Raw genomic sequence first — 112492 nt, forward strand, 5'->3', positions numbered from 1 at the left:
CGCTGTATACCCATCTTTTGGGGTTGGTCGAAGCCCACAGAAATCAATCGTCATCCCCGCGCAGGCGGGGATCCATGCCTCTATCGGGTGGCATACTGGGGTGACGAGATATATGGGGTGACGAACATCAGCTAACCCAGCGGATACAGCGCCGCTGCGATCCAGCGGCCTTCGCCGCGCAGGACCGCCCAGGCGCGGGCGGCGGCGCGGCTGTCCATGGCCTCGATCCCAAAGCCGCGGGCTTCCACCGCGCGGACAAAGGCGGGGGGCGGGCGGACAAGGCTGGCGCCCGTGCCGATGAGCAGGAATTCGGGCGCGGGATCGAGCGCGAACAGCGGCGCGATATCCTCCGCCGTCAGCGCCGCGATCGGCGGCGGCGCCCACGCATCGGCACGCACCGGCGAGATCAGGAGCGCAGGGTAGTAGCCGTCGTCGATGCGGAAGCCGTTCGGGCCGACCGCGGCGATGATGGGGCCGTCGGTCTTCTCGGCGCGATCCATCCTCATGACAGGCTCATCCTCCTGAGGCCGCCATGCTCATGCGCGCTCAACCCTCCTTCGGGCCGACACGCTCCGCATTGGCGATGCCCTTGACCGGCTTTTTCTCGCCCTCGGGCTGGGCGCGCAGGCCGAGCGTGATGAGCAGCGAGGACGAGACATAGATCGACGAATAGGTGCCGACGAAAATGCCCAGGATCATCGCCGCGGTGAACCCGCGCAGCACGTGCCCGCCAAGGAACAGCAGCGCGCCGAGCGCCAGCAGGATCGTCAGCGAGGTCATCACCGTCCGGGGGAGGGTTTCGTTGACCGAGAGGTTGATGATCTCGCGCATCTCCATCTTGCGATAGCGGCGCATATTCTCGCGGATGCGATCGTCGATGACGATCTTGTCGTTGATCGAATAGCCGATGATGGTCAGCACCGCGGCGACGATGTTGAGGTCGAATTCGAACCGCGTGATCGCGAAGAAGCCGAGCGTCATCAGCAGATCGTGGACGATCGCGACGACGGTCGAGACGCCGAACTGCCATTCGAAGCGGAAGATCGCGAACAGCCCGATGCCGATGATCGCAAGCACCACCGCGAGCACGCCGTTGCGGATGAGCTCGTTCGAGACCTTGCCCGACACGGTCGAATAGCGGCTGAACGTCGCGCCGGGGAATTGCTGCGCGAGCGTCGTTTCGACCTTCTTCACCGCGGCGTTGGTCGCGCCTTCGTCGGCACCCTGCTGAATGGGGAGACGGATGGTCAGCGTCTTGCCGTCGCCGACCGGCTGCAACTGCGCTTCGCCGAGGCCGAGACGATCGACCGCGCTGCGGACCTTGTTCAGGTCGGGCGCTGCGGCGAATTTTTCCTCGATCATCAGCCCGCCGACGAAATCGACGCCCATGTTGAGCCCGCGTGCGAATGTGACGCCGACCGCGAGGATGCTGAGAAGGAGTGTCAGCCCGAACGCGATCCCGCGCAGCCGCACGAAATCGATATTGGTGTTGTCGGGGACGAGCTTCAGGAGTTTCATGGGTCCGCCCGCCTCAAATGTTGATCGTCTTGGGCTTGTTGCGGCGGATCCACAACGCGACCAGCATGCGGGTGAAGGTCACCGCTGTGAACACCGAGGTCGCGATGCCGATGAGCAGCACGACCGCGAAGCCCTTCACCGGACCCGAGCCGAGCACGAACATGATGATGCCGGAAATGGCGTGGGTCATGTTCGCCTCGAAGATCGTCCGGCTCGCTTCCTTATAGCCCAACTCGACCGACTGGACGACGCTGCGCCCGCGGTGTCGCTCCTCGCGGATGCGCTCGTTGATCAGCACGTTGGCGTCCACCGCGGTGCCGATCGTCAGCACGAACCCGGCTATACCCGGCAGCGTCAGCGTCCCGTTGATGAGCGCCAGCACGCCGACGATCACGAAGACGTTGATGACGACCGCGATGTTCGCATAGATCCCGAAGCGGCCATAGGTCACGAACATGAACGCGACGACCAGCGCGACCGCGACCGCCGACGCCAGGATGCCCGCGCGAATCGAATCGGCACCGAGATCGGGTCCGACGGTCGATTCCTCTACGACCTTAAGCGCGACCGGCAGCTTGCCCGAACGCAGCGCGATCGCGAGCTCGTTGGCGCTCTGCACCGTGAAGCTGCCGCTGATCGAGGCGCGCCCGCCGAGGATCGGCTCGTTGATGTTGGGCGCCGAGATCACACTGTTGTCGAGGATGATCGCAAACGGCTTGTTCGTGTTCTCCTGAGTCACCCGCGCGAATTTGCGCCCGCCCTGGCTGTCGAAGGTGATGCCGACCATCGGCGCGTTGGTCTGCGGCTCGAATTCCTGGCGGGCATCGGTCAGCTGGTCGCCGGTGATGATCGCGGAGCGCTTGACCGCGATGAAGGGGATGCCCGCCGGGTTGGTCGGATAGGGCAGGATCTGGCTGCCGATCGGCGGCTGGTTCTTGGTCAGCTGTTCCGGCGTCGCGGTCTGGTCGACGAGCTTGAACTCCAGCTTCGCGGTCTTGCCCAGGAGGTCCTTCAGCGCCTGCGGGTTCTGCAGACCCGGAACCTGGACGACGATGCGGTTGTCGCCCTGGCGCACGATCGTCGGCTCGCGGGTGCCGAGCTCGTCGATGCGGCGGCGCACGACCTCGGTCGCGTCCTGCATCGCGGTGTCGATCGCCTGCTTGATGCCGGCATCGGTGGGCGTCAGCACGAAGCGGCTGGTGTCGACGACCGCAATGTCCCACTCGCGCTGCCCGGTCATCCCCGCGCCGCCGCCGGTGATCGACAGCAGTCGCTCGCGCGCCGCATCGACCTGGGAGGGATCGCGCAGCATGAAGGTGAGCTTGCCGTCGCGGGTCGAGGTTTCGCCGATGTCGATGCGCGGGGTCTGCCGGCGCATCTCGGTCTGCACCTGCTCCTGCATTTGTTGCAGGCGCGTGGTCTTCACGTCGTTCACATCGGCCTCGAGCAGCAGATAGCTGCCGCCGGCGAGATCGAGGCCGAGGTTGATCTTGGGAACGTGGAAGCCGAGATTATCGGTCAGCCGCCCGACATAGGGCAGGCTCGGGATCGCAAGCGCGCAGAGCGCCGCAAGAAACGCGACGATCGCGGTGACCTTCCAGCGCGGAAAATCGAGCATCTCAGTCGTTCGCCGGTTTCGCGGTCGGGTTCAGCACCTCGGTCAGCGTCGCCTTGACGACGCGGACGCGCGTGTTGGGCGCGATCTCGACCTCGACATACACGTCCTCGACCTTCGTCACCTTGCCGACGATGCCGCCCGCGGTAACGACCGAATCGTTCTTCTTCACCGCCGCGACCGCGGTCTGGAGCGCCTTCATCCGGCGCTGCTGCGGGCGGATCATCAGGAAATAGAAGACGACGAAGACCAGGAAGAGCGGGGCGAGGCTCAGGAACGACGCGATGCCGCTCGACTGGGCCGCACCGTTCGCGGTCTGGGCAAAGGCTGGGGGAATGAGCATCGGTCTCTTTGGCAAGCTCGTAGGCGCGGGTCGGCCGGAAAGCCGCCGCTGGAAGCGTGCGCCGCTACCACCGCTTCGCCGCGCGCGCAACGGGTGGGGCGTGCTATGGCGGCGGCGGAACCGCAAGGGAGAAGGCAATGACGATTCTGGTGATGGGCCATATCCGGCTTGGCAAGGGCGAGGGCGCGAAGGCCGCGCGGCTGCTTGCGGATCATGTCGTGAAGGTGCGGGCCGAGGAGGGTTGCGAGCATTACGCCTTCGGCTTCGACGTGGCGGACCCCGATGTCTTTTACGTGCAGGAACGGTGGTCCACCCCGGATGCGCTGGCCGCGCACGGCGAGGCGGAGCACCAGAAGGCGTTCGGCCGCGCGTTGCGCGACCACGCGCCGAGCGAGCGGGTCATCCAGCTGTGGACCGGGGAGCATTGGCGCGACCTGTGATCCTCCCGCTTGCATCGCAGAACCGCGCGGCGTAGAGGCGCGACCCTTGGCAGCCCGTACAAGCGGGCCTGCCATCCGGTCGGGGCGTAGCGCAGCCTGGTAGCGCATCACACTGGGGGTGTGGGGGTCGCAGGTTCGAATCCTGTCGCCCCGACCAATGATTTTTCGAAAAGCCCGGCGGTCGCGCGCGATTGCCGGGCTTTTTCGTTGCGATCGTCGAAGGGCGTCAGCGCTCGCGCGTCGCGGCGAACTTCACCTTGGGGTAGCGATCGGCGATATAGCCGACCTCCCACGCGCTCTTGGCGAGAAACACGGGGTTGCCGTCGCGGTCCCTGGCCATCGCGCTGCGGTTCACGTCGGTGAACGCCTTCAGGTCGGCGGCGTCGTCCGCCGACACCCAGCGCGCGGTTTCGAACGGGGCGGGCTCCAGCGCGGCGGCGACCTTGTATTCGGCGTCGAGCCGGCTCAGCAGCACCTCGAGCTGGAGCTGCCCGACGACGCCGATCACCCAGTTCGATCCGATCTCCGGATAGAAGACCTGGGTCACGCCTTCCTCGGCCATGTCGTCGAGCGCTTTGCGCAGCTGCTTCGTCTTGGTGGGGTCCTTCAGCACCACCCGGCGCAGGATTTCGGGCGCGAAATTGGGCAGGCCGGTGAAGCGCACGTCGGCGCGTTCCGACAGCGTATCGCCCACCCGCAGCGTGCCGTGGTTGGGGATGCCGATGATGTCGCCGGGAAACGCCTCGTCCGCCACTTCGCGGTTCTGCGCGAAGAACAGGATCGGCGAATGCACCGCGATCGGCTTGCCGTGGCCTGTGGGGACCAGCTTCATCCCGCGCTTGAAGGTGCCCGAGCAGAGCCGCATGAACGCGATCCGGTCGCGGTGGTTGGGGTCCATGTTCGCCTGGACCTTGAAGACGAAGCCGGTGACTTCGGCGTTGTCGGGCGCGACGGGCGCGGGTTCCGCCGGCTGCGCGCGCGGGGGCGGGGCGTGCCTGGCCAGCGCGTCGATGAGTTCGGCGACGCCGAAATCCTTGAGTGCCGAGCCGAAATAGACCGGCGTCAGGTCGCCGTGGCGATAGGCCTCCGCGTCGAACGGGGCATAGCCGATCTGGGCGAGCTCGACTTCCTCGGCGAACCGATCCGGCAGCACCGGCGAATCGTCGATCCTGCCGAGGAACGCGCGGCTGCCGCCCTCGGGCCGGCTGATCCGGTTCGTGGTCAGATCGAGCACCCCCTCGAACTCGCCGCCCATGCCGATCGGCCAGCTCATCGGGGATACGTCGAGCGCGAGCATGTCGGCGATCTCGTCGAGCAGCTCGAAGATCGGGCGACCCTCGCGGTCGACCTTGTTCACGAAGGTGATGATCGGCACGGAACGCAGCCGGCAGACCTCGAAGAGCTTCCTCGTCTGCGGCTCGATGCCCTTGGCGGCGTCTATGACCATGACGGCGGAATCGACCGCGGTCAGCGTGCGGTAGGTATCTTCCGAAAAATCCTCGTGGCCCGGCGTGTCGAGGAGGTTGAAGGTGATCCCGTCGCGTTCGAACGTCATCACCGACGACGTGACCGAGATGCCGCGCTGCTGCTCGATCTTCATCCAGTCCGATCGCGCGCGCCGGTTCGCCCCGCGCGCCTTCACCTCGCCCGCCAGATGGATCGCACCGCCGAAATACAGCAGCTTTTCGGTGAGCGTCGTCTTGCCGGCGTCGGGATGCGAGATGATCGCGAAGGTGCGGCGGGGGGAGGTCATGGTGATACTTTCGTTATGCCGGACTCGTGCCGGCATTCACGGTGCCGCTCGGTCATTCGGGGGCGGATATGCGGGACGGCAGACCCCGGAACAATGGGGCGCGTCAAAGTCACGTTTGACGGGCGCCCAAGGCCGGGGTGACGCCCCGCTAATCGAGCAGCGTCACACGCATGCCGATCCGCTTGCTTTCGCCGGGGGGCACCTCGAACACGCCGGGCTTCGCGCGGAAATCGCCGGTATAGCCTTCGGGATCGGCGATGCCGTGCCACGGCTCGATGCACACATATCGCGCGCCGGGCTTCGTCCAGATGCCAAGCTTTGGCGTATGGGGAAAGGCGATCGCAAGGTGCGGGCCGGTCTGCGCGCCATAGGTCACGCGGTCGGAGCGGACGTGATCCCACACGAGCGCGTCATGGTCGAACAGCCCGTCCGCCAGATGCAGCGTGCGACCGTCGAGCGGAGAGGGGACAACCCCGTCCGCGATCGTGCCGTCGGCAGCGATGGCCTTCAGTGCCTCGGGTTCGTCGGCGTCGAAGACGATGCGATGGTCGCCGCGCGCATGCCCATAAGGTAGCGGCCAGGAAAAGGCGGGGTGGAAGCCGAAGCTCGCCGGCAGCGGCTCGTCGCCCGGATTGTGGACGGCGGCATCGACGGTCAGGCTGGCGCCCTCGATCGCGAATGCCAGTTCGAGGCGGAAGGCGAACGGATAAGCGGCGCGGGTTTGCGCGGTATCGCCAAGCGCAAGGACGACATGGCTTGGGCCGCGATCGACGAGGTCGAACGGCATCCGCCGCGCGAAGCCGTGTTTGGGCATGCGATATGCGGTGCCGTCGATGCGGATCGTGTCCTGAAACGGCGCGCCGACGACCGGGAACAGGATCGGCGCGCGGCCGGTCCAGAAGGCGGGGTCAGCGTCAGTCATCAACTCGCGGCCGTCGGCGTCCCTTAGAGACGAGAGCTCGGCGCCGAACGGGTTGATCGCGGCGGAGAGCTGGTCGGAGGCGATGGTGATCCAGTCGGTCATTAGCGGCTCACGCTGTGTTGTTGTATTCCCGCGGAGGCGGGAACCCAGTCTGGATCCCCGCCTTCGCGGGGATACAAGGAGACAGACTTCATGATCGCAGCGCCGCACCAAGCTTGGCTGCCGCCGCGACGACCTTGTCGGCGATCGCCTTCAGCTCGGCCTCGACGAACGCCTTTTCGCCCGGCTGGAGAATGATCTCGATCGCCATCGATTTGTCGCCGTCACGCTCGAACACGTCGAATACCCGCGCACCGACGATCGCTGTCTTGTCGGCGCCGCGCACCGCGCGGGTCAGCGCATCGGCGGTGAGGTCGGCGGGCACGGTGAAGGCGAAGTCGCGGCGGACCGGCTGGAGCGCGGGCGGCGTGTAGGCCGGACGCATGAAGCCTGCCGAGCGCCGGGCGGGGATGGCGTCGAGGTATAGCTCGACCGCGGCGACGTTGCCGTCGAGGTCGAACGCCTTCAGCGTCGTCGGGTGGAGCATCCCGAACGCGGCGAGCACCGTCTTCGGCCCGAGCCTGAGCGTGCCCGACTGGCCCGGATGCCACGCATCGCCGGCGTCTCCTCCTTCGGCTTCGCTCAGGACAGGCATCACCTGGAGGTTGTCGACCGGGGCGCCTGCCGCGGCGAGGAGCGCGAGCGCTTCCGCCTTGGCGTCGAACGCGTCGAAACCCTGCGCCTTGCCCGCCTGCCAGCCACGGGAGCGGCGGTCGCCGGCGAGTACGACGCCAAGCGTCGCACGCTCCGCATCGGCCAGATAGCGGCGACCGATTTCGAACAGCCGCGTCGCCTGCGCCCCGCGCTTCTGGTTGCGTGCCGTGGCCGAGAGCAGCCCGGCGAGGAGCGACGGGCGCATGACCTTCAGGTCTTCGCTGATCGGGTTGGCGACGGTCCATGCGCCGCCGCCGAAGGCCGCGGCCTCGGCCTCCGACAGGAAGCTCCATGTCACCGCCTCGTCCAATCCGCGCGCGGCGGCGGCGCGGCGGACGCGGCGTTCGAGTTTTTGCTCGGCGGTCGCGGTGGGCCTGGCGACGCCGGGTGCGCGCGGAAGGGGCACGGAGGGGACGGTGTCGATGCCCTCGATGCGGATGACTTCTTCGACCAGATCGGCGGGGCCGTCGATATCGCGGCGCCAGGTGGGCGGGGTGACCTGCCAACCGTCGGCGACGGTGAAGCCCAGCGATTCGAGGATCGCCTTCTGCCGCTCAGCCGGGATGGCGAGGCCGCCGAGCGTCTCTGCCAGCGCGGGGTCGTAGGCATACACCCGCTTGCCCAGCGGCGCTTCGCCGGCGCGGGTGATCGCCGAGGGTGTGCCGCCACACAGATCGAGGACGAGCCGCGTCGCGATGGCGAGGCCGTCATCGAGGAACGCCGGGTCGACGCCGCGTTCGAAGCGCTGGCGCGCGTCGCTGGTGAGCTGGAGCTTCTGGCCGGTGCGCGCGATATGCTCGGGGTCGAAATACGCGCATTCGATAAGCACGTCGGTGGTGGCTTCGATGACGCCCGAATCCTCGCCGCCCATGATGCCGCCGATATCGTGCACCTGGGCGTCGTCGGCGATGACGGTCATGGTCTCGTCGAGCGAATAGGTCTTGCCGTTGAGCGCCAGCACCTGTTCGCCCGCCTTTGCCTTGCGCGCGACGAGCGCGCCCGACAGCTTCGCGCGGTCGTAGACGTGCAGCGGGCGACCGAGATCGACGGAGACATAGTTGGTGATGTCGACCAGCGCGGAGATCGGCTTCTGGCCGATCGCGGTCAGCCGGCGCGCCATCCAGTCGGGCGCGGCGCGGTTGGTGACGCCGGCGACGGCCTGCGCGAAAAAGGCGGGGCAGCCTTCGGTGTCGTCGGTGCGGACGTCTGGCCCCCCCTCCACCGTTTGCCCTGAGCTTGTCGAAGGGCCGTCCTTCTCTTCGCCGTTCGAAAGAAAGGACGGAGCTTCGACAGGCTCAGCCCGAACGAAAGGGTCGGTGGGCACTTGGAGCGGCTTGAGCGAGCCGAGCCCCGCCGCGGCGAGATCGCGCGCGATGCCGCGGACGCCCATGCAGTCCTGCCGGTTGGGGGTGATGCTCACGTCGATCACCGGGTCGTTCAGCCCGGCATAATCGGGGAACGGCGTGCCGACGGGCGCGTCGGCGGGCAGCTCGATGATGCCGTCATGGCCCTCGCCGATCTCAAGCTCGCGCGCGGAGCACATCATGCCGTTCGATTCGACCCCGCGGATCGCGGCGACTTTCAGTTCGAAGCCGCTGCCGGGGACATAGGCGCCGGGTGGGCCGAAGACGCCGATCAGCCCCGCGCGGGCGTTGGGCGCGCCGCAGACGACTTGCAGCGGGCCGTCGCCGGCATCGACGGTGAGGACCTGGAGCTTGTCGGCCTGCGGGTGACGCTCGGCGGTCAGCACCTTCGCGACGGTGAATGCCGCGAGCTTTTCGCCCGGGTTCTCGACACCCTCGACCTCCAGCCCGATCCGGGTCAGCGCCGCGACGATCTCGTCGAGCGAGGCGGTGGTGTCGAGGTGGTCCTTGAGCCAGCTAAGCGTGAACTTCATGCGCCGACTCCCCCGGACAGCGTGGGTACGTCGAGCGCGGAGAAGCCGTAATGCTTCAGCCAGCGGATATCGCCGTCGAAAAAGGCGCGCAGATCGTCCATCCCGTATTTCAGCATCGCGAGCCGATCGATCCCGCAGCCGAAGGCGAAACCCTGCCATTCGGTGGGGTCCAGCCCGCAGGCGGCGATGACCTTCGGGTGGACCATGCCGGAGCCGAGGACCTCCATCCAGCCTTCCGACCCGCCGATGACGCGCTTGCCCTTCACGACCGAGTAGCCGACATCGACCTCCGCCGAGGGCTCGGTGAAGGGGAAGTAGCTGGGGCGCAGGCGCAGGACGACGTCGTCGCGCTCGAAGAACGCCTTCAGAAAGGTCTCGAGCGTCCATTTGAGGTGCGCAAGGGTTATGCCCTCGTCGATGACGAGGCCTTCGACCTGGTGGAACATCGGCGTGTGCGTGGCGTCCGAGTCGGAGCGATAGGTGCGGCCCGGCGCGATGATGCGGATTGGGGGTTTCTGCGCCATCATCGTGCGGATTTGCACGGGACTGGTGTGCGTGCGGAGCACCATCGGCCGCTCATGCTCGCCCGCGAGATAAAAGGTATCGTGCATCGCCCGCGCTGGGTGCGTCTCGGGAATGTTGAGTGCGGTGAAATTGTGCCAGTCGTCCTCGATCTCGGGACCGGTGGCGACCGCGAAGCCCATGTCGGCGAAGACTTCGGCGAGTTCGTCCATGACCTGCGAAACGGGGTGGACGGTGCCCATGAGCGGGGCGTCGACCGGCAGCGTCATGTCGAGGCGTTCGGTCGCGAGCCGCGCGTCGAGCGCAACGGACTCGAGCGCCACCTTCTTCTCCGACAACGCCGCCGTCACCGCCTCGCGCAACCCGTGAATGCGCGGGCCCTGCGCCTGCCGCTCGTCGGGCGTCATCCCGCCCAGCGTCTTGAGCAGACCGGTCACGCTCCCCGATTTGCCGAGCGCGGCGACGCGGATCGCCTCGATCGCGTCGGGGGTGCCGGCGTCGTCGATCTGCGCGAGCAGGGTGGTCTTCAGTTGGTCGAGGTCAGCCATGAGTGTCCCGATCGGAATATTCGCTGCCGATACCGAAACGGGCGCCGGTGGCAAACCACCGACGCCCGCATTTTCGTCTCGCGTCAGGTCGCTCAGGCGGCCTGCGGGAGGGCCGCCTTCGCCTGCGCGATGATGGCGGTAAACGCCTCGCCTTCGTGCATCGCGATATCGGCCAGGACCTTCCGGTCGAGTTCGATGCCCGCCAGCTTCAGTCCATGCATGAACTGCGAATAGGTCAGTCCCTCGGCGCGGACGCCGGCGTTGATGCGCTGGATCCAGAGACCACGGAAGGTCCGCTTCTTAACCTTGCGGTCGCGATAGGCATATTGCCCCGCCTTCTCGACCGCCTGACGGGCGACGCGGATCGTGTTCTTGCGACGACCGCGATAGCCCTTGGCCTGTTCCAGGATGTTCTTGTGCTTGGCGCGAGTGGTTACGCCCCGCTTGACGCGTGCCATATCTCAGCTCTCCCTTACTTCAGGCCGTACGGCGCCCAGGCCTTCACCGTGGCGGTGTCGGCCTTCGACAGCACCTTGGTGCCGCGATTCTGGCGGATATACTTGGCGTTGTGGCTGATCAGGCGGTGGCGCTTGCCAGCGACGCCGTGCTTCAACAGGCCGGATGCGGTGAGCTTGAAGCGCTTCTTCACGCCGCTCTTGGTCTTGAGCTTGGGCATTTTTTTCCTTTCATCTGGCGATGCAACGAACGGCCGCGGCAGCCCTTGTGGCCGGGCCGGTCTTTGACGCATCGCTCTGGCGAAGCGCGCGCCTTAGCGGCGGTGCGGGGAAAAGGCAAATCATCGCTGATCCAGACGGCCTTCGTCCTATGCCCGTTTGCTTCGAGCGGAGATCGAGCCTGTCGAGATCGCAGTCGAGAAGTTCTCGACAGACGCTTCTCGACTTCGCTCGAAGCTGCTCGAACCGAGCGGTTAGGGTAGAGGGGACCAAACTAATGCGCGTGCGGCACGCTCCTCAGCGCCTCCAGAACGTCGTCCGTGCGCGCGGGGTCGCCGATCGCGAGGACGTGGCCGGCGCTTGCAGCCGTCAGCGGGTCGCCGTCCCAGTCGCACATCCGCCCGCCGGCGCCCTCGACCACCGGCACAAGTGCTGCGAAATCGTAGAGTTGCAGTCCCGATTCGCACACGAGATCGAGATGCCCGCTCGCCAGCAGCCCGTAATTGTAGCAATCGCCACCATAGACCGGCCCCTGCCGCGGCGCGCCGCCCGACACCGCGCCGACCAGCGCCATGAAGTGCGGCACGTCGCCGTCCGCGAAGAGATGCGGGCTGGTGGTCGCGAGCGCCGCGCTTGAGAGTTCGGGGCAGAGCCGCGTGTGGACTGCCGCGCCGTTGAACGTCGTCGGGCGCCCCGCCGCGCCGACCCAGCGTTCGCGTGAGACAGGCTGGTCGATGATGCCCAGCACCGGCCAGCCATCCTCGATCAGCGCAATGAGCGTGCCGAAGATCGGGCGGCCGACGGTGAAGCTGCGCGTCCCGTCGATCGGATCGAGCACCCATTGCCGGCCCGTCACGCCGGGCTTCTCGCCCAGCTCCTCGCCGATGATGCCGTCGGCCGATCGCTCGGCGTCGATGAGGCGGCGCATCGCGGCTTCCGCCTCGCGGTCGGCGAGGGTGACGGGGGAACGGTCGGCCTTCAATTCCATCCCGTGGGGTTTGCGGAAATAGCCGCGGATGACGTCGCCCGCCACGTCGGCGAGGCGGTTGGCGAGGGCGATATCGGATGGCGAAATGGGCATGGCGTCCCGCCTATCGCGCCGCGCGCCGATCCGCTAGAAGCGGGGCGACACATAGGAGGGATTTTCCATGCGCCGTCTCGTCGCCTTTGCCGCTGCTGCCTTGATCGCCGTTCCCGCCGTCGCCGCGCTGGCTCCCGGCGCCACGGCGCCCGACTTCACGACGCGCGGCGCGATTGCCGGCAAGGTGGTGACGGTGCATCTGGCGGATCAGCTGAAAAAGGGGCCGGTCGTCCTCTATTTCTTCCCGGCGGCCTTCACCGGCGGCTGCAACGCGGAAGCCCACGCCTTTGCCGAGGCCGTGCCCGATTTCCAGAAGGCGGGCGCGACCGTCATCGGCATGTCGGCGGACCCGGTCGATACGCTGGTGAAGTTCTCGGCGGAGAAGTGCGCCGGCAAGTTCGCGGTGGCGAGCGCCGGGCCGGCGGTCGTCAAGGGCTATGACGTGGCGCTCGGCCGCCAGCTGGCGGGCCGCGACATCACCAGCCGCACCAGCTACGTCATCGCGCGTGACGGCAAGGTCAGCTTCGTGCACAGCGACATGAACCCGGCGGAACACGTCGCGATGACCCTGGCGGCGGTCCGCAAGCTGTAGAATCCTCCGATATGACCGGGGTTGGTTATCGCTTGTTAGGGTGCGGCTGCTAACCGTCCGCGGTGTATGGAGGTTTCAGGGTCCGTACGGACGGGCTTTGGGGGTGTGATGACGGGCTATAATGTCGCGCGTCCTGCGCGGCCGGAGGATCGGCGGGCTGGCCTGTTCGAACGCGTCGGCGCGTTCCTGACAGCGCACGGCCTCAGCCCCGATCCCGCCCATTATGCCTTTGCCTATCAGGTCGTCGCGGAACCGCAGGGGCAGTTGGCGCAGGCGGTCGCGGCGATCACCGATGGCGGCATCCGATTGAGCCGCGGCGATATCGAGGCGCTTGGCGGCACGGTGCGGGCGGGCGGGGTGCCGGCGCAGGCCGACAATGACGAGGCCGATCCCGATGCGCGCGAAGTTCTCGTCGCGCGCGCGCGAGAACAGGTGGACGGCATGGCCACCATCATGGAAAGCGTGGAGGCGGAGGCGCGCGGCTTCGGGCGCGATCTTGCCGCCAGTGCCGAGGCGATCCGCGCCGCCGGGCAGGCGCCCAGCGTCGCCATCGAGGAGCTTGCGCGGCTGACCGGATCGATGCTGCAGCGGGTGCACGAAACCGAGCGCCGGCTGGCGGACGCCAATGCCGAGGCGCGGGTGCTGCGCATCCAGCTCGACGAGGCACGCGGAGAGGCGCGCAGCGATCCGCTGACCGGCCTGTCCAACCGGCTTGGGCTGGAGGAGCGCTACGCCCAGATCGACGACAGCCAGCCATGCTGCTTCGCGATCTGCGACATCGATCACTTCAAGCTCGTCAACGACCGGTTCGGGCACAATGCCGGCGACCGCGTGCTGCGCGCGATCGCGCGGACGCTTGCCGAGAATTGCGAGGGCCATTTCGTCGCGCGCCTGGGCGGGGAGGAGTTCGCGGTGCTTTTCCAGGGCGCCGATATCGATACTGCCGCAAAGATCCTCGACGCCGCGCGCGGGACGATCGCCGACAAGCGCTTCCGCTTGCGCGAAACCGATGCGCCGGTGGGGGTGGTGACGCTGTCCGCGGGGCTCGCCGCGCTGTCCTCCGGTCTTTCGATGGTCGATGCGTGCGCACGTGCCGACAGCGCGCTCTATGCCGCCAAGGCCAATGGCCGTGACCGGCTGGAAATCGCGCCGGTAGGTGGCGAGATTTACTGAAGCTTAGCGGCGCGTTTTACCAATGTTAATGTCGGCGCGGCATCAAGCCCCTGTAATCCAACGATAACAAAAATTGGCACGAACCCTGCGATGCACATGGCATCGGGCGGCGGATGGTCCACCGTCCGGCATCAAAGGGAAGAAAACCATGTTCCGCCTCGCCAACGCCCAGGCCCAGATCGCCTCGATCTTCGGCGCCGTCGTCTTCGCCGCGCTGATGATCAGTGCCGCGGTTCCCGTCCTGCCGGTCGCCTGAGCGACCGGCTCCATTTTCCGGGAAGGACATCATCATGTTTCGCACCGTCATGATCGGCCTTTCGGCCTTCGCGACCACCGCGCTTCTGCTTTACGTCGAGGCCGGCGCGACGATTGGCTGAGAGGCCTGGATAACAGGCCCAGCGCGCTCGTCGAGCAGCGCGAAAAAGACGCTGGCGCAGCGCATTGCGCACGCTAAACTCCCGGCCAAAGGGTCGGGGAGAGTATCAGTGAAACATCGTCGTTCGATCGCTTCGCTCGCGCTGATGGCGATGCTCAGCGCCTGCGGCACCGACAGCGGAAGTCTGGGCGGCGCGCCGCAACCGACGCCCACCCCAACCCCCACGCCGACGCCGACGACCACCGCGGGATGTTCGCTGCGCGAGCGGCAGAACTGGGTCGCGGCGCAGATGAAGGAATGGTACCTTTTCTACGACACGCTGCCCGCGAATCTCGACCCGACGCCCTATTCCAGCGTCGATACCTATCTCGACGCGCTGACAGCGACCGCGCGGGCGCAGAACAAGGATCGCTATTTCACGTATCTGACGTCGATCAAGGCGGAAGACGCCTATTATAACTCCGGCTCCAGCGCCGGTTTCGGCATTCGCTTAGGACTCGATTCGGGCAGCAACCGGCTGTTCGTGATCGAGTCGTTCGAAGGGGCTCCCGCGCTCAACGCCAATATCGACCGCGGGGCGGAGATCGTCGCGATCGGAACGACCGCGTCGAACGAGCAGACCGTGAGCACGATCATCGCGAGCCAGGGCTCCGCCGGGCTGACCAACGCGCTCGGTCCCGATACCGCCGGCACCACCCGCGTGCTCAAGATATCGGACGCGAGCGGCACCCGCGACGTGACGCTGACCAAGACCGACTTTGCGCTGCTCCCCGTGTCCTCGCGCTACGGTGCGAAGGTGATCGATGACGGCGGGACGAAGGTCGGCTACGTCAACCTGCGCACCTTCATCAACCCCGCCGACGCACCGCTGCGCAGCGCCTTCGACATGTTCCGTCAGCAGGGCATCACCAAGGTGATCGTCGATTTCCGCTACAATGGCGGCGGGCTGCTCTCGATCGCGGAGCTGATGGGCGACCTGATGGGGGCGAACCGATCGACCGGCGACGTCTTCGACTATGTCACGTTCCGGCCGGAAAAGGCGTCGAACAACTCGACTCGCACGTTCAGCCCGCAGTCGCAGTCGATCGCGCCGATGAAGGTCGCGTTCATCGGCACCCGCGGCACCGCGTCCGCCAGCGAGCTCGTGATGGCGGCGGCGATCCCGTATCTCCACGCCAATGCCGGGCTGATCGGCACCAACACCTATGGCAAGCCGGTCGGCCAGATCGCGCTCGACAACACGGCGTGCGACGACCGCCTGCGCGTCATCGCCTTCGCGCTGCAGAACGCCAACCGCCAGGGCGCCTATTATAACGGCCTCGCCGGCACGATGGAGGCGAGCTGCCAGGCGAACGACGATATCGGCTACCAGCTCGGCGATCCGCGCGAAGCCTCGACGAAAACCGCGCTCGATTACCTCGCCGGGCGCAGCTGCTCGGCGATCCCGGCGTCGTCGGCCGCGCTCCAGTCCGGCCAGATCGCGGCGGTGCGCTTCAGCCAGCCGGTCGCGCGCGAGATCCTGACGCCGGATCGGCCCAATACGCAGCAGCGCGAGGTGCCCGGGCTGTTCTAAGGGGGTAAGGCAATGACTGCACTGATCGCGTTTGCGCTGGCGGCGATGGCCGACCCCGCCGCCCTGTCGCCGAGCGGCAAATGGACCCTCGATTACGGGAAGGACGCGTGCCGCCTGAGCCGGGATTATGGCGAGGGCGACGCGCGGATCACGGCGGTGTTCGAACGCGGCGGCACTGGGGAGGGAGCGGCGCTATACTTCATATTGCCGCGCGGCCAGGCCGACATACCGGTGGGCAAGGCGACGATCCGGATCGAGCCGCAGGCGATCACTCAGCGACCATATTTCGAGATATGGACAGCAAACCCTACACATCCGCATAGGGTATTACGAACTTGGCTTGATGCGGATGACCTGGCGACGCTGACGTCGGCGACCGCGCTCAAGATCGATGCGGGGCCGGTAAGGCTGGCCATCGCCCCAAAGGTCACGGCTGCGACCTTGTCGGCGCTTTCGAAATGCAACGACGACCTTCTGCAAGGCTGGGGGATGGACCTTACCGAAAGGGACCGGGTGGCCACTCCAGCCCAGCCGACAACCGACAGGGCAGGCTGGATCACGCACATGGATTACCCGCAGGAAGCGCTCCGGAAAGGGGAACAGGGAATGGCAACGATTATATGGGAGATCGATGTGGACGGTCGCGTTCGCGGTTGCCACGCAGCGGTTTCAAGCGGCAGCGCCGCGCTTGACGACGCGTCTTGCCGCGTCGTCACGACGCGTGCACGCTACCGGCCTGCAATCGGTAAGGACGGCAAGCCGATGATCACCCATGAATTCAGAAGAGTGAACTGGAGCATTCCCCGATAGGGATCAACACGTCGGGTGAAAAAAGCCGTGTGACAGCCTCACGGTCATCCGATCACGCCCTTTCGCAGAAGCGGATGCGATTACCGAAGGGGTCGTGGACGACCATTTCGGTCCCCCACGGCGCCGGGTTCAGGCCGGGGCGACCATAGCCATAGTGGCGATCGATCAGTTCGCGCTGGAAATCCGTGATCCCCTGCATCCACACGAAGACCGTCGATCCCGGGCTCGCGTCGCCATGATGTTCCGACAGATGGAGCGTCAGACCGGCGCGTGCCACCTCCATGTAGAGCTGCATATGCGGTTCGAAGCGGTGCTCGAACTGAATCGTGAAGCCCAGGAACCCGCAATAGAATTCGCGCGCCTTGGCTTCGTCGAAGCTGCGCAGGACGGGGATGGCCCGATCGAAGGACAGGGCCGCCGGCGCGTCGCCGTCCGGCAGCGTTGCCGCCGCGACGTTCCAGTCGGCATGGCCGAGCAGGCGCGCCACCAGTTCCAGCGCCGCGGAATGCGAGATGTCGGTGCCCTGATCGCCAGCGTCGCGCGCAGGCGCTTCGCCCAGGTCTTGGCGTCGGTAATGGTCGTCATCGTTCCGCGATCCTCTGCACGGGCCGTTTCGCGGACAAACTCGACGCTCGCATTATCGATTCCGCAGCCGGCCCGGTGGATCGGTGGACGAACCCTGCAATGCTTTCACCATCCCGGAAAACACCGGGACGAGCGGCAGGCAGCATCGGCCTGCGGTCATCCTAACGCGGTGGCGAAGCGCGGGTCAATCGCCGCAGCTCCCTTAGATCGGATGCCCCTCGGTATCGCGCAGGACCTCGCGCCGCCCGACATGATCGGGACGGCCGACGATGCCGTCCTTTTCCATGCGCTCAATCAGCCGCGCGGCGGAATTGTAGCCGATGCGCATCTGGCGCTGGAGCCACGACGTCGACGCCTTCTGGCTTTCGCACACGAACTGGATCGCGCGGCGATATTGCTGGTCTTCGGCCGAATCCTCGCCGGTGGGGGAGCCTTCGAGGATGAAGCCGTCCTCGGGCTCCTCGGTGACGCTGGAGATATAGTCGGGCGTGCCCTGCGCGCGCCAGTGATCGGTGACGGCGCGGACTTCGTCGTCGCTGACGAACGGGCCGTGGACGCGGACGATGCCCTTGCCGCCGGGCATATAGAGCATGTCGCCCTTGCCGAGCAGCTGCTCGGCCCCCTGTTCGCCCAGGATCGTGCGGCTGTCGATCTTCGAGGTCACATGGAAGCTGATCCGGGTCGGCAGGTTCGCCTTGATGACGCCGGTGATGACGTCGACCGATGGCCGCTGCGTCGCCATGATGAGGTGGATGCCCGCCGCGCGTGCCTTTTGCGCGAGGCGCTGGATGAGGAACTCGACCTCCTTGCCGGCGGTCATCATCAGGTCGGCGAGCTCGTCAACGATGACGACGATCTGCGGCAGCGGCTCGTATTCGAGCTTCTCCTCCTCGTAGATCGGCTGGCCGGTCTCGGCGTTGTAGCCGGTCTGGACCTTGCGGCCGAGCGGCTGTCCCTTGGCCTTCGCGGCGCGGACCTTTTCGTTGAACGAACCGAGCGAACGGACGCCGACCGAGGACATCGCGCGGTAGCGGTCCTCCATCTGCTCGACCGCCCATTTCAGCGCACGCACCGCCTTCGACGGATCTGTGACGACCGGCGATAGCAGGTGCGGAATGTCGTCGTACATGCTCAGTTCGAGCATCTTCGGATCGATCATGATCATCCGGCACTGTTCTGGCGTCAGGCGATAGAGCAGCGAGAGAATCATCGCATTGAGCCCGACCGACTTGCCCGAGCCCGTGGTGCCCGCAACGAGCAGGTGGGGCATCGGCGCGAGATCGGCGATGACCGGATCGCCGGCGATGTTCTTGCCGAGGATGACGGGCAACTGCGCGGCCTGATCGGCGAAGGTCTGGCTGCCGACGAGCTCGTGCAAACTCACCGTCTCGCGCTTGGCATTGGGCAGCTCGATGCCGATGACGTTGCGCCCGGGGATCGTCGCGACGCGCGCCGAGATCGCCGACATGTTGCGTGCGATGTCGTCGGCGAGCTGGATGACCCGGCTTGCCTTGATGCCGGGCGCTGGCTCCAGCTCGTACATGGTCACGACCGGGCCGGGGCGAACCTCGACGATCGAGCCGCGGACGTTGAAATCGTCGAGCACGCTTTCGAGGAGCCGCGCGTTGCGCTCCAGCGCGGCCTTGTCCACCGTCGCCTTCTGCTGCGGCGGCGCGGGGGTCAGCAGGTCGAGCGTCGGCAGCTTGTAGCTGTGGCCGAGATCGAAGGACTGCTGCTGCGGTCCCTTCGCCTTGGCGAGGCTCGCGCCCGGCGCCCGGTCGGCGATGACGGGGGCTGGCTTGGGATCGGGCGCGGGGGCACGCGGGCTCGTCGGGCGGCGCAGGAGCTGGAGCGGCGGCTCTTCGTCCTCGCCGTCATACGCGTCGTCTGCCGCCATGCGCTGGTCGGTCAGCCGCTCGCGGCGGATACGCCAGGGCCGCTCGAACGCGATCTCGAGGCTGCGCGCCCAGATCGCAGCCCCGCTCAGCCCCAGCACGAGCCCGATCCCGCGCGCGCCCCAGACCTGCGCCGCCATATTGTCGATGAATCCGAGCGCCCAATCGACCACGCCCTTGATACCGAGACCGATGACCCCGCCCCAACCGGCGGGCAGCGCGAGCACCGCCGCATCGGAGACGAACGCGAGCGCGGTCGCCATCAAGGCCACCCCGATCACCGCATTGCGCAACATCCGCACCCAGCGCCCCGCGGGCTGATCGCGCCACAGCCTGAGCGCGATGACGGGGGCGACCGGCAGGATGAGCGCGACGAGCGGGCCGAAGAGGGTGAGCGCGATGTCGCCGAACCATGCGCCGACGGTGCCGACCAGATTGGCCGGTGCCTCGCCCGACGCCGTGTTCAGTGCCGCATCGCTCGCATGGTAGCTGGCGAGCGCCAGCGTCATCAGCAGCGTGGCCGTGAACAGGACGATCGCGGTCACCAGCGCGCCCGACCTGACTGCTCCCGCCTTTACCGTTTCGCGCCACAAGGGCGGCTGCGCCCGGCTCGCCATCGCCAAAAATCCCCGTGATGCTCGTGAAAATGCCCGGCGGAATCATCCTCTTTCGCGAGTCCGGCGTCAAGCAGCCGGCGTTGTGATGCGGCGGAGGAGCGGTTAGGACGAAGCATGTCTTGTATTCCCCCGTTTGCACTGAGCTTGTCGAAGTGCCGTTCTTCTTGGGAAGAAGGACGGGGCTTCGACAGGCTCAGCCCGAACGGGGGTAAAGGCGATTGATGGCATGACCCAGGCAGATGTCCTCATCCTCGGCGGCGGGCTGGTCGGCGCGACGCTCGGCACCGCGCTTGCCGCGCACGGGCTGACCGCGATCATCGTGGATCCTGCCGATCCCGCGGTGACGCTGGCGGCGGGGTTCGACGGGCGCGCATCGGCCGTGGCGAGCGCGTCGCACCGGATGCTCGATGCGATCGGCGTCGGGCAGGCGCTGGCCAGGCAGGGATGTGCGATCCGGCATATCCGGGTCAGCGACGGGCTCGCGCCGGGAAAACTCGACTTCATCCCCGACGACAACGACGGGGCGCTCGGCACGATGTACGAGAACAAGCTGCTGCGCCGTGTGCTGTACGAGGCGGCGACCACGGCGGCGGGCGTCGATCTGCGCATGAAGACACGCGCCGATACGGTTGTGCGCGATGCGGCGGGCGTCCGCGCCTCGCTGTCGGACGGGAGCGTCGTTTCGGCACCGCTGCTGATCGCGGCAGAAGGGCGCAATTCGCCGACCCGGGAGGCGGCCGGGATCACGGTCGCGCGCTGGCAGTATGACCACGCCGCGATCATCGGCGCGTTCCACCACGCGCGCTCCCACGAGAATGTGGCCTACGAGATCTTCTATTCCGCCGGTCCCTTCGCGCTGTTGCCGCTTCCCGATGATGCGATCGGCCACCGCTCGGCGATCGTCTGGACGGTGAAGGCGGCGGATGCGGCGGGCATGCTCAAGCTCGGCGATCGCGGTTTTCTGGCCGAGGCCGAAAAGCGGATGGGCGGCTTTCTGGGGGCGCTCAGCCACGCCTCGCCGCGCGCGAGCTATCCGCTGGGGTTCCACCACGCGGCGCACATCACGGGCGAGCGCCTCGCGCTGGTCGGCGACGCGGCGCACGGCATCCATCCGATCGCCGGGCAGGGTCTGAACCTGGGGTTCCGCGACGTCGCGACGCTGGTCGAGGTGCTCGTGGAGGGCAAGCGGCTCGGCCTCGATCTCGGCGACGCGCAGCTTCTCAAGCGCTACGAGCGGTGGCGTGGGCTCGATACCTTCATGACCGCCGCGGCGACGGACACGCTGACGCGGCTGTTCGGCGTCCCCGGCCGGACCGCGAGCGCGGTGCGCCGTTTCGGGATTTCCACGGTCGACCGGATTGCGCCCCTGAAGGGCCGGTTCATGTCAGAGGCCCGCGGCGAGTCGGGTGATCTGCCGAAGCTGTTGCAGGGAATGACGGCTTAGCCACCGAGAAACCGTCACCCCGGACCTGTTCCGGGGTCTACTTATCGGCGAGTGCCGTCCTTTGAGTTCAAGGGATATATTTGCGGCACGGTGGACCCCGGAACAGGTCCGGGGTGACGAAAAGGCACTAGCTTTTCGCTGCCGCATCCAGCCGCCGCGCTTCCTCCGCCAGCATCACCGGCACCCCGTCGCGGATTGGGTAGGCCAGCCCCGCCGCCTCCGACACCAGTTCCTGCGCAGCCGCGTCGTAGCGCAGCGGCTCACGCGTGACCGGACAGACCAGCCGTTCGAGGAGCCACGGATCGAGGGTCATTGCCCGACCTTCACTGTAACGTCACCCGATCGTCGCCGTCATGGCGGCCGAAGAACTGGAGCAGCTGGACGATCAGGTCGCAGCGCTCGGCGAGCGTCGGCGCCTCGAGCAGCGCCTGCTTCGCCGCGGAATCGAACGGCGCGATCTGGGCGACGCCGTTGACCAGGCTCATGTCGTCGAGCCGCGTCACCGATTCCCAATCGACCGCATAGCCCTGCGCATCGGCGAAGCGACGCGCCTCCATCTCCAGCGCGGCGCGCTCGCCGAGCGACAGCGTCTCGTCGCCCGCTCCTGCGACCAGTTCGGCCTCGACCTGACGAAAGAGCGTCGTGACCTCGAGTTCCCGGACGACGCGAAACAGCGACAGGCCTTCGAGGATCAGGTTGTAGCGGCCGTCGTCAAGTGCCTCGACTTCCGCGATGCGGCCGACACAGCCCATGTCGAACAGCGGCGGCGCCGCGTTATCGGCGCCTTCCGGGCGCGGCTGGATCATCCCGATCCGCCGGTCTCGCGCCATCGCGTCGCTCACCATCGCGCGGTAGCGCGGCTCGAAGATGTGCAGCGGCAGGTGCATTCCCGGAAACAGCAGAGCGCCGGAGAGCGGGAACACCGAAAGGCGCGTCGTCGTCACGCGCTTATCCGAACAGGATCGCGGACAGGCGCCGGCGCTGCGCGGAGACCCACGGGTCTTCGAGCCCGACGACCTCGAACAGCTTCAGCAATTGCTGGCGTGCGGCGCCCTCGTTCCACTCGCGATCGGCTGCGACGATGTGGAGGAAGCCGTCGGCCGCGGCATCGCGGTTGCCGGCCGCCATCTGCGCATTGGCGAGATCGTAGCGCGCCTGATGGTCGTCGGGATTCTGCGCCACCTTCGCCTCTAGCGGTGACAGGTCCTCGACCGCCGGCGCGGACCGGGCGAGCGCCAGCGCCGCTGTGGCGCGCTGGATGTCGGGCAGCCTGGCGACATCCTCCGGTAGCGCGGCGATCGCATTTTCCGCGTCGTCGGTGCGCCCCGCCGCTACCAGCGCGCGGATTCGCCCCGAAAGCACCGCGTGGTGATCGGGTGCCATCTCGGCCAGCTGATCGAAGATCGACAGCGCACGCTCGGCATCGCCTGCGCCAAGCACCTGTTCGGCCATCGCGATCAGCGGCTCCAGCTCCGCGTCCTGCGCGGTAGCTTCGCTCTGGATCGGCAGCTGGCGCAGCAACTGGTCGAGCATCGCTTTCAGCTGCGATTCGGTGCGCGCGCTGGTCAGGTCGCCGACGAGCTGGCCCTGGAACATCGCATAAACGGTCGGGATCGACTTGATCTGGAATTGCGCGGCGATGAACTGGTTCTTGTCGGTATCGACCTTGGCCAGCACGACGCCCTTGTCGGCATAATCGGCTGCGACCTTTTCCAGTACCGGCGTCAGCGCCTTGCACGGCCCGCACCATTCCGCCCAGAAATCGATGACGACGAGGCTCGTCATCGAAGGCTCGACGACATCGCGGCGGAAGGTTTCGACGGCCTCCTTTTCGGCCGGTGACAGTCCAAGGGTAGCCAATGCTTGCTCCAGGTGTTTGCGCGTCGTGTATCTTGCGGGCCTTATGTGGGGGTTGGGGCGTGGTCGCCAACCCCTTTTGACCGATTGACGGGATTCGCATGTGAAGGGGGTTGCGGGGTATCGGGACCGGTGCTAGTGGCCGCGCCTCACCCGCCGGGTCCCACCCGGCCAGGCGCCAGAGCGGGCGTAGCTCAGGGGTAGAGCACAACCTTGCCAAGGTTGGGGTCGAGGGTTCGAATCCCTTCGCCCGCTCCAACTGCCGCAGCGATTTAGCTGCGTTAAATCGTGCTCAGCGGCAGTTCGGACGGCATCGCCGGCGGTGATGTCCGACGACGTGGCTTTGCCACGTCGGAACCCCCGAGTCCTTTGCTGGCGCTACGCCCTGCCGTGCTATGCGCGCGGTTCGCATCCCTTCGCTCGCTCCAATGGTCGCAGCGATTTGGCGCGGCCGGATTCGGGCCGGCGCGCGTATGTCGGGCTGGCGTTCAAGTTCTAAAGGTTCGACAATGGCTTCGGTGCCGGCCGGCGATTCCTGTCGCCGACCTATTGGAGTATGCGCGACGATGCCGGGAAGTCCCAACAGATTTGACGCGATCGCCCGCAGGATCGTGATCGCGCTCGGCGGCGCGGCGCTGATGTCGCTTTCTCTGGCGGCGGATGCTGCGAACCCGATCGTACCCGGCTGGTATGCCGATCCCGAAATCCGCATCTTCGATCATCGCTACTGGATCTACCCCACGCTGTCGGACGTATCGGGCAGGCCTGCGCCGCAGCGTTTCACCCCGGCGCAGGCGGCGGCGCGCAAGGCGTATATGGTCCATCCGTCCTATGCGGCGCAGACCTATCTCGACGCGTTCTCGTCGCCTGATCTGGTCCATTGGACCAAGCATCCGCGAATCCTCGATATCGCCGATGTGAAGTGGGCGGCCTATGCCGTCTGGGCACCGTCGACGATCGAGGTCGGCGGCAGATATTACCTTTTCTTCGGCGCCAACGACATCCAGAGCGATAACCAGACGGGCGGCATCGGCCTCGCCGTTTCGGACAAGCCCGGCGGCCCGTTCAGGGATGCGCTCGGCAAGCCGCTGATCGCGGCGTTCCACAATGGCGCGCAGCCGATCGATCCGTTCGTCTATCAGGATACCGACGGGCAGGTGTATCTCTATTATGGCGGCTGGGGTCACTGCAACGTCGTGCGCCTGTCGCGCGACCTGCGCCGCATCGAGCCGTTTGCGGACGGATCGACCTACAAGGAAATCACGCCGCCCGGCTACACCGAGGGTTCGTTCGTCATCAAGCGGCGCGGCGTCTATTACCTGATGTGGTCGGAAGGGGACTGGACCGGCCCTGAGTATCGCGTCGCCTATGCCACGGGCCGGTCACCGCTCGGCCCGTTCACGCCGAAGGGCGTGATCCTCGCCCAGGATTTCCACATCGCGCGCGGTGCGGGGCATCATTCCGTCGTGAACGTGCCGGGCACCGACGACTGGTATATCGTCTACCACCGCCGCCCGCTCGGCGACGACAAGGGCGATCACCGCCAGCTCGCGATCGATCGCATGACCTTCATCGCCGATGGCAGCATCGCGCCGGTGACGATGACGAAGGCGGGCATCGCGCCGCGCCCGCTGCCGACCGGTAAGAAGGGATGAGCGTGACCAGAACCTTCGCCAATCTGCTTGGCGCGACCGCGCTCGTCACCGCGGCGCTGATCGGACCAGCGGCGCCCGCGCCAGCGCAAGCAGGCGCGAGCGTGCAGCCGGCATCGGTCGATCTCATCAATCCGCTGATGGGCACCGACAGCGATCACGAGCTGTCCTACGGCAACACCTATCCCGCGGTCGCGGTGCCGTGGGGGATGAACTTCTGGACGCCCGTCACCGGCAAGATGGGCAGCGGCTGGGGCTACACCTACGACGCGCAGAAGATCAACGGCATCAAGCAGACGCACCAGCCGAGCCCTTGGATGAACGACTACGCCGCCTTCGCGCTCTTCGCGGAGACGGGGCCGCTGAAGATCAAGGAGGAGGAGCGCGCGAGCTGGTTCAGCCACAAGGCCGAGGATGCGCGCGCCTATGGCTACAAGGTCTATCTCGCCGATTATGACGTTACGGCCGAGGTCACGCCGACCGCGCGCGCCGCGCAGTTCGCCTTCACCTTCCCCAAGAGCGACGACGCGCACATCCTGATCGACGGCCAGGACGGCGGATCGATGGTCAGCATCGATGCGAAGAAGCGGCGCATCACCGGCTATGTCCGCAACAATCACGGCGGCGTGCCGGACAATTTTCACAACTACTTCGTCGCGCAGTTCGATCACGACTTCACCGTCAGCCGCACCTGGGACGACAATTACCAGCTCTCCGCCGACACCAGCCGCGAGGGCGGGCATGTCGGCGCGGTCGTCAGCTTTAAGACGGCGGCGGGCGAGACCGTCCACGTCAAGGTCGCGTCTTCGTTCATCAGCCCCGAACAGGCGGAGCGCAATCTCGACAGCGAGATCGGCCGCGACAGCTTCGCGCAGACGCAGGCGAAAGCGAAGCAGGCGTGGGAGACGGAGCTCTCGCGCGTGAAGGTGGAGGACCCGAGCCTCGACAACCGCCGCACCTTCTATTCGGCGCTCTACCGCATGCTGCAGTTCCCGCGCATGTTCTACGAATATGACCGGGCCGGAAAGCCGGTTCACTACAGCCCCTATGACGGCAAGGTCCACGCCGGCTTCCTCTATACCGACAACGGGTTCTGGGACACGTGGCGCGCGGTCTTCCCCTTCTTCGCGCTGATGTATCCCGAGCGTGACAGCGAGATGATGCAGGGCCTCGTCAACACGGTGAAGGAGGGCGGCTGGCTGCCCGAATGGGCGAGCCCCGGCTACCGCGACGTGATGATCGGCTCCAATTCGGCGAACATCATCGCCGATGCCTATGCCAATGGCGTGCGCGGGTTCGATGTCGAGGCGCTCTACGCCGCGATGGTGAAGAACGCGACGACGAGCGCTGGGCGCCCGGTCGACAAGAAGGGCGAGGTTATCGGCGCGGTGGGCCGCGAGGGCGTCGAATATTACAACCGGCTCGGCTATGTGCCCTATGACGTCGGCATCAACGAGAATGCGGCGCGGACGCTGGAATATGCGACCGCCGATTTCTCGCTGTCACGCCTCGCCACGCTGCTCGGCAAGGCCGGGGACGCGAAGCTCTACGGGACGCGCGCGCAGAATTTCCGCAAGCTCTACGACCCCGAAAGTGGCTGGATGCGTGGTCGCAACAAGGACGGATCGTGGGCGACGCCGTTCAATCCCTACAAATGGGGCGACGCCTTCACCGAAGGCAACGCGCTCCATTACAGCTGGTCGGCGATGCAGGACACGCAAGGGCTCATCGACCTGATGGGCGGCGACCGCGCGTTCGTCGACCGGCTGGATTCGATCTTCACGCTGCCGCCGATCTTCGACGACAGCTATTACGGTTCGGTCATCCACGAGACGCGCGAGATGCAGATCGTGAACATGGGGCAATATGCGCACGGCAACCAGCCGATCCAGCACATGATCTACCTCTACGACTGGGCCGGCGCGCCGTGGAAGGCGCAGTATCACGTCCGCGACGTGATGAAGCGGCTCTACGCCGCGACGCCCGACGGCTATCCGGGCGACGAGGATAACGGCCAGACCTCGGCCTGGTATGTCTGGTCCGCGCTTGGCTTCTATCCGGTGACGCCGACGGTTGGCGAATATGCGATCGGCAGCCCGCTGTTCCGGCGCGTGACGCTGAAGCTGCCCACCGGCAAGAAGCTGGCGATCGAGGCTGAGAACAACAGCGCCGACAATGTCTACATCCAGTCGGTGCGGCTGAACGGCCGCGCGCATGACAAGACCTTTGTTACCCATGACGCGCTGAAGGAAGGCGGGACGCTGACCTTCGTGATGGGGCCACAGCCCAACAAGAGCTGGGGCAGTGCCAAGGCCGACGCACCCTTTTCGATGAGCGGCCGCAAATGACCCCCAATCGGCGTGACATGATGAAGGGCACCGGCGTGCTCGCGCTCGCGGCGGCGCTCCCCTCCGCGGCGCGCGCGGCGCCCTTCGTCAGCAAGCGGCCCGCGCCTGCGAACCGGCGCTTCGTCAGCCCCGCAGTGGAACGCGAAATCGCGCGGGTCAGCCGCAAGATCGCCGATCCCGAACTCGCGTGGATGTTCGAGAATTGCTACCCGAACACGCTCGACACCACGGTCCAGACGGGCACGCTCGACGGCAAGCCCGACACCTTCGTCCTGACCGGCGATATCGAGGCGATGTGGCTGCGCGACAGCTCCGCGCAGGTCCAGCCCTATATCCATCTGGTCGCCAGGGACGCGAAGCTCAAGCGCCTGTTCCAGGGTCTGATCCAGCGCCAGGCGCGTTGCATCCTGATCGACCCCTATGCCAACGCCTTCGACCGCGATCCCACCGCGCCGTCGAAGCTGGAGTGGTCGCAGACCGACAAGACCGACATGAAACCCGGCGTGGCCGAGCGGAAGTGGGAGATCGATTCGCTCTGCTACCCGATGCGGCTGTCTAACGAATATTGGCGGCGCACCCGCGACAAGACGCCCTTCGACGATCGCTGGTCGCAGGCGATGAAGCTGGCGGTTGCGACGTTCCGGGTGCAGCAGCGCAAGGACGGCCGCGGTCCCTATCATTTCCAGCGGCCCGCGCTCGCCCCGACCGACAGCCTGATGCTCGGCGGCTATGGCTGGCCGACGAAGAAGATCGGGCTCATCCATTCGATGTTTCGGCCCTCGGACGATGCCTGCCAATATCCCTTCCTGATCCCGTCGAACCTGTTCGCCGTCTCGGTGCTGCGCAAGATCGCGCAGGTCCACCGCGAGGCGCGCGGCGATGCCGCTGCGGCGACAGAGGCGGAGGCGCTTGCGAGCGAAGTCGAGGCGGCGCTGCGCGCGCATGCTCTGATTATTGAAGGTCAGGGCGGGCAGGTCTGGGCCTATGAGATCGACGGCTTCGGCAACACGCTGTTCATGGATGACGCGAACGTGCCGAGCCTTTCGGGGCTGCCGATCATCGATGTCGTCGATCGGAACGATCCGCTGTTCCGCCGTACCGCGGCGCTCGCGTGGAGTGACCGCAACCCGTATTTCTTCAAGGGCAGCGCGGCGGAAGGAATCGGCGGGCCGCATATCGGGCTCGACATGATCTGGCCGATGTCGATCATCACCCGCGCGCTCAATGCCGATGACGACGCGACCATCCACCAGTGCCTCCAATGGCTGAAGGCGACGCATGGCGGCACCGGCTTCATGCACGAAAGCTTCCACAAGGACGATCCATCGAAATTCACGCGGCCGTGGTTCGCCTGGGCCAACGCGCTGTTCGGGCAGTTGATCGTCGAGATCGCCGACAAGCGCCCTGCTTTGCTGGCGGGGGCGATCTGATGTGGCGTTCGCCCTCACTCTTCCGGCGCCCGAGGCGCGTGCCGACAGCCCGCAATCCGGCAAGCCTGCCCCCTCCATCGGCACCGGTGCCCACGGCCACACCTGTCCCGGTGCGACGCTGCCCTTCGGCATGGTGCAGGTGAGCCCATGGGGTGGCCCCTGCGGTAATGTTCGAATGGCGGGTGGCGGGTTGTCCTGCGGCAAGCACGCGATTGAAGTAGCGGGGCGATTCCGTCGCAGGATCGCCGCGGCCGGCGGCGAGGGAAATGCTGACCGGCCGCGACGAACCGCTTATTCGTAACGCAGCGCCTTCACCGGGCTCGTCCGCGCGACGCGCCAGGCATGTGCCGCGATCGTGGCGACCGCGATCAGGAGCGCGAGCAGCCCAGCCTCGATGAAGGGCACCGGCGTCATCGCGATGCGCTGATCGAAGCCGTTGAGCCAGTCGCGCATGATCCACCACGCGATCGGCCAGGCGACGATGTTCGCGACGAGAACCGGGCGGCTGAACTGCCACACCAGCAGCCGAACGATGTCGCGGGTCCGCGCGCCCAGCACCTTGCGGATGCCGATCTCCTTGGTGCGCCGTTCCGCGGTGAACGCGGCGAGGCCGAACAGCCCGAGGCACCCGATCACCACCGCGAGCAAGGCGAACGCGCCGAAGAGCTGCGCGCGGGCGCTGTCGGGCTTGTAGAGATCGCGCACGATGTCATCGACGAAGCGCGCGCGGAACGGGATGTCGGGCACCATCCGCTTCCAGATGGCTTCGATCTGATCGCGCACCGTCTTGGGTTGTGCGCCCTGGAAGCGGACCATGATCTGGGTCAGGTTGCTGGTGTCGTAATTGTAGAACATCGGCTGGAGCGGATCGCGCACCGAGCGGTAGCGGACGTCGTTGACGATGCCGACGACGGTCGATGGCACGAGGCCGTACTGCGTCTCGACGGCGCTGGTCATGATCTGTTTGCCAAGCGCATCGGCGGGGCGTCTGAAGCCGAGGCGTCGCGTCGCTTCTTCGGTCAGGACGATGTTGATCCCGCGCGCGACAAGGGCGCGCTGCGATTCCGGTGTCGCCGGAGAGGGGAGTGTCGCGTCGTCCATCGGCCGGCTGCCGGAAAGGTTGCGGCCGGCGACGATCTTCATGCCCATCGCGTCGAAAAAGCCCTCGTCGATCGCATAGACGCCAAGCGCGATCTGTTCGGCGTGACCGGGCAACTGCACGTCGGTCATGGAATTGTGGCCGTTATTGACCGCGATGCTTGTCCGGCCGACCGCCGCGACGCCGGGAACGCGTTTGATCTGGTCGATCATCGCCTCGCTCACGCTCGCGACCTGGGGGCGCTCCAGCCCGTCGATCTGGATAAGGCCGTCACGCTTGTAGCCGGCATCGACGGAGCGGGCATAGACCGTCTGGGTGTAGACGATCGCGGTGCAGATGATGAGGCCGATCGATACCGCGAACTGGCCCACGACGAGGATGTTGCGCAGGCGCCCGGAGCCTTCCGCATCGGCAGACGACTTGTTCGCCTTCAGCACCCGCGCCGGTTCGAAACGCGAGAGGACGAGCGCGGGGTAGATGCCGCCCGCCAGCCCGACGAGCAGGGTTAGCAGGACGACCGGCAGCAACACTCCGTCGAGCGCGAAATACCGAATGGCGATCTGTGCATCGAGGAAGGTGTTGACCCAGGGCAGCGCGAGCTCGACCAGCGCAAGCCCGACCAGCGTCGCGATCGCCGAAATCAGGATCGATTCCCCGATGAACTGGACGATCAATTGCTGCCGCGTTGCGCCGAGCACCTTGCGCAGCGCGACCTCGCGCGCCCGCTGAGTCGCGCGCGCCGTCGCCAGATTGGTGAAATTGACGCACGCCATGCCGAGGATCAGCAGCGCGATGACCGCGAAGGTGACGATCGCGCGCTTGTCGTTGCCCGGCCGCTGCGCGCCGTTCTGCGCCTCGCCCAGATGGACGTCCCGGATGTTGACCAGCTTCCAGTCCTGATCGTCGCCGGGGTTCGTGCGCACCCCGCCGCTGTTCTCGTCGGGGATGTTGCGCTTCTTCCACGCGGCAATGCCTTCATTGACTGTCGCGGCGTCCGCGCCCGAGCGCAGGCGGACCCAATAGCCGCCCGACTGCCAGCTCCAGCTCGTCAGCGCGCCCGGCGATTTCTGCCAATAGCTCGCCGGATCGAACCGCGCGACCATGCCGAAGCCGAGCGAGGAGTTTTTGGGCAGATCCTGATACACGCCGGTGACGCGGTAATCGGCCTTGTAGTCTTCGCTGGTCAGCGTGAGCGTCTGGCCGATCGGGTTGGCGGAGCCGAACAGCTGCGTCGCGGCCTTGCGGCTGAGCGCGAGCGCGTGCGGATCGTCGAGCGCGTGTTTCGGGTCGCCCTGAAGGAAGGGGACGTGGAGCACGTCGAACAGGTTGCCGTCGACGAAGAGCGCGCCCGGCACCGTGCTCGGCTGGCCGTCCTTGATGACGACGATCGACTGGCTGGTGAAATACACCGCCTTTTCGATCTGGGGGAAATCCTTGGTGAGCGCCGGGCCGACGACATAGCTCGTCTGCTGGAGCTTCATTTCCTCGCTGCCGCGCGCGTTCGCGCGGTAGTAATCCTGCACCTGGAAGACCTTGTCGGAGTCGGCGAGCCAGCCGTCATAGCTGAACTCATAGCGCACGAAGCCCAGGATCAGCAGGCACGCGGCGATGCCGAGCGCGAGGCCGATGATGTTGATCGCGGCATAGGCCCGGTTCTTGGCCAGCGCGCGCAGGCCAACGGTCAGGTAATTGCGCCACATCGCAAATGATCCTTTCACGCAGCCCGCCGGCGTTCCTGGAGGATCCGTCCGTCGAGCATGTTGACGACGCGGCTCGCATAATCGGCATGCGCCGGGGAATGGGTGACCATGACGATCGTCGAGCCTTCCGCGTTCAGTTGCTGGAGCATCCGCATCACCTCCTCGCCGTGATTGGTGTCGAGATTGCCGGTCGGCTCATCGGCGAGGATGAGTTTGGGCGCAGCGACGAGCGCGCGGGCGACCGCGACGCGCTGCTGCTGCCCGCCCGACAACTGGCTCGGCCGGTGGCGCGCGCGGTGAGCGATGCCGACGCGGTCCATCACGTCATCGGTGCGGCGCTTGCGCTCGGCGGCGGAGACATCGTGATAGAGCAAAGCGAGCTCGACATTCTCGCGCACGCTGAGCTCGTCGATCAGGTTGAAGCTCTGGAAGATGAAGCCGATATTCGCCTTGCGGAATTCGGCGAGCCTGCCTTCGGTCAGCCCCGCGACCTCGGTGCCGTTGAAGACGTAGGACCCGCTCGACGGGCTGTCGAGCATGCCCATGAGGTTGAGGAGCGTCGACTTGCCGCAGCCCGACGGCCCCATGATCGCGGCGAATTCACCGTCGGCGATATCGAGATCGATCGCGTCGAGCGCGGTCGTCTCGATCGTGTCGGTGCGGTAGACCCGCGAGAGCGCGCGCATCTGGAGCATCAATCGTCCTTTCCATTGGCGGAAGCCGCCGTGAGATCGAGCCGGTCCTTGTCCTCGAAACCGGTATAGGGGGAGGTGATGACTCGCTCGCCGGCGTCCAGCCCGTCGAGCACCTCGATCGTGTCGGGGTTGCGCCGGCCAAGCCGGACCGGGCGCTTCACCGCGCTCTTGCCGTCGGGCGCGACGACGAACACCCACGCGCCGCCGGTCGTGTTGTAGAAGGCGCCGTTGGGGATGAGCCTCGCGGGTGCGGGGTCACCCAGCGTCAGCTTCGCCTGCAGCGTCTGGCCGCGCTGGATGTTCTCCGGCTCGGCGCCGGTGAACTGCAGATCGACCTGGAACTGGCCGTTCTGCACCTGCGGGTAGATTTTGGTGACCTTCGCGCCGTAGGTCTTTCCTGCCAGATCGACCCGCGCCTGCTGCCCCACCTGCACGCGGCCGAGGTAGAATTCATCGACTCCCGCCTGCAGCTTGTTGCGCCCCGGCGAATCGATCTGGGCGATGCGCTCGCCGGGTTTCAGCGACTGGCCGACCTGAATGTCGAAGCCGGAGAGTTGCCCCGCGACCGGCGCCCTGAGGTTCAGCGCGTCGAGATTGGCGCGCGCGATGCCGAGCCCGGATTGCAGCGACTGCATCGATGCGCGCTGCTGCGACAGCTGGGCTGATTGCAGCCGTTCGTCGGTGTTCTGGCTGCGGCGCAGGGTTTCGAGCTGGCGTTGCTGGAAGGTGAACTGGTCGGTCGTGTCCTTGAACTGGCGCCCGGCGACGAAGCCCTTGCGCGCGAGCGGCGCCTCCAGCTCATACTGGCGCTTGGCCTTGCTGGTCGCGAGGCCGGCGTCAAGAATCGCGCGCTCGTTGGCGAGGCGGGTCTGCGCGAGCGCGAGTTCCTGGCTGCGCATGTTGTTGATCTGCTGCTCGACCTCGGTCTGGCGGGCGAGCGTCGAAAGCTGGAGCTCGGCATTGGAGAGCACCGCGATGAGCTGGCCCTGCTGAAGCATCGCGCCGTCCTCGGCCACGACGCGCTCGACCCGGCCGCCCTCGATGGAATCGAGATAAACAGTGAGGAGCGGGGTGACGCGCGCGCGCAGCGGGATGAAGTCCTCGAACTGGCCGGTGCGGACGGGGGAAATGGTCAGCCGGTCACTCGCGACGCTCTGCGTGCCGGCACTCGGGGCGAACCACCAGCAAAGCATCGCAGCGATCAGTGCGGCAGCGGCGGCGAGGGCGATCTTCAGGCGCGGCGGCATCCGGCGCGTGGCGACGCTGCGGTCCATGCCGCTGCCGGTCACAGCGCCCGTCACCGGCCGGTCCCCGGCGACTTCGTCCTTCATGCGCACGACGCTCATCGCTGCTCCTTCCGCCAGGCGATCAGCAAGGCCCGTGCCAGCTCCCCTGCCAGCCCCCTGGCCAGCCGGTGCGCGCCTCAGCAGCATCCTGCGCACCCGCGCGACCGTCCGGTTTCGGACACCATTGTTCGAAACCGGACGGTTCCGGCGATCATGCGAGCGCTGCCTGAAGGAAGGCGGGGCCGGCGATCGGCGGCGCCGAGGCAGCGACGACGAGGCCGCTGGTCAGCAGGATGGCGGCGAAGGCGCTGAGCGCCTGGAGCGACTTTGCGATAGACGGGACAGAAGGGGACATCTGGCATCTCCGAAGCCGGCGGGATTGCCGACATGGACCTGCTCAGCATTCGCCGTGCCAAGTCGCGAAATGCACGAATTTGCGGGTAATTTGCGGTGCGGGTGGGCAGTGGCACGGAATTTGTTTGTCCGTTTCCGCACGCCGACTGTACGGGAACGGACAATGGGGAAGACGCCGGACTTCGATCTTTGCGTCGTGATCGACGACGACGAGGATATCCTGACCGCGGCGCGGCTGCTGCTGCGCGGGCAGTTCGCCGAGGTGCTGGTCGAGCGCGCGCCCGATCAGGCGATCGCGGCGCTTGGCGGACGGCTGCCGGACGTGGTGCTGCTCGATGCCAATTTCGCGCGCGGCGCGACGGATGCGGCGGAGGGCTTGGCGTGGCTCGAGAAGCTGCTCGCGCTCGATCCCGAGATGGTCGTGGTGATGATCACGGCGCATGCCGGGGTGAATGTCGCGGTCGAGGCGATGAAGCGTGGCGCCACCGATTTCGTGTCCAAGCCGTGGAGCAACGAGCGGCTGCTGGCGACCGTGCGCACGGCAGCGGCGCTGCGCCGCTCCCGCCGCTCGGTCGCGACCGAGCGCGCGCGGGTCGCGGCGGTCGCCGAGCCGGCGGGCGGTGCCCATCCGCTGATCGGCGATGCGCCGGCGATGGCGCGCATCCACTCGCTCATCGCGCGCGCCGCGCCGACCCAGGCGAACGTGCTTATCCTGGGCGAGAACGGCACCGGCAAGGAGCTCGTCGCGCGCGCGCTCCACCACCAGTCGCTGCGTGCCGACCAGCCGATGGTGACCGTCGATCTCGGCGCGATCGCGACCGAACTCATCGATTCCGAACTGTTCGGCCATGTGAAGGGGGCCTTCACCGACGCCCGCGCCGACCGCATCGGGCGCATCCAGGCGGCGGACGGCGGCACTTTGTTCCTCGACGAGATCGGCAACCTGCCGCTCCACCTCCAGCCCAAATTGCTGACCGTGCTCGAGCAGCGGCAGGTCACCCCGGTCGGCGCGAACCGGCCGGTGCCGGTCGATATCCGCGTGATCGCCGCGACCAACATGACGCCGGAGACGATGCGCGACGACCGGCAGTTCCGGCAGGATCTGCTGTTTCGGCTAAACACGGTCGAGATCGAACTGCCTTCTCTGCGGGACCGGCGCGAGGACGTCCCGGCGCTCGTCGATCATTTCCTCGATCTCTACGCCCGCCGCTACAATCGCCCGGTGCCGCAGGTCAGTGCGGCGGCGCGCGCGGCGCTGGTCGCGCATGACTGGCCCGGCAATGTCCGCGCGCTGCGCCACGCGATCGAGCGCGCGGTGATCCTGGCCGGCGATGCGCCGCTGACGCCGGAGGACTTTCCGCTCACCGCGCGCGGCGCGCGGATCGCGCCCGAGGCGATCGTGGCGCCGCCCGTGCAGGACATGAACCTCGACCGGGTCGAGCGACGGCTGGTCGAGGCGGCGCTGAAAAAGCACGGCTACAACATTTCGTCCGCCGCGACCGAGCTCGGCCTCTCGCGCGCCGCGCTCTACCGGCGCATGGAAAAACATGGGCTTTGATCGCCGCTTCACGTTGGGGCTGGCGGCGTGGGTCGCGGCGCTGCTGGTTGTCGCTGCTGGCTTCCTGCTCGCGCTCGCGACACCGGGTCTCGCGGCGGCGCGCCTTGTCGCCGGGCTGCTGGTCGCGGGTGTCGTGTGGGGATTGTGGCGGCATGTGGCGCGGACCAACCAGATCGTCGCGCGGTTCGTGGAGGCGGTGCGTTTCGGCGACGTGACCGCGCGGTTCGATCGCGGCGGCGGGGCCGGGTTCGGCGATCTCGGCGCGACCCTCGACGCGGCGATGCGCCACTTGCATGCCGAGCGCGGGCAGGCGGAGCGCGACCTGCGCTATTACGAGGCGCTGATCGACGACGTGCCGGTCGCGGTCCTGACCGTCGACGCAGCGCGGGGCGTGACCCTTGCCAACAAGGTCGCGCGGCGGCTGTTCGTGCGGCACGACGGCGTGCAGCCGGGCGATTTCGCAGTCTATGGGACCAGCTTCGCCCATCGTCTCGCGCAGGATGGCCCGGTCCGGCAAGAGCTGTTGATCCTGCAATTCGCCGGCGGGCCGCAGCACGCGATCGTGCGCACGGCAGCGCTGGGGCGGCTGGGGCTGGATGTGCGCGTCGTGACGGTCGAGCCGATGCAGGGCACGCTCGATACCGTCGAGATGGCGACCCAGACCGATCTCGTGCGCGTGCTCACCCACGAAATCCTCAATTCGCTGACCCCGGTGACGTCGCTCGCCGGCACCGCGGTCGTGCTGCTGGGCGAAGACCCGCCCGACATCGCCGATGCGCGCGCCGCGGTGCTGACGCTGGCGCGCCGTGCCGAGGGGCTGCGCCATTTCATCGAAAGCTACCGCGCGGTCGCGCGCGCGCCCGAGGTCCGGCGCCGCGTCTTCGGCGCGCAGCCCTTTGCCGACGAACTCCGGCGGCTGTTCCTCGTCGAATGGCCGACGCTGCCGCTCACGGTCGATGTGCCGCCCGCCTTGAACCTCGACGCCGATCCCGACCTGATCGCGCAAGTGCTCATCAACCTGCTGCGCAATGCGGCCCAGGCGACGTATCTGCGCGAGGGGCCTGCCTGGGTGCGTCTCGCGATGACGGCCGAGGGCGACCGGGTCCGAATTGCGGTGGAGGACAGCGGCCCCGGCGTGCCCGAGGCGCTGCGGCGGGATATCTTCCTCCCCTTCTTCACCACGCGCGCGGAAGGCACCGGCGTCGGCCTCAACCTCGCGCGGCAGATCGTCATCGCGCATGGCGGCACGATCGAAGTCGGGCAGGGCGCGCAGGGCGGCGCGCTCTTCAGCCTCGTGATCTAGGGCCCGAAAGCGATCAGCGAACGACAAGCTTCGTGTAGAGATGCCAGGTCGAATAGCCGAGCCAGGGCAGGATGACGGCAAGGCCGATCCCGAGCGGGATCGTGCCGAGCGCAAGCAGCGCCGCGACGCGCAGGCCCCACCCCGCGACCGGCCAGGGATTGCGGCGTACCGCCTTCAGCGAGGTGCGCACCGCGGTTTCCGCATCGACCGGCTTGTCGACGACCATAGGGAACGAGACGACCGAGAAGACGAGCGCCGCGACCGCGAAGGCGAAGCCGGCGAGGTTGCCGGCGACGATCATCGCCCAGCCTTCGGGGGTCGAGAACAGCCGCCCGAACAGATCGCCGACCCGCATCGGCGCGGTCGCCCCGAAGGTCAGATCGTAGATCGCATAGGCCGCGAAGAGCCAGCCGATGAACAGGACCGCGAGCCCGAAGGTGAGCATGATGAGCGGCGTGCGGCTGCGGCCGCGCAGCGGATCGAGGAAATGCCACCAGGTGGAATCCTCCCCGTCCTCGCGCCGGCGCGCCAGTTCGTAGAAGCCGGAGGCGACCGCAGGCCCCGCGATCGAGACGCCGGCGATCAGCGGGAAGAACAGCGGCAGCAGCGGATCGTTGAAGGTGATGACCACCGCCAGGATACAGATCACCGGATAGAGGAACCCGGCGAAGATCAGGTCGCCGCGCTTGTCGCGAAAATCCTTCCAGCCTTCGGACAGCGCCCATTGCAGGTCTGCGGTCGTGATCCGGCGCACGTCAGGGAGAACGGCATCTGGCGCCGGAATCGGGGTGGCGTCGACCGTGGTCGTCATCGCACTCTCCTAGTTTTCCCCGGCCGGCGCAGATTACACCTCTTTCGGGCGTACTCCAAACGGTCTGTTGAGCTTCACGATCGTCCAGTTGAGCCAGGCGGCAAAGCTGACCCAGGCGAGATAGGGCGCGATCAGCCACGCGGCGAGCGGGCTGATCGGCCACAGCCCCACGACGAGCGCGACGAGCGACGCCCAGAGGAAGACGACCTCGATCATCGCCCAGTCGGGGCGGCGGGCACGGAAGAACAACGGGCTCCATGCGGCGTGAGCGAGCGCGTTGGTCACGAAGAGGATGACGATATCGCGCTGGCTCGTCGCATCGGGCGCGGCGCGCCAGGCGAGGACTGCGGATGCGGCCGCCATCCCGAGGATCAGCGTCCAGGCCGGGCCGAAAAGCCAGTCGGGCGGCTGCCATGGCGGCTTGCGCAGGTTTCGATACCAGCCGCCGATCGGGGTCATGAGCCCGCCGAATACGCCGAGGAAGACCGCAACGCCGCCCGCGATCAGGATCGGTTCCCACATGTTCGTCCACCTCGTCGCCATTGACCTCGTCGCCATTGACCTCGTCGCCATTGACCTCGTCGCCATTGACCTTGTCGCCATTGACCTTGTCGGCTGTCCAGTCCGTGTTACACAACGCGCAGTGCGCACGCCATTTCCCTTCTCGGCGATCGTCGGCCAGGACGAGATGAAGCTCGCGCTGCTGATCGCGGCGGTCGATGCGCGGATCGGCGGGGTCATGGTCTTCGGCGACCGCGGCACGGGCAAGTCCACCGCGGTGCGCGCGCTCGCCGCGCTGCTGCCCGACATCCCGGCGGAGCAAGCCGGCTATCAGGACGGAACGCCCCGCAAGGGCAAGGTGCCGGTGCCGTTCGTCGATCTGCCTTTGGGCGCGACCGAGGACCGCGTGCTCGGCGCACTCGATCTGGAGCGCGCGCTGGGTGCGGGCGAAAAGGCGTTCGAGCCGGGGCTGCTCGCGCGTGCCAATGGCGGGTTCCTCTACATCGACGAGATCAACCTGCTGGAGGATCATATCGTCGATCTCCTGCTCGACGTCGCGGCGTCGGGCGAGAATGTCGTCGAGCGCGAAGGACTCTCGGTGCGCCATCCCGCGCGCTTCGTACTGGTCGGCAGCGGCAATCCGGAAGAGGGGGAGTTGCGCCCGCAATTGCTCGACAGGTTCGGGTTGTCGGTCGATGTGCGCACGCCGCAGGACGTCGCGCAGCGGGTGGAGATTTTGAAACGGTGCGATGCGTATGAGCGCGACGGCGCGGCATTTGCCGCGAAATGGCGGGCGGCGGAACGCAAGACGCTGAAGCGGCTGGCGCGCGCCAGGTCGGCGATCGACACCGTCGTGGTACCCGATTCGGCGCTGCGCTACGCGACGCGGCTGTGCATGGCGGTCGGCGCTGACGGGTTGCGCGGCGAGCTGACGCTGATGCGCGCGGCGCGCGCGCTCGCGGCGCTCGACGGGATGGAAACGGTCGCCGAAGCGCAGCTGTCACGCGTTGCGCCGATGGCGCTGCGTCACCGGCTGCGGCGCAATCCGCTCGACGAGACGGGATCGACCGCACGGATCGAGCGCGCGATGGACGAGCTGGCGGCGTGACCGACGCGGGCGAGGATACGCCCGACGCCTTTACCGATGCCCTGCTGGCGGCGCGGCTGTGCGCGATTGATCCGGGGCTTGGCGGGATGGTGCTGCGCGGCGGCGACAATCTGCGCGACGTGGTGATCGCAGAGCTGCGCGGCGCATTGCCGGAGCAGGCACCGATGCGCCGCCTGCCGCCGCATGTCGATGACGAGGCGCTGCTCGGTGGGCTGGACCTAGGCGCGACGCTGGCGAGCGGTCGCGCTGTCGGGCGAGCGGGGCTGCTTGCGGAGGTCGAGGGCGGGCTGATCGTCGCGCCGATGGCCGAACGAATGCGCGAAGGCACCGCGGCGCGAATCGGCGCGGCGCTGGATGGCGGGGCGCAGTTTCTGACGGTGGCGCTGGATGACGGGCTGGAACCGGACGAGCGTGTGCCGGCGGGGCTCGCCGATCGGCTCGCGTTTCAGATCGACTTGTCTTTCGTATCCACCCCGGCGGAGGCCGGGGTCCAGTTCGGAAGCGCATGGATAGAGACGCGGCCGGCGCGGACTCGGACCCCGGCCTTCGCCGGGGTGGCAAAGGTGGGCGGCTTGGAAGCGGCGGCGCCTGTAATCGAATGCATCGCAACCACCGCCGCCGCCCTCGGCATCGACTCCGCGCGTGCGCCGCTGTTCGCGCTGCGGGCCGCGCGTGCGGCGGCGGCGCTGGCGGGACGCGCGGCGATTGCCGATGCGGATGTCATTCTGGCCGCGCGCCTCGTGCTTGCGCCTCGGGCGACACGCTTCCCGGCCGAGGCCGATCCCGAGGCAACCCCACCGCCGCCCGAACAGGGTGACGACACGGGAGAAACGAAGGACAATCCCTCGACCGATCCGCTGCCGCTCGACGACATCGTTCTCGCTGCCACGCTTGCGGCGCTTCCCCCGGATGTGCTGGCGCGGATCGCGGCCGGTCAAGGCCGGCGCGGGGCGGTCAGCCGGGCGCGGGGGGCGGGCGAACGGCGGCGATCGCCGACGCGCGGCCGCCCGGTCGGGGTGCGCAGCGGCGTGCCGCGAGGCGGACTGCGGCTGAGCCTGATCGACACGCTGCGTGCCGCGGCACCGTGGCAAAAGGTGCGCGGGCGCGAGGGCGCGCGCATCCTGATCCGACGCGACGACCTGCGCATCCGCCGGTTCGAAACGCGGGCGGAGGCGCTGACGATCTTCGCGGTCGATGCGTCGGGATCGTCGGCGCTTGCCCGATTGTCGGAAGCGAAGGGTGCGGTCGAGCTGCTGCTGGGCGAAGCCTATGTGAAGCGCGCGCAGGTCGCGCTCCTCGCGTTTCGCGGCGAGGGCGCGGAGATAGTGCTGCCGCCGACGCGCTCGCTGGCGAGGGCCAGACGCGCGCTCGCCGATCTGCCCGGTGGCGGCGGCACGCCGCTCGCAGCGGGACTGGCCGCAGCACAGGCGCTGGCCGAGGATGCCCGTTCGCGCGGACGGACGCCGTTCGTCGTCGTGCTGACCGATGGCCGAGCGAATGTCGCGCTGGGTGGGTCGCGAAGCGCTGCCGCGACGGACGCCGACGCCGCGGCGCGCGCGATCGGCGCTTCGGGGATCGCTGGCGCCTTTGTCGATATCTCGCCCCGTCCGCGCGCCGAGGGCGAGGCGCTCGCCGCCGCGATGGGCGCGCGATACCTCGCCTTGCCGCGTGCCGACGCGAGCGCGATGCACGCCGCCATCGCCGCGGTTCGGTCATGAGCCGCGCGCCCGACTGGGCTGTCGAGGGGCGGGACTGGCCCAACCGCGAGGCTAGCCGCTTCGTCACGGTCGGGCGGCTGCGCGTCCATGTGCAGGTGATGGGGGCCGGCCCCACGATGCTGCTGCTCCACGGCACCGGCTCTGCGACGCACAGCTGGCGCGATCTGGCGCCGTTGCTGGCGGAGCGTTTCACCGTCGTGGCGCCCGATCTGCCCGGCCACGGCTTCACCCAGGGCCGGCCCGATGGCGGGCTGTCGATGACGGCGATGGCGCGGTCGGTCAGCGATCTGTTGACCGAGTTGGCCGTCGCGCCGGACGTCATCGTCGGCCATTCGGCGGGCGCCGCGATCGCCATCCGGATGGTGCTGGACGGCCTCGTGGCGCCACGCGCGATCGTCGGGCTCGACGCGGCGCTGCTGCCGTTTCCCGGGCTTGCCGCCAAGCTGTTTCCGACGCTCGCGCGGATGCTGTTCGTCAATCCGTTCGCGCCGCACATCTTTGCGCAGATCGCGCGCGCGCCGGGGGAGACGGGGCGGTTTCTGAAGCGCAGCACCGGCTCCGCGATCGATGCGCGGGGCGTCGACCTTTACGCGCGGCTGTTCGCGACGCCGGCGCAGTGTTCGGCGGCGATCACGATGATGGCGGACTGGGACCTCGATACGCTCGCGCGCGATCTGCCCCGGCTGGCCGTGCCGCTGCTGCTCGCCCACGGGACTGCGGATGCCGCGATCCCGATCGATACCGCGAAGCGCGCAGCAACGCTCGTCCGCGACGGGCGGCTGGCCCCGCTGGAAGGATTGGGGCATCTGGCGCACGAGGAGCGGCCGGGCGAGGTCGCGGCGCTGATCGCCGATTTCGCGCACGCACGAGGAGTGGCGATATGATCGATCCGAAGCATTACGGGCTGATCGAGATGGGCTTTACCGGCCTCGTCGTGCTCGGCTTCGCGATCTGGCAGCTCGTTTCCGTCAATCGCGAGATCGGTCGCGACAAGCGCTCAGAAGATACTACGCGGCATCCGGTAGGGGAGCATCGACTGGACGATCGGGGAGGCGAAGCGCCGTAGCGACAGCGATTCGTGGACCGCAAAGACGTCCTCGCCGAACAGCCGCGTCGCGAGCGCCGATCGCGCATAGAAGGGCGCGTCGATCCAGGTCTTTGCCACCCGCGGCACGGTTCCGGCGTCGGCGCGCGTCCGCCGATCGATCAGCCATCCGGTGCGCGGCAAGCGGACCGCATCGGGCTGAACCATGTCGTGCCAGCGCCCCGTCCGGTCGCACCGCAGCGCAAGGTCGAACGGCATCCCGTCGGCGCGGACGCCGTCATAGAGCACTGCGACATCATCCTTCAGATGCGCGCGCGACCAGTGCCAGTCACGGAAACCCGCCTCGAGCGGTTCTTCGCCGAAGTTCGAATCGAAATAGGCGTCGCCCGACCAGCGGACGCCGGGGTGCGTCATCTCGACCTCGATGCGCGCGCGCGGCGCGACCGGATGCCAGCGGTGGCGAGCGGCGGGATCGAGCAGGAAGGCGGTCGTCGCGATGATCTCCGGATAGACGCGCACCTGTCCGCGCACGCGGTAGGGCAGCGGCGCCGAAATCTCGTCGAGATCGATCGTCAGGCAGTCGCCGTTCCAGTGCACCGCGCTTGGCCCGACCGCGAAGCTGTCCGCGTCGCGCGCCACCTTGCCGCGCCCGCGCTCGGTCATCGCCCAGGCGGAGCCGCGCGGGCCGTTCAGCGCCACGTTGATCGCGCAGTGATTCTCCGGATCGCGCCGTCCGCTCAGCTTGTAATAGGGCGAGAAGACGCTGCCGATGAAGGCGATGATGGTGAGGCCGTGCGCGCCGTCTGCGCTGGTCGCGTCGACATACCACCAGGCGTAACCGTCCGGCTCCACCACGACGTCGAAGCGCGGTCCCTGAGCAGGCACGCGGCGGCTAGCCGGCCGGAAAGCGCGGCCATCGGCAGGCCGGCGCCGGGGTGGGTGCTCCCGCCCGCGCAGTAGAGCCCAGGGATCCGCGTCCGGCTGCCCTGGCGCAGGAAGGACGCCGCCCACCCGTGCGAGGCCCGTCCATAAAGGGCTCCACCCGTCGAGGGGAACGCCCGCTCGAAATCGTGCGGCGTCGTGAGCATCGTCGGCGCCGCCGGATCGACCGAAAGACCCGCCCGCAAAAGCTGGCCGCGCATCGCTTGCTCGCATCGATCGATCTCCGCTTGGGGCAGGGGCGCGCCATCGCCGGTGGCGGGCGCGTTGACGAGAATCTGGAGACGTTCGGCGCCGCACGGCGCGCGCCCGTCCGCGTCGTCGCGGTCCTGCGCGCAGACATAGACGGTCGGCTCGGCAGCCAAGCGCTGGCGAGAGAGCGCGGCGAACTCGGCGGGATAATCGCGCGAAAAGAAGACGTTGTGGCGCACCAGCGGGAAGCCGTCCGTCCGTGCCTTCGCCAGCCACACCACCGCGCTAAGCGAGCGCTGCCCGGCTTTGGGCGCACGCGTCGCGCGAACGCCGAGCCTGCCGTCGCCGAGCGCCGCGGGGTCCGCGTTGCAGATCACCGCATCGGCGCGAATCCGCTCGCCGGACACCAGCTCCACCCCCGCCGTCCGCCCGCGCTCGACCAGGATCCGCGCGACGGGTGCGGTGTAGCGGTAACGCGCGCCGCCACGCCGGCCGAGCGCTTCCACCGCACCCGCGAGCGCCTGCATGCCGCCGTCGATCAGCCACACGCCCGATGCCTCGGCATGGGCGATCAGCATGAGGGTCGCTGGCGCCTTGAACGGCGACGACCCGCAATAGGTCGCATAGCGTCCGAACAACTGCCGCAATCGCGGATCGGTGAAGTAGCCGCCGAGCGCCCGCCACATCGACGTGTAAGGGCGCAGCGAGCAATAATCGCGAAAGCCGGCAGCGCCCATCCGCCAGCCGAGCGTCAGCGGATCGGCTTTCGTATCGTGGAGGAAGGGGCGGTCGAGTGCCTCGAACAGCCGCTTCGCCTCGGCGCGAAAGGCGCGGTAGCCACGCGCATCGCCAGCGCCGGCGAAATCGCCGATCGCGGCCTCGCTCGCGCGAGCGTCGGCAAACAGATCGAGCCGCGCCGCACCCCAGGCATGGCGCACGAGCGTCGCCGCCGGCCTCGCGGAAAGGTGATCGGCAAGGCTTGCGTCGCACGCGTCGAAAATCTCCTCGAACACCGATCGCAGCGTGAAGACCGTCGGCCCGGCGTCGATCGCCGCGCCGTCCACGTCGATTGTCCTCAGCTTTCCGCCCGGCGCGGCCGCCGCCTCGACGACAGTGACGTCGCAGCCGCGCGCAGCGAGCAGCGCGGCCGACACCAGTCCGCCGATTCCCGCCCCGATGATGATGACGCGATCGCTGGGCACCCATCTCTCCGTTGACGGCGATGCTAACACCTGTCCAAAGTCTTGGACATATGGTTTGTCCATGACTCTCGACGGATGGCGCGCGCGGTGGCTGGCGTTGCGCAATCGCGTGCTGGCCAGCCCGGCGTTCCAGCGCGGCGCGGCGCGTTTCCCGCTGACCCGCCCGATCGCAAGGCGCAGGGCGAGGGCTTTGTTCGAACTGGTCGCCGGCTTCACCTATTCGCAGACGCTGTTCGCGTGCGTCACGACCGGGCTCATCGATGCCTTGGCGAATCGGCCGCTCGCGACGAACGAGGTCGCGGCACGCACCGGTTTGCCCGAACCCGGCGCCGACCGGCTGCTGAAGGCGGCCACCGCGATCGGCGTGGTCGAAAGGGTCGGCGACCGCTGGACGCTCGGCAAGCATGGCGCCGCGCTGCGCGGCAATCCGGGCATCGCCGCGATGGTCGCGCACCATGCCGCGCTCTACACCGATCTCGCCGACCCGGTGGCGCTGCTGCAACGCGGCGGCGGGGGCGGCGCGCTGTCACGCTACTGGTCCTACGCCGAGTCGCCCGGCGCCGGCGGCGCAGCGGAGGTCGCCGCCTATTCGCGGCTCATGGCGGCATCGCTGCCGATGGTCGCGGAGCAGGCGCTCGCCGCCTATCCCTTTGCCAGACACCGGCGCCTGCTCGACGTTGGGGGCGGCGAGGGGGCGTTCGTGGCGGCGATCGGCGCGCGGGTGCCGCGATTGTCGCTGGCGCTGTTCGATCTGCCCGCGGTCGCCGCGCGAGCACGCGAGTCGCTCGCCGCCGCCGGTCTGACCGACCGTGCGGTCATCCATGAGGGCGATTTCACGCGCGACTCGATCCCGCAGGGATTCGATCTGATCTCGCTCGTCCGCATTCTTCACGATCATGACGACGAAGTCGCGAACGCCCTCCTGCTTCGCATCCGCGAGGCGCTGCCGCCGGGCGGGCGGTTGCTGATCGTCGAGCCGATGGCGCAGACCCCGGGCGCCGGGCCGGCGGGCGATGCTTATTTCGGGTTCTATCTGCTTGCGATGGGATCGGGCCGGCCGCGCACGCCGCGCGAGATCATATCGATGCTGCATGGAGCGGGATTTCGCTCAGGTAGGCCGATTGCAACGGATCTGCCGCTGATTGCGCGGGTCATCGTCGCCGAACGCTAACAAGCGTCTAACCCATTTGACATTCAAAAGTGTCCATATAAGATGACAGTGTGAGGATGAGACCCGCGAAGGGCCTCTCGCGAAACCAGGAGGGCGCAATGGACGCGCTGGCGGTCATGCTGGAGGCACCGGAACGCCTTTCGCTGCGCCCGCTCGCGCTCAATCCGGTCGGCCCCGCCGATCTTGTCGTCGATGTCGCGTGGAGCGGAATCAGCTCGGGCACCGAGAAGCTTTTGTGGTCCGGCCGCATGCCGAGCTTTCCCGGCATGGGATATCCGCTCGTCCCCGGCTACGAATCGGTGGGCCGGGTCGTCGATGCGGGCGCCGACGCGCGTGGGCGGATCGGCGAGTGGGTCTTCGTGCCGGGCGCGAATTGCTATGCGACCGCACGCGGGCTTTTCGGCGGAACCGCGCAGCGCGTCGTCCTCGCGGCGGCGCGCGCGATCCCGATCGACGAGTCGCTCGGGCGCGACGGCATCCTGATGGCGCTCGCGGCGACCGCGCACCACGCGATCGCCGGTGGTCGCGTTCCCGATCTCGTCATCGGCCACGGCATATTGGGACGGCTGATCGCACGAATCGCGGTCGCGACCGGCGGCGGCGCACCGGTGGTGTGGGAAACCAACCCGGCACGGCGCGATGCATCGGGCTACGCCGTCATCGATCCGGTCGAAGACGCGCGCCGCGACTATGCCGCGATCTGCGATGCCAGCGGCGCGAGCGATATCCTCGACACCGCCTTCGGCCGACTCGGCAAGGGCGGCGAAGTCGTGCTGGCGGGGTTCTACGACCGGCTCTCCTTCGCCTTTCCATCCGCCTTCATGCGCGAGGCGCGGGTCCGTATCGCCGCGGAGTTCACCCCCGCCGACATCACCGCGGTGGTCGAGCTGATCGATATCGGGCTGCTCGAGCTGGACGGGCTGATCAGCCATGCCCGCCCCGCATCGGAGGCCGAGGACGCCTATCCGCAGGCGTTCACCGACCCCGATTGCCTCAAGATGGTCCTCGACTGGAGACAGATATGAGCATGCTCGATCCGGGACCGCTGCGCGAGGAAGCTGCGTGGGAGCCCGAGCCGGTGCCGACCGGGCCGGTGACCAAGGAAACGCAGATCATCGCGATCTACGGCAAGGGTGGGTCGGGCAAGTCCTTCGCGCTCGCGAACCTCAGCTACATGATGGCGCAGCAAGGCAAGCGCGTGCTGCTCATCGGCTGCGATCCGAAATCGGACACGACGAGCCTGTTGTTCGGCGGCAAATCGACCCCGACGATTATCGAGACGTCGTCGAAGAAGAAGCTGGCCGGCGAAGAGATCGGCATCGAGGACGTCTGCTTCCAGCGCGACGGGGTGTTCGCGATGGAGCTGGGCGGCCCCGAGGTCGGCCGCGGTTGCGGCGGGCGCGGGATCATCCACGGGTTCGAGACGCTGGAGAAACTGGGCTTCCACGAATGGGGCTTCGACTACGTGCTGCTCGATTTCCTCGGCGACGTGGTGTGCGGCGGCTTCGGCCTGCCGATCGCGCGGGACATGTGCCAGAAGGTCATCGTCGTCGCCTCCAACGACCTGCAATCGCTCTACGTCGCGAACAACGTCTGCAAGGCGGTCGAATATTTCCGCAAGATGGGCGGCAATGTCGGCGTCGCGGGGATGATCCTGAACAAGGACGACGGCACCGGCGAAGCGAATGCGTTTGCCGAGGCGGTGGGCATCCCCGTGCTGACCGCGATTCCCGCCAACGAGGACATCCGCAAGAAGAGCGCCAACTACCAGATCATCGGCAAGCCCGGCGGGCAATGGGCTTCGCTGTTCGAGGAGCTGGCGGTCAACGTGGCGGAAGCACCGCCGCTGCGGCCGACGCCGCTCGATCAGGACGGGTTGCTGAACCTGTTCAGTGCGGACGTGACCGGCGCCGATTTCGCGCTGAAGCCTGCGACCCAGGCCGACATGCGTGGCGCCGAATATGTCGCCAAGCCGAGTCTCGAAGTGGTGTATGATGCGGCCTGAGGCGCCTCTTTCTGTTGCTCCCCTCCCTGGAAGGGAGGGGTCGGGGGTGGGTAGGCCCGTGGCAAGCGCTGCCGGTGCCCATGATACCAACCCACCCCCAACCCCTCCCTTCCAGGGAGGGGAGCAAAGGAGTCGCGACCGAATCGAACTGGGCGCGACCGACGGCGCCTGCTCTTCCGGCGACACCCTGCGCGCTGCGGCGATCGAAGCGGGCAAATCCGACATCCTCGATCGCTACGCTGCCGACTATCCCAAAGGCCCGCACGACCAGCCGCAGTCGATGTGTCCTGCCTTCGGTTCGCTCCGCGTCGGCTTGCGGATGCGGCGCACCGCCACCGTGCTCTCGGGCTCGGCCTGCTGCGTCTACGGGCTGACCTTCACTTCGCATTTCTACGGCGCGCGGCGCAGCGTGGGCTATGTGCCGTTCAGCTCGGAGACGCTCGTCACCGGCAAGCTGTTCGAGGATATCAAGGAAGCGGTCGAGGGCCTCGCCGACCCCGCGCTTTACGACACGATCGTCGTGACCAATCTGTGCGTACCGACCGCGAGCGGGGTGCCGCTTCAGTTGCTGCCGAATGAAATCAACGGCGTGCGCGTCATCGGCATCGACGTTCCCGGTTTCGGTGTGCCGACCCATGCCGAGGCAAAGGACGTGCTCGCCGGCGCGATGCTCGCCTATGCGCGCGGCGAGGCCGAGACAGGCCCGGTCGCCGCACCGCAGCTCCGGCCCGATCGGCCGACGGTCACGCTGCTGGGCGAGATGTTCCCCGCCGACCCGCCGGGCATCGGCCTGATGCTGGAGCCGCTCGGGCTCGCGGCCGGCCCGGTCGTCCCGACCCGCGAATGGCGCGAGCTTTACGCCGCGCTCGACTGCGCGGTCGTGGGGGCGATCCATCCTTTTTACACCGCCAGCGTCCGCGAATTCGAGGCGGCGGGGCGGCAAATCGTGGGTTCGGCGCCGGTCGGCGCGGACGGGACGGCGGCGTGGCTCGACGCGATCGGGGCGGCATGCGGTATCGCTCAGGACAAGGTGGATGTGGCCAAGAACCGCTTCATCCCCGCGATACGCGGCGCGCTCGCCGCCAAACCCGTGAAGGGGCGGATTACCATCTCGGGCTATGAAGGCTCCGAACTGCTCGTCGCGCGCCTGCTGATCGAGAGCGGCGCCGACGTGCCCTATGTCGGCACGGCCTGCCCGCGCACGCGCTGGTCGGACGCCGACCGCGAGTGGCTGGAGGCCAAGGGGTGCCGCGTTCAGTACCGTGCCAGTCTGGAGCAGGATCTGGCGGCGGTCGCGGAGTTCGGCCCCGACCTCGCGATCGGCACGACCCCGGTCGTCCAGCACGCCAAGGCAAAGGGTATCCCGGCGCTGTATTTCACCAACCTCATCTCGGCGCGGCCGCTGATGGGGCCGGCGGGGGCGGGGAGCCTCGTGATGGTGGTCAACGCCGCGATGGCCAACAAGGACCGCTTCGACCGGATGACCGCGTTCTTCGAAGGCGTCGGCCGCGAGGACAGCGCCGGCGTGTGGGAAGAGACGCCGGTCGCGCGTCCGGAATTCAAGGCCAAGTTCGCTGCAAAGCGCATCGCTGCTGCGAAAGCGGAAGAGGCGGTGGGCGTATGACTCTTCTTCCCTCCGCGTCTCCGCGCCTCCGGGTGAGAATCATCTGTTCACGCGGAGGCGCGGAGACGCGGAGAAGAAAGATGTCTGCCGCTGGCGCGGCGGGGGTCGCGTCATGACCCTCGTCATCGATCACGATCGCGCGGGCGGCTATTGGGGCGCGGTCTACGCCTTTACCGCGATCAAGGGGCTGCAGGTCATCATCGACGGACCCGTGGGGTGCGAGAACCTGCCGGTCACCTCGGTGCTGCATTATACCGACGCCTTGCCGCCGCATGAGCTGCCGATCGTCGTCACCGGGCTTGGCGAGCAGGAACTCGGCCGCGACGGGACCGAGGGCGCGATGAAGCGCGCATGGAAGACGCTTGATCCCGATCTGCCCGCAGTCGTCGTGACCGGGTCGATCGCCGAGATGATCGGCGGCGGGGTGACGCCCGAGGGCACCAACATCGTCCGCTTCCTGCCGCGCACAATCGACGAGGATCAGTGGCAGTCGGCCGACCGCGCGCTGACATGGCTATGGACGCAGTTCGGGCCGAAGAAGGTTCTCGCGCCCAAGCCGCTAAAGGATGGGCAGAAGCCGAAGGTCAACATCATCGGGCCGATGTACGGGACGTTCAACTGCCCTTCGGACCTGCACGAGATCCGCCGCCTGATCGAGGGGATCGGCGCCGAAGTGAACATGGCGTTCCCGCTGGGCGCGCATCTCGCCGATGTCCGCAAGCTCGCCGACGCGAGCGTCAACGTCTGCCTGTACCGCGAGTTCGGACGCGGGCTGTGCGAGACCCTGGAGCGGCCGTATTTGCAGGCGCCGATCGGACTCGAGAGCACGACGCTGTTCCTGCGCAAGCTGGGCGAGCTGACCGGGCTCGATCCCGAGCCGTTCATCGAGCGCGAGAAGCACACGACGATCAAGCCGCTCTGGGATCTGTGGCGGTCGGTGACGCAGGACTTTTTCGGCACCGCAAGCTTCGGCATCGTCGCGACCGAAACCTATGCCCGCGGCGTGCGGCATTTTCTCGAAGACGATATGGGGCTGCCCTGCACGTTCGCCTTCCAGCGGACGGCAGGGATTAAGCCCGACAACCAGGCGATCCGCGATGCGATCCGCGCAACGCCACCGCTCGTCCTGTTCGGCAGTTTCAACGAGCGGATGTACATGGCCGAAGCCGGCGGGCGCGGCGTGTATGTGCCCGCAAGCTTCCCCGGCGCGGTGATCCGCCGCCACACCGGCACGCCGTTCATGGGCTATGCCGGCGCGACCTATCTCGTCCAGGAGGTGTGCAACGCGCTGTTCGACGCGCTCTTCCACATCCTGCCGCTCGCCGGCCAGCTCGACGCGGTCGAGGCGACGCCGGCGCGGCCAGAATCGACCGGCCAGCGCGCGATCGCGTGGGAGGACGCCGCCAAGTCCGAGCTCGACGCAGTCGTCGAGCGCGAGCCGGTGCTCGTGCGCATTTCCGCCGCCAAGCGCATCCGCGATGCCGCCGAGCGCGGCGCGCGCCGCGCCGGCGAGCCCGCCGTCACGGCCGAGCGCCTGGCGCTCGCGATAGCAGAAAGTCGCGTGGCATGACCGCGCACAACAAATCCCCGCCGGCACGGTGCCTGCGTGGATGCCGCCAGGGAGCGCGTTCCACGCTCCTGTCCTCTTCGAAGACCATGGAGACGGAGAAATGAGCGATCTCAGAGACAGAGACGAAAGGATGGGGCCGGGCACGTACCTGACCCCGGAAGAAGCCAAGGAATTCCACAAGCTGTTCATGATGAGCTTCATCATCTTCACGGTTGTGGCGATCATCGCGCACTTCCTCGCGTGGCAATGGCGGCCGTGGCTGCCGGGTCCGCAGGGCTATGCGATGGTCGAACACGGGCTGAACGTGGCGCAGGCCGCGCTCGGCACCCTCAAGGCATAGGAGGACGGGACCATGTGGCGCATGTGGATGATCTTCGATCCGCGCAGGACGCTGATCGCACTCTTCATCTTCCTGTTCGTGCTGGCATTGCTGATTCACTTCATCCTGCTCAGCACCGACCGGTTCAACTGGCTCGACGGCCCGAAAACGGCGCCTGCCGCCGTGACGGCCCCGGCCCCCGCACCGGCATCATAGCGGGCGCGTCCGGGCGGGTAGCGGCGGGTCCACATCCGCCGCCGCCCGTCCGCCCACGCGGACAATCCTGACGCAGACCTGCCGGATAACCGGGGGCGGAGACATGTCATGGCGCTGCTGAGCTTCGAGCGAAAATACCGGGTCCGGGGGGGCACGCTGATCGGCGGCGACCTCTTCGATTTCTGGGTCGGGCCCTTCTATGTAGGCTTCTTCGGGGTGACGACCGCGCTGTTCGCGGCGCTGGGCACGGCGCTCATTTTCTACGCGGCATCGCTGGGGCCGACGTGGAACCCGTGGCTCATCAGCATTGCGCCGCCCGACATCAGCTACGGCCTAGCACTGGCGCCGCTCAGGGAAGGCGGCTTCTGGCAGATCATCACGATCTGCGCGATCGGCGCGTTCGTATCCTGGGCACTCCGGCAAGTGGAAATTTCCCGAAAGCTCGGCATGGGCTATCATGTGCCGTTCGCGTTCAGCGTGGCCATCTTCGCCTATATCTCGCTCGTCGTGATCCGCCCGATGATGCTCGGTGCCTGGGGGTTCGGCTTCCCCTACGGCATCTTCAGCCATCTCGATTGGGTGTCGAACACCGGCTATCAATACCTCCATTTCCACTACAATCCCGCGCACATGCTGGCGGTGAGCTTCTTCTTCACGACCACGCTCGCGCTCGCGCTCCACGGCGCGCTGATCCTCTCCGCGGTCAACCCGCCCGCCAATCGCGACGGCAGTCCCGGCGAGGTGAAGTCGCCCGAATATGAAGACGCGTTCTTCCGCGACACGATCGGCTATTCGATCGGCACGCTCGGCATTCACCGGCTCGGGCTGTTCCTGGCCTTGAGCGCCGGCTTCTGGAGCGCGGTCTGCATCATCATCTCCGGGCCTTTGTGGTCACGCGGCTGGCCCGAGTGGTGGACGTGGTGGCTCAACCTGCCGATCTGGCGCTGAGGAGGGGGCGATGGCACGCTATCAGAACATCTTCACGCAGGTACAGCTCAGGAGCGTCCCCGAACTCGGGCCGCCGATGCACGACGCGACCTTCGAGCGGACCGGTCGCGGCAGCTATTCCTACTGGATCGGCAAGTTCGGCAACGCGCAGCTCGGGCCGATCTATCTCGGCCGGCTCGGCATCGCCTCGATCATCTTCTTCTTCCTGGCGTTCGAGATCACCGGGCTGAACATGATGGCCTCGGTCAACTGGAACCCGATCCAGTTCGTCCGCCAGCTGCCCTGGCTCGCACTCGAGCCGCCGGGACCGGAATGGGGGTTCACGCTCTTCGTGCCGCTGGCGCAAGGCGGGTGGTGGCAGATCGCGGGTTTCTGCATGACGACGAGCGTGATCCTGTGGTGGGCGCGCACCTATGCCCGCGCCCGCGCGCTCGGCATGGGGACGCATGTCGCCTGGGCGTTCGCGAGCGCGATCTGGCTGATGCTCGTTCTCGGTTTCATCCGGCCGATGTTGATGGGCAGCTGGGCGGAGAGCGTGCCGTTCGGCATCTTCCCGCACCTCGATTGGACCGCGGCCTTTTCGATCCGCTACGGCAACCTGTTCTACAATCCCTTCCACTGCCTTTCGATCGCGTTTCTCTACGGGTCGACGCTGCTGTTCGCGATGCACGGCGCGACCGTCCTCGCGACGGGGCGCTACGGAAGCGAGCGCGAGATCGAACAGATCACCGATCGCGGCACCGCGTTCGAGCGCGGGGCGCTGTTCTGGCGCTGGACGATGGGGTTCAACGCGACCGCCGAGTCGATCCACCGCTGGGCCTGGTGGTTCGCGGTGCTGACCACGCTGACCGGGGGGATCGGCATCCTGCTGACCGGCACCGTCGTCGACAACTGGTATCTCTGGGCGGTGCAGCATCACTATGCGCCGGGCTATCCGGGCACCGGTCCGCTCGATCCCGCCACGCTTGCGGGAGCAGGGCAATGATCCGCTACCAGATCGCCGCCGCGCTGACCGTCGCCGTCAGCCTTTCCGCCTGCGAACCCGGCGCCAAGAGTTCGGTGCAGACCGGCCCGCGCGGGACGGGGATGGACCAGATCGTCGATATCAGCGCGATGAAGAAGGCGTCCGCGGTCCCGGCGCCGCCCTATCCACTACCCGCGGATGGCGGCCAGACCGCCGGCGCCGCCTATCAGAACGTCAAGGTTCTGGGCGGGATCAGCAAGGACCGGTTCGATCATCTGATGGCATCGATCACCCAGTGGGTCGCGCCGCCCGAGCAGGGCTGCAACTACTGCCACAATCCGGAAAACCTCGCCTCGGACGAGAAATATACCAAGGTCGTTGCGCGCAAGATGTTGCAGATGACGCGCAACATCAACACGCGCTGGTCCAGCCACGTCCAGAACGTCGGCGTCACCTGCTATACCTGCCACCGCGGCAATGCGGTGCCCGAGTATAAATGGGCGATCGCCGGGGGCACACCCAACCCCAACTCGATCCTGGGCAACAAGCGCGGGCAGAATGCGCCCGATCCGAACGTCGCCTACGCATCGCTGCCGCACGATCCGTTCGATGCGTTTCTGAGCAGCAACGGCCCCGACAATATCCGCGTCGCGGGCAAATCCGCCTTTCCGAATGGCAAGGGCGCGTCGATCAAGGACGCGGAGGCGAGCTATGGCCTGATGATGCATCTGTCCGGTGCGCTCGGGGTCAACTGCACCTTCTGCCACAACACCCAGTCGCTTGGGTCGTGGGCGCTCAGCCGCCAGCAGCGCGCGACCGCCTATTACGGCATCCGCATGGTCCGCGATATCAACGCCGACTATATCTCGACGTTGCAGACCGTGTTCCCCGCCTATCGCAAGGGGCCGCATGGCGACCCCTACAAGGTCAATTGCATGACCTGCCACCAGGGCCAGTCGAAGCCGCTGGGCGGGGTGAGCATGCTGGCGCAGGCGCCGGGGCTGAAGGGGCCGCCGATGGCGACCGCGCAGGATGTCGGCGGTGCGGCCGGGGCCGCAGCGACACGCGCGACCTTCGATAATCCGCAGGCCGTCAACAGCGGGCAGACCCCGGTCGCGCGGCCGACGCCGGCGGCGCCACCGACCGGCCAATGACAAAGGCCACTGACGGCGTGGCGGTGATGCGGGGCTGATCGGCGCGCGGGCGCCGCGAAGGGAGGCGCCGATGCCCTATGATCTGGCGCGCAGCCATCCGCTGCGTGCGGCGCTATCGGCGGAGATGCACGTCCGGCGGCTGCCGCGCTTCGTGAGCCCCTGCCGACTGATGCAGGTCGTGACGTTGCTCGACGACGGACTCCATGCCGACCGCGCCTTCGTGACGCAGATCGGCGATGCCCGCGGCGTCACGATCGCCGATACCGCGCGCTACGCGGTGGTGCCGCTCGGCGAGGTCACGCTCGTCTGGGAGGGACATACCGAGTTCGCGACCTACACCTTCATCCGCGAAGGCGCGTTCGACGAGCCGTTCGATCCCGTGATGCTGGGCGAGGAGGTGGCGCGGATTGCGGCGGCGTTGCCCGGGAACGTCATCCGCGCGACGCAGATCGCGGTTGCATCGCGCGGAGCATCGGCGCCGGATCGCGCGGCGCTGGAGCAGATGTTCGAGGCCAAGGCACTGATCGTCTGCGACGTCGCCGACGGCCGCGCGCAGATCGCGTCCGATTTCACCCTGCATGATGACGGCTTCGGGCGCTTGCTGGTGCTCGATCGCGGGCTGGAGGGGGACGAGACGGGGCAGCTCGTCGTGCGGCTTCAGGAGCTTGGCAACTACCGCAACATGGCGCTCCTCGGGCTGCCGGTCGCGCAAGGGCTGACGGCGGAGGTTTCCGCACTGGAACAGCGGTTGTCCGTCCTGACCCACAAGGTGTCCGAACGCTCGTCGAGCGACGACGTGCTGCTCGACGAGCTGACGTTCGTGTCGGCCGAACTCGCCCGGCTGGCGGCGACGACGCGCTATCGGATGAGCGCGACCCGTGCCTATGCCGATCTCAGCCTTGAGCGGCTGAAGAGCCTCGCGATCGCACCGGTCCGCGGCTATCAGACGCTCGCCGATTTCACCGAACGACGGCTGGTGCCGGCGGTCAGGACGTGCGAATCCTTTGTCGGGCGGCTGGATGACCTGTCGCAGCGCGCGGCCTGGACGAGCGAGCTGCTGCGCACCCGCATCGATATCGCGCTCGCGCTCCAGAACCGTGACCTCCTCGCCTCGGTCGACAAGCGTGCGCAGATCCAGCTTCGGCTGCAACAGACGGTGGAGGGGCTGTCGGTCGTCGCGATCAGCTATTACCTCGTCGCGCTGATCGGTTACGTGGTGGGGGTGATGCCGGACGTCGATCACCGCATCGCGACTGCCGTTTCGGTGCCGATCGTGCTGACGCTGGTATGGCTCGCCGTGCGCCGCATCCACCGCGGTCTGATTGATTAGGGGGGGATGAAGCGGAATTGAATCGCAGGACGAAGGGAAGCTGCTCCATGAGCCACCCCGAACACGCGCCCTCTGTCCTACAGCCCGGCTTTTGGGCGATAACCGTGATCGCTCTTTCAAACCGTCGATACCGGCTGTCCTACAGCCGCACCTTTGTGCAACGCGCGGGCGCGCCCGCACCCGCGCCTAGGTGTCAACCGTGTAAACCTGCGGTGATTTTTGCCAGCGATACCGGGTGATAGCGAACGGCGTCGGCTTGTGCGAACCGGCGCGCGATCCGTCATGTTTCCCGCGAACGGCGCCGCTGCGCCAATGACAAAAGAGAACTCGCTCAGCCCGAAGTAGCTTGGGTAGGATTGCGTCGATAAGGCAGCTTACGCCCCATCTCTTGCCGTTCCCCATCACGATCCCGCTTTCCGATTGCAGACGGTCGTTCAGCAAGGCAGTTTGAAGCAGTGAGGATCGCTCGGCCCCTAATGACCCGCATCGTTCTATGGTGCCTTGCCTACCTCTGGACGGCTTCCGCTGCGCTCGCCATCAGCTATTTCGCCGGGTGGCAGTATGACGGTGATGCGGGCTGGTGGTTGGTAACAGCCTACAGCTTTCCGGCTCTAGCTATCGCGAGCCCGCTGTTGTGGATGGCTGGTGATCCTGACCTTAGCGCGACCTATTGTATAGTCGCTTTGGCGGCTCTGACGGTGGCAGCGGCCGGTGTTATACGTCGCCCCGCCAAACAGCCTACCGGCAGCTAAGCGGTGCGACTGCCCGAAAGCGGTCGGACCGCTGCCCACCCAAAACCGGCTATTCCTACCGCGCGCGATTGCGCGGCGTCACCTCACGCCGCCATTTTCTTCCGCGCCAGCTCGCACTGCGACCAGATTTCGCTCAGCGCCTCGACGAGCTTGTCGATATCGGCGTCGGAATGCACCGGCGAGGGCGTCAGCCGCAGGCGCTCGGTGCCGACCGGGACGGTGGGGTAGTTGATCGGCTGGACGTAGATGCCGTGATGTTCGAGCAGCCAGTCGGAGATGCGTTTGCACTTGTGGGCGTCGCCGACCATCACCGGGATGATGTGGCTGGGGTTGTCGAGCGTGGGGATGCCCATCGCGTTCAGCCGCAGGCGAACCTTGGCGACCTGTTCCTTCTGCCGATCGCGCTCGACATTGCTGTTCTTCAGGTGGCGGATCGAGGCGGCGGCGCCGGCGGCGAGCGCTGGCGGCAGCGCGGTGGTGAAGATGAAGCCGCTCGCGAAGCTGCGGACGAAATCGACGAGCGCGGTGGAGGCCGCGATGTAGCCGCCCATCACCCCGTACGCCTTGCCGAGCGTGCCCTCGATCACGTCGATCCGGTCCATCAGCCCTTCGCGCTCGGCAACGCCGCCGCCGCGCGGGCCGTATAGGCCCACCGCGTGGACCTCGTCGATATAGGAGAGCGCGCCGTGCGCCTCGCAGACGTCGAGGATTTCGGCGATCGGCGCGATATCGCCGTCCATCGAATAGACGCTTTCGAACGCGACCAGCTTCGCGCGGCCGGGCGCGACTTGGGTGAGGCGGCGGTTGAGGTCTTCGGGGTCGTTATGCGCGAACCGCTGGCATTCCGCGCGGCTGTGGCGGATGCCCTCGATCATCGACGCGTGGTTGAGCGCGTCCGACATGACGACGCAATCGGGCAGTCGCGCGGCGAGGGTGGAAAGCGCCGCCCAGTTCGACACATAGCCGCTGGTGAACAGCAATGCCGCGTCCTTGTTGTGCAGGTCCGCCAGTTCGCGTTCGAGCAGGACATGCGCGTGGGTCGTGCCTGAGATGTTGCGCGTGCCGCCCGCGCCAGCGCCGCACTGGTCGAGCGCCGTGTGCATCGCGTCCAGCACGACCGGATGCTGGCCCATGCCGAGATAGTCGTTGGAGCACCACACGGTGACCTCGCCGACGCCGTCCTCGGTATGGTGCGCGGCGCGGGGGAACGCGCCGGCCTTGCGTTCCAGCTCGGCGAAGATCCGGTAGCGGCCGTCCTCGTGCAACTTCGCCAGCTCGCCTTCGAAGAACGCTTCGTAATCGGTCACCGCGCTGACGAACGTCTCATGAGCCATGACGGGCCTCCCCTCCAGAAATCGGTGCGACCTCCGTCGCGGTGTTCGATGCCCAGCGCCACATTGCCCCATCCTTCATGGGTAGCACCAGAAAAAGATGTTCGACGACGCCGAGAACCGCGAGTCCCGCGATCAGCGTCGCCGTCACGGCGCCGCCGCCGCTCGATGCCTCGGCGGTGATCCAGGACCAGGCCGCGACGCCCGACCCCAGCAGGATCGACAGCGGAAACAGCGGATTGAAAGCGCGGACCGCGAAATAGGACTTGAGATAGGCGAGGTGCGCCGGGAAGACCTCGTCGCTGAGGTTCGGCACGCCGAGGAACAGGTTGAGTTTCGCGCTCAGCCTGGCCGCGAAGAGCAGCAGGAAGGTCAGCGGCGCGGCCTGGTTGGGCTGGCCCCAGGTCAGCGCGAAGAGCACCACCGCCGTCGCGGCGAGCGCGATCTCGTGGTGGATGACGGTCGCGGTCGCGAGGCGAAAGCGGCGCCAGCCGGTGGTCCCGGCCGGCATCGGCGCGCGGTTGGGTCCGGCGACGAAGCCCATCAGGAACCCCATTTCGTGCCAGCCCCAGATGAGGATCGCTGCGGCGAACCCCATATAGGCCCCGGCGCTGCTGGCATCGTCGGCCCGCAACCAGACAGCGATCGCGGCCCCCGCAGCGACGAGGCCGGCGAGCGTGAAACTCGTCCGGAAGGTCGCGCGGGGGCGGCTGTCGAGCCAGACGACCGCAGCGGTGCCGACGAACCACATCAGCAGCGCGAAAAGGAGCGGGGGGATCGTCACCAGGCGGGGACCAGCCGGACTTGCGCGGGTGCTTCGCTCTTCTCGACCGGGGTCAGATAAAGCCGGGCGAACGCCACCGCCGCTGCCGCGACGCCGGCAATGCGCTTCAGCCCGCCGCCCACACCGCCCTGCGCCTTGCCCGCCTCGATCCGCGCCGCGGCGCGGCGCATCGCCTCGAGTCCGCTACGGAAGCGCGCGCCCTCGGTGTCGAGCGTCATCGGAAAGACCTGCCGGCTGATCGTCGAGCAGATGCGGAACACCCGCTGATCGTAGTCGGTCGGATCGATGCCCAGCGCCTGGTGGAAGGCGGGCCGGTTGTGATCGCGCACATACATCGTCGCATAGACCGCGACGAGGAAGAAGCGGACCCACAGCGCGTTGTGCCCGCTGAGCAATTTGGGGTTCGCGCGCATCAGCAGCGCGAACGCATCGCCGTGGCGGAACTCGTCGTTGCACCACAGCTCGAACCAGTCGAAGATCGGGTGGAAGCGCAGTTCCGGATGCGCCGCGAGGTGGCGGTAGATGGTGATGTAGCGCGCATAACCGATCTTCTCGCTCAGATAGGTCGCGTAGAAGATGAATTTCGGCCGGAAATAGGTATATTTCTTGGTCCGCGTCAGGAAGCCGAGATCGACGCCGATGCCCGCATCCTTCAGCGTCTCGTTGATGAAGCCGGCATGCCGGCTCTCGTCGCGGCTCATCAGCTTGAAGAGCTGGCGGATATCGGGATTGGTCACCCGCTTGGCGATCTCGGCATAGAGGATGCAGCCGGAGAATTCCGCGGTGAGCGAGCTGACGAGGAAATCGGTGAATTCCTGCCGCAAGCCATCGGGCAGGCTTTCGATGACGCCGGCAAAGGCGTCGGTCTTGCGGAAATGGCGCTTGTTGGGGTCGCTCGCCATCTCCGCGATCAGCGCGTCCCATTCGGCGCGAACGGGGGTGACGTCGAGCCGATCCATCGCCGCGAAATCGGTCGTGTAGAAGCGCGGCGAGAGCACCGTGTCTTCCTGCGCGATGGCAAGAGTGTCGGGCTTCTCGGCGACGATCGGCGTGACGGCGTTCATTTGACCCTCCCGGGGCTGAAGCTCACTTCGTAAAGCTCGGTCATCTCGAAATGACCGGCGATCTTCGTCCACAGCCGCTCGACCATGCTGGCGCGCTCAACGGTCGCGACGCGGTCGAACACGCGGCGTTCGCCGAACGGCACGTCGAACCCTGCGCCGTGGACGCGAACCTGATCGCCAGGATTGATGGCGACGCCGTCGGCCAGCTCGACATGCGCGCAGAGGAACTCGTCGCTATGCTCGATCTCGACCCGGCACGGCGTTTCGAAGCGGGTGCGGCCGATCATGGCAGCAGCTCCGCAAAGGCCTGGCGATTGGTGCCGCCGAACGCCGTCAGCTCGATGTTGCGCCCGGTCGCGGTGTCGACAAGCGAGAGTTCGCCGTCGCGCCATGCGGTGAGCGTGAAGGGCGGACGATCGCCGATCCCGCGCATCCGCCGGTCGCGCGCCAGCCCGCGCATCACCCCGCGGATGAAGCCGGTCTGCCCGCCGGGTTCGATGACCTTGGCGATGCGCCCCGTCGTCGCGTCCTGGATCACGACGGCCCCGTCGGCGCGGTCGAGGAAGCGCAGATCGCGCGACTGCACCGGCGCCACCTTCTCCTCTGCGCGCAGCAGCACCGGGGATGCGCTCGGCGCGATGTGCCCGACGCGGACGATCGTGGTGGCGGCAAGCGCGAACAGAACGAGTGCGCCGGCGATCGTCAGTGCGCCTTTGGGAAGCGTGTCGGCGGGGCCGTGTGTCATGCCGCGACCGCTTGACCATAAGCGGGCGCGGCGCCCGGTGTCTCAAGCGGTGCGATCGCGCCATCCGGATTGGCGGCAAGGCACGTGCGGGCGATCAGCGCGCCGACGCGCTCGGCATCGGGGATCGCGCGCAGCATCGGCTGCGGCACGGCGAGGTGCCACGGTCGCGCGTGCGGCCAGAGCCCCGCATAGCCGATCCGCTGCGCGCCCGCGACGTGGAGCGGCAAGTCGCCACTGCCGTCGCTGCGCACCGTCGCATCGACCGCGCCGATGACACCGAGCGGCAGGTTGATGCACTTGGGCAGCGCGATGCCGATGCGGAATACGATCCGCCGATTGGTGAGCGTGTAGATCGTCGCGCGTGCCGATGCCCAGGCGAGGACGTGGAGCAAAGCGACGCCGACAAGCCCGACACCGACCGTCGCTGCGGCGCCGAGCGTCCCGCCGCTGGCCAGCGCGGCCAGCGCGAGCACCGCGAAATACCCGGCGGTCAGCCGCGTATGAAATGCCGTCCGGGCCAGCACGCGCCAGTCGGGCGATCCCTGCCATAGGATGCGTTCGTCCTTGGGGAGCAATCCCGGCAGGCCGGGGATCGGCTCGTTGTCATATTCGGTTATCACAGGAAAGGCTCCTGCCGGGCGTCGTTGGCGTAAAGATAGCCGCCGCCGAAATAGGCCTGGACGCGGTCTTCCTCATACAAGGTGATCGTGCCGTCCGCGCCGGCGCCGGGCGCGCCCGCGAACTGATGCGCGTTCAGCGCGTCGATTATGACGCGGTCGCGCTTCACCTTGGCCATCGTCATCGGTGCGAGGACCGATCCGGGGACGCCCTCGACATCGAGTTGGAGGTAGCGGATCAGGCGATCGGCCTTGTCGATCCACAGATCGGTGACACGCCCGGCAATCTTGCCGTCGGCGCCGAAGACCGACATCCCGCGCGGATCGCGATCGCGATTGGCGATCCAGAAGTCGCCCGCGGCGCTGATCGGGACGATGCGGGGTTTGCCCTCCCAATCGAGATCGGGGTGCTTGGCGCGGTCCGCCCAGGCGGCGGGGCCGATGCCGTCGGCAAGCGGGTTGCCGGTGGGGACGAGCGGCGCGCCGGGGAAGCGATCGGTGCGCCGGGCGGCGATATCGACCGGCTCGCGGCCCTTGGTCGGCGCGGTCACCGAACCCCGGCCGAAGGGCAGGTAAAAGGTCTTGGTCGATGCGGTGTGGAGCGCGCCGCCGACGCTGTCGATCCGTCCGGTGACGGTGTCCTCGAGCGGATAGCCCTCGCGCCGGTCCTCGCGGCGGAGGTAGAAGACGAGGCAGATGAAGAACAGGACGAACGCCCAGAAGACCAGCAGGGCCACATCGATGCTTTGGGTGATTTGGACGTGCATGGGTCCGTCTCCTCAGATCGGGAATTCGCTAAGGCCGAAACGGGTGGAAGGGATGGCGTCGCCGCGCCCGCGCACCAGCGGGCCAAGCGCCACCAGCGTACCGAGCAGCAGCAGGATTTCGGTGCAGTAGACAAAGGCGTAGCCGGTCGATGGCCCGGCGAGCGTCGGGCCAAGATCGTGCGCGACCGCTGCCGCCGATACCAGATCGCGCGCTAAGGCGCCGAGCGCGATGGCGAGGCCAGCCGCCGTCGCCTGCACCGCCCCCCAGGCGCCGAGCGCAAGGCCGGTGCGCCCGTCGAGATCCTTTGCGTCGGAGATCGCCATCGCCGCGGTCAGCGTGCCGACCGAGAACAGGCCCCCGCCAAAGCCGATGATCGTCGCGCCGATCGCGAGCAGCGCGGTCGCGTGGAGCGGGCCGGCGAAGATGACGAACAGGAACGCCGCGATCCCCGCGACGCCGCCAAAGCCCGCAATGCGGTGTGGATCAGCGCCTTGCCCAAGATACCGCGCTGCAAGCCCGAAGCCGACGAGCATCCCGAACGCCCAGAGCGCGGTGAGCGAGGTCGTCGCGCCGACCGAGAGTCCGAGGACCTGTCCGCCATAGGGTTCGAGCAGCACATCCTGCATCGAGAATGCCGCGGCGCCCAGGCCCACCGCGACGAGCAGCCGGATCGTCTTCGGGCGCGCGATGAAGATCGCCCAGACCTCGCGGAACGCGGGACGGTCTTCGCGCATCGCGGTCGCGTCGCGGTTGCGCGCTTCCTGTTTCCACAGCGCGATGAGGTTGAGCACCATCGTCAGCGCCGCCGCGCCCTGGACGATCTTGACGAGCTTGGTGGGCGAGAAATCGGCCAGCAGCCGCCCGATCACGATCGCACTCACCATCGTGCCGATCAGCAGCATGACGTAAAGGAGCGCGACAACGCGCGGGCGCGCGTCCTCGGGCGCGAGGTCGGTGGCGAGCGCGAGGCCGGCGGTCTGGGTCGTGTGCATGCCGGCGCCGACGAGCAGGAAGGCGATCGCAGCGCCGATATGCCCGAACAGGGCGGGGCCGTTGCCGCCGCCGGACATGACGAGCAGCGCGAAGGGCAACACGGCCAGACCGCCGAACTGGAGCAGCGTCCCAAACCAGATATAGGGCACCCGCTTCCAGCCCAGCAGCGACTGGTGATGGTCGGACTTGAAGCCGATCAGCGCGCGCAGCGGGGCGAAGAGGAGAGGGAGCGAGACCATCGCCGCGACGAGGCTCGCCGACACGCCGAGCTCGACGATCATCACCCGGTTGAGCGTGCCCGTCAGCAGCACCGCGGCCATCCCGACCGACACCTGAAACAGCGACAGCCGCAGGATGCGCCTGAGCGGCAGCTCCGTGGTTGCGGCGTCCGCAAACGGCAGGAAGCGCGTTCCGACCTTGTTCCAGAAGGCATGCGAGCGGCTCATCCCGGCAGCACCTCCAGCGCATGGCTGGTGTAGAAGCCACCCGAGATGCGCGCGCTGCGCGCCAGCGTCGCGCCCGGCATGGCGCTCGCGATCAGTGTCCGCAGCAGGCGTTCGCGCACCGGCTCGATCGCGGGCGCGCGGTTCGACCGGGGGAAGAGCGTGCCGATGGCGTGCATGACCTCGAGCGGTTTCGTCGATGGTGCGAAGGTGAAAAGCAGCGACGCCTCGGTGCGCTCGGCGAGCGCCTGCACCACCGCGACGATGTCGAACGCGCGGTAATGGATGAGCGAGTCCATCGCGACGACGTGATCGAACCGGCCGAGGGCGGGATCGAGCATGTCGCCGACGCGCCAGTCGATGGCGAGCCCCGCCGGCGCCCGTTCGCGCGCGATTTCGACAAGGCTGCCGGCGACGTCGATCGCAACGACCGCCGCGCCGCGTCTGGCGGCTTCCACCGCGAGCGCGCCGGTGCCGCAGCCGGCGTCGAGCAGGCGCAGTCCCGTCATGTCCTCCGGCAGCCAGGACAGCAGCGTGTCGCGCATCCGGTTGCGGCCCGCGCGCACCGTCGCGCGGATGCCGCTGACCGGCGCGTCGGAGGTCAGCTGCTCCCACGTTTTGCTGGCGGTGCGATCGAAATAGGTGGTGAGCGTGTTGCGCTTTACTTCATAGGTGTTCCCGCGAAGGCGGGAACCCAGAGTCTCGGGCGGCATCGCTTGCGATCCTGGATTCCCGCTTTCGCGGGAATACGGGACGGTGGCTACTTGGCTGGCCATCATTCGAACCCCAGAAACTCGAAGATTTCCCGGTCCTTCATCGGCTGCGCATCGAGCGGCTCGCACCCCGCCCATAGCTGCGCGGCGAGGCGCTTGTATTCGAGGCAGGCGGCGTCGACCTCGGGCGTCGAATCCATCTCGAATAGCGTGCATTTCTTGAGGCGGCTGCGGCGGATCGCGTCGAGATCGGGGAAGTGGGCGAGGCGCTTAAGCCCCGTCGCGTCGTTGAACCGGTCGATCTCGTCGGTCGCCGCCGACCGGTTGGCGATGACGCCGGCCATCCGCACGTCGTAATTCTTGGCCTTCGCCTTGATCGCCGCGACGATGCGGTTCATCGCGAAGATGCTGTCGAAGTCGTTCGCCGCGACGACCACGGCGCGCTCGGCATGCTGCAGCGGCGCCGCGAACCCGCCGCACACCACATCGCCCAGCACGTCGAAGATCACGACGTCGGTATCCTCGAGCAGATGATGCTGCTTGAGCAGCTTCACCGTCTGCCCGACGACATAGCCCCCGCACCCGGTCCCCGCCGGCGGCCCGCCCGCCTCGACGCACATCACGCCGTTAAACCCTTCGAACATATAATCCTCGGGGCGCAGTTCCTCGCTGTGGAACTCGACGGTCTCGAGCACGTCGATGACCGTCGGCATCAGCTTCTTGGTCAGCGTGAAAGTGCTGTCGTGCTTGGGATCGCAGCCGATCTGGAGCACGCGCTTGCCGAGCAGCGAGAAGGCGGCGCTGAGGTTCGACGAGGTCGTCGACTTGCCGATCCCGCCCTTGCCATAGACCGCGAAGACCTTGGCGGTGCCGATCCGATCGGCGGGGTCGAGGCGGACCTGGACGCTGCCTTCGCCGTCTTGAATGGGATCATGAAGGGCCATCAGTCGTTCCTCATGCCGCCGCCTGAACACCTTCGAGCGCATCCTCGATGGCATCGCTGGCGGCGTGGAGCGCGGCGAGTGTCGCTGCGTCCGGGGTCCAGAATTGGCGTTCGCTCGCCTCGATCAGCCGATTGGCGACGCGGGCGGCGGATTTGGGATTGAGATGCGCGAGCCGGATGCGCATCGCCTCGTCGAGCACGAAGGTCTCGCTGATCTGCTGATAGACCCACGGCGCGACGTCGCCGGTCGTCGCCGACCAGCCCATCGTCGTCGTGACGTGATTTTCGATGTGGCGTACGCCTTCGAAACCGTGGCTGAGCATCCCCTCAAACCACACCGGATTCAGCGTGCGGGTGCGCGTTTCGAGATCGACCTGTTCGCCGAGCGTGCGGACCTTGGCCGCGCCCTGCGTCGCATCGACGATGTAGACCGGCGCGGGGGCACCCTTCGCGCGGGTGATCGAGCGGCTGATGCCGCCCAGCGCATCGACATATTGGTCGATGTCGGTGACGCCGAGTTCGACGGAGTCCAGATTCTGATAGGTGAGATCGACCCCCGCGAGCGCGGACTTGAACATGTCAGCGCGGCGCGTCGGCGTGCCCGCGCGGCCATAGGCGTAACCCTTGTGACGCTCGAACATCTCGGCGATCTCGTCGGGATCGCTCCACGCGGCGCCGTCGATCAGCTGGTTGACGTTGGCGCCATATGCGCCTTCCGCGTTGGAGAAGACCCGCAGCGACGCGGTCTCCAGATCGCAGTCATGCTGCGCAGCATGCGCGAGGCTGTGCTTGCGAACGAAGTTGCGATCGAGCGGCTCGTCGGCCGACGCGGCAAGCCAGGCGGCCTCGGCCAGCATCCGCGTCTGCAGCGGCAGGAGATCGCGGAAGATACCCGACAGCGTGACCACGACATCGACGCGCGGCCGGCCGAGTTCGGCAAGCGGGATCAGTTCCGCGCCGGTCAGCCGGCCATAGCCGTCGAAGCGCGGCCGTGCGCCGATCAGCGCCATCGCCTGCGCGATCTGGGTGCCCTCCGACTTCAGATTGTCGGTGCCCCACAGCACCATCGCGAGCGTCTCGGGGAAGGCCGCGCCGGTCGCGATGTGGCGCGCAATGACCTGTTCGGCCGCCTTGCTTCCCTCGGCCATCGCGAAGGTGCCGGGGATGCGGAAGGGATCGAAGCCGTGGAGGTTGCGCCCGGTCGGCAGCACCGCCGGATTGCGCGCGATGTCGCCGCCGGGGGCGGGCGCGACGAAGCCGGCGTCGAGCACGTGGACGAGGGCGTCGAGTTCGGGGTTTGCGGCGAACAGGTCGGCGTCCACACCCGCGGCTTCGGCCATCGCGATGCGCTGGTCCTCGGGAACTGCCGCGCCGAAAACGTGAAGCCCGTGCGGGATGAGTTCCCGCTCGATTTCGTAAAGGTTAGCGGAGAGTGTCGCTACGTCGTTGCCGTTCAGATCGAGCGTTTCCGCGGCTGCGACGATCATCGGCTCCAGCGCCGCGCGCTCATCCTCTGACGGCGAACTGCGCCAGCGCTCTACCAGCGACTTCAGATCGGCCAGCCCCTTGTAAAGCCCGGCCCGCGCCAGCGGCGGCGTCAGGTAGCTGACCAGCGTCGCGCCCGACCGGCGCTTGGCGATCAGGCCTTCGGACGGGTTGTTCGCGGCATAGAGATAGTAGTTTGGCAGATCGCCGATGAGCCGTTCGGGCCAGCAGTCGCCGCTCATCCCGACCTGCTTGCCCGGCATGAATTCCAGCGCGCCGTGGGTGCCGAAATGGAGGACCGCATGTGCCGCGAAATCCTCGCGAAGCCAGCGGTAGAAGGCGCTGAAGGCGTGAGTCGGGGTGAAGCGGCCTTCGAACAGGAGGCGCATCGGGTCGCCCTCGTAACCGAAGGCGGGCTGGATGCCGACGAAGACGTTGCCGAAGCGCGCACCGAGCACATGGATCGCGCCGCCCGAGGCTTGCTGGCGACCGGGAGCCGGCCCCCATTGCGCCTCGATCTGCGCGAGGTGCGGCTCGCGGCGGACGTGATCGTCGGTTGCGATCCGCGCGTGGATGTTGGCGTCGCTGCCGAACGTGCCCGCGTTCCCGGCCAAGATGGCATCGCGCAGGGCATCGACCGTCGCTGGAACCTCGATCGCATAGCCCTCGCGGCTTAGCCGCACGAGGGTTGCGTGGAGCGATTCCCACACGGCGAGGTGCGCGGCGGTGCCGGTCGCGCCGGCATTGGGCGGGAAATTGAACAGGACGATGCCGACGCGGCGTTCGGCGCGCGCGCTGCGCTTGAGCGCGATAAGCTTTGCGGTTTTGGCGGCGAGTGCCTCGGCGCGTTCGGGGCAGGAGCGCATTTCGCGCACCAGCCCCGACGCCGGGAAGTCGCAGCGCCGGGCGCAACCGGTGCAGGAGCCGCTCGCATCGGCGCGGCCGCCGAAGACGCTTGGCACCGTCGCGCCGTCGAGCTCGGGGATCGCGACCATCATCGTCGCTTCGAGCGGCAGCAGACCCTGCCGGCTCGCGCCCCATTGCTGGAGCGACTGGAACTCGATCGGGTGCGCGGCGATGTAGGGGACGTCGAGCTTTGCGAGCATCGCCTCGGCGGCTTGCGCGTCGTTGTAGGCCGGGCCGCCGACAAGGCTGAAACCGGTCAGCGACACGACCGCATCTACCACCGCTCGGCCGTCCGCCATGAAGAATTTCTCGATCGCCGGCCGCGAGTCGAGGCCGCTCGCGAAAGCCGGGATGACCCGCAGTCCCTTCGCTTCCAGCGCCGCGATGACGCCGTCATAATGACCGGTGTCGCGGCCGAGAAGATAGGAGCGCAGCATCAGCACGCCGACCGTGCCGGTGGTCCCCTTCGCCTTGGGCAGCGCCTCCATCCGCTCGACCATCCGCCCGCGCAGTTTCGGGTGATAGACGCCGACCTCTGGATAGTCGCAGGGCGGTTCGGCGCGGAATGTCCCGCGCATTGCGCGCCGCGATCCGTCGGCATAGCGATCGACCAACGCACGGATCATGCCGATCACATTGTCGTCACTCCCCGCCAGCCAATATTGCAGCGTCAGGAAATAGGCGCGGACGTCCTGCGCGGTGCCGGGGATGAAGCGCAGCATTTTCGGCAGCCGGCGCAGCATTTTCATCTGCCCGGCGCCCGAAGATCCGCTCTTCGATCCGCGCAGTTTCTTGAGAAGCGCGAGCGGACCCTTGGCAGGTCGGTCCATCCGGTAATCGCCGAGCTTCGTCAGCCGGACGATTTCGGCGCCCGACATGAGCCCGAGCATCGCATCGCAGTCCTCGCGCCGCGCCTCCAGCGCGGGGAGGACGGCGCGGATGTGGTCGTCGAGGAACAGCATCGTCGCGATGACGATGTCCGCGCGGGCAATGTCGGCGAGGCAGCGGTCGAGATTGGCGGGATCGCGGTCCCAGTCCGACGCGGCGTGGAAATCGATCCGGATCGGCGTGCCTTCGGCCGCGAACCGCGCCGCGGCGCGCTCCGCGGCGCCCGACAGGTGGTTGTCGAGCGTGACGATCGCCACCCGGCACAAGGGCGCGCTACCGTGCATAATGCGCCTTCGCGTCGTAGAGTGTGTCGAGGGTGATCGTCGCGAGGCCGTGTTCGGCGGCGAATTTCTCGGTGTTGCGACGCGCCTTGCCGCGCACGAAGAAGGGGATTTTCAGGAGTTCACGTTCGGCGTCGGAGGACCACAAATCCTCCCCGAGCTTGTCTCGGGGAGGGGGACCGCCGGCAATGCCGGTGGTGGAGGGGCTGGCGATGTCCTCGGCGCTGCGCGCCGCCCCTCCACCATCGCTGCGCGACGGTCCCCCTCCCCGAGCAAGCTCGGAGAGGACTTTAGCATGCCCCAGATGGCTCGCCCCCGCGTCGTCCGAAAACTCGAAATCGTCGCGGAACATCGTCAGCAGATGCTCCTCCAGCCCCATAACAAGCGGATGGACCCAGGTGTCGAACAGCACATTCGCGCCCTCGAACCCCATCTGGGGCGAGTAGCGCGCCGGGAAATCCTGGACGTGGACCGGCGCGGAAATCACCGCGCACGGCACGCCGAGCCGCTTGGCGATGTGGCGCTCCATCTGCGTGCCCAGCACCAGCTCGGGCTGGAGCGCGGCGATCGCGGCCTCGACCTCCAGATAGTCGTCGGTGATCAGCGGCTCGACATCGTAGAGTTTCGCCGCCTCTCGCACGTCGCGGGCGAACTCGCGGTTGTAGCAGCCGAGGCCGACGACCTGGAAACCAAGCTCGTCGCGGGCGACGCGAGCGGCGGCGACGGCGTGGGTCGCGTCGCCGAAAATGAAGACGCGCTTGCCGGTGAGATAGGTCGAATCGACCGACCGGCTCCACCAGGGAAGGTTCGAGGTGTCGAGCGCGGGTGCGGGGTCGACCCCGGCCAGCGCGGCGACTTCGGCAAGGAACTCGCGCGTGGCGGCGTGGCCGATCGGCACGGTGCGGACCGTCTTCTGGCCGAACTGGCGCTCGAGCCAGCGGCACGTCGTGTCGGCGATCTCGGGATAGAGGCAGATGTTGAAATCGGCGTCCGGCAACCGGGCGATGTCGGCAGGCGAGGCGCCGAGCGGGGCGACGACGTTGATATCGATGCCGAGCGTGCCGAGCAGCCGCGTCACCTCGATCACGTCATCCCGGTGGCGAAAGCCGAGTGCGGTCGGGCCGAGGATATTGGCGGTAGGTTTGTGTCCCCGCGAAGGCGGGAGCCCAGACTGGGTCCCCGCCTTCGCGGGGACACAAATAGCGCGCACTAGCTGATAAAACGTCTCGCTCGCGCCCCAATTCTCCTTGCGCTGATAGCTCGGCAGTTCGAGCGCGACGACCGGGCAGGGGAGGCGCATCGCCTCAGCGAGGCCGGCGGGATCGTCCTGGATCAACTCGGCGGTGCACGATGCGCCGACCAGCATCGCCTGCGGCTGAAAGCGCTCATACGCGTCGCGCGCGGCACGCTGGAACAGTTCGGCCGTGTCCTTACCAAGATCGCGCGCCTGGAAGGTGGTGTAGGTGACCGGCGGGCGCTTGCCGCGGCGCTCGATCATCGTGAAGAGCAGGTCGGCATAGGTATCGCCTTGCGGCGCATGGAGAACGTAATGCACGCCCTCCATCGCGGTAGCGATCCGCATCGCGCCGACATGGGGTGGCCCCTCATAGGTCCAGACGGTCAGCTGCATGTGACCGTCCCTTCCCCACACCCGTTCGGGCTGAGCTTGTCGAAGCCCTGTTCTTTCTTCCGAAGAGAAGGACGGCCCTTCGACAAGCTCAGGGCAAACGGGGAGAGGACTGCGCTCATACCCGCAGCACATCCCGCCGCCGCAGCGGTCGCGCGAAGAGTTCGGCGAGGTCACCTGCCTGGTCGAAGCCGTGGATCGGCGAGAAGACGAGCTCGATCGCCCATTTGGTCGTCAGCCCCTCGCGCTCGAGCGGGTTGGCGAGGCCGAGGCCGCACACGGTAAGGTCGGGCTTGTCGGCGCGGACTCGGTCGAGTTGCCGGTCGACGTCCTGCCCCTCGCTGATCGCGATGCCGTCGGGCAGCAGCGCTAGGTCCTGGGCGAGATGACGCCGATGGAGATAGGGCGTGCCGACCTCGACCGGGATCATCCCGAGTTCGTTCGACAGAAAGCGTGCGAGCGGGATTTCGAGCTGCGAGTCGGGGAGGAAGGTGATGCGCTTTCCTTCCAGCCTTTCGCGGCTGTGCGCGATCGCACGCTTGGCGCGCTCGCGGCCGGGCGCGATCACGCGGCGGAAGTGCATCTCATCGACACCGAAGGCGCGGGCGGCGGCGTGGAGCCAGTGCGTCGTCCCCTCCGCACCGAACGGGAACAGCGCGTCGAGCCGGGTCGCACCGCGATCTTCCAGTGCCCGCGCTGTCTCGCCGAGGAATGGCTGGGCCAGGAGGAAGCGGGTGTTCGGACCCACCGGCGGCATCGCCGCGGCACGGCGGGCGGGGAGGCAGTGGACCGGGCCGATGCCCAGCTCCGCGAACAGCCGCAGGAACTGGTCCTCGACGATATCGGGCAGCGCGCCGACGATCATCAGCGCGGTGTCGTCGCTCGCGGGCAGCGTCGGGACGAGGCTGGCGAGGCACGCGTCCTCGCCTTCGGTGAAGGTCGTCTCGATCCCGCTGCCCGAATAGTTGAGGATCGCGACGTCGCGATTTTCTGCGCGATGCTTGGCGGACAGCCGCTGTGCCGCGCGCGACAGGTCGAGTTTGATGACTTCGGAGGGGCACGAGCCGACGAGGAACAGCATCCGAATCTCGGGCCGGCGCTCGAGCAGCCGGTCGACGACCCGGTCGAGCTCCTCGTTGCAGTCCGCCATGCCGGCGAGGTCGCGCTCCTCGATGATGGCGGTTGCGAAGCGGGGTTCGGCGAAGATCATCACGCCGGCCGCGGATTGCAGCAGGTGCGCGCAGGTGCGTGAGCCGACGACGAGGAAGAACGCGTCCTGGACCTTGCGGTGGAGCCAGATGATGCCGGTCAGCCCGCAAAAGACCTCGCGCTGCCCGCGCTCGCGCAGCACCGGGGCGCAGTCGCTGCCGGGGAGCGCGGCGGGGGTCATGCCGCCATTGCCATTTGCGGGCGGCTGTCGAGCCGCGCCGCGCGCAGCTTCAGCAAAAACTGCGTCGCGTTGATCGCATAGGTCGCATAGGCGGCGAGCGCGACCAGCATCCGATCCGTCGTCGTGCCGACTCCCCCGACCAGCGCGACGAGGTAAGCGGTGTGCAGCGCGAGCACAGCCATGCTGAACAGGTCTTCCCACCAGAAGGCATCGGCGAACAGCCATTTGCCGAACACGATCTTTTCCCAGATCGAGCCGGTGATCATGATGGCGTAGAGTACGCCCGTCTTGACGATGATCGAGGCGGTGGCCGCGCCTTCGCCCGCGCCGGTCGCGAGATAGCGCAGAACGAGAGTCAGGCTGATCAGGAAGACGACGAACTGGACGGGTGCGAGGATGCCCTGGACCAGCGTCCAGCGAGTCGAGTCGCGGCGGCGGCGTTGATCGGGCGTGTAGAGCGGTGCGCGGCGAAGGCGCCCGTCTCCACTCCTGCCCCGGTCGTCCGCGTGCCTGTCCACGTCACCGCCTCCTTGTGCCAGGAAGGTAGGCGCCGCGGCCCGTGAGTGTCAAACAAAAGTGACGTAAAACAAAATGGACATATGCTGCGCCGCGCAAACTTTCTGCAGTTGTCAGCGCGTTGCGAGAGGCATAGGGTCTCGAGTCGGCGGGGGATGCCGTTGCGGCAGGATTATCCGCCTAGTGCGTGTGACCAGGCGGGAGAGCCGGGCATGGCGAGCAGCAGTGGATATGGGCAGGCCGCGCCCACAAGCTTTCCTCGCGACCGCTACCGCGACAACATATTCGTTGCCGAGCCGATGGCGTGCGCGCGCGCGCCGAGGTGGCTCGATGCCGGCCGCTCGCTTACCAGCCTGATCGAAGGTCAGATCATCCCGCGATTGATCGTCGCACATCCCTCCGCGCAGATCATGGCAGACGATTGTGTCGATCTGGCCGATGAGGTGCTGACCTTTGCCCCGCTGGCGCTGCATGTCGAGGCGGACGCGCTGATCGAACATGTCGAGGCCTATCTGGTGCGCGGCGCAACGGTCGAGGCGCTGCTTGTCGACCTGCTGGCGCCGGCCGCGCGGCGACTCGGGGAATATTGGGAGGAGGATCGCTGCGACTTCGTCGACGTGACGATGGGGCTGTGGCGGTTGCAGGAAGTCGTCCACGAGCTCGCCGCGCGCGGCCCGGTCGACCGCCGGCATGCGGCACCGCGCGCGCTGTTCGCGGCAATGCCGGGCGACCAGCACAGTTTCGGCGCGGTCGTGATCGAGGATGTGTTCGCGCGCGCCGGCTGGGCGACGGATCGGCTTGGCGATGCCGCGATGCCCGAACTGCTCGACCGCGCCGGCGAAGACTGGTTCGACGTGATCGGATTGACGGTGAGTTGCGACTCCCATACAGCCGCGCTGCCATCGGCAATCGTTGCGCTTCGCAACGTGTCCCGCAATCCGCGCGTCGTCGTCATGGTCGGCGGCCGCGTGTTCGCCGAGAATCCTCGGCTTGCATCGGATGTGGGGGCGGACGGCACGGCGCGCGACGCGCGCAGCGCCGTGAAGATGGCGCAGGAGTTGATCGACGCGGTTGCGCGTGAGGTCGTTTCCTGCAGTTGATGTCCTTTCCTGGAGCGTTGCGGCCGTTCGATGACTACGCATCACGCCCCCGCCATCCCCAAGGGCTTTACCGCACCTGATACGGTGCCCGGCGCACTTTCCGCAGATGCCGCGGCGCGCATTCTCGGCGCGGTCGGCGACATCACGCTTGTGGTCGATAGAGACGGCGTGGTGCTCGACACCGCGATCGCCGACCGCGACCTTGCCCAATATGGCGTCGCGACCTGGATCGGGCGGGCATGGTCGGAAACCGTGACGATCGAGAGCCGGCCCAAGGTCGCGGAGATGATCGCCGGTGCGGGTGACGAGGGCCGCTGGCGGCAGGTCAACCACGTCACCGACAATGGCGAAGTGCCGATCCGCTACCTCACGATGGCGCTGGGCGACGGACGGCTGATCGCCGTGGGGCGCGACATGCGCAGCGCCGCTGCCACGCAGCAGCGTCTGCTCCAGACCCAGCAATCGCTGGAGCGCGACTATATCCGGCTGCGACAGGCCGAAGCGCGCTACCGGATGCTCTTCGATCTGGCGCACGAGCCGGTGCTGATCGTCGATGCCGCATCGCGCCGCATACGCGAGGCGAACCCCGCGGCGCACCGCTTGCTGGGCGTGAAGGACGGCGCGCTTGCCAACCAGCCGGTGACAGCGATCGTGGCAGCCGATGCCCGCGAGGCGCTGGTCGGGTATCTGGGCGCGGCGGAGGCGGTCGAGGGCGCGGCGCCAGCGACGATGCGGCTCGCCCGGCAGGGGGGCGTCGCGCAGATCGCCGCAAAGCTGTTCCGCCAAGCGCGGGTCGCGCTGCTGCTGGTGCGGATCGAGCCGCTGGAAGCCGCGGCGAACACCGACGTGGTTTCCGATGCGCGACTGGCCGATGTCGTCGAGCGGATGCCCGATGCGTTCGTCCTCGTCGATGGCGATATGGCGATCCTTGCGGCGAACGCGGCGTTCGTCGAACTCACCCAAGCGCCGTCGGCCGATCGCCTGATCGGCGCATCGCTCGGGGACTGGCTCGGCCGCCCGGGAATCGATCTCGATCTGATCCTCGGGCAGATTCGCGAGCATGGCGCGGTGCGCAACGTCGCGACGATCCTGCGCAGCTCGGGTGGTGGCCAGGAGGAGATCGAGGTGTCGGGCGTGGCGGCAAGCGACGCGCACGGCGCCTGCTTCGGCTTCACGATTCGCGACGTCGGCCGGCGGTTGCGCGCGATTCCGGAACCGGGGCTGGACCTGCCGCGCTCGGTCGATCAACTCACGCAACTCGTCGGGCGGATGAGCCTGAAGGAAATCGTGCGCGAATCAACCGATCTCATCGAGCGGCTCTGCATCGAGGCGGCGCTCGCCTACACGGACGACAATCGCGCGTCTGCGGCGGAAATCCTGGGCGTCAGCCGGCAGAGCCTGTATTCCAAGCTTCACCGTCACGGCTTGGGAAGCCTTCCGTCCGGGCCGGAATGAGTGTCAGTTTGATTTGACGCGTCCGCCTGTCAGGCATAGCGTCCTGCCATGGCTCGCTCGACCACATCGACGCCGGGACTGCCCATGCCGCGGCTGCGCGACGTGGTGGAATTATCGAAGCCGATCACCTGGTTTCCGCCGATCTGGGCCTTCCTTTGCGGCGTTGTCTCTTCCGGCGTTCCGGTCACCGACCGGCTGCCGTTCCTGATCGCCGGCGTGGCGCTGACCGGGCCGCTGGTTTGCGGGACGAGCCAGGCGATCAACGACTGGTTCGACCGGCATGTCGATGCGATCAACGAGCCGGCGCGGCCCATCCCATCGGGCCGGATTGCGGGGCAATGGGGGCTGTGGATCGCGTGTTTCGGCACGCTGGTGTCCGCGGTCGTCGCATGGGCTACGGGGCCGTGGGTCTTTGCCGCGACCCTGCTGGGACTCGCCTGCGCCTGGGCCTATAGCGCGCCGCCGTTCCGGCTGAAGGCGAGCGGCATCTGGGGGCCGGCGGTCGTCGCGTTGACCTATGAGGGGCTGACCTGGTTTACCGGCGCGAGCGTGATGGCGGGCGCGCTGCCCGCAACGCCAGTGCTCGTGATCCTTGCGCTCTACAGCGTCGGTGCGCACGGCATCATGACCCTCAACGATTTCAAGGCGGTGGAAGGTGATCGACAGACCGGCATCCGGTCGCTGCCCGCGGTCGTGGGGGTCGATCGCGCCGCGCGGCTGGCCTGCGTCGTGATGACGGTGCCGCAACTCGTCGTCGTCGCGCTGCTCGCATTCTGGGGGCATCATCTCGTCGCGGCGATCGTCGCGCTGCTGATCGCGGGGCAGATTCGCGCGATGATGCGCATGCTCGGCGATCCGGTTGCGCGCGCGCCGTGGTATAACGCGGTCGGCACGTCGATGTATGTGGTCGGGATGCTCGCAAGCGCGTTCGGCCTTGGCGCGGTGTTCGGGCTGTGAACGACGCGCGGACCGGGATGGGCTGGGTCTCGATCGTCCGGCTCGGCCTCGTCCAGAGCGCGATCGGCGCGATGGTGATGCTCGCGACCTCGCTGCTCAACCGGGTGATGGTGGTCGAATATGCGCTGCCCGCCGCGCTCCCGGCGGGGCTGGTGGCGTGGCATTATGCGGTGCAGCTGTCGCGGCCAGCCTGGGGACACGGGTCGGACAAGGGCAGGCGGCGGACGCCGTGGATCGTCGGCGGCATGGGCATGCTGGCACTGGGCTCGGTGCTCGCGGTGGATACGCTGACGCTGCTCGCAGCGCGGTCATGGTCCGGCTATGCGCTGGCGATCGGGGCGTTCGCGATGATCGGGGCCGGGGTCGGCGCGGCGGGCACCTCGCTGCTCGCGCTCCTCGCCGCGAAGGTCGATCCGGCGCGGCGGCCCGCGGCGGCAGCGATTACCTGGATCATGATGATCGCCGGGATCGTGGTGACCGCGGGGATTGCCGGCGCGCTGATCGATCCGTTTTCGCAAGGCCGGCTCGCGCTCGTCGTCGGCGGTGTCGCGCTTGCCGCGTTCCTAGTCTCGCTGCTGGCTGTCATCGGGGTCGAAGGCGTCGCCACGCCGGTTGCGGAAGCGGCGGATGCGCCGGCGCCCGACATGCGCGCGGCGCTCGTCGAGATGTGGAGCGATGCGGAGGCACGGCGTTTCACGGTCTTCGTCTTCGTCTCGATGCTCGCCTATTCGATGCAGGACATGATCCTGGAGCCCTTTGCGGGGTTGCTGTTCGGCTACACGCCCGGCCAATCGACCCAATTGTCGGGCGTTCAGCATGGCGGTGTGCTCGTCGGCATGATCCTTGTGGGGGTGGGGGCGAGCGCGTTCGGCGGACGCAGTGCTGCGGGGCTGAGACGGTGGATCTTCGCGGGTTGCGTGGGGTCGGCGGTGGCGCTGGCCGGGCTGGCGATCGGCGCGCGGATGGGCGCGGCGTGGCCGCTTGCGGCGAACATTGCGCTTCTCGGTTTTGCGAACGGCGTGTTCGCAGTAGCGGCGATCGGCGCGATGATGTCGCTCGCCGGTGCAGGCGGTGCACGGCGCGAGGGCATCCGCATGGGGGTGTGGGGCGCGGCGCAGGCGATCGCCTTCGGCCTCGGTGGACTGACCGGCGCGGCGGGGGTGGACGCCCTGCGCGTGCTGATCGGCAAGACCGATCGCGCCTTCACGCTGGTGTTCGCGGCCGAAGCGCTGCTGTTCCTCGCCGCCGCTGCGCTGGCGCTGCGCGCGACCGGACCGCGACCCGCGCCGCGCCTTGCGGAACTGGCGGCGTGACGCCCGAATACGATAATGTTATCGTCGGTGGCGGTCCGGCGGGCGCGACGGCGGCAACGGACCTCGCGCGGGCGGGGCGGCGCGTGCTGCTTCTCGATCGCGGCGGGCGGACGAAGCCGTGCGGCGGCGCGATCCCGCCGCGCGCCATCGCCGATTTCGACATCCCCGATCATTTGCTCGTCGCGCGCGCAACCTCCGCGCGGATGATCGCGCCGTCCGATGCGCGGGTCGACATGCCGGTCGGCGACGGGTTCGTCGGGCTCGTCGACCGCGACACATTCGACGAATGGCTCCGCGCGCGGGCGGCGCTGGTGGGGGCCGAGCGAAGGACGGGCACGTTCCGGCGGATCGAACGCGACACCGATGGCTGCGCGCTCGTCGTCTATGCCGAGGACCGTGGCGGGGCGGAGCACCGCGTCCGCGCGCGCAGCGTGCTCGGGGCGGACGGCGCGCGCTCGGCCGTCGCCCGCGCGGCGATCGACGGCGCCGACAATCCCAAATGCGTGACTGCCTATCACGAGATCATCCGGTCGCCGGCCAATGGCGGTGATGGCTTCGAGGCGTCACGCTGCGACGTCTATTATCAGGGCAAATTGTCACCCGATTTCTATGCCTGGGTCTTTCCCCACGGCGACACCGCCAGCATCGGCGTCGGCAGTGCGGTCAAGGGCTTTGCCCCGCGCAGTTCCGTCGCGGCGCTGCGCGAAGCCTGCGGGCTTGCGGATTGCGAGACCGTTCGGCGGGAAGGCGCCCCGATCCCGCTCAAGCCGCTTCGCCGGTGGGACAATGGCCGCGACGTGCTGGTCGCAGGCGATGCAGCTGGCGTGGTGGCGCCTGCGTCGGGCGAGGGAATCTACTACGCGATGGCAAGCGGGCGGATCGCCGCGGAGACGCTCGATGCGTTCCTGACGACCGGCGATGCGCGGGTGCTGCGCGGTGCGCGCAAGCGCTTCCTGCGGGCGCACGGCCGGGTGTTCCGGATCCTCGGGATCATGCAGTATTTCTGGTATTCCAGCGACAAGCGGCGCGAACGCTTCGTCGCGATGTGCGCCAACCCGGACGTCCAGGCACTGACCTGGCAGGCCTATATGCACAAGCGCCTCGTCCGCGGCCGGCCGCTCGCCCACATCCGCATCTTCTTTCAGGATTTGCGCCATCTTCTGGGTTCGGCAAGCTGAAGGATATGGTCCGCCTGTTTCCGATCGTCGTGGTCGCAGCCGTCATGGTCGCGATCGTCGCGCTGGTCGGCATGACGCTTACCGAATTGGGCCCATGGTATCACGCGCTGCGCATGCCGCGCTGGGCGCCGCCCGATGCGGCCTATGGCGCGGCGTGGACCGCGATCTTCGCGCTGAACGTCCTCGGTGTCGTCACCGGCTGGCAGGCGATGGAGGGGCGGCGCGAGCAGGACTGGCTCATCGGCGTCTTCGCGCTGAACGGGTTCCTCAATATCCTGTGGAGCCTGTTGTTCTTTAGGCTCCACCGTCCCGATCTGGCGCTGTTCGAGCTTCTGGTGCTGTGGGTGTCGATCCTGGCGCTGATCCTTTTGATCTGGCGACGATCGATCGTCGGGGCCGTCCTGCTGCTGCCCTATCTCGGCTGGGTCACCTTTGCGGGTTATCTCAATATGACGATCGTCAAGCTGAACGGGCCGTTCCACTGATCGACTGGCTGTTCCGCCATGGCCACGCCGCCGATCTGGTGCTTGCGGTCATGCTGGTCGAATTCATCTGGCTGACCACGCGTGGCGGATGGCGCACGCGCGACGCGGCGCTGCGACTCCTTCCCGGGGCGTTGATGATGGTTGCGCTACGCGGCGCGTTGACCGGCGCTGCATGGCCGTGGATCGCGGCGCCGCTGATGATGGCATTCCCCGTCCACCTCGCCGACCTCCGCCGGCGAGGGGACGCGGGCAAGGTTATTTGAGCGTGCCCAGATAGGCGATGACGTCGGCGCGCTTCTGCGGATCGCTGATCCCGGCGAAGGTCATCTTGGTGCCGGGAACCACCCGCTGCGGATTTTCCAGATACTGAAACAGCTTTTCGGGCGTCCAGGTGATGCCGCTGTTCTTGTTGGCGGGCGAATAATTGAAATCCGCGACACTGCCCGCCTTGCGTCCGACGACGCCCTGCAGATGCGGGCCGATCTTGTTCACGGCGACGTCGTGACAGGTCTTGCACTGGATGAAGACGGTCTGGCCCTTCGTCGCGTCGCCGGTGAAGCTGGCGAGCTTGGCGCCGCTCACCGTATCGGTGTTGTCGGCGGCCGGCGCGGGGGCCGTCGTCGTTGTGGTGGTCGTCGTCGCGGTGTTGCCCGCGGCGCTGGTGCTCGCGGTTTCGGTCGTCGTCGTGGCGGTATCGTCCGCCTTTTTGGAACACGCAGCGAGCGCGAAGGTCACGCACGCGGCGCCGATCGCCAGATGGCCGAAACGTCTCATCGGTCGGGATTGCATTCTCACACTCCTCACCTGCCAGTTATCGACTCTCCCGTTCGGTTCAGTTGACACCATTCTCCGGGACTTGTCCAATTGCCTTGACAATCATTTCGCCGCCGCCCGGCTCTTTCTCACCGGCAGCGAGGCATAATAGGCTGCGACCGCATCGATCTCGCGGTCGTTCATCCGCGCCGCGATCGCGAGCATCGGATTGCCCGCCGGCCGCTCCTGCGCGCGGCGGTCGCGGAAGCGGTTCATACGCTGGCGCAGATACAGCGCGTGCTGACCGTCGAGACTGGGGAAGGCCTTGGCCGAGGCGCGGTTGATGTCGTGGCAATTGGCGCACGCATCCTGCCGCCGCGCGCCGAGACCGCCCGTTGCGATGCTTTCTCCCATCGCGACGAGCGCCGGGGACGGGGCGGGTCCCGAAGGGCCGGGGCGCGGCTGCGCGGTGTAGTAGCGGGCGAGCGCGTCGATCTGCGCGGGGCTGAGCTGGGTCGCGACGGGCAGCATGAAGCCGCTGTGCCGCGCACCGGTCGCGAATTTGGTAAGCGTATCGCGGAAATAGGTCGGATCGAGCAGCGTGATGTTGGGCAGCAGCCCGCCGGGATAGCCCGTGCCTTGCGGCCCATGGCACCGCGCGCACGTAGCCGTCACTGTCCCGCCTATCGCAAACTCGTCGAACCCGTAAGCCGGCGCCGTGTAGCGGCTGTCGAGCGGATATTCGCCCACATTGGGCATGGTGTAAGGGCGGCTCGCCGAACCGGCGACGACAGGGCCGATCGGGTCGGGCTTGGTCGCTGTCCCAGTCCGTCCGTAAGCGACGGAGACGAAGCGCTGCGGCGAAAGCTTCGGCAGCACGCGCAGGAACGAGACCACCGACCAGACTTCGTCGTCGCGGTCCTGCACCGTCCACGCCGGCATCGCGCTGTATTTGACGCCGTGCTTGACGATCCAAAACAGTTCGCGGTCGCTGAACCGCGAGAGCACTTCCGGGAAATGCTGCGGACGGGGGCGCATCGACAGGACGACGGGGTTCTGGCCGAAACCCGGCCCGGCATGGCAATGCGCGCAAGCCATGCCGTAATAGCGCGCGCCTTTCGCCGCCATCGCGGGCGTTCCGAAATCCGCCGGAACAGCGACATCGCTGGCATGATGCGCTGTCGACCGCGAAAACACCGAATGAAGAAACGACGCCCAGCCCGCGGGGTGCGGCGTCGAGGCGGAGAGATCGGCGATTCCGCTGGTAAGCACGATGACCGCGACCAGCACCGCCGCGGCGCCAGCGGCGAACAGGGGACCCAGCCATTGGCCGAGCTTCGGCGGGAACATCGCCGATGCTAACGGCCCTTTGCGAAAACCTGTGCCCAAGCGATGCTTCCCACATCCTGTCCCGTCGTCAGCGGGATGACGTTTGGAAGGCGAAACGGTTCCGTCGTCGACGGGCGTGGGATCAGCGCGCGGGGCGCTGGAGCACGTCACGCCGCATCGGCGCCAGCTTGGCCAGAAACCGGTTCTGCGCGGCAAAGGCGACATGCTCGGCGCGCATCGCGGCCTGGAGATTCTCGACCAGCGCGGTCATGTCGGCGGTCTGGATGCCCATATCCTTGTGCGCATCGCGCATCGTCCGGCCGGTATAGGCGCAGCCGCCGTTCAGGATGTAGCAGAACTGCTCGTTCAGCGTGCGGCGCAGCCGGACGAGGTCCTGGTTCTTGAAGATGTCGGAGATACGCGGATCGGCGAGGTTACGGGTCACCATGCCCTCCACGATCCGCGCCACGCCCTCGCGCTCGCGGAAGGCGCGCCACATGCTGTCGCCCGTGAACGGGGTCGCGCCGGCATTGGCGTTGCTTTGGGTGTAGGGATCGACCGGGTCCTCCCCGGCGGGAACGGCCTGTGCGGCGAGGATAGGTGCGAGCAGGAGGACGGCGATCATCAGAAACTCCCCTGGATCGAGGCGAAAAGCCCGTTCTGACGCTTGAACGTCGCGATGCTGCCAAGCGCTGTGTAGGCGGCTGTCACCGCTACGCGGCGCCCGACCGCCCAGGCTGCGAAAAGATCGTAGCTGTCGTCTTCCTTCGCGAAGCCGAGATTGTCGGGCTTCGTGCGATATTCCCCGCCGACGAGCAATTTGCGGGTGACGAGCATGCCCGCCGAGCCTTCGAACTGCGCCGCGCGGTTCGCCTGTCTGTCGCCGCCGAAGCCGAGCAGCCCGAACTGGTTGGCTTTCGTGAACCGCACCGTCGCGTCGAGCACGATGCTCCGCGAGAGAATCACCTTCGTCGCCGACGCGTAGAAATCCGTGCCGCGGCTTTCCTTGCCGCCGACCGCATGGATGATCGTCGCCTTGTCCGCGCGCTTGTGCTGCACGCCGATCGCGATCTGCGGCAGGATGCTGTCCTGATCCCACACCGCATCACCAAGAACGCGGACCTTCGCCCCGAAGACGTCCTGCGCGAAGGTGAAGCCGCGACCCAGCCCGAGCGCCGCACCCGCCGAGCGCGTGTCGAAGCTCTGGTGCGCATAGGTAAGCTCTACCCGGTCGCGCCAGCCGATCGCCGCGCCATAGCTCGTCAGGTCGAAATCGGGCAGCGCGACATAGGTGGCGTGGGCGCTGCCGCCGATGCCGTCCTCGGTTTCGTTGCCGCCGATCACCGCCCAGCTCGCAAGCCCGCCGCCGGCCGCGCCCTCGACGCTCGACACGCCGCCGGTGAGCAGCAGCTTCCCGCCATCGCGGCGTTCGCGTGCCGCAGCGGGCGTCGCGAGGACGGACAGCGCGGCGGCGGCGGGCAATAGCCTTGCAAGGGGAATCATTGTGGCCGCCTTTGAAAACACAGGCCTCGATTTGATCCATTATGGTTGAAATCGCCTTAACGCGGCTTTTACCGGTTGGAAGTTGCTGCGCTGTACGAGCGGCTTATGCGCGCCATCCTTTTCGCAGCCCTTGCCATTCTGTGCCCGACGTTCGGCGCTTCGGTGGCGCGCGCCTCGCCAGTAACGGTTGTCGTGACGGGCAGCGACGGGAAGCCGCTGGCGAATGCGGTCGTCACCGTCGAAGTGGCGGGCGTCCCCGCGCCTGCGCCGCGCGGTACCTATGTGATGGCACAGCAAAGGATCGCGTTCGACCCCCATATCATCGTCGTGCCGGTGGGGGCGACGGTCAGCTTTCCCAATCGGGACAAGGTGCGCCATCACGTCTATTCCTTTTCCGCGCCGAAGAAGTTCGATCTGAAACTCTATGGCCGTGACGAGACGAAGACGGTGACCTTCGACAAGCCGGGCGCCGTCGCGCTCGGGTGCAACATCCATGATTCGATGAGCGGGTTCGTCTTCGTGACCGCGACGCCCTTTGCCGCGATTTCCGACGCATCGGGCCGGGTGACGATCAACGGTGTGCCCGCCGGGAAAGCGACGCTCAGCGTCTGGCATCCGTCGATCCGCGCGGCACGCAACATCCTGTCGCAGCCCGTCGCCGTGGCTGCGTCGGGGCTGAGCACGGCGGTCAACATCCGACGATGACCCTGCGACCAATCCGCTTCACGCACCTGCGCACGCGGCTGGCGGTGCTCTACGCCGGGCTGTTCGCGATCGGCTTCGTCGTCGTGGCCGTCGTCGCGCAGGTGGTGATCCAGGATCGGGCGCGGCAATCGGTGAACGGTGAACTCGCGGCAAGCGGCACGGTCTATGACCGGCTTTGGGCCATGCGCGAGCGGTCGCTCGCCGGATCGGCCGACGTGCTCGCGCGGGATTTCGGCTTTCGCTCGGCTGTCGCGAGCGGCGATGCGGCGACGATCGTCTCCGCGCTGGCGACGCTGAAGGCGCGGGCTGGCACATCGATCGCGGCGGTGGTCGGTTTGGACGGGCATGTGACCGGCGCGAGCGGTGCGCTCGCGGCGGCGATTGCGCGCCTGCCCGACGATCTGCCCGACGGGCGCCGGGATGCGGTGGTTACGGTCGGCCGCGAGACTTATCGCCTGATCCAGTCGCCGATCCTTGCACCGACCGCGATCGGGTGGGTGGTTTTCGCCGTGCGCCTCGACGCGGGCGAGATGCGCAATCTTGAGAAACTATCCGCGATCCCGCTGGTCGCCACGATCCTGCAGCGCGACGACAGGGGGCACTGGCACGCGGCGGACGGATCGATCGCGGCGGGGCCTGCGATCGACGAACTGGTCGCGCGCGCGAATGTCCGACGGATTCCGACCACGCTCGATCTGCGCGAGGGGCGCGCCTTCGCGCTCGCCCGCCCGCTCGCCGGACCCACAGGACCGGCCGAGGCCGCTTTGCTCCTGCGCTACCCGACCGACCTTGCGCTCGCGCCGTTCCGGCCGATCCAGATCGGCATCATCCTCGCCGGCCTTATCGTTCTGGTGATCGTCGTGCTCGGCAGTCTGCGTCTTGCACGCACTATCGCGCAGCCGGTCGCCGCCCTCCAGCGGGCCGCACAGACGCTGGAAGAGGGCACGCGCACCGAGGTCTCGGTGACGGGTATCGACGAGATCGGGCAGCTGGCGGAAAGCTTCAATCGCATGTCGGCGGGCATCGTCGAGCGCGAGCATCGCATCACGCACTTGGCCTTCCACGACTCGCTGACCGACCTGCCTAATCGTACCTTCTTCCGCCAGTCGCTCGACCAGAGCATCGCGCGGCTGACGCGGACGGGCGACCGGGTCGCCGTGCTGTGCCTCGATCTCGACGGGTTCAAGGGCATCAACGACACGCTGGGCCACCCGGTCGGCGACGCGCTGCTGCGCCGCGTCGGACTGATGCTGCTCGACCTGGCGCCCGATGGGCTGGTCGCGCGGCTAGGCGGTGATGAGTTCGCGATCATCCTGGCCGAAGCGTTCGACGATGACCGGCCGCGCGCGCTTGCGCAGACGATTCTCGATGCGCTCGTCGAGCCGATCGACGTGCAGGGGCATATCATCCCGACCGGGGTCAGCGTCGGGATCGCGATCGGCCCGGGCGACGGCGTCGATGCCGACCAGCTGCTCAAGAACGCCGACCTCGCGCTCTACCGTGCCAAGCAGGACGGGCGCGGGGTGTATCGCTTCTTCGAAACCTCGCTCGACCAGGCGGCGCGGGCGCGGCGGCAGCTCGAGCTCGACCTGCGAACCGCGCTGAAGACCGGCCAGTTCCGGCTGAACTACCAGCCGATCTACGATCTGAAATCCGACAGCATCAGCGGGTTCGAGGCGCTTTTGCGCTGGGATCACCCGACGCGCGGACTGGTATCGCCGGTCGAGTTCATCCCGGTCGCCGAGGACACCGGCCTGATCATCGCGATCGGCGAATGGGTGCTCCACGAGGCATGCCGGGAGGCGAAATCCTGGCCGAGCACCGTTCGGATCGCGGTGAACGTGTCGCCGATCCAGTTCCGCAATCCGGGGTTCGCCGCGGTCGTGATGCAGGCGCTCGCACGCAGCGGCCTAAACCCGCAGCGGCTGGAGATCGAGATCACCGAATCGGTGTTTCTCGACGGAGAGGAACCGGTCGTGGCGCTGCTGCACCAGCTTCGCGCGATGGGCATCCGCGTGGCGCTCGACGATTTCGGCACGGGCTATTCCTCGCTCAGCTATCTGCGCAGCTTCCCGTTCGACAAGATCAAGATCGACAAGTCCTTCGTCGACAGCGTCGCGCAGGATAGCGGTGCAGCGGCGATCGTGCGCGCGATCGTCGATCTGGCGACCGCGCTGCATATGGAAACGACCGCCGAGGGCGTCGAGGATTCGAGCCAGCTCGACCGGCTGCGCAGCCAGGGATGTTCGAGCATTCAGGGCTATCTGTTCAGCCGCCCGATCGATGGTGCGGCCGCGGGGCGTCTGATCGAGTCTGCCTGCGGAAGCGTCGCCGCGGCCTAATCCTAGCGGTTCGGATAACTCGCGAATCGACCCGTCGGCGCGCCAGCGACACCGTCCACCGCCGGTAGGTTGACGGTTGCACCGACCTTCGCAAGTGCAGCATATGCTTTCGGCGATCGGCCCAGGAATACGCGTCATTGGCGTTCGGGGAGGACGACGCACGTGAAGACTGCGCCACCCCCGATCTGCGTCACGGGCTTGCGCGGGTTTCCCGATGTGATGGGCGGGATCGAAAGCCACTGCGAGGAACTGCTGCCGCGGATCGCGGCGCTCGCGCCCGAGCAGCGGATCGTGGTGCTCGGTCGCGCGCCATATCTCGCCGAGCCGAAGCGGATGTGGCGCGACGTCGAGATCGTCGGGCTTCCCTGTCCGCGGTCGAAGAACTTCGAAACGATCCTGAGCACGCTGGGCGCGGTGTTCGAAGCGAAGCGGCGCGGCGCGCGGGTGCTTCATATCCATGCGATCGGGCCGGCGATCCTCACCCCGCTCGCGCGCGCACTCGGCCTGCGGGTGATCGTGACGCATCACGGCACCGATTACGACCGCGCGAAATGGGGACCGTTCGCAAAGGCGGTGCTGCGCGCCGGCGAGCGCGCGGCGCTAGCCTATGCCGATCGGATCATCGCGATTTCGCCCTCGCTCGCCGATCAGTTGCGGGCGAACTTTCCGCGCAAGGCCATGGCGGTCCACTATATCCCCAATGGCGCCCCGAAATTGCCGCAGGATGACGCGCCCGATGCGATGCTGGCGCGGCTGGGGATTGGCGATGCGCCCTTCCTCCTCGCAGTCGCGCGGCTGGTGCCGGAAAAGGGGCTGCACGATCTCATCGCCGCGCACCGGCTGGCGCCCGCTGGACGAAAGCTCGTCATCGTCGGCGGGGCCAACCATGACAGTCCTTACGCGCGCGATCTGATGGCGAACGCCGGGGCGGACGTGATCTTTGCCGGCGTGCAATCGCGCGCGGTGCTCGCGATGCTGTATCGCCGCGCCGCGATGTTCGCCATGCCGTCCTACCACGAAGGCCTGCCGATCGCCGCGCTGGAGGCGGCGAGCGAGGGCGCGGCGATGGTGCTGAGCGATATTCCCGCGAATCGCGATATCGGTCTGCCGGCGGCGAATTACTTTCCGGTCGGCGATGTCGATGCGCTGGCCGCGATGCTTTCGCGCGATCCTGGGGCATTGCGCGCGGATTCCGCCGGAGTCCGCGCGCGTTTCTCGTGGGACCGGGCGGCGGAGGAAACGCTAGGTCTTTACCGCGCGCTTCAGCCTGCAATGTCGCCGGAAATCCGCACCAGCGCGGCCTGAAGCGCGCCCGTATCGCGGCGGTCGGGGTGTCCCATCACCTGCAGGCGCGCCCCGTCCGAGACGATTTCGCCGGTCAACGGACGCCAGGCGCCCGCCTCCCACGTCCAGCTTCGGAACTGCCACGCACCGGCAGAGGCTCGCGCGATGTGAAAGGGCGGGCGTAACGGATCCTCGGCGACAGCCACCGCCAGCGATCCGGCGGGAAGTGCTGCAATCGCGCCGCCGATCAGGCCGCGTCTCGATACGTCCATCGCGTGCGCTCCATCATGCTTAGCGCGCCGCTAATAACGCATGTTGACCCTTTGGGCAGGCGCATCGTGACAGACAGACCCTCACGAGCGGCGGACTGACACGGCCGGGGGCGGCATCCGCGATCACGTCAGCCGGACTTTGACAAGGCGTCGCCGCGGCGGCGCCACGGTCCGAACGCGAGTGAAAACCATGGGTACGCGCTACATCTCGCCCACCGGCGCCGGCGACAAATCGGGATCGAGCATCGAGAATGCAGCGCCGATCGGCGCGCTCGATACGCAGATCGTCAAGGCGGGCGCTGGCGGGCAGGTGCTGTTGATCGCCGATGCTGGCATCTATCAGACGAGCGGGATCATCCCCGTCGCGCACGGCGGCGCGGACGGGCTTCCCGTCACGATTCGCGGGATCGATCACTTCGGCAATGCGATGGCGGCGCAGTTCAACGGCACGCGGCCGGTCGACTGGCATGCGGGCGACGCCGCCGGCAACGAGCTGTTCAAGCTCGGCAGCGGTACCAACCATCTGGTCTTTCAGGATATCGACATCAGCAATGTTGGGACCGCGTTTCGCGCAAGTGCCGACATCGCCGACATCACGATCGATCAGGTCGATGTCCATAATGCGCGCCGCTTCTTCGAGAATCTGGCGAGCGGCACCAGCGCGACGATCTCCGGCCTCACCATCCGCGATGTGACGGTGACCGGCTTCTCGCGCGAGGCGATTCGCCTGCAATACGATACCCACGACGTGGTGATCGAGAATGTGCGCGCCGACATGGCGGGGCAGGTGGGGGACGATCTGCCGGAGGGCATCCACCTCGACGGCACGGTGCACGGCGTCGTGATCCGCAACACCGTCATGGCCAATGTGCAGAGCGCAGGGAGCGGCAGCACCTATCTGAACGGCGACGGCTTCGCGACCGAGCGCGGGGTTTACGGCGTATTGTTCGAAAATACCGTCGCGAGCGGCAACAGCGACGGTGGCTATGATCTGAAATCCAGCGACACGGTGCTGATCGGCGCGGTCGCATCGGAGAACGCGCGGAACTACCGGTTCTGGGGCGAGATCACGATGAGCGATTCGATTGGCCTCAACCCCGTCTGGCGGGGCGGGTCGTCCGAGCAGAACCAGCTTTGGATCGCCGCCGGGGCGAAGGTGGCGATCAGCGACAGCGCCTTTGCGGATGCCGGGTCGCGGACGAAGGTGATCTCGTCGGAGGGCGCGTTGGTTCTGGATGGGGTGCAGATCGTCCATGCCGCGGACTCGATCCTGCTGACGTTGAGCACGCTGCTGTCGCTCGTCGGGCTGCCGACGCTTGCCGAAAGCAGTGTCGCGGCGGTGGGCAGCGCGTCTGCAGGGTGGTCGGCGAACGATCCGGCGATCTCGGCGTGGGTATCGTCGGTCCTTCGCGGGGCCAGCGACGACCATTTCTTCGGAACGGCGGCGGACGATCACTTCTTCGTCGATTCCGCGCGCGACACGATTGCCGAGGCTGCGCCGGGCGGGATCGACCATGCGGCGACGACGCTCGCGCGCTACACGCTTGGTGCGAACCTGGAGAACCTGACGCATATCGGTCCCGGCGATTTTACCGGCACTGGCAACGCGCTTGCCAACATCATCACCGGCGGCATCGGCCACGACACACTGATCGGACTCGATGGCAACGACACGCTCAATGGCGGGGCGGGCAACGATTCGCTTCAGGGCGGCAACGGCAACGACACGCTGAACGGCGGCGACGGCCATGACATGCTGCTCGGCGGATGGCAGGCCGATACGCTGGATGGCGGCGCGGGCGACGATCGGCTCATCGGTGACGTCAATTGGCTGAGCACGACCGGTGCGCGCGACATGCTGCGCGGGGGCGACGGCAACGATATCCTGTTCGGCGACGCAGAGACGATGGGTGGCACCGCGCATGGCGGAGTCGACAACCTGTCGGGCGGGGCCGGCAACGACACGCTCTACGGTGATGCGATGACGATGACCGGTAACGCGGTCGGCGGGCGGGATACGCTTTACGGCAATGATGGCGATGACCGGCTCTACGGCGACGGCGCGATCATGGCGGCGGGCGTCACGGGGGGCGACGACCGGATCGACGGTGGCGCGGGCAACGACATGATTGTCGGCGGCGGCGGTCACGACACGCTGATCGGGGGCACGGGCGCGGATCATTTCGTCTTCGCGCCCGGATCGGGGATCGACGACATCCTCGATTTCTCGTCGGCGGAGGGGGACAAGATCGATCTCTCCGCCTTCGGGGCCGCAGCGGCGGCCTATACGACGACGATGACCAGCGACGGACTCGTGGTGCATGTCGGCGACAGCAGCATCGTGCTGCACGATGTCTTCGCGCTGCATTCCTATGATCTGATCCTGATGTAGCGACGGGTTGCCCGCGCAAAGCGACGGGCGCCCCCGGCCATGGTGCATTGCAGCACGCGCGCGTGATATCCTCCGCGCGCGGCCGATCTTGCGGTCGCGCCGCGCATGAGGGCTCATGGTCGCACGGGCGACGATCTTGTTCGTCATCAATTCGCTCGCCGGCGGCGGGGCGGAGCGGGTGCTCGCGACGATTCTTGGCGCGTCGGCGCCGTGGCGGGATCGCTACGATATGCATCTCGCGCTGCTCGACGATGAACCGCGCGCCTATGCGTTACCGGACTGGATCGCGGTGACTCAGCTCGATTCGCGGCACCGGCTAGGGGCGAGCATCCTCCAGCTGCGTCGATTGGTCGGGCGGCTGAACCCCGACACGGCGCTGTCCTTCCTGACGCGCGCGAATGTCGCGACCGCGGTTGCAATGGCGGGGCGGGGGCGGCCTTGGCTGTTGAGCGAGCGGGTGAATACGAGCGCGCATCTCGGCAGCGGGGCGGGCGCAATGGCGGCGCGCGCGATGGTCCGGCTGGCCTATCCGCGCGCGTCGCATGTGATCGCGGTGTCGGACGGGGTTGCCGACGATCTGGTGGAAAATTTCGGCGTCGCGCGGGCGCGGGTCAGCGCGTTCGCGAACCCGGTCGATCATGACGCGATCGCGGCGCAGGCGGCGGCGCGGCCGCTTCTGGCGATCGACGGCGACTATATCGTCGCGGCAGGCCGGCTGGTGCCGAACAAGAACTTTGCGCTGTTGATCGACGCGTTCGCCGCGTCCGGATTGACGCATGATCTCGTCATCATGGGCGAGGGGCTAGAACGTGCCGCGCTCGAGGCGCGGGTCGCCGCGCGCAGGCTTGTCGGCCGCGTGCATCTGCCGGGCTTCGTCGAAAATCCCTTCGCGGTTCTGGCGCGTGCGCGGCTGTTCGCGATGTCGTCCAATGCGGAAGGCTTTCCGAACGGGCTGGTCGAGGCGATGGCCTGCGAGCTGCCGGTCGTCGCGACCAACTGCGCGTCGGGACCGTCGGAAATTCTGGCCGATCTGCCACGCGGTGTCGTTAGCGAAGCGCGGCCGGTCGCGGCCGGTGCGCTGGTGCCGCCCAACGATGTCACCGCCTTTGCGGCGGCCTTGCGCGAGGTCGCCAGTGAGCCGCGCCGCACCCAGGCCGCGGACGCCGCTCGCCGCCGCTCGCTCGATTACGGCGTGGCGCAGGCGACCGAACGCTATTGGCGTCGCATCGACGCCGCACTGGCGCCATCGCGCGCTGGCGGCGCGACCCCATCCTCCCTTTCCCTGTCGTCAGGAATCGTCCGATGAAGTTTGCTTTCGCCCTAGCGCTCATGCTGCTTTCCGCTTGTGTCGGGCAGACCCCGGTGCCGGGCGGCGGCCCGCCGCCAGCGGCCGATGCGCTGAAACTGGCGTCGGGGGACAAGCTGAAGATCACGACCTATGGCGAGCCGACGCTGACCGGCGAGTTTCAGGTGACGCCAGCGGGTACCGTCGCCTTTCCGCTGATCGGTGACATGCAGGCGGCCGGGCTCGATCCCGCAGCCTTCGCCCGTTCGCTTGAGGCAAAGCTGGGCGGCGGCTATCTGCTGAACCCCAAGGTCGCGGTCGAGGTGCTGAACTATCGCCCCATCTATGTGCTGGGCGAGGTGCAGAAGCCGGGTGAGTATCCCTTTACCCCCGGGCTGACGGTGCGCGGTGCGATCGCCAAGGCGGACGGCTACACCTACCGCGCGAACCAGAACAAGGTGTTCGTGAAGCGTGCCGGCGAGGCGGGCGAAACCGAATATCCGATGACCGCCGATTTCGCGATCATGCCCGGCGACACGGTGCGCTTTTCGGAACGGTATTTCTGATGGAGGAGACGGGCGAGCCGCATCTGCGCGGGTGCGCGGTCAGCTTCGCCAAGCTGAAGGCGCTGCTCGCCGCGGATCTCTACCGCTATGCTGGGCGCGTCGATCTGAAGAGCTTCGTGCGCCATTATGCCTTCACGCCGGGATACAAATATACCGTGCTGATGCGGACGTGCGGCTGGCTGAAGCGCAAGCCGGCTAAGGCGTTCGGGCTCTATCCGCTGTCGAAACTGCTGCTGCTGCGCGCGCGCTACAAATATGGTTTCGCGATTCCCGAATATACCGAGATCGGGCCGGGGCTGTTCCTCAACCGGTTCGGCGGTTTCTACATTCACGGTGACGCGGTGCTGGGGAGCAACGTCAACCTGACCCACGGCGTCGTGCTCGGTTATATGAACCGTGGCGCGCGCACGGGCGCGCCGGTGGTCAAGGATCGCAGTTTTCTGGGATCGGGCGCGAAGATCATCGGCGGGATCGCTGTGGGTCCGGATGCGGCGATCGGCGCCAATGCCGTGGTGACGAAGGACGTGCCCCCGCACGGGGTCGCCGTTGGTATTCCGGCAAAGATCGTGTCGGATCAAGGGTCGGACGGATATATCAACCGCATGGCGCCGCCTGCGCTGCTGGCGGCGTGCGTCGATGCCTATCCGGGCGTCGGCAAGCGGGTGCTGGAGGCGACACCAGCCTGACGCTCTGCTGTAAGGGCGGGAGAGGTCAGAGCCCCGATATCGTCACGCCGAGCGACACGCGGGTCTTTTCGAACTCGCGACCCGCCAGCAGCCCGGCGCTGTCCTGCGTCCGCCGCAGCACATCGGCGCGCAGCGCGACGCGCGGGCTGAGGCGGTAGACGCCGAAGGCGCGGTAGTTCCAGCGATCGTCGTCGCGGTCGATGTTGTTGTAGTTGCGCCGCTCCTTCTCGACACTGGCGCTGAGGATAAGGTTGCGCAGCAATTCGTAATCGGCGCGCACCGACGCGGTCGTCGCAAGATAGCCTGCGGCGTCGAGGATGCCCGTTTCGTTGACGCTGCGATCGACATTGGCGGTGAGCGTGACGAGAGGCGTCAGGAAATATTCCAGCTCGCCGCGCACCAGCAGGCCCGAAATGTCCTGGAAGAACGGATCGCGGTAATGCTGCGCCAGATAGCCGGCGCGCAGCGATCCGCGCATCTTCGCGCCGAGCTCGAAGCTGGAGCCGGCGGCGATCTCGTAACCGCGCGAGTCGCGTGCGGGCACGGGGCCGACCCGCGTGCGATAGTCCCGGATGTTGTAGGACACTGCGCCGAAGAGCGAGAGGCTCGGGCTGAACGCGTATTCGCCAGTGCCGGTGCCGGTGTAGGTCGTGCGGTCTCGGAAATCCTGATCGACCACGCCGCCCAGCGGATCGGTGCCGTCGCGGTAATCGCGCTTTTCCGCGCTGATTTGCGCCCGCAGGCGGACACGGTTGAAGACCTGGCTCAGCGTCCCCGATCCTTCGGTGATCGTGAAGCGGATCGGCCGGGTCGCGAGCACCGGCGAATCGGGATCGGTGCGCTCCTGAGCGAAACGGCCGTGGAGCGCGGACAGGTCGAATGTCGTCGCGTTGCTGATGACGTAATGCGCAGAGCCATCGACGCGGTAGTTGGTCTGGTTCTCGCTGGTGCGATTGGCGTAGCGGGTGAGATCGAACTGGCCGCTCAGCGTCCATTTCAGGTTGGGTGACGGCCGCACGATCTTCAACCGCGGGACGACATGGAGATAGGCGTCGTCGATGCGCGGCGCGCCGACCGCGAAGAGATTGTCGTCATAGCCGGTGCCGATCGCCATCGACGGGGTGAGCTCGAGGATGCCGAGGTGCATCGGCACCGGCTCATATTCGGGATGCTCGCGCTCCATCACGCTGATGTTGCGATCGCGGCCGAAGGCGCTCGCCGAACTCGCGCGGCCGGCAAGGTCGGTAGCGTCGGAGGTTTGCGCGTGCGCGACGCCCGCGCATAGCGCGTTCGCCATGCCGGCAAAGACAATCAGTTTCGGCCTCATCGGCGCCCTAACGTTACAAGCAGAGGAAGATGGTCGGAGCCCGCCGCGGCCAGCCGCGTCACGCCGATCACGCCCCAGGCTGGACCGGCATAGAGCTGGTCGATCGGCAGGAACGCGAAGCCGCTCGGCCAGCTCCACGCCGCGCACGTCATCCGAACGAGCGGCGCTAAGGCGGTGTCCTGGTGGCGCATCGCGGCGCTCCACGGCGTCAGGTTCATGTCGCCGCCGAGGATGAGCGCATTGCGATCGATACGGCCGAGCGCGCGCGCCATCGCTGCACGGGCGGATGCTGCCCGTGCGGCGGGAAGCGGCCAGGGATAGTGGAGCGTCGCAACGGTGACCGGCGCGCCGCCGGGCACCGCGATCGTCGCCCACAGGATCGGCGGACCGAAGGCGAGTCCGTGCGCGTCCTTCAGGAAATAGCCAGAGGCGCGGATCGGCCAGCGCGACAGGATCGCGAGGCCGCAGCGGTTGTTCGGGCACCGCGTGGCGTAAGGGAGGGTTCCGGCAGCCGCAGCGAGCAGCAGGGGGCGGCTGCGCGACGTTTCCTGCAGCAGCGCGATGTCCGGCGCCGCCGCCGCGATCGCCGCGCCGGTCGCTCCCGGGGTGGCATTATCGACCCAGACATTATGCGTAAGGACTCGAAGCGGCCGTGCGGTCGTGGTCGCTGCGGGGATGGCGCGCATCGCTTCGTGCGTGGTGGCGAAAGCCACCGGCGCGGCGGCGACCGCAGCGAGCGGAAGCAGCCAGCGAGAGGAGCGCCCGGCGAGGATCACGCCGACCAGCAGCGCTGCGCCGATGAGCGGAAGGAAGGACGCGAGCACATCGAGCGTCGGCACCCAGATGCCGAGCAGCGCCAGCCATGCGAACAACGCGGCGGCAACGACGAGCGTCCGCCCAAGCATCGGCAACGCTCTCATCGGCGTGCGGCCAGCATCTGGCGCAATCGGTGTCCGCGCCGGCGCAGGCCTGCCGGCACGATCTGCGCGGCGAGAACGAGCGCGGCGATGCCCAACCCTTCAGGCAGATACACATCGCGCGCCCGGATCGCTGTGCGGCCGGGATATTTCATCGCGTAGCGCGCGTAATGCGCGATCTCCTGGTTCGCGAGCCGGCGGAGCAGCGCGGCCTCGTGCGGGGCGGAATCGGCGATCAGCATGCGCGCGGTGTGGACCAGCAGCGGCAGGTCGAGCGTCGTCGTCGATTTGCTGACCTTGTTGTCCGAATCGCGGTGGAAGTCGGCGGTGGTGTCGGGAAGGTAGCGCAGCCGGCCAACACGCAGGACGCGCAGCCACAAATCCTTGTCGCCGCCGCGCACTGCCTTGCCATGAGGAAAGCCGCCGGCCGCGAGGATGGCAGACCGCCGGATCGCGATCGCGCCCGTCCACATCGGGCATTCGCGCACTGCCAGCCAGTTTTCGAGGAAGCCGGCGAAATCGAGCGTCACTGCGTCGGTCAAAGCCGGTGCGATGCGCTGCGGCTGACGGCGATCGGCGAAGACATGATCGAACCGTGTCGCGGCGGCATCGACATCCGGCGCGTCGGCGATGCCGCGGGCGAGCACCGCGAGATGATCGGGGTGCCACAGATCGTCTGCATCGAGAAAGGCGATCCAGTCGCCGGTCGCGGCTTCGATGCCGAGATTGCGCCCGGCATAACCGCCCGGTCCCGGCGTCGCGAGATCGAGCAGGCGGATCGTCGGGTCGTTGATCGCCGCAGCAATCGCTCGCCCTTCGTCGCTAGAGGCGTTATCGACGACGATGATCTCGTGCGCCGGCAGGGTCTGGCGCTGGACGCTTGCGATCGCATCCCGGACATGCGCGGCCTTGTTGTAGAGCGGCATGACGACGGAAAAGCGCGGCGGCGCTATTGGCGGCGGCGCCATCAGTCGCGCGCCGCCTTGTGGCCACGCGCGAGCCGCACGAACTCACCCGTCGCGACGCTGGCGAGCGACAGCGTCAGCCGCATCATCGCGAGCCGCTGGCCAAAGGAAAAGCCGGGCGAGACGGCGGCGCGGCGCAGGCGACGCAGCGTGTCCACCGCGGTCACGCCGAGAACACGCGCGAGGCGCGGTGCGTCGCGGGTGCGGTCCCAGCGCCCGCCGCTCAGCCGGCGGCGCTTGCGGACGAGCTCGGCGCGGTCGGCGCGCACCGGGTGGCGCACGACCATCTGCGGCACATAGATGAGCGGGTGCCCCGCGTCGCGGATGCGGAGCGCCATCTGGCGGTCGCCGCCCGATTTCAGCGCCGCGTCGAATCCGCCCAGCGCGCGCAGCACTTCGGCGCGGCTGATCCAGTTCGCTGTCGCGCAATTGCCGCGCGCGGCATGGACCTGCGGGAAGCTGAACAGGCGTTCGTAATCGGCATAGACGCGCGCGCCGGGAGCACCTTCCTCGAACAGGTCGATCTGTCCGGCAAGGACCCCGAAGTCGGGGTTCGCCGCTGCCGCAGCGAGCCCGGCCTCGAGCCAGTCGGGCGCGGGTACGCAATCGGCATCGGTAAAGGCGATCAGCGTCGCGCCCGCGGCCGCGATGGCGGTGTTGCGCGCAGCATAGGAGCCGGGGGTTAGTTCGGCGAGCAGGGTGATGTCCGGATATTCGCGCACGATGTCGGCGGTGCGATCGCTCGAACCGTTGTCCACCACGATGATGTCGTAGCGCGCGCGATCGATCGTCTGACGCGACAGCGCGTCGAGGCAGCGACGGATCACTGCCTCGCCGTTCCAGACGGGCACAACGACGCTCATCAATGGGACGCTCACCACTGCGCGCGTCACGACTCGTCACCTCGTCCGACGTCCTGCATCCGCATCGTCCTTCCGCGCGACGAACCGAGCGTCAAGAAATTGCTGCGTCTGCGAAGGTGAAGCGCCCCGTCATGCCGATGACCCGATATTCGAATTCTGCGTGCACCTTGGCCGTCGCGCGTATCGCTCGTTACGTCGCACCGGCGCCTTGCGCTGCACCGCGGAATAATCTCTCCACGGTTCGTGGTTTCGATCCAGACTGATCCGGCGGCCGCGGAGGGATTCGCGACCGAAATCCTCGTGGTGTCGCTGGCGGACGCTGCGGATCGCCGCGCGGCCTTCGCGGATCGCGCGCGCGGCGCCAATGCTGCGTGGCGGTTCGTCGATGCCGCGACCGGGTTGATCCCTGCGCTGACGCTCGACGAAGCGGCGGTGCGCCGCAACAAGGGCCGCGCGCTGACCAAAGGCGAGATCGGCTGCTACGCCAGCCATTTCGCGATCTGGGACGACATGGTGGCGCGCGGGATCGCGCAGGTGATCGTGCTGGAAGACGATACGATCGTGGACTGGGCATATCTGGAGCGGCTGGGGGCGATCGATCTTGCAGCGCGCGGGTTCGATTATCTTCGGCTGTATGCGAAGCGCCCCACCTCCTACCGCGTGGTCGCGAAGGATTTCCTCCAGCATTCGCGCACCGTCGTCGAGCTGATCGGGCTCGCCTACGGCACGCAAGGCTATGCGATCACCCTGAAGGGCGCTCGCGCGCTCGCAGGCGAATGCCGCGTGATCCGGCGGCCGATCGACGATGCAATGGACCGGTCCTGGGCGCACGGTGTGCGTAATCTCGCGCTGGTGCCGGCGCCGATCCTGGAAGCGACGGTGCCGTCCGCCATCGGAGCGGCGCGTTTCACCGGGAAGGACGATCCGGCATTTCACACCGTTCGCCAGCGGGCGTGGCGGCGGCTGGAACGCATGCGGATGCGGCTGCTGAAGGTGAGGCGAATCCTTGGCCGCTGACCCAGCCCGTTTCGACACCGACCTGCGTCGGCGGAGCAAGAGCTCGATCGGCTGGACGCTGGTGCGGTTCCTGTCCGATCAGGTTTTTTCCTTCATCGTTTTCGTGCTTCTCGCGCGGCTGCTGTCGCGTGCCGAAGTCGGTGCGTTCGCGGTCATTGCGGTCACGTCGGAGGCGTTCCGGATCGTCTCGACCGCGGGACTGCTTCAGACGATCGCGCGACGGCGCGAACTGACGCCGGCGTTCCTCGATACCATCCACCGGTCGCAACAGGCGTTTTCGCTTGTGTCGTGCGGGATCATCATCCTGCTGGCCAGGCCGATCGCGGCGCTGATGGGTGCGCCGAACATCGCGCTGCCGCTGGCAGTGCAAAGCCTGGTGCTGCCGCTCGCCTCGCTAGGCGTCACGCATATGGCGCTGCGCCTGCGCGAGTTCGGGCATCGCACGACCGCGCTGCGATCGGTGGTCAGCGGGCTGCTCGGCGGGGGAGCGGCGGTAGCGGCGGCGTTCTTCGGGCTCGGGCTGTGGGCGCTGGTGATCCAGCGGCTGGTGTCCGAGGCCGTGGGCGTCGTGCTGTCGCGCAATTCCTATGACTGGACGCCGGGGTGGCAGTTCGAATGGCCGATCCTGCGCGGCAATCTGATGCTGAATGCGAGTCTGATCTACGTCCAGCTCGTGTTCCTGGCGACGGTGCGCGTGCAGGAAATGGCGATCGGCGCGGGTATCGGGCTCGCTGCGGTCGGCGTCTATCGCACCGCGTGGCGGACGGTGGAGCTGATCGCGCGCGGCGCCATCCAGCCGTTCACGACGGTCGCGACGCAGACGCTTGCGCGGGTGAAGGACGATACCGCGCAGCTGGCGCGCGCCTATCGCTGGATGATCGGGCGGGCGGCGGCGATATCCTTCCCGGCGCTGGTCGGATTCGGTGCGCTGGCGCCGATCGCGGTGCCGTTCGTGTTCGGGGCGAAGTGGAACGAGGCCGGCGAGCTGGCGCAGATCTTTGCGTTCATGGCGCTGCCGTTCACGCTCAACTTCTTCGCGTCGCCATCGCTGTCGGCGCTCGGCGCGGGACGGAGCCTCATCGCGCTGTCGACGACGCAGCTCGTGCTCAGCGTCGTGCTGACGCTGCTTTCGCTGCCGTTCGGTCTGTTCGCGGTCGCGATCTCCTATGTGGCGCGGGCATATCTGACGGTGCCGCTGCAAATCTGGCTGTTGCGGCGCGCGTCGGGGATCGGGCCGGCGACGACCTTTGCCGCGGTCGGCGCGCCGCTCGGCGCATCGACGGTGATGGGCGTGGCGCTGTTCGCCGGTCTGCGCGGGCTGGAGATGATGGGAGCGAGCCCGCTCATGACGCTAGCCGCGCTCGTTCCCCTGGGTGTCGCGATCTACGCCGCCGTGCTGCTCGCCATTGGCCCCGAATGGCGCACGATGATCCTCGGCCTCGCCCATCGTCTGAGAAAGGCCCGTATTTGACGCCCCCATCTACACCCGCACATGCCACTGCAGATCAGGTCGTTTCCGGCCTGGCCGATCGGTTCGCGGCGACGCTCGATCGCATCCTGCCGCCGGGCAAGCTCGCGCTCGTCGATTTCCCCGACCACAGCAATGTCGGCGATTCGGCGATCTGGCTCGGCGAGATGGCGTATCTGCGCAGCGCCGGGCGCTTGCCGTCCTACGTCTCTTCACTCGGCGATCAGGACGATGCCGTGATGGCGGAGGCGATCGGCGACGGCACGATCCTGATCCATGGCGGCGGCAATTTCGGGACCCTGTGGCCAAAGCACGAGGCATTCCGTCTGCGCATGCTGCGCGAGCATCCCGGCCGCGCGATCGTCCAGATGCCGCAGTCGATCCATTACGACGCGCCCGAACGCGCCGACGAGATGGCGGCGGCGATCCGCCAGCATGGCCGCTTCACGCTGCTGGTGCGCGACGCGAAGTCGCTGGCGTTCGCGCGCGAACGGTTCGAGTGTGCGGTCGAGCTTTGCCCCGATGCCGCGCTGATGCTGGGACGGTTGCCGCGGCCAGCGGCGGCGGCGGCGCCGGTGTTTGCGCTGCTGCGCACCGATCATGAGCGGGCGGCGGGCGGCGACGCCGCGCTGCCCGCGGGCGTCATTGCCGACGACTGGCTGGACGAGGACGAAGGCGAGCGGCGGCGGATCCGGCTTTCGCTCAAGCTGCGCCGGTTGCTCGTGCGCGACGCGCAGGCGCGGCGGCTGATGCGCCAGCGGACGCTCGCCGAATGGCGGTTGGAGCGCGGGCTCGCGATGCTGGCGCAGGGCGATCGGGTCGTGACCGACCGGCTCCACGCGCACATCCTGTCGCTGCTGCTCGACATCCCCCACGTCCTGCTCGACAACAGCTACGGCAAGGTCGCGGGCTTCGCCGATCAATGGACGGCGGGCTATGCCGGGCTTTCGCGCGCGACGTCACGCGCGGAGGCGATCGCAAAGGCCCTGCGCGCGGGGTAGTCATCCGGTCGCGGTCGCCGCTCCGACTGGCTCTTCCGATAGATCGTGTAGCCGCAGAGGAAGCCGTAGAGGCCGAGCCCCTCGACCTGCCAGAACGGCATCGTCGCCATGTTGAGCAGCAGGAACGAGGCGTGGGCGGAGATCAGCATCAGCCGCTCGCCCTTCGCGGTGATCGCCGCCCATAGCATCGTCCCCCACAACAGCAGCATGCCGAGCACGCCGAGGAGGCCGAGTTCGTAGACGGTGCTGACGAGCGTGTTGTGGGGATAGACCTTGAACAGCCCGGCCCAGCTTTCCGGTCCGAAGCCGAAAACGTGCTGGACTGGGCCGCCCTCCTTCCAGGCGTAGAGGTAGCTCGACCAGATATAGGCGCGGGCGGACATGACCTGCTTGTCGGCCCAGGTGAAGTCGGACGGCGGCTTGATGAGTGCGCCCGGATGCGCGGCGAAGGTCGCGATGTCGGCGAACTTGCTGCCGTAGAAAACCACTGCCACGCCGACGAGGATGACGGCGAGCGCCGCGCCGACCCCGGCCATGAACGGGCGCTGGTCGCGCCGGACGCTGGTGGTGATCCCGACCCACAGCGTCGCGAGCGCCAGCGGCCCCATCGCGAAGATCGCGGTGCGGTAGCCGGCAAGCTGGATGCCGACGAGCATCGCCAGCAGGAAGACCAGCCGGGGCAGCGGGTGCGCCGCGCGCGCGAAGCAGCCGACGACGAACCCCGCCACGAGCGCGACCGAGAAGGCGGCTTCGTGGTTGTAGCCGCCGATCCAGACGAGCCCGTCCTCAAGCTCCGACCCCTTGGGCAAGTGAAGGATGACCGACAGCCACTGGAAGACCGCGAGCGGCAGGAAGGCGACCATCAGCCAGCCGACGAAGCGCCCTTCGGGATCGCGGCGGTGCGCCTGATACACGGCGATCGCGATGACGACGTAGTAGAGATATTTGACGATCGCGTTCACCGCCCCGGTCGGATCGTCGTTGAGGACGGCGCTCGCCAGCAGCATCGCCATCAGGAGGTAGACCGGCAGCAGCCAGCGGACCGCGAGGTTGGCGAAGCGGACGATGAACAGCAGCCCGATCGCGGTGGTCGCGATCGAAAGCACCGCATTGCCGGAAAGCCCCGCGACGAGCGGGCGGAACATCCACAGATGATACGCACCCGCGATGTAGCGCAGCCACAGCGCGACGAGGACGAAGCGCGCCGCGGTGCTCGTCGAGCGGGCAAACGCAAGCGCGAGCGGCACGAGCAGCAGGAGCGTGACGGGGACGAGAATCTCGAGCCCGAAGGACGGGCCGAAACTGGTGCTTTCGTTCACGCGCGCTCTCGATCAGGCTGTGTGATAGCTCTCGACGTCCCGGTAGTAATAGCCGGCGTCGCCGAACCCGGCGCGCGCCTGCTCGACGACGTTGACCTGGGTCTGCGCGACGCCGAGGACGTTGGCGTCGACATCGGCAAGCCGGTTGAGCGCGATCTCCGCCGCTTTCGCCGGGGTCGTGCGCCAGCGCAGCAGGAAGACGACGCCGTCCGCAAGACTGGCGACGACCCGCGCTTCGTCGATCGCGAGAACGGGGGCGGTATCGAGGAGGATCAGCTCGAACCGCTCGCGTAGCTGCGCCAGCAGGGCGGCAAAGCGCCCGCCTTCGGTCAGCGTCAGTTCGGCGGCGTCGATGCGTTGCGGCAGCAGCCACGCGCCGGTCGCGGTGTCCTTGACCAGCACCTGATCGAGCTGTGCCGACCCGGCGAGCACTTCGTTCAGCCCTGCCTTGACCTGTCCCCCGAACTGGCGACTGGTCGCGCGACGCCGCGGGTCGCAATCGATGAGCAGCGTCGTGATCCCGGCCGCCGCGGCGGTGCGGGCAAGGCAGATCGCGGTCGTCGTCTTGCCCTCACCGGGCACCGACGAGGCGATCGCGATGACCCGGTGGCGCAGATCGGGCGTCGCGAACTGGATCGAGGTGCGCAGCGACCGGAACGCCTCCGCCAGCAGCGATTGCGGACGCTGCAGGACGAGATCCATCGGCTGCGCGGGCAGGCCGCCCTTGCGATATTCGGGCAGCGTGTTGGCATCGGGGATCGACGCCAGCACCGGCAGGCCGAGCCGCTTCTCGATTGCGTCGCTCGTCTCAAGTCCGCGCTCGAGCAACTGGAGCAGCAAGACGACAAGCGCCGCGATGCCGAGGCCACCAACGAGCGCGGCGGCGGCGTAGAGCAGCAGATTGGGCGAGCTCGGTACCGCGGGCACGCGTGCAGTGGCGACGATGTAGCTGTCGCTCTGCTCCAGCCCTTCCTGCGCGACGGTCTGACGATAGCGATCAAGGAACGAGCGGTAGAGCGTGCGCGCGGACTCGGCGTTGCGCTCCAGCTCGTTCAGCCTGACAGACGCATTGTTGTCGGCGGCAAGCTTGCCCTCGGCGCGACCGATCGACCCTTGTAGCGAGGCAGCGCGCTGGCTCGCGATGTTCGCCTGGATCGAGGTGTTGGCGACGATGCGGCGGACCTCTGCCGCGATCTGTGCGTCGGTGTTTGCCTGCGCCTTTTCCGCCCGCTGCAGATCGGGATGGAGCGGGCCGTAGCGCTTTTGCAGGCTGGCGACCTCGCGGCCGATCTCGGCGCGCTGCGCGCGAAGCTGACTGACGACCGGGGAGTCGAGCGCCTCGCCGAGCTCCTCGCCACTGCGACCGCGGGCAAGCTGCGCGCGCGCGGTCGACAGGCGCGCCTGCGCCGCGGCGTTCTCCGCCTTCGCCTGGGCCAGCTGGGTCGACAGGTTCGACAGTTCGTCCTGGCTCACCGTGCTGAGGTTCGATACCGCAAACAGGCTGTTCGCGGCGCGGAAGTCGGCGACCGCCTTTTCGGCGGCGAGAACCTGGCCGCGCATCTGCTGCAAGCGCCCTTCGAGGAAGCGGCTCGCGCGCTTGGTCGCGCCCGATTTCGTGCCAACCTGGCCTGCGACATAGGTCTGGGCGATGGTGTTGACGATCTGGGCCGCAAGGGTCGGTGACGGCGATTCGTAGGAGATGCTGATCGCGTAGGACAGGCCGTCGCGCTTCACCGTCAGGTTGCCGAGCACGTTGCCGATCGCGCGCGCGCGGGCAATGGGATCGGGCTTCGCGTTGGGGGCAGCGGCAATCGCGAGTCCGCCGTTGAAATCGGCGTTGCGATCGAGCCGCAGCGTATCGACGACGGTGCCGATGAGCGCGGGCGAGCGCAGCGCCTCGACCTCGGTATCGACCGCGGCTGAGTCCGGATCGACGGTCGGGGTCACCTGATCCTCGGCGATGACCTTTTCGGCGGTCCGCTCGAGCGCGACCTGCGCGGTCGCGACATAGCGCCGCTCGGCAAGCATGTAGGCGACGAGCGCAAGCGCGGCCGCCACGGCGAGAATGACGCCGATGACGAGCGCACGGCGGCGGATGATGCGGCCGATCCCGCGAACATCGATCAACGTCGATTCATCGACGTCCGACTGCGTGCCGATCGCATGGGTGCGAGCGCGGGTGCGGGTTGCGCCATCCATTGCGGTCACGCCCTTTCCAGAAGATCATGGAGGGCGGGCGCGATATCGGGTCGCGAGAGCGCGACCGCGATCGTCGCGCGAACGAAGCCGCGCTTGTCGCCGCAATCGTGCCGAGTCCCCTGAAAGGTGACGCCGTGGAAGGGCTGGCGGCCGATGAGCTGGGCGAGCGCGTCGGTCAGCTGGATTTCGCCGCCGGCGCCTTCCTCCTGCTGCGCGAGGATGTCCATGACCTCGGGCTGGAGGATGTAGCGGCCGATAATGCCAAGGTTCGACGGAGCGACCGCGGGCGCCGGCTTTTCCACCAATCCCTTTACCTCGGTCAGAACTCCGTCAGCGCTGCCCGGCGTGATGATGCCGTATTTGTCGGTCTGGTCGGGCGCGACTTCCTCGGCGCAGATCAGGTTGCCGCCGACCCGGGCATAGGCATCGACCATCTGCTTCAGACAGCCGGGGCGGCCCAGCATCAGATCGTCGGGCAACAGCACCGCGAACGGCTCGTCGCCGACGATGCGGCGCGCGCACCATACCGCATGGCCAAGGCCGAGCGGCTCCTGCTGACGAACGATCGCGATGTCGCCCGGCGCAAAGCGCGTGTCGGCGAGAATGTCGAGCGATTTGCCCCGGCGCTCCATCGTCTCCTCAAGCTCAAAGGCGTGGTCGAAGTGATCCTCGATCAGCGACTTGCCGCGGCTGGTGACGAAGATGAACTGCTCGATGCCCGCCTCACGCGCCTCGTCGATGGCATATTGGATCAGCGGCCGATCGACGACCGGCAGCATTTCCTTGGGCATCGCCTTCGTCGCAGGAAGAAAGCGCGTGCCCAGCCCGCCGATGGGGAACACTGCCTTGCGCACCTTGTGCATGAACGATCTCCTCTGCGGAGCGCGGGTGCCAACAGGCCCCGTGCGCGCGTGATCCGACCCTGCCCGCGAATCACGGTTAATTCGGTTCAGAAATGATTGCGCCCGTCTGCTGCACCGCAACAAGCACACAACGTCGAGCCGTGCCGTGCTTGCGCTTAAGCCGTCGTTTGGGGGGGCGGTCAGAGCCGCGGCGGTGGCCCGCCCCACTGGATTCCGCCCGGTACACTGCCCTTTCCGCGAGGACGGATGAGCGGGGTGCCGGTCGGAACATTGATGTCGTGCGAGTCGATGATGATCCGCACCGGCCCGTCATGCACGTCGAAGAGCGGCCAGGCCTTTGTGCTCCGCACGGAGAGATGCGCGATTCGGATGACGATCGGCGCGCCGCCCGCGGTCTTTGCGCCCATCAAGGCGAAATGGACGGTATCGCCGATGCCGCCGATCTTGACCGGCTCGATGCTGGTCAGCCGGGTCGCGCGGATGCTCGACCACAGCCGGTAGTTGCGCGCGTTGCGCCCCGATACGCAGTCGTCGAGAAGCGAATCGCTCGCCTTCAGGTCGAAGCCGCCATCGCTATTGCCCCAAGCGGCACAATTGCGAAAAATCAGTCGCTTGTTGCCGCGTTCGGCGGAGAAGCCGTCGCCATTCCAGTATTGGGCGTCCTTTCGCTTCCAGCGGAAACCGCGCATCGTGCAGCGTTCGAAGCGGAAATCCGATGCTTCGTCGGCGATCGCGATGCCGCAGGGGAGGTCGTGCGCGCCCGTCGTCAGCCCGCCGCTGGCGGTAATGTCGGCGAAGAGGCCGTCGCGGCTGGCATAGCGGATGCGCGCGAAGCCGCGGCGCAGGTCGGTCGCGGTGACGTTCGAAACCCTGAGCCCGGTGCATGGCGCGGGCATGCGGCCAGCGCCGGTATTCTCGATCACACGGTAGGCGCCATCGACGCGGACGTCGTCCACGATGACGCCGCGGGTGGGGGTGTCGAGGACGACCAGCCCATTGCCCACATCGCGCGCGGTGATGTGCCGGTAATTCGCGTGATCGCGGGCGTGATAGACCGGCTCGCCCCCGGCGGCGATCGGGGTTCGACCCTTGGCTTCGACCAGCATGCCGATCGGTATCGACGACACGGCGCAAGGCCACCAGCCTGCTGCGGCGGTTTGCGATCCCGGTCCGGCAAAGCGATGGTTAACGCGTGCGAGAGCATGCCGCTTAACGGTCTTGCAGGGGCGCGCGGTGCATCAGTGCCGCAACCCGAAGAGGAGTTCGCGCCATGCGCCAGTCCATGACCGCCGCGTCCAAAGCGCTCGGCGAAGACCAGAATATCGCGCCCGCAATCCTGTCCGCATGGCTCGCGCCGCGGGTAACCGCGCGCCGCAGGCTTGTGCCGGATTTCAAGCGCTTGATGAAGCTTTCTTAATCTTTTTCGGCTTCACTCATCGACTGAACCCAGCTAAGCAACGACTCGGCTCAGCGGCATAAGCGATGAGCGGGGAGAGGATGGACGAAATGTCGGATCATGCGCTCGGCGGTCCGCTGGACCGGATCGCGCCCCCGGTGGCGCCAGCGCCCGCGGCGCAAGAACGCGACCGAGTCGAATCCTTCGTGCGCAGCCTGTCTCGCCTCGCGGGCTACGCCTCGCTCGCAGCGGCGGTTGTCGGCATCGCGTATCTGGTGATTCGCTAACCACGAGCGTTGCCGACGGCGGCATTTTGCTGCGGCGCGGCAAGATGACAAACCAGTCATCCTTTCTCTGAAACGGGTGGTCCTGCGTTTGGCCGATACGGCCGCGACCGGCATTGCCTAGCGGCGCCGGATCAATGAATTGCCTTCCCAACGGACCTGGATCGGGACTCCGACCCCGGCGTCGAAGGGAAGGTTTGCGATGAGCGTTTCGACGCTTGGAGACTTCGCGACGCCGCGCATACGTTCCAAACGTATCCAGCGGCTTCGCTTATATGCCGAACTCGTCGCGGTGGACTGCGCAGCGATCATCGCCGCCTTCGTGATATCGAGCGGGCTTCATACCGGGCCGCGAACGTTCGATGGCTGGCAATTGTCGCTGATGGTGCTGATCGGGTATCTGGGCATCGCGCTCGCGGCCGAGGTGTATAGCGCATCCGTCTTCACCAATCCCAGGCTGAGCCTGAAGCGGTCGGTAACGGCGCTGATCTACGCGCTGATCGCCGTCATCGTCTTCACCTATGTTGCGCATGCGAGCCAGCAGATTTCGCGCCTGAACTTCGCGATCGGTTCGCCGCTGTCCCTCGTCCTGCTGGTGACGGGTCGGCTGATCTTCGTGCGCCACGGCCTCAGGCGGCTGTCGGGTTCGCTCTATAACGAGCTGCTGATAGTCGACGGGGTCGATGCGCCCGGCCTCGCCTGGGCACACCGGCTGAACGCGCGCAAGGCAGGGCTGTCGCCTGACCTCGAGGATCCGGTGATGCTCCACCGGATCGGCGACGAACTGGCCGGGTTCGACCGGGTCATCGTCTCCTGCGAAGCCGACCGACGCCATGCGTGGAGCACGGTGCTGCGCGGCGCGAACATCAATGGCGAATTGCTGCTGCACGACCGAAGCTATGCCGATGTGATAGGGATCGGCCGCGCGGCGGGACAGGCGACTCACGTGGTGTCGCGCGGGCCGCTGAGCATGAGCAATCGCATCATGAAGCGCCTGCTCGATCTCGCGCTCACCGTGCCGGCGATCATCGCTCTGTCGCCGGTTCTGCTGATCGTCGCGATCGCGATCAAGCTCGACAGCCGCGGCCCCGTCTTTTTCCGGCAGGACCGGGTGGGGCGGCGCAACCAGCTGTTCCGGATCATGAAGTTCCGCACGATGCGGCATGAACTGGCGGACGGGAGCGGAAACCGCTCGGCGAGCCGCGACGACGACCGGATCACGCGTGTCGGCCGGTTCCTGCGGCGAACAAGTCTGGACGAGCTTCCGCAACTCCTGAACGTGCTGGAAGGCGACATGAGCCTTGTCGGCCCGCGGCCGCACGCACTGGGTTCGCTGGCGGGCGACCAGCTGTTCTGGCAAATCAGCCACGAATACTGGATCCGCCACGCGTTGAAGCCCGGGATCACCGGCCTTGCGCAGGTGCGCGGGCACCGCGGCGCGACCGAGAGGCGCGAGGATCTGGAACGGCGTCTGGAAGCCGATCTCGAGTATCTCGATCAGTGGTCGATCACGCGCGATATCGGCATTCTGGCCTCGACCGTCATGGTGCTGGTCCACCGCAACGCCTATTGAACTCCGACCCGGCCGCGCGCGTCATCGCGCTTGCCCTGAGCGGTGAGGCGGCTATTGGGGGCGGCGAGGGCGCTTAGCTCAGTTGGTAGAGCATCTCGTTTACACCGAGAGGGTCGGCGGTTCGAGCCCGTCAGCGCCCACCATCCCTCCTCAAAGCCGACAGATCATGCGCCGGCAGGCGGAAGCTTGATTTCGAAGAGTTTCGGCCAGTTCTTGCCCGTCACGTAGAGGTGATGGCCGGTGCGGTCATAGGCGATGCCGTTGGCGACGGAATCGGGGTCGGTCGCGGCCACTTGCGCGACCAGATCGGAAAGATCGATCAGCCCCTTCACGACGCCGGTCTGCGGGTCGATCCGCGCGATGGCAGGCGTCATCCAGATGTTGGCGAGGATCTCGCCGTTCACATATTCCAGTTCGTTGATGCGCGGCAGCGGCTTGCCGTCGATCGTGACGCGCAGCGTGCCGGTGACCTTCATCGAGGCCGGATCGAGAAGACGCAGCGTCGGCGTGCCGTCGGACAGATAGATGCGGCGACCGTCATCGGTCATCGCCCAGCCTTCGCCGGTGTAGCGGAAACCCCCGGTGCGCTTGAGCGCGGGCAGGCTCCAGCGATAGCCCTGCCCGCCGTGCCAGGTGACGGAACGCAGCTCGTCCTTCCAGACGACGATCCCCTCGCCGAACTGACCGGTTGGCACCGCGACCTCGCGCAGCTTGCGCCCGGTCTTCACATCGACTTCGCGGATAAAGGACTGTCCCTCGCGCCCGGTGCTTTCGTAGAGGTGGCCGCGATCGACGAGCAGCCCTTCGGTAAAGGCGGCGGTGTCGTGTGGATAGGTCGCGACCACCGTCGGTTTGGCGACCGGGATCGGCGGCGGCGCCGCGCCGGCAAGTGCCAGAAGCGGCGCGAGGAGCAGCGCAAGGGATGAGTGGGCGAGGAGCCGTCTCACAGCGCGCGGACCAGCGTTGCGACGCGCGCGACCCAGGCGGGATCGGTCACGACTTGCTGGCGACTGCCGGGGCCGGGGGGCAGGAGCTGCACCCGCCCGTCCTCGCGGCCGATGAGACGGCCAAAGGCGAAGCGGCCACCGGGGCGGGGGACGAGGACATCGCGGTTCATCGCCTCGCCAAACGCATCGGGCGCGAGCGGGATGCACCACAGCGCATCGCCCGCGCGGTAATCGCCGACGCCGGCGGTCACCGTGACCGCGACCTGACCGGGCTGGATCGCGGGCGGGGTGAGCAGTTCGGTGCGGCGCGGGGCATGCGCGCCATCGGTATCGAGGACGGCCGCGACGGGCAGGTCCGGGCGCTCAGGAAGCTGGACGAGATCGGCCGCGGTGACGCCGAGCGCGGGGGCGATGCGGTTGAGCCAGGCGACCGACACGGTGCGAGTGCCGAGTTCCAGGCGACCGATCTGCTGCGCGGTCGTCGGCGGATCGCAGCGGGCGGCGACGTCTTCGAGGGTAAGCCCCTTCGCACGACGCACTTCGCGGATTGCGGTAATCATCGGCGGCGTCCTATTTAACCAAATCGGTTTTCATCCTGTCCTACAAAAGTGCCCTCATGGCAAGGCTGATCCTGAAACGAGACGATCAGGAGACGGTGATGCGCGATGTGACGGAAATGCGGATCGATGGCGAGGGGCGGCGATCGCCGATGAGCGGCGGCGCGCGGACCGGGCGCACGGTCATGGTAAACCGCGCCGAATCGCCGCTCGCCTGGCTGCGCGCGCGGGGCCTGATCGATGTGCGGCAATTCGAGGCGGGCGAGCGGTTGCGTGCCGATTACGAGCGGGCGTCGATCGCGCCATCGGTGACGATGCGCTGGACGCCGCGCGTCGACGGCGGAGAGGCGGACGGGCTCGATCCGACGACGGCGCAGATCGCGGCGAAGCGCCGGTTCGACGCTGCGATGGCGGCGGCGGGGCCGGGGCTGAAGGATGTGGCGTGGCGGGTGATCTGCGCGGGCGAAACGCTGCCGGTATCGGAAAAGGCGCTGGGGTGGCCGGCGCGTGCCGGGCGCCTCGTCCTGACGCTGGCGCTCGACCGGCTGGCGGATCACTACGGGCTGCGGTGAGGGCGGCTGCGTGTGGAAAAACGGGGCACGGCGACGCCAGGGACGCGCCGTGCCCCGCCTCGCACGGTTCGGGGAAGGCCGGGGGTGGGCCTGTGTCCTACCGGGCGATGCCGATGAGCGCCGTCGCAGTGTAGCCGGTGGCAGCTGCGGTGAAGGTAGGCGTCTGCTGGGTGAGTTGTGCTGCGGTGTTGTCGCCAAAAACATTGTCGCTCGAAAGCGAAACCTGCGCGAAGTTGGTCTTGCTCGACGGATAGGTCGTCGTATCGGCAAAGAGCGTGTTGCACAGCGCCGCCGGCATGGCGAGCTGTGAGGTCAGAATCGCATATTTTCCGCCCAGCGCATTGGACAGGCTCGAAAATATCTCGAAGTGCATATGCGGCCAGCGCCCGGAATAGCAGGCGGGAAAGATGGTGGTGAAGGTCACCTGGCCGTTGGCGTCGGTCACCTGGACGCCGCGCAGGTAGCTTTCCGCAGGCGCGCTGTAGAGCGAGTAGTTGCCGCTGCGATCGCAGTGCCACAGATAGACCGCATAGCCCGAAAGGGCCGCGCATGCCGAATTCACGTTGACCAGCGTCAGCGTGATGACCACCTGGACGCCGGTCGCGACCGTGGTCGAGCTGATGAAGCTGGAACGGATGTCGCTACGCTGGATGCCGCTGACGGTCAGGATGTTGCTGGTCGACCCGCTCGATGTGTTGGCGCCGTCGGCAGGATAGGGGCCAGCGGTTTCGGTCGGATCGGCGATGCAACTGCCGGTTGCGGTCGATGTGGGCGTAGGGGTTGGCGTCGAGGTCGGAGTGGGGGTCGGCGTTGGCGTTGGCGTCGCACCGGTGACGACGCCGACGCCGGAGCTCGACTCGCCGGCGCCGCCGCATCCGGCGACGAGCGCGACGGTGCCGGCCCCGGCCAGGAGGCGCAGCGCGCGGCGGCGTTCGACCATCGCCTGCATCAGCTTCATGTCTTCGGCAAGGCTATGGCCGTGGTCTTCATGATGAGGGTCGTGTGACATGCGCGGTTCCCCGGATGGTTATGCCGTCCTGGCTACCGCGCGTTGCGCACCGGCTTATGTCGCGATTGTTGCGGAATGTTTCAGCGGGCGACGGGCAGCGAAATACGCACCCGGCCACCGGTGGGCTGATTGTCCAGCACAACAGAGCCGCCATGCGTTTCCGCGATCGAGCGCACGATCGCGAGGCCGAGGCCGGTACCTCCGGTTCCACGATTGCGCGAAGGGTCACCACGCACGAAGGGCTCGAACAGGCGATCCGCCGTGGCAGGATCAAAGCCCGGACCGTGATCGTCGACCGCGATGCTCACCCGACCATCGGTTGTGTCCCACGATATGATCGCCGCCCTGCCGTAACGGATCGCGTTTTCGAGCAGGTTGGCGAACAGCCGGCGTAGCGCGTGCGGATCGCCGCGCACGATCACGCGCGGTCCCGGCTCGATCGAAACCGTTGCGCCGGAGACGGTCATGTCTTCGACGAGGCTGTCGAGGAGGCTGCCGAGATCGATCCGCGCGTCGGCGTTTTCGGCCGCCTCGTCACACGCGAAGCGCAGGACCGAGCCAAGCATCGCGCGCATCTCGTCGAGGTCGGCGGCGGCGCGGGTGCGCGCGTCGTCCGGCAATTTCTCCACCCAGAAGGCGAGACGCGAAAGCGGCGTGCCGAGATCATGCGCGATCGCCGCAAGCATCACCGTGCGTCCCTCTGCGTGGCGCGCGAGGCGGCGATGCATGTGGGTGACCGCGCCGGCGAGCAGCCGTACCTCACGCGGGCCGCCTTGCGGCATCGGCCCCAGCGGCGCCCCGGCCCGCGCGGCGACGGCATGGTCGGCGATCGCGCGTAGCGGCCGCGAGATCGCGCGGGCGATGAGCCAGGCCGGCAGCGCGAGGATGAGAATGGCGGCCAGCATTGCGGTGAGCGTCACCCAGTGCCAGCGCGTGAACAGCGGGATCGGGCTGTTTTCCACGACGCGCCACGCGCTGCCGGTGCGCCAGGCAAAGGTGAACTTGCCGACGAGCGCGCTTCCCATGCCGCGCGGTTGGGGGCGGACGAGCGCCACGACGCGGTCGGCGGGGGTATGAAGGATCACAGCCATTCGCGCCGCCGCCGCGCGATCACGGCGCAGCGTGTCGTCGGGAACGGGCGCGTGCGGTCGCGTGGTGATGCGCAGCGGCGGACCCGGATCGCCGGGCTGGTTCCCTGTCTGCAAGGCATGGGCGATGCTATCGATACTGCGCGGAGGGTCCTTTGGCGGGGGTCCGTTGAAGGTGATGATAAAGAAGATCGCGGTCGCCGCCACGACCGAGCCGATCACGAGCGCGAGGATCGACAGCGCGATCGAGGCGGCGCGCGGTTGCGCGCCCATCAGCGCACGGTCACTTCGGCGGTCAGCATATAACCTTCGTTGCGCACCGTGCGGATCGAATCCTCGATACCGTCGCGGTGCATCTTCTTGCGGAGCCGGCTGACCTGGACGTCGATCGCCCGGTCGAAATGCTCGGCATTCGCGCCGCGCGAGAGATCGAGGAGCTGGTCGCGCGTGAGGACGCGGCGCGGATGCTCCACCAGCGCGAGGAGGAGACGGAACTCGCCATCGGAGAGATGGATGATAATGTCGTCGGGGTCGATCAGCTCCCGACCCAGCGGATCGAGGCGCCAGCCCGCGAAACATCGCCAGCTGCGCGCCGGCTTCGCGGGGTGTGTGATATTCACGTGTCCGCGGCGCAGGACGGACCGGATCCGCGCAAGCAGTTCGCGCGGGTTCGCTGGCTTTGCGATATAATCGTCGGCGCCCATTTCCAGTCCGACGATCCGGTCTACCTCCTGCCCGATGACCGACATGATGATGACCGCCGGACTCGCTGCGCGGTCGAGCGATCGCAGGATCGTCAGCCCGTCCTCGCCGGGCATCATCACGTCGAGCACGACCAGGGCATAGCGTTCGCGCTGCAGCGCGGCGCGCATCGCCGGGCCGTCGGCCGCGGTATCGACGCGGTAGCCGTGCTGGTTCAGGAACGCGGCGGTCAGCTCGCGGATGCCGGGATCGTCGTCGACGATCAGGAGGCGGGTTTCGAGATCCATGGGTTCGGCGCGCTGAAGCATCCCGGCTGGCTGGCCATGGAGCGTATCCGCCGCATTGCGACGCTGCAACATCAGACGATTTACGCAGAATGTGGCCTCCGCGCCACGCGCGGATATCGGTTCCGCCGTCGCCGCGAACGGCGTAGGGAGCGGCGACAGCTGATGGAGGCCCCGATGATCCTGTACGGTTCGAGTGTTTCGCCCTTCGTGCGCAAGGTGCTGGTCGTTGCGCGGGAGAAGGGGATCGATCTGGAGTTGCGGCCGGCGGGCATGGGCCGGGGCGGCCCTGAGTTCGACGAGGCGTCCCCGTTCCGCAAGATGCCCGCGCTGCGCGATCCGGGCGCCGATCACGGTCGCGATTTCCTGCTGTGCGATTCGACCGCGATCGTCACCTATCTGGAGGCGAAATTCCCCGAGCCGGCGATGATTCCGGCCGAGCCGATGGCGCGGGCGCGCACGATCTGGTTCGAGGAATTCGGCGACACGATCGTGGCCGCGACCGGCGGGCGGATCGTGTTCAACCGCCTCGTCGCGCCGAAGGTGCTGAAGATCGCGGGCGACGAGGCGGTGGCAGCAAAGGCGCATGTCGAGGAAGTGCCGCCGCTGCTCGACTATCTGGAAGGCGTCGCGCGGCCGGGCGGGTTTCTGGTCGGCGATGCGCTGACGGTGGCGGATATCGCGGTCGCGTCGCCCTTTGCGACGATGGCGCATGCGGGGGTGACGATCGATGCGGCGCGCTGGCCGAACGCGGCGGGCTACATCGCGGCGATCCTCGCGCGGCCGAGCTTTGCCGATCTGATCGCGGTGGAGCAGCGGATGATGGCGGCGATGGCATAGGCGCGCGAACGATGCGGCTCAGGATCATCAAGTGCCACGGATCGGGGAATGATTTTCCCCTTATCGATGCACGGCGGTTGGCGCTCGATGATGCGACGTGGGCGGGCGTCGCGCGGGCGCTGGCGGACCGGCGCGGGCCGGTCGGCGGGGACGGGATGCTGCTGCTGACCGAGGGAGACGGACAATACGCGTTTGGATTCCGCATGTTCAATTCGGATGG

General features: G+C 67.5%; 105 protein-coding genes and 3 tRNA genes (2 of these 108 only partly in view). 52 read left to right on the forward strand and 56 right to left on the reverse strand.

Annotated features, from left to right (window positions below; translation table 11 throughout):
• A protein-coding gene (locus tag BOS5A_RS04660) for a glycosyltransferase (RefSeq protein WP_151954020.1) crosses the window boundary here: on the forward strand, window positions 1–104 show its end. It extends 1129 nt beyond the left edge of the window; the window shows 104 of its 1233 coding nt (coding positions 1130–1233); its start codon lies beyond the left edge, outside the window; the stop codon is at window positions 102–104.
• A 27-nt stretch (window positions 105–131) separates the two neighbouring features.
• On the opposite strand, the gene BOS5A_RS04665 is transcribed toward BOS5A_RS04660, so the two are convergent.
• The 4 genes from BOS5A_RS04665 to yajC are packed head-to-tail and all read right to left on the reverse strand — an operon-like array spanning window position 132 to window position 3476.
• Complete coding sequence (locus tag BOS5A_RS04665; protein WP_151954021.1) at window positions 132–506, reverse strand: Mth938-like domain-containing protein; 375 nt, start codon at window positions 504–506, stop codon at window positions 132–134.
• A 40-nt stretch (window positions 507–546) separates the two neighbouring features.
• Window positions 547–1518, reverse strand: coding sequence for a protein translocase subunit SecF (secF, locus tag BOS5A_RS04670; protein WP_151954022.1), 972 nt, complete (start codon window positions 1516–1518; stop codon window positions 547–549).
• Between the two features lie 13 nt (window positions 1519–1531).
• Complete coding sequence (gene secD / locus BOS5A_RS04675; protein ID WP_151954023.1) at window positions 1532–3136, reverse strand: protein translocase subunit SecD; 1605 nt, start codon at window positions 3134–3136, stop codon at window positions 1532–1534.
• A 1-nt stretch (window position 3137) separates the two neighbouring features.
• Window positions 3138–3476 carry a preprotein translocase subunit YajC gene (gene yajC, locus BOS5A_RS04680; RefSeq protein ID WP_151954024.1) on the reverse strand — a complete coding sequence of 113 codons (339 nt, stop codon included), beginning with the start codon at window positions 3474–3476 and terminating at the stop codon, window positions 3138–3140.
• 137 nt (window positions 3477–3613) lie between these two features.
• On the opposite strand from yajC, the gene BOS5A_RS04685 reads away from it, so the two are divergent.
• A complete protein-coding gene (locus tag BOS5A_RS04685) occupies window positions 3614–3916 on the forward strand; it encodes a putative quinol monooxygenase (RefSeq protein ID WP_151954025.1) in 303 nt (100 codons plus the stop codon).
• An 80-nt stretch (window positions 3917–3996) separates the two neighbouring features.
• Window positions 3997–4073, forward strand: a tRNA-Pro gene (locus tag BOS5A_RS04690).
• Window positions 4074–4142: 69 nt separating this feature from the next.
• Here the strand turns inward: BOS5A_RS04690 and BOS5A_RS04695 are convergent.
• From BOS5A_RS04695 to BOS5A_RS04725, 7 genes are all read right to left on the reverse strand, one after another.
• Window positions 4143–5669: a peptide chain release factor 3 gene (locus BOS5A_RS04695; protein ID WP_151954026.1), complete on the reverse strand. Its 1527-nt coding sequence runs from the start codon at window positions 5667–5669 to the stop codon at window positions 4143–4145.
• A 148-nt stretch (window positions 5670–5817) separates the two neighbouring features.
• Window positions 5818–6693 carry an aldose 1-epimerase family protein gene (locus tag BOS5A_RS04700; RefSeq protein ID WP_151954027.1) on the reverse strand — a complete coding sequence of 292 codons (876 nt, stop codon included), beginning with the start codon at window positions 6691–6693 and terminating at the stop codon, window positions 5818–5820.
• A gap of 88 nt (window positions 6694–6781) precedes the next feature.
• Window positions 6782–9241 (reverse strand): phenylalanine--tRNA ligase subunit beta, encoded by a 2460-nt coding sequence (gene pheT / locus BOS5A_RS04705; RefSeq protein ID WP_151954028.1) that lies wholly within the window; start codon window positions 9239–9241, stop codon window positions 6782–6784.
• The gene (pheS, locus tag BOS5A_RS04710; protein ID WP_151954029.1) at window positions 9238–10311 is read right to left on the reverse strand and encodes a phenylalanine--tRNA ligase subunit alpha; all 1074 of its coding nucleotides are present in this window, start codon (window positions 10309–10311) and stop codon (window positions 9238–9240) included. Before pheS ends, pheT begins: the two co-directional genes overlap by 4 nt.
• Window positions 10312–10403: 92 nt before the next feature.
• A complete protein-coding gene (gene rplT / locus BOS5A_RS04715; RefSeq protein WP_151954030.1) occupies window positions 10404–10769 on the reverse strand; it encodes a 50S ribosomal protein L20 in 366 nt (121 codons plus the stop codon).
• Between the two features lie 14 nt (window positions 10770–10783).
• Window positions 10784–10987, reverse strand: a complete 204-nt coding sequence (gene rpmI, locus BOS5A_RS04720) for a 50S ribosomal protein L35 (protein ID WP_019515415.1) — start codon at window positions 10985–10987, stop codon at window positions 10784–10786.
• A 272-nt stretch (window positions 10988–11259) separates the two neighbouring features.
• A complete protein-coding gene (locus BOS5A_RS04725) occupies window positions 11260–12066 on the reverse strand; it encodes an inositol monophosphatase family protein (protein ID WP_151954031.1) in 807 nt (268 codons plus the stop codon).
• A 67-nt stretch (window positions 12067–12133) separates the two neighbouring features.
• On the opposite strand from BOS5A_RS04725, the gene BOS5A_RS04730 reads away from it, so the two are divergent.
• The 4 genes from BOS5A_RS04730 (at window position 12134) to BOS5A_RS04745 (ending at window position 16590) form a co-directional block, all read left to right on the forward strand.
• Window positions 12134–12658 (forward strand): peroxiredoxin, encoded by a 525-nt coding sequence (locus BOS5A_RS04730; protein WP_151954032.1) that lies wholly within the window; start codon window positions 12134–12136, stop codon window positions 12656–12658.
• A 108-nt stretch (window positions 12659–12766) separates the two neighbouring features.
• Window positions 12767–13831, forward strand: coding sequence for a GGDEF domain-containing protein (locus BOS5A_RS04735; RefSeq protein ID WP_151954033.1), 1065 nt, complete (start codon window positions 12767–12769; stop codon window positions 13829–13831).
• A 521-nt stretch (window positions 13832–14352) separates the two neighbouring features.
• A complete protein-coding gene (locus tag BOS5A_RS04740) occupies window positions 14353–15780 on the forward strand; it encodes a S41 family peptidase (RefSeq protein WP_199857254.1) in 1428 nt (475 codons plus the stop codon).
• A 45-nt stretch (window positions 15781–15825) separates the two neighbouring features.
• A complete protein-coding gene (locus tag BOS5A_RS04745; RefSeq protein ID WP_199857203.1) occupies window positions 15826–16590 on the forward strand; it encodes an energy transducer TonB in 765 nt (254 codons plus the stop codon).
• 52 nt (window positions 16591–16642) lie between these two features.
• Here the strand turns inward: BOS5A_RS04745 and BOS5A_RS04750 are convergent, their stop codons facing one another.
• Together BOS5A_RS04750 and BOS5A_RS04755 are read right to left on the reverse strand one after the other, a co-directional pair.
• Window positions 16643–17149: a glyoxalase superfamily protein gene (locus tag BOS5A_RS04750; RefSeq protein ID WP_267903826.1), complete on the reverse strand. Its 507-nt coding sequence runs from the start codon at window positions 17147–17149 to the stop codon at window positions 16643–16645.
• Between the two features lie 228 nt (window positions 17150–17377).
• Complete coding sequence (locus BOS5A_RS04755; protein ID WP_151954035.1) at window positions 17378–19687, reverse strand: DNA translocase FtsK; 2310 nt, start codon at window positions 19685–19687, stop codon at window positions 17378–17380.
• A gap of 226 nt (window positions 19688–19913) precedes the next feature.
• Between BOS5A_RS04755 and BOS5A_RS04760 the strand changes: the two genes are divergently transcribed.
• Window positions 19914–21131 (forward strand): UbiH/UbiF/VisC/COQ6 family ubiquinone biosynthesis hydroxylase, encoded by a 1218-nt coding sequence (locus BOS5A_RS04760; protein ID WP_151954036.1) that lies wholly within the window; start codon window positions 19914–19916, stop codon window positions 21129–21131.
• Between the two features lie 127 nt (window positions 21132–21258).
• On the opposite strand, the gene BOS5A_RS04765 is transcribed toward BOS5A_RS04760, so the two are convergent.
• Genes BOS5A_RS04765 through BOS5A_RS04775 form a run of 3 tightly spaced genes read right to left on the reverse strand, consistent with a single transcriptional unit; the run spans window position 21259 to window position 22991 of the window.
• Entirely contained in the window at window positions 21259–21444 is a 186-nt protein-coding gene (locus BOS5A_RS04765; RefSeq protein ID WP_151954037.1) for a Trm112 family protein, read from the reverse strand.
• A gap of 10 nt (window positions 21445–21454) precedes the next feature.
• Window positions 21455–22075: an LON peptidase substrate-binding domain-containing protein gene (locus BOS5A_RS04770; RefSeq protein ID WP_151954038.1), complete on the reverse strand. Its 621-nt coding sequence runs from the start codon at window positions 22073–22075 to the stop codon at window positions 21455–21457.
• A gap of 4 nt (window positions 22076–22079) precedes the next feature.
• Window positions 22080–22991, reverse strand: coding sequence for a tetratricopeptide repeat protein (locus BOS5A_RS04775; protein ID WP_442800497.1), 912 nt, complete (start codon window positions 22989–22991; stop codon window positions 22080–22082).
• A gap of 180 nt (window positions 22992–23171) precedes the next feature.
• Here BOS5A_RS04775 and BOS5A_RS04780 point away from each other — a divergent pair.
• From BOS5A_RS04780 to BOS5A_RS04795, 4 genes are all read left to right on the forward strand, one after another.
• Window positions 23172–23246 (forward strand) — tRNA-Gly (locus tag BOS5A_RS04780).
• Window positions 23247–23599: 353 nt separating this feature from the next.
• Window positions 23600–24643, forward strand: a complete 1044-nt coding sequence (locus BOS5A_RS04785) for a glycoside hydrolase family 43 protein (RefSeq protein WP_234419205.1) — start codon at window positions 23600–23602, stop codon at window positions 24641–24643.
• The gene (locus BOS5A_RS04790) at window positions 24640–26988 is read left to right on the forward strand and encodes a GH92 family glycosyl hydrolase (RefSeq protein ID WP_151954040.1); all 2349 of its coding nucleotides are present in this window, start codon (window positions 24640–24642) and stop codon (window positions 26986–26988) included. Before BOS5A_RS04785 ends, BOS5A_RS04790 begins: the two co-directional genes overlap by 4 nt.
• Window positions 26985–28418, forward strand: a complete 1434-nt coding sequence (locus tag BOS5A_RS04795) for a glycoside hydrolase family 125 protein (RefSeq protein ID WP_151954041.1) — start codon at window positions 26985–26987, stop codon at window positions 28416–28418. The genes BOS5A_RS04790 and BOS5A_RS04795 overlap by 4 nt, the downstream gene beginning before the upstream one ends.
• A 291-nt stretch (window positions 28419–28709) precedes the next feature.
• Here BOS5A_RS04795 and BOS5A_RS04800 read toward each other — a convergent pair whose 3' ends face one another.
• The 4 genes from BOS5A_RS04800 to BOS5A_RS04815 all read right to left on the reverse strand — a co-directional run bounded on the left by BOS5A_RS04800 (window position 28710) and on the right by BOS5A_RS04815 (window position 33553).
• Window positions 28710–31217, reverse strand: a complete 2508-nt coding sequence (locus BOS5A_RS04800) for an ABC transporter permease (protein ID WP_151954043.1) — start codon at window positions 31215–31217, stop codon at window positions 28710–28712.
• 14 nt (window positions 31218–31231) lie between these two features.
• The gene (locus BOS5A_RS04805) at window positions 31232–31912 is read right to left on the reverse strand and encodes an ABC transporter ATP-binding protein (protein ID WP_151954044.1); all 681 of its coding nucleotides are present in this window, start codon (window positions 31910–31912) and stop codon (window positions 31232–31234) included.
• Complete coding sequence (locus BOS5A_RS04810) at window positions 31912–33258, reverse strand: efflux RND transporter periplasmic adaptor subunit (protein ID WP_151954045.1); 1347 nt, start codon at window positions 33256–33258, stop codon at window positions 31912–31914. Before BOS5A_RS04810 ends, BOS5A_RS04805 begins: the two co-directional genes overlap by 1 nt.
• Window positions 33259–33409: 151 nt before the next feature.
• Window positions 33410–33553, reverse strand: a complete 144-nt coding sequence (locus BOS5A_RS04815; RefSeq protein ID WP_199857205.1) for a hypothetical protein — start codon at window positions 33551–33553, stop codon at window positions 33410–33412.
• Between the two features lie 162 nt (window positions 33554–33715).
• Here BOS5A_RS04815 and BOS5A_RS04820 point away from each other — a divergent pair, with 162 nt between their 5' ends.
• Entirely contained in the window at window positions 33716–35110 is a 1395-nt protein-coding gene (locus tag BOS5A_RS04820; RefSeq protein WP_151954046.1) for a sigma-54-dependent transcriptional regulator, read from the forward strand.
• Window positions 35100–36413: a sensor histidine kinase gene (locus tag BOS5A_RS04825; RefSeq protein WP_151954047.1), complete on the forward strand. Its 1314-nt coding sequence runs from the start codon at window positions 35100–35102 to the stop codon at window positions 36411–36413. The genes BOS5A_RS04820 and BOS5A_RS04825 overlap by 11 nt, the downstream gene beginning before the upstream one ends.
• 13 nt (window positions 36414–36426) lie before the next feature.
• Here the strand turns inward: BOS5A_RS04825 and BOS5A_RS04830 are convergent, their stop codons facing one another.
• Together BOS5A_RS04830 and BOS5A_RS04835 are read right to left on the reverse strand one after the other, a co-directional pair.
• Window positions 36427–37224 (reverse strand): DUF2189 domain-containing protein, encoded by a 798-nt coding sequence (locus BOS5A_RS04830; protein WP_151954048.1) that lies wholly within the window; start codon window positions 37222–37224, stop codon window positions 36427–36429.
• A 33-nt stretch (window positions 37225–37257) separates the two neighbouring features.
• Window positions 37258–37746 (reverse strand): TspO/MBR family protein, encoded by a 489-nt coding sequence (locus BOS5A_RS04835; protein ID WP_151954049.1) that lies wholly within the window; start codon window positions 37744–37746, stop codon window positions 37258–37260.
• 121 nt (window positions 37747–37867) lie between these two features.
• Between BOS5A_RS04835 and BOS5A_RS04840 the strand changes: the two genes are divergently transcribed.
• The 3 genes from BOS5A_RS04840 to bchO are packed head-to-tail and all read left to right on the forward strand — an operon-like array spanning window position 37868 to window position 41435.
• The gene (locus BOS5A_RS04840; RefSeq protein ID WP_151954511.1) at window positions 37868–38833 is read left to right on the forward strand and encodes an ATP-binding protein; all 966 of its coding nucleotides are present in this window, start codon (window positions 37868–37870) and stop codon (window positions 38831–38833) included.
• A complete protein-coding gene (locus BOS5A_RS04845) occupies window positions 38830–40551 on the forward strand; it encodes a magnesium chelatase subunit D (RefSeq protein ID WP_151954050.1) in 1722 nt (573 codons plus the stop codon). The genes BOS5A_RS04840 and BOS5A_RS04845 overlap by 4 nt, the downstream gene beginning before the upstream one ends.
• The gene (bchO, locus tag BOS5A_RS04850; RefSeq protein ID WP_151954051.1) at window positions 40548–41435 is read left to right on the forward strand and encodes an alpha/beta fold hydrolase BchO; all 888 of its coding nucleotides are present in this window, start codon (window positions 40548–40550) and stop codon (window positions 41433–41435) included. The genes BOS5A_RS04845 and bchO overlap by 4 nt, the downstream gene beginning before the upstream one ends.
• A 113-nt stretch (window positions 41436–41548) precedes the next feature.
• On the opposite strand, the gene BOS5A_RS04860 is transcribed toward bchO, so the two are convergent.
• Together BOS5A_RS04860 and crtD are read right to left on the reverse strand one after the other, a co-directional pair.
• The gene (locus tag BOS5A_RS04860; protein WP_325058531.1) at window positions 41549–42448 is read right to left on the reverse strand and encodes a hydratase; all 900 of its coding nucleotides are present in this window, start codon (window positions 42446–42448) and stop codon (window positions 41549–41551) included.
• Window positions 42334–43929, reverse strand: a complete 1596-nt coding sequence (crtD, locus tag BOS5A_RS04865; RefSeq protein ID WP_234419207.1) for a 1-hydroxycarotenoid 3,4-desaturase CrtD — start codon at window positions 43927–43929, stop codon at window positions 42334–42336. Before crtD ends, BOS5A_RS04860 begins: the two co-directional genes overlap by 115 nt.
• Before the next feature lie 61 nt (window positions 43930–43990).
• Here crtD and BOS5A_RS04870 point away from each other — a divergent pair, with 61 nt between their 5' ends.
• The 11 genes from BOS5A_RS04870 to BOS5A_RS04920 all read left to right on the forward strand — a co-directional run bounded on the left by BOS5A_RS04870 (window position 43991) and on the right by BOS5A_RS04920 (window position 55230).
• Window positions 43991–45100, forward strand: a complete 1110-nt coding sequence (locus BOS5A_RS04870; RefSeq protein ID WP_151954054.1) for a methyltransferase — start codon at window positions 43991–43993, stop codon at window positions 45098–45100.
• Between the two features lie 98 nt (window positions 45101–45198).
• Window positions 45199–46125, forward strand: a complete 927-nt coding sequence (gene bchC, locus BOS5A_RS04875) for a chlorophyll synthesis pathway protein BchC (RefSeq protein ID WP_151954055.1) — start codon at window positions 45199–45201, stop codon at window positions 46123–46125.
• On the forward strand, window positions 46122–47105 hold the full coding sequence (locus BOS5A_RS04880) for a chlorophyllide a reductase iron protein subunit X (RefSeq protein ID WP_151954056.1): 984 nt from the start codon (window positions 46122–46124) through the stop codon (window positions 47103–47105). Before bchC ends, BOS5A_RS04880 begins: the two co-directional genes overlap by 4 nt.
• 142 nt (window positions 47106–47247) lie before the next feature.
• Entirely contained in the window at window positions 47248–48729 is a 1482-nt protein-coding gene (gene bchY, locus BOS5A_RS04885) for a chlorophyllide a reductase subunit Y (protein ID WP_267903827.1), read from the forward strand.
• Window positions 48730–48841: 112 nt separating this feature from the next.
• Complete coding sequence (bchZ, locus tag BOS5A_RS04890) at window positions 48842–50299, forward strand: chlorophyllide a reductase subunit Z (RefSeq protein ID WP_151954057.1); 1458 nt, start codon at window positions 48842–48844, stop codon at window positions 50297–50299.
• A 100-nt stretch (window positions 50300–50399) separates the two neighbouring features.
• Window positions 50400–50639 carry a light-harvesting antenna LH1, beta subunit gene (gene pufB, locus BOS5A_RS04895; RefSeq protein ID WP_151954058.1) on the forward strand — a complete coding sequence of 80 codons (240 nt, stop codon included), beginning with the start codon at window positions 50400–50402 and terminating at the stop codon, window positions 50637–50639.
• A gap of 12 nt (window positions 50640–50651) precedes the next feature.
• Complete coding sequence (pufA, locus tag BOS5A_RS04900; RefSeq protein WP_151954059.1) at window positions 50652–50834, forward strand: light-harvesting antenna LH1, alpha subunit; 183 nt, start codon at window positions 50652–50654, stop codon at window positions 50832–50834.
• 108 nt (window positions 50835–50942) lie between these two features.
• Window positions 50943–51782, forward strand: coding sequence for a photosynthetic reaction center subunit L (pufL, locus tag BOS5A_RS04905; protein WP_151954060.1), 840 nt, complete (start codon window positions 50943–50945; stop codon window positions 51780–51782).
• Between the two features lie 10 nt (window positions 51783–51792).
• Window positions 51793–52767, forward strand: coding sequence for a photosynthetic reaction center subunit M (pufM, locus tag BOS5A_RS04910; protein ID WP_151954061.1), 975 nt, complete (start codon window positions 51793–51795; stop codon window positions 52765–52767).
• Window positions 52764–53900: a photosynthetic reaction center cytochrome PufC gene (gene pufC / locus BOS5A_RS04915; RefSeq protein ID WP_151954062.1), complete on the forward strand. Its 1137-nt coding sequence runs from the start codon at window positions 52764–52766 to the stop codon at window positions 53898–53900. The genes pufM and pufC overlap by 4 nt, the downstream gene beginning before the upstream one ends.
• Window positions 53901–53970: 70 nt before the next feature.
• Window positions 53971–55230 (forward strand): DUF3422 family protein, encoded by a 1260-nt coding sequence (locus tag BOS5A_RS04920; protein ID WP_151954063.1) that lies wholly within the window; start codon window positions 53971–53973, stop codon window positions 55228–55230.
• An 835-nt stretch (window positions 55231–56065) separates the two neighbouring features.
• Here the strand turns inward: BOS5A_RS04920 and hemA are convergent.
• The 14 genes from hemA to bchF all read right to left on the reverse strand — a co-directional run bounded on the left by hemA (window position 56066) and on the right by bchF (window position 71478).
• Complete coding sequence (gene hemA, locus BOS5A_RS04925; protein ID WP_151954064.1) at window positions 56066–57316, reverse strand: 5-aminolevulinate synthase; 1251 nt, start codon at window positions 57314–57316, stop codon at window positions 56066–56068.
• A complete protein-coding gene (gene puhE, locus BOS5A_RS04930) occupies window positions 57306–58097 on the reverse strand; it encodes a putative photosynthetic complex assembly protein PuhE (RefSeq protein WP_151954065.1) in 792 nt (263 codons plus the stop codon). Before puhE ends, hemA begins: the two co-directional genes overlap by 11 nt.
• A complete protein-coding gene (acsF, locus tag BOS5A_RS04935) occupies window positions 58094–59161 on the reverse strand; it encodes a magnesium-protoporphyrin IX monomethyl ester (oxidative) cyclase (RefSeq protein WP_151954066.1) in 1068 nt (355 codons plus the stop codon). Before acsF ends, puhE begins: the two co-directional genes overlap by 4 nt.
• Window positions 59158–59448, reverse strand: a complete 291-nt coding sequence (locus tag BOS5A_RS04940) for a hypothetical protein (RefSeq protein WP_151954067.1) — start codon at window positions 59446–59448, stop codon at window positions 59158–59160. Before BOS5A_RS04940 ends, acsF begins: the two co-directional genes overlap by 4 nt.
• Window positions 59445–59906, reverse strand: coding sequence for a photosynthetic complex assembly protein PuhC (gene puhC / locus BOS5A_RS04945; protein ID WP_151954068.1), 462 nt, complete (start codon window positions 59904–59906; stop codon window positions 59445–59447). Before puhC ends, BOS5A_RS04940 begins: the two co-directional genes overlap by 4 nt.
• Window positions 59903–60526, reverse strand: a complete 624-nt coding sequence (puhB, locus tag BOS5A_RS04950) for a photosynthetic complex putative assembly protein PuhB (protein ID WP_234419208.1) — start codon at window positions 60524–60526, stop codon at window positions 59903–59905. The genes puhC and puhB overlap by 4 nt, the downstream gene beginning before the upstream one ends.
• Window positions 60523–61290, reverse strand: coding sequence for a photosynthetic reaction center subunit H (gene puhA, locus BOS5A_RS04955; RefSeq protein WP_151954069.1), 768 nt, complete (start codon window positions 61288–61290; stop codon window positions 60523–60525). The genes puhB and puhA overlap by 4 nt, the downstream gene beginning before the upstream one ends.
• 12 nt (window positions 61291–61302) lie before the next feature.
• Window positions 61303–62730: a BCD family MFS transporter gene (locus BOS5A_RS04960; RefSeq protein WP_151954070.1), complete on the reverse strand. Its 1428-nt coding sequence runs from the start codon at window positions 62728–62730 to the stop codon at window positions 61303–61305.
• Entirely contained in the window at window positions 62727–63440 is a 714-nt protein-coding gene (bchM, locus tag BOS5A_RS04965) for a magnesium protoporphyrin IX methyltransferase (RefSeq protein ID WP_151954071.1), read from the reverse strand. The genes BOS5A_RS04960 and bchM overlap by 4 nt, the downstream gene beginning before the upstream one ends.
• 62 nt (window positions 63441–63502) lie before the next feature.
• On the reverse strand, window positions 63503–64384 hold the full coding sequence (gene bchL, locus BOS5A_RS04970; protein ID WP_151954072.1) for a ferredoxin:protochlorophyllide reductase (ATP-dependent) iron-sulfur ATP-binding protein: 882 nt from the start codon (window positions 64382–64384) through the stop codon (window positions 63503–63505).
• 10 nt (window positions 64385–64394) lie between these two features.
• Complete coding sequence (locus BOS5A_RS04975; protein WP_151954073.1) at window positions 64395–67946, reverse strand: magnesium chelatase subunit H; 3552 nt, start codon at window positions 67944–67946, stop codon at window positions 64395–64397.
• A complete protein-coding gene (gene bchB / locus BOS5A_RS04980; RefSeq protein ID WP_151954074.1) occupies window positions 67936–69573 on the reverse strand; it encodes a ferredoxin:protochlorophyllide reductase (ATP-dependent) subunit B in 1638 nt (545 codons plus the stop codon). The genes BOS5A_RS04975 and bchB overlap by 11 nt, the downstream gene beginning before the upstream one ends.
• Before the next feature lie 115 nt (window positions 69574–69688).
• Window positions 69689–70960: a ferredoxin:protochlorophyllide reductase (ATP-dependent) subunit N gene (locus tag BOS5A_RS04985; RefSeq protein WP_151954075.1), complete on the reverse strand. Its 1272-nt coding sequence runs from the start codon at window positions 70958–70960 to the stop codon at window positions 69689–69691.
• Entirely contained in the window at window positions 70957–71478 is a 522-nt protein-coding gene (bchF, locus tag BOS5A_RS04990) for a 2-vinyl bacteriochlorophyllide hydratase (protein ID WP_199857212.1), read from the reverse strand. Before bchF ends, BOS5A_RS04985 begins: the two co-directional genes overlap by 4 nt.
• A 210-nt stretch (window positions 71479–71688) precedes the next feature.
• Between bchF and BOS5A_RS04995 the strand changes: the two genes are divergently transcribed.
• The 7 genes from BOS5A_RS04995 to BOS5A_RS05025 are packed head-to-tail and all read left to right on the forward strand — an operon-like array spanning window position 71689 to window position 78227.
• A complete protein-coding gene (locus tag BOS5A_RS04995) occupies window positions 71689–72576 on the forward strand; it encodes a cobalamin B12-binding domain-containing protein (protein WP_151954077.1) in 888 nt (295 codons plus the stop codon).
• Between the two features lie 30 nt (window positions 72577–72606).
• On the forward strand, window positions 72607–74031 hold the full coding sequence (gene ppsR, locus BOS5A_RS05000; RefSeq protein WP_151954078.1) for a transcriptional regulator PpsR: 1425 nt from the start codon (window positions 72607–72609) through the stop codon (window positions 74029–74031).
• Window positions 74032–74079: 48 nt separating this feature from the next.
• Entirely contained in the window at window positions 74080–74988 is a 909-nt protein-coding gene (chlG, locus tag BOS5A_RS05005) for a chlorophyll synthase ChlG (protein WP_151954079.1), read from the forward strand.
• Between the two features lie 17 nt (window positions 74989–75005).
• The gene (locus BOS5A_RS05010) at window positions 75006–76301 is read left to right on the forward strand and encodes a BCD family MFS transporter (protein WP_151954515.1); all 1296 of its coding nucleotides are present in this window, start codon (window positions 75006–75008) and stop codon (window positions 76299–76301) included.
• Window positions 76298–77479, forward strand: coding sequence for a geranylgeranyl diphosphate reductase (locus tag BOS5A_RS05015; protein WP_151954080.1), 1182 nt, complete (start codon window positions 76298–76300; stop codon window positions 77477–77479). Before BOS5A_RS05010 ends, BOS5A_RS05015 begins: the two co-directional genes overlap by 4 nt.
• Before the next feature lie 5 nt (window positions 77480–77484).
• The gene (locus tag BOS5A_RS05020) at window positions 77485–77964 is read left to right on the forward strand and encodes a TspO/MBR family protein (RefSeq protein ID WP_199857214.1); all 480 of its coding nucleotides are present in this window, start codon (window positions 77485–77487) and stop codon (window positions 77962–77964) included.
• A gap of 50 nt (window positions 77965–78014) precedes the next feature.
• Window positions 78015–78227, forward strand: coding sequence for a hypothetical protein (locus BOS5A_RS05025; protein WP_151954081.1), 213 nt, complete (start codon window positions 78015–78017; stop codon window positions 78225–78227).
• Here the strand turns inward: BOS5A_RS05025 and BOS5A_RS05030 are convergent.
• From BOS5A_RS05030 to BOS5A_RS05045, 4 genes are all read right to left on the reverse strand, one after another.
• The gene (locus BOS5A_RS05030; RefSeq protein WP_151954082.1) at window positions 78220–78753 is read right to left on the reverse strand and encodes a c-type cytochrome; all 534 of its coding nucleotides are present in this window, start codon (window positions 78751–78753) and stop codon (window positions 78220–78222) included. The genes BOS5A_RS05025 and BOS5A_RS05030 overlap by 8 nt on opposite strands.
• Window positions 78754–78840: 87 nt before the next feature.
• The gene (locus BOS5A_RS05035) at window positions 78841–80067 is read right to left on the reverse strand and encodes a c-type cytochrome (protein ID WP_199857216.1); all 1227 of its coding nucleotides are present in this window, start codon (window positions 80065–80067) and stop codon (window positions 78841–78843) included.
• A gap of 121 nt (window positions 80068–80188) precedes the next feature.
• Window positions 80189–80671 carry a group I truncated hemoglobin gene (locus BOS5A_RS05040; RefSeq protein WP_151954084.1) on the reverse strand — a complete coding sequence of 161 codons (483 nt, stop codon included), beginning with the start codon at window positions 80669–80671 and terminating at the stop codon, window positions 80189–80191.
• Window positions 80671–81549 (reverse strand): DUF3034 family protein, encoded by an 879-nt coding sequence (locus BOS5A_RS05045; RefSeq protein ID WP_151954085.1) that lies wholly within the window; start codon window positions 81547–81549, stop codon window positions 80671–80673. Before BOS5A_RS05045 ends, BOS5A_RS05040 begins: the two co-directional genes overlap by 1 nt.
• 105 nt (window positions 81550–81654) lie before the next feature.
• Between BOS5A_RS05045 and BOS5A_RS05050 the strand changes: the two genes are divergently transcribed.
• The 3 genes from BOS5A_RS05050 (at window position 81655) to BOS5A_RS05060 (ending at window position 85901) form a co-directional block, all read left to right on the forward strand.
• Window positions 81655–82254 carry a methylamine utilization protein gene (locus tag BOS5A_RS05050; protein WP_151954086.1) on the forward strand — a complete coding sequence of 200 codons (600 nt, stop codon included), beginning with the start codon at window positions 81655–81657 and terminating at the stop codon, window positions 82252–82254.
• Window positions 82251–84596, forward strand: coding sequence for a putative bifunctional diguanylate cyclase/phosphodiesterase (locus BOS5A_RS05055; protein WP_151954087.1), 2346 nt, complete (start codon window positions 82251–82253; stop codon window positions 84594–84596). The genes BOS5A_RS05050 and BOS5A_RS05055 overlap by 4 nt, the downstream gene beginning before the upstream one ends.
• A 162-nt stretch (window positions 84597–84758) precedes the next feature.
• Entirely contained in the window at window positions 84759–85901 is a 1143-nt protein-coding gene (locus BOS5A_RS05060) for a glycosyltransferase family 4 protein (RefSeq protein WP_234419209.1), read from the forward strand.
• Here the strand turns inward: BOS5A_RS05060 and BOS5A_RS05065 are convergent.
• Window positions 85859–86152 (reverse strand): hypothetical protein, encoded by a 294-nt coding sequence (locus tag BOS5A_RS05065; protein WP_151954088.1) that lies wholly within the window; start codon window positions 86150–86152, stop codon window positions 85859–85861. The two genes, BOS5A_RS05060 and BOS5A_RS05065, sit on opposite strands and share 43 nt — an antisense overlap.
• A gap of 190 nt (window positions 86153–86342) precedes the next feature.
• Between BOS5A_RS05065 and BOS5A_RS05070 the strand changes: the two genes are divergently transcribed.
• The 4 genes from BOS5A_RS05070 to BOS5A_RS05085 all read left to right on the forward strand — a co-directional run bounded on the left by BOS5A_RS05070 (window position 86343) and on the right by BOS5A_RS05085 (window position 91081).
• Entirely contained in the window at window positions 86343–88544 is a 2202-nt protein-coding gene (locus BOS5A_RS05070) for a calcium-binding protein (RefSeq protein ID WP_151954089.1), read from the forward strand.
• Between the two features lie 115 nt (window positions 88545–88659).
• Window positions 88660–89850 (forward strand): glycosyltransferase, encoded by a 1191-nt coding sequence (locus tag BOS5A_RS05075; RefSeq protein ID WP_234419210.1) that lies wholly within the window; start codon window positions 88660–88662, stop codon window positions 89848–89850.
• Window positions 89847–90395 carry a polysaccharide biosynthesis/export family protein gene (locus BOS5A_RS05080; protein WP_151954090.1) on the forward strand — a complete coding sequence of 183 codons (549 nt, stop codon included), beginning with the start codon at window positions 89847–89849 and terminating at the stop codon, window positions 90393–90395. Before BOS5A_RS05075 ends, BOS5A_RS05080 begins: the two co-directional genes overlap by 4 nt.
• Window positions 90395–91081: a serine acetyltransferase gene (locus tag BOS5A_RS05085; protein ID WP_151954091.1), complete on the forward strand. Its 687-nt coding sequence runs from the start codon at window positions 90395–90397 to the stop codon at window positions 91079–91081. The genes BOS5A_RS05080 and BOS5A_RS05085 overlap by 1 nt, the downstream gene beginning before the upstream one ends.
• 25 nt (window positions 91082–91106) lie before the next feature.
• Here BOS5A_RS05085 and BOS5A_RS05090 read toward each other — a convergent pair whose 3' ends face one another.
• The 4 genes from BOS5A_RS05090 to BOS5A_RS05105 are packed head-to-tail and all read right to left on the reverse strand — an operon-like array spanning window position 91107 to window position 95153.
• Entirely contained in the window at window positions 91107–92408 is a 1302-nt protein-coding gene (locus BOS5A_RS05090; RefSeq protein ID WP_151954092.1) for an outer membrane beta-barrel protein, read from the reverse strand.
• Entirely contained in the window at window positions 92405–93328 is a 924-nt protein-coding gene (locus tag BOS5A_RS05095) for an endonuclease/exonuclease/phosphatase family protein (protein ID WP_151954093.1), read from the reverse strand. Before BOS5A_RS05095 ends, BOS5A_RS05090 begins: the two co-directional genes overlap by 4 nt.
• A complete protein-coding gene (locus BOS5A_RS05100) occupies window positions 93325–94293 on the reverse strand; it encodes a glycosyltransferase family 2 protein (protein WP_234419211.1) in 969 nt (322 codons plus the stop codon). Before BOS5A_RS05100 ends, BOS5A_RS05095 begins: the two co-directional genes overlap by 4 nt.
• Window positions 94293–95153: a glycosyltransferase gene (locus BOS5A_RS05105; RefSeq protein WP_234419212.1), complete on the reverse strand. Its 861-nt coding sequence runs from the start codon at window positions 95151–95153 to the stop codon at window positions 94293–94295. The genes BOS5A_RS05100 and BOS5A_RS05105 overlap by 1 nt, the downstream gene beginning before the upstream one ends.
• Before the next feature lie 243 nt (window positions 95154–95396).
• Between BOS5A_RS05105 and BOS5A_RS05110 the strand changes: the two genes are divergently transcribed.
• From BOS5A_RS05110 to BOS5A_RS05120, 3 genes are read left to right on the forward strand one after another with little or no spacing between them, the layout of a single operon-like run.
• Window positions 95397–96170 (forward strand): glycosyltransferase family 25 protein, encoded by a 774-nt coding sequence (locus BOS5A_RS05110; RefSeq protein WP_234419213.1) that lies wholly within the window; start codon window positions 95397–95399, stop codon window positions 96168–96170.
• A complete protein-coding gene (locus BOS5A_RS05115) occupies window positions 96160–97641 on the forward strand; it encodes an oligosaccharide flippase family protein (RefSeq protein WP_151954094.1) in 1482 nt (493 codons plus the stop codon). Before BOS5A_RS05110 ends, BOS5A_RS05115 begins: the two co-directional genes overlap by 11 nt.
• Entirely contained in the window at window positions 97638–98639 is a 1002-nt protein-coding gene (locus BOS5A_RS05120) for a polysaccharide pyruvyl transferase family protein (RefSeq protein WP_234419214.1), read from the forward strand. The genes BOS5A_RS05115 and BOS5A_RS05120 overlap by 4 nt, the downstream gene beginning before the upstream one ends.
• On the opposite strand, the gene BOS5A_RS05125 is transcribed toward BOS5A_RS05120, so the two are convergent.
• From BOS5A_RS05125 to BOS5A_RS05140, 4 genes are all read right to left on the reverse strand, one after another.
• The gene (locus tag BOS5A_RS05125) at window positions 98573–99958 is read right to left on the reverse strand and encodes an O-antigen ligase family protein (protein WP_151954096.1); all 1386 of its coding nucleotides are present in this window, start codon (window positions 99956–99958) and stop codon (window positions 98573–98575) included. The two genes, BOS5A_RS05120 and BOS5A_RS05125, sit on opposite strands and share 67 nt — an antisense overlap.
• 12 nt (window positions 99959–99970) lie before the next feature.
• Entirely contained in the window at window positions 99971–102157 is a 2187-nt protein-coding gene (locus BOS5A_RS05130; RefSeq protein ID WP_151954097.1) for a GumC family protein, read from the reverse strand.
• A 5-nt stretch (window positions 102158–102162) separates the two neighbouring features.
• Window positions 102163–103020, reverse strand: coding sequence for a UTP--glucose-1-phosphate uridylyltransferase (locus tag BOS5A_RS05135; RefSeq protein WP_151954098.1), 858 nt, complete (start codon window positions 103018–103020; stop codon window positions 102163–102165).
• Window positions 103021–103199: 179 nt separating this feature from the next.
• Window positions 103200–104126 carry a hypothetical protein gene (locus BOS5A_RS05140; protein WP_151954099.1) on the reverse strand — a complete coding sequence of 309 codons (927 nt, stop codon included), beginning with the start codon at window positions 104124–104126 and terminating at the stop codon, window positions 103200–103202.
• Window positions 104127–104302: 176 nt separating this feature from the next.
• Here BOS5A_RS05140 and BOS5A_RS16220 point away from each other — a divergent pair, with 176 nt between their 5' ends.
• The 4 genes from BOS5A_RS16220 (at window position 104303) to BOS5A_RS05155 (ending at window position 106416) form a co-directional block, all read left to right on the forward strand.
• Window positions 104303–104437, forward strand: a complete 135-nt coding sequence (locus BOS5A_RS16220; protein ID WP_267903811.1) for a hypothetical protein — start codon at window positions 104303–104305, stop codon at window positions 104435–104437.
• An 80-nt stretch (window positions 104438–104517) separates the two neighbouring features.
• The gene (locus tag BOS5A_RS05145) at window positions 104518–104703 is read left to right on the forward strand and encodes a hypothetical protein (RefSeq protein ID WP_151954100.1); all 186 of its coding nucleotides are present in this window, start codon (window positions 104518–104520) and stop codon (window positions 104701–104703) included.
• A 199-nt stretch (window positions 104704–104902) separates the two neighbouring features.
• Window positions 104903–106273: a sugar transferase gene (locus tag BOS5A_RS05150; protein ID WP_151954101.1), complete on the forward strand. Its 1371-nt coding sequence runs from the start codon at window positions 104903–104905 to the stop codon at window positions 106271–106273.
• Between the two features lie 67 nt (window positions 106274–106340).
• Window positions 106341–106416: transfer RNA gene (locus BOS5A_RS05155), tRNA-Val, on the forward strand.
• 21 nt (window positions 106417–106437) lie between these two features.
• Here BOS5A_RS05155 and BOS5A_RS05160 read toward each other — a convergent pair.
• Window positions 106438–107220: a glutaminyl-peptide cyclotransferase gene (locus tag BOS5A_RS05160; protein WP_151954102.1), complete on the reverse strand. Its 783-nt coding sequence runs from the start codon at window positions 107218–107220 to the stop codon at window positions 106438–106440.
• Window positions 107217–107780 carry a helix-turn-helix domain-containing protein gene (locus BOS5A_RS05165; protein ID WP_151954103.1) on the reverse strand — a complete coding sequence of 188 codons (564 nt, stop codon included), beginning with the start codon at window positions 107778–107780 and terminating at the stop codon, window positions 107217–107219. The genes BOS5A_RS05160 and BOS5A_RS05165 overlap by 4 nt, the downstream gene beginning before the upstream one ends.
• Before the next feature lie 116 nt (window positions 107781–107896).
• Here BOS5A_RS05165 and BOS5A_RS05170 point away from each other — a divergent pair, with 116 nt between their 5' ends.
• Window positions 107897–108349 (forward strand): DUF6456 domain-containing protein, encoded by a 453-nt coding sequence (locus BOS5A_RS05170; RefSeq protein ID WP_442800508.1) that lies wholly within the window; start codon window positions 107897–107899, stop codon window positions 108347–108349.
• Between the two features lie 97 nt (window positions 108350–108446).
• On the opposite strand, the gene BOS5A_RS05175 is transcribed toward BOS5A_RS05170, so the two are convergent.
• The 3 genes from BOS5A_RS05175 to BOS5A_RS05185 all read right to left on the reverse strand — a co-directional run bounded on the left by BOS5A_RS05175 (window position 108447) and on the right by BOS5A_RS05185 (window position 111456).
• A complete protein-coding gene (locus BOS5A_RS05175) occupies window positions 108447–109358 on the reverse strand; it encodes a dioxygenase family protein (protein WP_151954104.1) in 912 nt (303 codons plus the stop codon).
• An 80-nt stretch (window positions 109359–109438) separates the two neighbouring features.
• Window positions 109439–110719: a sensor histidine kinase gene (locus BOS5A_RS05180; protein ID WP_151954105.1), complete on the reverse strand. Its 1281-nt coding sequence runs from the start codon at window positions 110717–110719 to the stop codon at window positions 109439–109441.
• On the reverse strand, window positions 110719–111456 hold the full coding sequence (locus tag BOS5A_RS05185) for a response regulator (RefSeq protein ID WP_151954523.1): 738 nt from the start codon (window positions 111454–111456) through the stop codon (window positions 110719–110721). Before BOS5A_RS05185 ends, BOS5A_RS05180 begins: the two co-directional genes overlap by 1 nt.
• Window positions 111457–111609: 153 nt before the next feature.
• On the opposite strand from BOS5A_RS05185, the gene BOS5A_RS05190 reads away from it, so the two are divergent.
• Both BOS5A_RS05190 and dapF read left to right on the forward strand, forming a co-directional pair.
• Window positions 111610–112272 carry a glutathione S-transferase family protein gene (locus BOS5A_RS05190; RefSeq protein WP_151954106.1) on the forward strand — a complete coding sequence of 221 codons (663 nt, stop codon included), beginning with the start codon at window positions 111610–111612 and terminating at the stop codon, window positions 112270–112272.
• Between the two features lie 11 nt (window positions 112273–112283).
• A protein-coding gene (gene dapF / locus BOS5A_RS05195) for a diaminopimelate epimerase (protein ID WP_151954107.1) crosses the window boundary here: on the forward strand, window positions 112284–112492 show its 5' portion. The gene runs 775 nt beyond the window's last position; only the first 209 of its 984 coding nucleotides appear in the window; it begins with the start codon at window positions 112284–112286; its stop codon lies off the right edge, out of view.

The organism is Sphingomonas sp. EC-HK361 (assembly GCF_902498785.1).
Taxonomy (GTDB): Bacteria; Pseudomonadota; Alphaproteobacteria; order Sphingomonadales; family Sphingomonadaceae; genus Sphingomonas.

What these genes read in the sequence shown, in the direction of transcription:
- BOS5A_RS04665 (WP_151954021.1), bottom strand. Translation starts at nt 506, where the DNA reads ATGAGGATGGATCGCGCCGAGAAGACCGACGGCCCCATCATCGCCGCG.
- secF (WP_151954022.1), bottom strand. Translation starts at nt 1,518, where the DNA reads ATGAAACTCCTGAAGCTCGTCCCCGACAACACCAATATCGATTTCGTG.
- secD (WP_151954023.1), bottom strand. Translation starts at nt 3,136, where the DNA reads ATGCTCGATTTTCCGCGCTGGAAGGTCACCGCGATCGTCGCGTTTCTT.
- yajC (WP_151954024.1), bottom strand. Translation starts at nt 3,476, where the DNA reads ATGCTCATTCCCCCAGCCTTTGCCCAGACCGCGAACGGTGCGGCCCAG.
- BOS5A_RS04685 (WP_151954025.1), top strand. Translation starts at nt 3,614, where the DNA reads ATGACGATTCTGGTGATGGGCCATATCCGGCTTGGCAAGGGCGAGGGC.
- BOS5A_RS04695 (WP_151954026.1), bottom strand. Translation starts at nt 5,669, where the DNA reads ATGACCTCCCCCCGCCGCACCTTCGCGATCATCTCGCATCCCGACGCC.
- BOS5A_RS04700 (WP_151954027.1), bottom strand. Translation starts at nt 6,693, where the DNA reads ATGACCGACTGGATCACCATCGCCTCCGACCAGCTCTCCGCCGCGATC.
- pheT (WP_151954028.1), bottom strand. Translation starts at nt 9,241, where the DNA reads ATGAAGTTCACGCTTAGCTGGCTCAAGGACCACCTCGACACCACCGCC.
- pheS (WP_151954029.1), bottom strand. Translation starts at nt 10,311, where the DNA reads ATGGCTGACCTCGACCAACTGAAGACCACCCTGCTCGCGCAGATCGAC.
- rplT (WP_151954030.1), bottom strand. Translation starts at nt 10,769, where the DNA reads ATGGCACGCGTCAAGCGGGGCGTAACCACTCGCGCCAAGCACAAGAAC.
- rpmI (WP_019515415.1), bottom strand. Translation starts at nt 10,987, where the DNA reads ATGCCCAAGCTCAAGACCAAGAGCGGCGTGAAGAAGCGCTTCAAGCTC.
- BOS5A_RS04725 (WP_151954031.1), bottom strand. Translation starts at nt 12,066, where the DNA reads ATGCCCATTTCGCCATCCGATATCGCCCTCGCCAACCGCCTCGCCGAC.
- BOS5A_RS04730 (WP_151954032.1), top strand. Translation starts at nt 12,134, where the DNA reads ATGCGCCGTCTCGTCGCCTTTGCCGCTGCTGCCTTGATCGCCGTTCCC.
- BOS5A_RS04735 (WP_151954033.1), top strand. Translation starts at nt 12,767, where the DNA reads ATGACGGGCTATAATGTCGCGCGTCCTGCGCGGCCGGAGGATCGGCGG.
- BOS5A_RS04740 (WP_199857254.1), top strand. Translation starts at nt 14,353, where the DNA reads ATGGCGATGCTCAGCGCCTGCGGCACCGACAGCGGAAGTCTGGGCGGC.
- BOS5A_RS04745 (WP_199857203.1), top strand. Translation starts at nt 15,826, where the DNA reads ATGGCCGACCCCGCCGCCCTGTCGCCGAGCGGCAAATGGACCCTCGAT.
- BOS5A_RS04755 (WP_151954035.1), bottom strand. Translation starts at nt 19,687, where the DNA reads ATGGCGAGCCGGGCGCAGCCGCCCTTGTGGCGCGAAACGGTAAAGGCG.
- BOS5A_RS04760 (WP_151954036.1), top strand. Translation starts at nt 19,914, where the DNA reads ATGACCCAGGCAGATGTCCTCATCCTCGGCGGCGGGCTGGTCGGCGCG.
- BOS5A_RS04765 (WP_151954037.1), bottom strand. Translation starts at nt 21,444, where the DNA reads ATGACCCTCGATCCGTGGCTCCTCGAACGGCTGGTCTGTCCGGTCACG.
- BOS5A_RS04790 (WP_151954040.1), top strand. Translation starts at nt 24,640, where the DNA reads ATGAGCGTGACCAGAACCTTCGCCAATCTGCTTGGCGCGACCGCGCTC.
- BOS5A_RS04795 (WP_151954041.1), top strand. Translation starts at nt 26,985, where the DNA reads ATGACCCCCAATCGGCGTGACATGATGAAGGGCACCGGCGTGCTCGCG.
- BOS5A_RS04800 (WP_151954043.1), bottom strand. Translation starts at nt 31,217, where the DNA reads ATGTGGCGCAATTACCTGACCGTTGGCCTGCGCGCGCTGGCCAAGAAC.
- BOS5A_RS04805 (WP_151954044.1), bottom strand. Translation starts at nt 31,912, where the DNA reads ATGCTCCAGATGCGCGCGCTCTCGCGGGTCTACCGCACCGACACGATC.
- BOS5A_RS04810 (WP_151954045.1), bottom strand. Translation starts at nt 33,258, where the DNA reads ATGAGCGTCGTGCGCATGAAGGACGAAGTCGCCGGGGACCGGCCGGTG.
- BOS5A_RS04815 (WP_199857205.1), bottom strand. Translation starts at nt 33,553, where the DNA reads ATGTCCCCTTCTGTCCCGTCTATCGCAAAGTCGCTCCAGGCGCTCAGC.
- BOS5A_RS04820 (WP_151954046.1), top strand. Translation starts at nt 33,716, where the DNA reads ATGGGGAAGACGCCGGACTTCGATCTTTGCGTCGTGATCGACGACGAC.
- BOS5A_RS04825 (WP_151954047.1), top strand. Translation starts at nt 35,100, where the DNA reads ATGGGCTTTGATCGCCGCTTCACGTTGGGGCTGGCGGCGTGGGTCGCG.
- BOS5A_RS04830 (WP_151954048.1), bottom strand. Translation starts at nt 37,224, where the DNA reads ATGACGACCACGGTCGACGCCACCCCGATTCCGGCGCCAGATGCCGTT.
- BOS5A_RS04835 (WP_151954049.1), bottom strand. Translation starts at nt 37,746, where the DNA reads ATGTGGGAACCGATCCTGATCGCGGGCGGCGTTGCGGTCTTCCTCGGC.
- bchO (WP_151954051.1), top strand. Translation starts at nt 40,548, where the DNA reads ATGAGCCGCGCGCCCGACTGGGCTGTCGAGGGGCGGGACTGGCCCAAC.
- BOS5A_RS04870 (WP_151954054.1), top strand. Translation starts at nt 43,991, where the DNA reads ATGACTCTCGACGGATGGCGCGCGCGGTGGCTGGCGTTGCGCAATCGC.
- bchC (WP_151954055.1), top strand. Translation starts at nt 45,199, where the DNA reads ATGGACGCGCTGGCGGTCATGCTGGAGGCACCGGAACGCCTTTCGCTG.
- BOS5A_RS04880 (WP_151954056.1), top strand. Translation starts at nt 46,122, where the DNA reads ATGAGCATGCTCGATCCGGGACCGCTGCGCGAGGAAGCTGCGTGGGAG.
- bchZ (WP_151954057.1), top strand. Translation starts at nt 48,842, where the DNA reads ATGACCCTCGTCATCGATCACGATCGCGCGGGCGGCTATTGGGGCGCG.
- pufB (WP_151954058.1), top strand. Translation starts at nt 50,400, where the DNA reads ATGAGCGATCTCAGAGACAGAGACGAAAGGATGGGGCCGGGCACGTAC.
- pufA (WP_151954059.1), top strand. Translation starts at nt 50,652, where the DNA reads ATGTGGCGCATGTGGATGATCTTCGATCCGCGCAGGACGCTGATCGCA.
- pufL (WP_151954060.1), top strand. Translation starts at nt 50,943, where the DNA reads ATGGCGCTGCTGAGCTTCGAGCGAAAATACCGGGTCCGGGGGGGCACG.
- pufM (WP_151954061.1), top strand. Translation starts at nt 51,793, where the DNA reads ATGGCACGCTATCAGAACATCTTCACGCAGGTACAGCTCAGGAGCGTC.
- pufC (WP_151954062.1), top strand. Translation starts at nt 52,764, where the DNA reads ATGATCCGCTACCAGATCGCCGCCGCGCTGACCGTCGCCGTCAGCCTT.
- BOS5A_RS04920 (WP_151954063.1), top strand. Translation starts at nt 53,971, where the DNA reads ATGCCCTATGATCTGGCGCGCAGCCATCCGCTGCGTGCGGCGCTATCG.
- hemA (WP_151954064.1), bottom strand. Translation starts at nt 57,316, where the DNA reads ATGGCTCATGAGACGTTCGTCAGCGCGGTGACCGATTACGAAGCGTTC.
- acsF (WP_151954066.1), bottom strand. Translation starts at nt 59,161, where the DNA reads ATGAACGCCGTCACGCCGATCGTCGCCGAGAAGCCCGACACTCTTGCC.
- BOS5A_RS04940 (WP_151954067.1), bottom strand. Translation starts at nt 59,448, where the DNA reads ATGATCGGCCGCACCCGCTTCGAAACGCCGTGCCGGGTCGAGATCGAG.
- puhC (WP_151954068.1), bottom strand. Translation starts at nt 59,906, where the DNA reads ATGACACACGGCCCCGCCGACACGCTTCCCAAAGGCGCACTGACGATC.
- puhA (WP_151954069.1), bottom strand. Translation starts at nt 61,290, where the DNA reads ATGCACGTCCAAATCACCCAAAGCATCGATGTGGCCCTGCTGGTCTTC.
- BOS5A_RS04960 (WP_151954070.1), bottom strand. Translation starts at nt 62,730, where the DNA reads ATGAGCCGCTCGCATGCCTTCTGGAACAAGGTCGGAACGCGCTTCCTG.
- bchM (WP_151954071.1), bottom strand. Translation starts at nt 63,440, where the DNA reads ATGCCGCCCGAGACTCTGGGTTCCCGCCTTCGCGGGAACACCTATGAA.
- bchL (WP_151954072.1), bottom strand. Translation starts at nt 64,384, where the DNA reads ATGGCCCTTCATGATCCCATTCAAGACGGCGAAGGCAGCGTCCAGGTC.
- BOS5A_RS04975 (WP_151954073.1), bottom strand. Translation starts at nt 67,946, where the DNA reads ATGCACGGTAGCGCGCCCTTGTGCCGGGTGGCGATCGTCACGCTCGAC.
- bchB (WP_151954074.1), bottom strand. Translation starts at nt 69,573, where the DNA reads ATGCAGCTGACCGTCTGGACCTATGAGGGGCCACCCCATGTCGGCGCG.
- BOS5A_RS04985 (WP_151954075.1), bottom strand. Translation starts at nt 70,960, where the DNA reads ATGACCCCCGCCGCGCTCCCCGGCAGCGACTGCGCCCCGGTGCTGCGC.
- BOS5A_RS04995 (WP_151954077.1), top strand. Translation starts at nt 71,689, where the DNA reads ATGGCGAGCAGCAGTGGATATGGGCAGGCCGCGCCCACAAGCTTTCCT.
- ppsR (WP_151954078.1), top strand. Translation starts at nt 72,607, where the DNA reads ATGACTACGCATCACGCCCCCGCCATCCCCAAGGGCTTTACCGCACCT.
- chlG (WP_151954079.1), top strand. Translation starts at nt 74,080, where the DNA reads ATGGCTCGCTCGACCACATCGACGCCGGGACTGCCCATGCCGCGGCTG.
- BOS5A_RS05010 (WP_151954515.1), top strand. Translation starts at nt 75,006, where the DNA reads ATGGGCTGGGTCTCGATCGTCCGGCTCGGCCTCGTCCAGAGCGCGATC.
- BOS5A_RS05020 (WP_199857214.1), top strand. Translation starts at nt 77,485, where the DNA reads ATGGTCCGCCTGTTTCCGATCGTCGTGGTCGCAGCCGTCATGGTCGCG.
- BOS5A_RS05025 (WP_151954081.1), top strand. Translation starts at nt 78,015, where the DNA reads ATGCTGGTCGAATTCATCTGGCTGACCACGCGTGGCGGATGGCGCACG.
- BOS5A_RS05030 (WP_151954082.1), bottom strand. Translation starts at nt 78,753, where the DNA reads ATGCAATCCCGACCGATGAGACGTTTCGGCCATCTGGCGATCGGCGCC.
- BOS5A_RS05035 (WP_199857216.1), bottom strand. Translation starts at nt 80,067, where the DNA reads ATGTTCCCGCCGAAGCTCGGCCAATGGCTGGGTCCCCTGTTCGCCGCT.
- BOS5A_RS05040 (WP_151954084.1), bottom strand. Translation starts at nt 80,671, where the DNA reads ATGATCGCCGTCCTCCTGCTCGCACCTATCCTCGCCGCACAGGCCGTT.
- BOS5A_RS05045 (WP_151954085.1), bottom strand. Translation starts at nt 81,549, where the DNA reads ATGATTCCCCTTGCAAGGCTATTGCCCGCCGCCGCCGCGCTGTCCGTC.
- BOS5A_RS05050 (WP_151954086.1), top strand. Translation starts at nt 81,655, where the DNA reads ATGCGCGCCATCCTTTTCGCAGCCCTTGCCATTCTGTGCCCGACGTTC.
- BOS5A_RS05055 (WP_151954087.1), top strand. Translation starts at nt 82,251, where the DNA reads ATGACCCTGCGACCAATCCGCTTCACGCACCTGCGCACGCGGCTGGCG.
- BOS5A_RS05065 (WP_151954088.1), bottom strand. Translation starts at nt 86,152, where the DNA reads ATGGACGTATCGAGACGCGGCCTGATCGGCGGCGCGATTGCAGCACTT.
- BOS5A_RS05070 (WP_151954089.1), top strand. Translation starts at nt 86,343, where the DNA reads ATGGGTACGCGCTACATCTCGCCCACCGGCGCCGGCGACAAATCGGGA.
- BOS5A_RS05075 (WP_234419210.1), top strand. Translation starts at nt 88,660, where the DNA reads ATGGTCGCACGGGCGACGATCTTGTTCGTCATCAATTCGCTCGCCGGC.
- BOS5A_RS05080 (WP_151954090.1), top strand. Translation starts at nt 89,847, where the DNA reads ATGAAGTTTGCTTTCGCCCTAGCGCTCATGCTGCTTTCCGCTTGTGTC.
- BOS5A_RS05085 (WP_151954091.1), top strand. Translation starts at nt 90,395, where the DNA reads ATGGAGGAGACGGGCGAGCCGCATCTGCGCGGGTGCGCGGTCAGCTTC.
- BOS5A_RS05090 (WP_151954092.1), bottom strand. Translation starts at nt 92,408, where the DNA reads ATGAGGCCGAAACTGATTGTCTTTGCCGGCATGGCGAACGCGCTATGC.
- BOS5A_RS05095 (WP_151954093.1), bottom strand. Translation starts at nt 93,328, where the DNA reads ATGAGAGCGTTGCCGATGCTTGGGCGGACGCTCGTCGTTGCCGCCGCG.
- BOS5A_RS05100 (WP_234419211.1), bottom strand. Translation starts at nt 94,293, where the DNA reads ATGGCGCCGCCGCCAATAGCGCCGCCGCGCTTTTCCGTCGTCATGCCG.
- BOS5A_RS05105 (WP_234419212.1), bottom strand. Translation starts at nt 95,153, where the DNA reads ATGAGCGTCGTTGTGCCCGTCTGGAACGGCGAGGCAGTGATCCGTCGC.
- BOS5A_RS05130 (WP_151954097.1), bottom strand. Translation starts at nt 102,157, where the DNA reads ATGGATGGCGCAACCCGCACCCGCGCTCGCACCCATGCGATCGGCACG.
- BOS5A_RS05135 (WP_151954098.1), bottom strand. Translation starts at nt 103,020, where the DNA reads ATGCACAAGGTGCGCAAGGCAGTGTTCCCCATCGGCGGGCTGGGCACG.
- BOS5A_RS05140 (WP_151954099.1), bottom strand. Translation starts at nt 104,126, where the DNA reads ATGCTGGTCGAAGCCAAGGGTCGAACCCCGATCGCCGCCGGGGGCGAG.
- BOS5A_RS16220 (WP_267903811.1), top strand. Translation starts at nt 104,303, where the DNA reads ATGACCGCCGCGTCCAAAGCGCTCGGCGAAGACCAGAATATCGCGCCC.
- BOS5A_RS05145 (WP_151954100.1), top strand. Translation starts at nt 104,518, where the DNA reads ATGGACGAAATGTCGGATCATGCGCTCGGCGGTCCGCTGGACCGGATC.
- BOS5A_RS05150 (WP_151954101.1), top strand. Translation starts at nt 104,903, where the DNA reads ATGAGCGTTTCGACGCTTGGAGACTTCGCGACGCCGCGCATACGTTCC.
- BOS5A_RS05165 (WP_151954103.1), bottom strand. Translation starts at nt 107,780, where the DNA reads ATGATTACCGCAATCCGCGAAGTGCGTCGTGCGAAGGGGCTTACCCTC.
- BOS5A_RS05170 (WP_442800508.1), top strand. Translation starts at nt 107,897, where the DNA reads ATGCGGATCGATGGCGAGGGGCGGCGATCGCCGATGAGCGGCGGCGCG.
- BOS5A_RS05175 (WP_151954104.1), bottom strand. Translation starts at nt 109,358, where the DNA reads ATGTCACACGACCCTCATCATGAAGACCACGGCCATAGCCTTGCCGAA.
- BOS5A_RS05180 (WP_151954105.1), bottom strand. Translation starts at nt 110,719, where the DNA reads ATGGGCGCGCAACCGCGCGCCGCCTCGATCGCGCTGTCGATCCTCGCG.
- BOS5A_RS05185 (WP_151954523.1), bottom strand. Translation starts at nt 111,456, where the DNA reads ATGCTTCAGCGCGCCGAACCCATGGATCTCGAAACCCGCCTCCTGATC.
- BOS5A_RS05190 (WP_151954106.1), top strand. Translation starts at nt 111,610, where the DNA reads ATGATCCTGTACGGTTCGAGTGTTTCGCCCTTCGTGCGCAAGGTGCTG.